Consider the following 115343-nt stretch of genomic DNA (forward strand, 5'->3'; position numbering starts at 1 on the left):
GTAGGAAATAAGCTGCCTCCCGGACACCGAGAACTCTTCTTTGCGTTGCCACCGGGTGCCCAAGACCTGAATGCGTACTTCGAGCCATTCATTGAGGGCTTGTTCTGGAGAAATCCGACCTCGTTCACAGAAGGCACGCGGACAGTCATCAACAAGTACTTGGACGCAGGCTCCGAGTCTTGGGAGCGGGTCGTGGATGCGCTGGCGGCTGTCGCGACTAAACCCAGCCATCCCTACCATGCTCAACGGCTATACAAGTATTTGTCCAGTTACTCGATGGTCGACCGAGACCTGTACTGGTCCGAATATCTGCGAAGAAGATACGCATCGCCCACTATCCATCGGCTGCTGACATGGGCAGAAAAACTAGACGCCGTGAACATGACTCGCGATGCGGCAGCCGAACTTGTGGTGTTGTTCTCCCTGGTCCTGACCACCGTCGTTCGCAGTGATCGAGACCTCGCGACCAAAGCTCTCGTACTGATTGGAGAGCAACACCCTGACGTGCTGTTCTCTCACGTTGTGACATGCCTAGACTTCAACGACCCATATCTACCGGAGCGGGTTCTTGCAGCCACCTATGGCACAGCACTGTCGCTGGTCGATTCGGAAAATGCAGCTTCGTTCCAGCCGCTACTTGGAGATCTGGCTCAGAAGGTTTACCGGAAAATGTTCGCACCTCGTGCTCGCCACGCGACGCACCACACACTCATGCGAGACTACGCGCTGGGCATCATTGAGGTTGCCCAGCGAGCGGGGTGTGTAAAACTGCCGAAGACGGCAGTCGGCCACCTCAGTCGACCATTCTCGAATACCCCGTCGCCATTTACCAGCGACGGAACGCCTGATGACTCGGTCACAAATGCCATTGAGGGTTCCATCCAGATGGATTTCGGTAACTACACCATCGGTGGCCTAATACCAAACAGAGCGAACTACGATGGAAACAAACCAGACTATGTAAGGACTCGGGCGAAGATTGAGCGGCGTATTTTCGATCTGGGTTACAGGAGTGACCGGTTCAAGCACATCGAATCCGAGATTGGCCAGAGCTCCCGGAATGCTCGTGACGAACACAAGGTTGATCGTTATGGGAAAAAGTACTCCTGGATCGCGTACTTCGAGATGTGGGGAGAGCGCGATGCGAACCGGAGACTACCGGATTGGCGTCAGGGTAACCGGACGGCCGACTGCGGTGTAGATCCCACTTTTCCCAAATTGCCCCCTGATTGGACACCGCCCTTGCCTGATCTATTCGGCCCGCCTGCAGCGAGCACGAAAGATTGGGTCGCCGGCGGATTCACTCCGAACTGGCACTCGCTACTGGTGGTTCCCGAGATCAACGGGCACCAAGGTGAATGGGTACTTGTTGAAGGATTTGTCCAAGGGACAGACAGAGAACATGATCGCAAGCTTTTCGCCTTCCTACGAGGGATGTTTGTAGCCAAGAAGGATGTGGACACGCTCCGGTCGAAATTCCTGTCGATTGACTATCCGGGAAATAATAAGATCCCAGAGGGAGCCGATGAGCACTATCTGTTCGCAGGAGAACCGGGCCATCGCCATAACTTCGCCCGACATCTTCTCAAACACAATGGTAAATACCGCCGCCAGACGACGGAGGCATTCGATGAGTACGTGCGTGACTACAGTACAGGTGAAAAACAGTCTCTGGTAGTCGAGATTGCTTCAATGTTAGGCGAGGCAATAGGTAACCAAGAAGCATCTGCCCATGAATTCGTCATTCCAGCCACCCGCCATATTCCCGGTATTAGGGCCGAGCTGCCATCTATCCATTTTGGGTGGGAATCCTACCACTCGGAGCAAAACACCTTCTCAGGTTTTGACATTCCCGCTCCAAGCCTGATCCAACGCCTTGGTCTCTCCTGCTGCAAACGCGAAATCGACTTCTTCGATCCAAGCGGCCGTCCGGCAACGATCTATAGACAGGCGGGCGAAGGCTTGTCCGGAGATAAGCACAAGCTGCTCTACATCCGAGCCGACTTGCTTCGCCACTACCTCAAGGAAACCAGACAGGTTCTTGTCTGGTGCAACTGGGGCGAACGTGACTGGTTAACGAAGATGAGTGGGTACAACGTACTTCCGAACAAGGATAGACAACAAATTTTTCAGGCTTACGGGCACATTCATCGAGTCTTTTCCCAGTGGTCTGCCAAAGACTGCGTCGTACTGTATGAATCGCCCCCACCACCGTAGACACCCCGTCCGCCGCAGAAAATCCAGGAAGTGCGACTCGGTAAGCCCTTCCGGACTACCACCAAGCCCGCCGGAACAGGCTCAGCTGATTCACCCTGAACAAGCGAGCCGGCCGTTGGCTCCCGCCCAAGAAATCCTCCGTAGCCACCAGTATGTTTGCGTCATCGGCAGCTTCACCGGCCGGCACCTCGCCAACCTTGATCCCCAGCCGGGAACGGAAGGTGCCGCGTGATACGGTTTCGCCGAAGATCTGTTCATATACGCGCTGCAGTTGAGTCAACGTAAATGTCTCTGGCAGCAGCCAGCACGGCAGTGTCGAATAGCTGGCCTTGTTGCGCACCCTCTGCACCGCCTCAGCCACCTGCTGCGCGTGGTCGAATGCCAAGTCGGGGAGCTGGTCCACCTCATAGAAGTGGAACACCCCTTCTGCTGCCGATTGCAGCTCCTCTACCGGCATCAGCGCCACATAGGAAATGGCGACGGACCAGCCGCGAGGATCGCGGTCCCGCCCCGCAAAGGTGCGCAGCTGTTCCAGATAACGGGGACTGAGCCCGGTTTTCTGCCGCAGCGTGCGAATAGCCGCCTCTTCAAGAGTGAGGTCCTCATCCACATGGATATACCCTCCCGGCAGCGCCAGACGATCCTGAAATGGCGCGCTATTCCGACGGTGCAAGGCGACCTGCAGTTTGTTGTCGAACAGGGTAAGCAGCACGATATCCACGCTGACATCGGGTTTCTGATATGGAGCCATGGCGGCATATGTCCCTGTTTGTTGCGGCAATGCCAAAATTCTTTCACACATAGTTGCTAATTTCAACTAAGAAGGCGTACACTGCAATCAAGTTAGTCGATAAAAACAACTAAGTGGAGCGTGAAGTGAAAATATTCAAGATTGCAAACGGCAGTCACAGGCTGCCGGTATCGCTGCAAAGCCTGGTCTTTCCCGGAGGCGAAGTACACGTCACGGTCGAAACCGATGTCCCCGGCGAAGCCTTGCTGATTGATGCCCACCTTCCGGATTCGGCAACCATCATGACCTTGCTGCTGGTAACCGACGCGCTGCGCCACGCTTATCCCGGCACGCCGATCACCCTGCGTCTGCCCTATGTGCCCTATGCGCGCCAGGACCGGGTGGCCAATCCGGGCGAAGCGCTCAGCGCCAAAGTGTTTTGTCAGCTGATCAATAGCCAGCAATACCAGCGCGTAGTGATTCAAGACCCGCACAGCGATGTGGTGTCGGCGCTGCTGGACCGCGTCGAAATCGAAGATCCTCTGCCCGCGCTGCGTGAAGTCATCCGGCAAACCGGCCCTGTCGCCCTGGTGGCGCCTGATGCCGGCGCGCGCAAGCGCGTACTGAAGCTGGCCAAATCATTGGCGCTGGACGTGGTCTTCGCCGACAAAATCCGCGATACCCACACCGGAGCCATCACCGGCACCCAAATCGCCTCCCCGCTTCCTGATCTCCCCCTGCTGGTGGTCGACGATATTTGCGATGGCGGCCGCACCTTCACCGAGTTGGCCGCGGCCCTGGCCACGCAACAGCAAACGCAGAGCCAAGACCATCCGCTTTATCTCTTTGTGACGCACGGCATTTTCAGCAAGGGCCTGGAGCCTCTGCTGTCCTGCTACCACGGCGTCTTCACGCGCAACAACTGGACCCAAGACGACCGCTGCCAGCTGGTTTGAAACCTGATATTGGAAACTGAGATGAACACAAACACCCCTATCGCTGAAAAAAACGCCCTGGTTCCATTCAATCTTGCCGACTTCTACAAAACCGGCCACCCCGCCATGTACCCGCAAGAAACCACCAAGCTAGTGGCCAATTTCACGCCGCGCTCCGCCAAGTACGCGCAGGTGCTGCCGGAACTGTTCGACAACAAAGTGGTGTGGTTCGGCCTGCAGGGTTTTATCAAGGAATACCTGCAAGAGCTGTTTCAGAAGGAGTTTTTCGCCAAACCCAAAACTGCCGCCGTGCGAAAGTTTCAGCGCCGCATGGATACGGCCCTAGGCCCTGAGGCGGTGCCCGTCAACCGGCTGGAAGCCTTGCATGACTTGGGCTATCTGCCTCTAGAAATCCGCTCTCTGCCGGAGGGTGTTCGCGTAGACATCAAAGTGCCTCCGATTGTCTTCATCAACACTCACCCCGGCTTTCCCTGGGTAGCCACGTATTTCGAAACCTTATTCAGCTGCGAATCGTGGAAGCCCTCCACTGTCGCCACCATCGCTTTCGAATTTCGCAAACTATTGAGCTATTTCGCCAAACTGACCGGCGCGCCGCAGGAATTTGTCGGCTGGCAAGGGCACGACTTTTCCATGCGCGGCATGAGCGGCGTGCACGACGCCATGCGCAGCGGCGCCGGCCACCTGCTGTCCTTCACCGGAACAGACACCATTCCGGCCATCGACTATCTGGAAGACTTCTACGGCGCCAATGCCGATCAAGAGCTGGTTGGCGGCTCCATCCCCGCATCGGAACACAGCGTGATGGCACTGCGCATCCTGCTGACCCAGCAGCGGCTGGCTCGCGATCCGGCCCATGCCCACCTGGACGCCAAGGCCATTCGCCGCCTAGCGGAACGCGAGGTGATTCGCGAGTTCGTGACCCAGGACTATCCTGCCGGCATGGTCTCCTTAGTTAGCGACACCTTCGATTTCTGGAATGTCATCACCGTCATCGCGAAGGAACTGAAATCCGACATTCTGGCTCGCCAAGCCAACGCGCTAGGTATGTGCAAAGTGGTGTTCCGACCCGACTCCGGCGACCCGGTACGCATCTTGACCGGTTATGCCGACGATGAAGTCCGGGCAGATGCCGAAGCTGGCGGGTATGAGGTCATCGCCACCGGACAACACATTACCGATGCCGAACGAAAAGGCGCGGTGGAATGCTTGTGGGACATTTACGGCGGCACGGTCACCGAGAACGGCTACAAGGTGCTGGATTCGCATGTTGGACTGATCTACGGCGACTCCATTACCCTGCAGCGCGGCCGCGACATCATGCTGCGCCTGGCGGAAAAAGGCTTCGCCTCTTGCAACATCGTCTTCGGCATCGGCTCTTTCACCTACAACATGCTGTCCCGAGATACCTTCGGCTACGCGATGAAGGCCATCTATGCCGAAGTAGACGGCGAGTGCGTGGACATTTACAAAGACCCGGCCACCGACGATGGCACCAAGAAGTCGGCCAAGGGCCTGCTGCGGGTAGAGCAAGAAGGAAACCAGTATGTCCTCTATGAACAGCAAACCTTGGAGCAGTTTGATAGTGGCGCGCTGCAAACGGTATTCCGCGATGGGGAGTTGCTGATCACGCAGTCGCTGGCGGACATCCGAGCTAGACTACAAGCTTCGTGGACTTGCCCCGAACCGGGCGCCATCGCCTGGGGCTAACAACACATGGATTCGCTCGTGGCGAATGTATTACGTATTTTGCAGGATCTTCGTGGAAAAGTAGGATTTTTTCACTAACTCTGCACACGAACCTCTGCCACAAGTGTTCATGCAAGTGAAAAAAGCCTTACCAGACAAGGAAGGCTTTTTTCACTAACTTTGCTTCCCTACATGTTGTGTAGGGAGGCAAAGTTATTGACAACTCAAGGCAAATAAATTGCAACTCGCTTCGACTCGATAAAAAAAGCATCCCACCAAAACCCAAACGGCAAATTCAATGACATGCCGTATCAAAAATACAACACAGAATAGATTTCATCTGTTCTGTGTTTTTCATTTCAACTCAACAGCAGAATAAAAAGCAAAGCCTGCCAATCTACCCGATATCCAATCTCCAATTTACACCTCAGTAACTCATTGAAAATTCCCTGTTATCCCTTCGAAAATCCGGAATCACCTTCGGATAAGAATCCCAAAACTCAGAGAAGTACCCATGACAAAACCGGGCAAAGCTTGTGCTCGGGATCATTTCGGGTACTCATTTACTGAAACTCAAATTGCATAATTTTTCGTAGAGTATAGTTTCTACGAAAAAAATTTCCTTCTTCGGCTTTCAGATAAAAAAATGCTCCCAGCTGGCTCAATCGGCAGCTAGAATTTAGAGGACATGCAGAAAAAACATGAAAGGAGAACTTGCGTCTAGATAGCAAAAAGGACACCCCTCAAAAAGAAGTGCCCCTCTTAGCCAGTGTAGTGTGACCCACACGATACTTATATATAAACCGTCGCTGGTTTCAGTATCGTTGAACGTCCCTCACTGGTCAAGCTCCCCGCACGTCTTTTTTCCCTGTCTCGAGCCTCGAGATGGAAACGTGCGCCCTAAAAATCTTAGGAGATCGACATGACCAGTCAAAACTATGAAGTTTTAGTTGCCGTAGTTTGCACACTGCTTAATTCCACTCACCCTGTCCGTGATGCATTCCACAAACACGGACATGGTTCCTATCGCGGCATACGCCCGTCAAACAAAGGGATTGACGGTTGCATACCCTATGAATCCGGGCTAGCCCACGACGCAATCCGGCTTTACAACTTAGCGCCCGAGGTCATGCTCATCATCCCGGAGCCATTCATTCTGGACTACGAGCTCGATGGTGAGGCCCATAGCTATACACCAGATTTTTTGTTGCACCTACGCGACGGTCAACGCGCAGTTGTCGAGGTCAAGTATCAGGCGGAAGCCAACACCCCTGAGAACCAACGCCGTTTCCAAGCGATCGCGTCACTGATCGAATCCGCAGGAGGGCTTTTCGCGGTCGTGACCGAAAAAACGCTGCGGGACAGGGTCTTGCTGCACAACCTTGGTTTGGTTGAAGGCCAGCGTCATCGACATATCCCACTAACAGCCAAGACTGCAATGCTTCAAATCCTCAGTGAGGGCCCCGCTTCACTGGAAGTCCTCAGTAGCGCTGCAGGAGATGAGCTACGACAGCCAACTGGGCGAAGGCTGCGCGGACGACTTCATCGGCGACGCCGACCGCATCCGGCAAGTGCTGCTCAACCTGACCGGCAACGCGGTCAAGTTCACCGAGCACGGGTCTATCCGCGTGACGGCGGAGATACGCAGCGACAAGGACAAAACCTGGCTGGAGTGCCGGGTGGAAGATTCCGGCATCGGCATTCCCAAGTCGGCTAAAGCCAAGCTGTTCCACCGCTTCAGCCAAGCGGACGCCAGCATCACCCGCCGCTACGGCGGCACCGGCCTGGGACTCGCCATCAGCCGCAGCCTGGTGGAACTGATGCAGGGCCAGATCGGTTTCGATAGCGAGGAAGGCAAGGGCAGCGCCTTCTATTTCTCGCTGCCGCTGACGCGGCCGGAGCCAAATCGCTAAGCCAGTTTGGCCAGGCTATGCCTCAGGGCAGCCAGCTGCGAATCGGCGCCAAATCCAGATGCGCTTCCAGCATATCCGCCAGTTTGTCGATATTGGCTTCGCGCAGCGCCGCATAATCCAGCGCTTCCGGCGCCTTCAGCCCGGCCCAGCGCAATATGGCCTGGCAGGCGGCGGATTCGTCGAACACGCCGTGCAGATAGGTGGCAAAGATCTGATCGTCTTCCGAGCGCGCGCCGTCGCTTGAGCCATCCGCAAAGCTGACGGCGGGCCTCGCCAAGGCCGGCCCCTGGCTCACGCCCATATGGATTTCGTAGCCGGCGGCCTCGGCGTCATCCAGCGTCAGCCGGCCGCGCATCCGCGTCAGCCGCTTTTCCGGCGCCAGCGTGGTTTCCATGTCCAGCCAGCCCAGGCCGTCGCCGCTGCCCGGCGCACCTTCCAGCCCATCCGGATCGTGCAGCTTCTTGCCCAGCATCTGCAGGCCGCCGCAAATGCCCAGCACCTTGCCGCCGTAGCGCAGGTGGCGGCGTATTGCCTCCTCCCAGCCCTGGGCGCGCAGCCAGGCAAGGTCAGCCAGCACGCTCTTGCTGCCAGGCAGCACGATCAAATCCGCCGGCGGCATGGTTTGCCCGGCGCGCACCAGGGTGAACTCCACCTGCGGATGCAGGCGCAGCGGGTCGAAATCGGTATGGTTGCTGACATAAGGCGTGGCCGGCGCTATCACGCGCAGCTTGTCGCCGCCACACGTCGCGCCGCCCGGCTTGTCCAGGCCCATGCTGTCCTCGGCCTCCAGGTGCAGATCGTACAGATAGGGCAGCACGCCCAGCACCGGCGTGCCGGTATGCTGCTCCAGCCAGTCAACGCCGGTCTTGAGCAGGCTCGGATCGCCGCGGAAGCGATTGATCACCAGCCCCACCACCCGGGCGCGCTCCGATTCGGACAGCAGCGCCAGCGTGCCGGCCAAGTGGGCGAACACGCCGCCGCGCTCGATGTCGGCCACCAGGATCACCGGGCAGTCCACCGCCTCGGCGAAGCCCATATTGGCGATGTCGCCGTCGCGCAGATTGATCTCGGCCGGACTGCCGGCGCCTTCGGCGACGATGCATTGATACTGTTCCGCCAGCCTGGCGTGCGACTCCAGCACAGCCTTCATCGCGATGGGTTTGTAGCCGTGATAGCCGCGCGCCTCCATATTGCCGATGGCGCGGCCCTGGATGATCACCTGCGAGCCGGTGTGGCTATTGGGCTTGAGCAGCACCGGGTTCATGTCGGTATGCGGCTCCACGCCGCAGGCCAGCGCCTGCACCGCCTGCGAGCGGCCGATCTCGCCGCCGTCGGCCGTCACCGCGCTGTTCAGCGCCATGTTCTGCGGCTTGAACGGCGCCACCCGCACGCCGCGGCGGGCCAGCAGCCGGCACAGGCCGGTGGCCAGCGCGCTCTTGCCGGCGTCGGACGTGGCGCCCTGGATCATGATGGTTTTGGCGCTCATGGCGATCTCCCTGCGCATGGATGGCGAACAACGCTTAGAATGGCGGCTTGATTCATTCCGGCCGCCCAAAGCGCGACAGAATTGCGCATTGAATATTTCGGGCGGCGGCCGGCCATTATATAGGGCTGCTTGTTGAACTCCGCATTGTTTCTGCCGTTGGCGCTGTTATTGGACCGTTTCTTGGGCGAGGTGCCGCGCTGGCATCCGCTGGTCGGCTTCGGCCGGCTGGTCAAGGCCGTGGAAGGGCTGGCCTACCCGGCAGCGCCGCAGGCGGAGCCGGTCTGGCGGATGCGGCTGCGAGGCGCGGCCGCCATCTCGCTCTTGATCCTGCCCTTCAGCCTGCTGGCCTGGGCGCTGGCGAAACTGCCGCTGCTCGATGTCCTCGCCCCCATCATCCTGCTTTATCTCGCCATCGGCGCGCGCAGCCTGGCCCAGCACGCCGAAGTGGTACGCAAGGCGCTGGCCGACGGCGACCTGGCGCTCGCCCGCGAGCGCGTGGGCTGGATAGTCAGCCGCGACACCAGCGAGCTGGACGAAGCCGGCGTAGCGCGCGCCGCCATAGAATCGGTGCTGGAGAACGGCAGCGACGCCGTCTTCGCCGCGCTGTTCTGGTTCCTGATCCTGGGCGCGCCCGGCGCGGTGCTGTACCGGCTGTCCAATACGCTGGACGCGATGTGGGGCTACAAGAATGATCGCTACCTGCACTTCGGCTGGGCAGCCGCGCGCTTCGACGATGTCTTGAACTACCTGCCGGCGCGACTGACCGCCCTCACCTATCTGCTGCTGGGCCATGCCGCCAATGGCTGGCGCTGCTGGCGAAGCCAGGCCCCGACCTGGTACAGCCCCAACGCCGGCCCAGTGATGGCCGCCGGCGCCGGCGCGCTGAGCGTGTCGCTGGGCGGCGGCGCGCGTTACCATGGCCAATGGAAGGAACGTCCGCCGCTGGGCTGCGGTCCCACTCCCACGCATGAGGACATAGGCCGCGCGGTGCGGCTGGTCAACCGTGGCATGTGGCTGTGGGCGGCATTGTCGCTGGCGGCCGCCGTTTTGATTGGAGCGATCCATGCTTGAACACGGAGGCGGCCTGCTGCGCGCCGCGGCCGAATACGGCATCCCGGCCGGAGACTGGCTGGACCTGTCCACCGGCGTCAATCCCAACGGCTGGCCGGTGCCGCTGCTGTCGGCTGACAGCTGGCTGCGACTGCCGCAAAACCATGACGGGCTGGAGGCGGCGGCGGCGGAATATTATGGCAGCGATAAACTGCTGGCGGTGGCAGGCTCGCAGCCAGCGATCCAGTTGCTGCCCAGGCTGCGCGAGCCCTGCCGCGTCGGCATGCTGGCCCTGTGTTATGCCGAGCATCCCCACCACTGGCAAAAGCGCGGACATCAATTGCTCAGGCTATCGCCGCAACAACTGGCGGCAGGCATCGATCAACTGGATGTGGTGTTGCTATGCAACCCCAACAATCCCACTGGCGACCGCTTCGACCCGGCGCTGCTGGAGAACTGGCGGCAAAGGCTGGCGGCGCGCGGCGGCTGGCTGGTGGTGGACGAAGCGTTTCTGGATGCCGCGCCGGAGCTGAGCATGCTGCCGCATGTCGGCAAGCCGGGCTTGATCGTGCTGCGCTCGGTCGGCAAGTTCTTCGGCCTGGCCGGCGCGCGCGCCGGTTTCGTGTTCGCCTGGCCGGAGCTGCTGCAGGCGCTGGCCGAAGAACTGGGGCCATGGACCGTGGCCGGCCCGGCGCGCGAAGCGGTCAAACTCGCCTTGCGGGACGCCGAGTGGCAACAAAGCATGAAAAGCAAGCTGCAGCGCGACAGCGCGCGGCTGCAACGCTGCCTGGACCGGCATGGCCTGCAAACGGCCGGCGGCTGCGAGTTGTTCCAGTGGGTGCCCGATGAGCGCAGCCTTTCCATGCACCGCTACCTGGCCGGCCGCGGCATACTGACCCGATATTTCGAAACCATCCCCAGCCTGCGCTTCGGCCTGCCCAAAACCGATCAGGACTGGGTGCGGCTGGAGCAAGCCCTGAATGACTGGAAGCGGCACGCCGTCCTCGCTTGAACGGCGCGCCGCGCCTTGACGAGCTTAGGAGATGGCGTTGAACGCCTCATCGTAAGCCACCTCGCCAAGCGGCGTTGCCGCGCCGAAGGCTTGCGCCTGGAAATACTCGGCCGGAATGCCCGGCAGAACCAGGCCTGGCTGCTGCCGGAAGCCGAAGCGGCCGTAGTAGGCCGGATCGCCCAGCACCACGCAGCCCTGCGCGCCTTGTTCGCGCAACATCCGCAGCGCCTCGCGCATCAATTGGCCGCCTATGCCCTGCTTGTGCCGCGCCGGGGAAACCGAGATCGGCCCCAGCCCGTACCAGCCGGCCGCGCCGCCCGACACCGTTACCGGCGAAACGGTGACGTGGCCGACGATACCCCCGCCGTCATCGGCCACCAAAGAGATGGCCAGCTGCCCTCGCCGGCGCAGCGCGTCGACGATGAACTGCTCGGTATGGCTGGAATGGGGCTCGTCGCGGAAGGCCGCCTCGGTCAAAACGGAAATGGCGCCGATGTCGGTGCTTTGTTCATTGCGGATGGTGATGGTCATGCGATGGTTCCTTGCGCACGGCCGCGCCGCGGCAATCCGCCGGCGCGTGGGCCGATGGATTAACGGTTGTCGAGTTGGGCGCGCACCGCGCTCAGGCCCGCCTGGTTGATGCGGTAAGGCTGGCCCTCGCGGGACTGGATCAGCCGCTTGCTCTTCAGTTTGGAGAATACGGCGTAAGTGCAATCGGACAGCAAATACCCTTCGCGGGTGTAGCATTCGATGGAACGGGTGCGGCCGGCGTCATCGCGGATCTGCGCGATGCAACCGCCTTTGGCCAGGACGTGCAGCGTCCTTTGCTCGGGCTTGGATAGATTCATATTGTCGGAAATCTAACGAATCGAATACGTAAAGCCGCATGCGCCGCGAAAACGGGCACGCGAAACGATGGACGTATGGATAAGCAGCCAGCCTCTGGGGCCGGGTCAGCTTATCGAGCGATCGCAATCTCCAACATACAAAGCCTTTGCCTATGGACTGGTGGGATGAAACGCGCCTCCCGACAAGGAGACGGACCGCCATGATAGCCAAAAAGCCCAATCCAGACAAGGCCTTGCCCCTCCCCGCCCACTCATGCTCCGTAGTTACACGTGAAAGCAGTCGCTGAACAAAGGCATCCGCCACAGCGGTTTCGAAACGCATCGCGAACTACGGAACGGACGACCCGCGCAGGCCGCCACCAGGCTTTCGCTAGCGGATTTATCCTGCTTGTAATCAGAACCATTGCGGTTCACAGCCCACGGCTTGTCGCGTATCATCCGCTCAATCATGACGGTGCCCCTTGAGGGTGAAACGGGAACGCGGTGCGAAACCGCGGCTGCCCCCGCAACTGTAAGCGCAGAGTCCACGCCAGACGCCACTGATCCTTAGCGGTCGGGAAGGCGGCGCCCGGGCGATGACGCGCAAGCCAGGAGACCGGCCGTCATACGTGTCGACGCAAGCAGAAGCCGGACGGGGTGTGCCGGGGGATACGCACAAGCTCCGTTCATGGATAGCAAACGGAAGGATGTGCCCTCGCTTGCGCGACGTATATCGTCTACGAGGGCACCATGCATCCATCCACCATGCAGTCCGCGGGCCGCCGCCTGGCGCGCCACGCTCCCATACTCGCCGGGCTGATCCTGGCCAATCTCTTGGCCTGGGCCTGGGCCTTCGCCGCCTTTTCCGACCACCCGGCCCAGCTCGCCACCGCCCTGCTCGCCTATCTGTTCGGCCTGCGCCATGCGGTGGACGCCGACCACATCGCCGCCATCGACAACACCGTGCGCAAGCTGATGCAGGAAGGCCGCCATCCGTCGGCGGTGGGCCTGTTCTTCTCCATCGGCCACTCGGCGGTGGTGGTCATCGCCGTCGCGCTGATCGTGTTCGCCGCCAGCGCGCTGCAAAGCCGCGTCACCGGCTTCAAGGAGATAGGCGGCGTCATCGGCACCAGCGTGTCGGCCTTCTTCCTGCTGGCGCTGGCGCTGATCAATCTGTCTTCCTTGCGCGCAGTATGGGCGGCCTTCCGCCGCGCCCGCGCCGGCCAGCCCATCTGCGACGAGCAATTGAACCTGCTGTTGAACAACCGCGGCCTGATCGCGCGCATGCTGCGCCCGCTGTTCAAAATGGTGACCAAGAGCTGGCATATGCTGCCCATCGGCTTTTTGTTCGGCCTGGGCTTCGACACCGCCACCGAAATCGGCCTGTTCGCCATCGCCACTTCACAAAGCGCGGGCGGCGTGGCGCTGTGGCACATCATGGTGTTCCCGGTGCTGTTCGCCGCCGGCATGGCCCTGGTTGACACGCTGGACAGCATGATGATGGTGGAAGTGTATGGCTGGGCCTTCATCAATCCGGTGCGCAAGCTCTGGTACAACCTGACCATCACCTTCGTCTCCGTCGTCGTCGCCGTCGGCATCGGCGGGCTGGAAGGCCTGGGCCTGCTGGTGGACAAGCTGCAGCTCACCGGCGGCTTCTGGGACCTGATTGCCGCGCTGAATGACGATCTGGCTCACTTCGGCTATTTCGTGGTCGGCGTGTTCCTGTTCACCTGGCTCGCTTCCGCCGCCATCTATAAGTGGAAGCGCTTCGACCAAATGGCCCCGGAGACTCAATGAGAACGCACGACAAACACGTGCTGATGTGCACCGGCCCTCGCTGCACGCCTGGCGGCGAGGGCTCGGAAGCGATGTTCCTGCATCTGGGCCGCAGCATAGACGCCTGCGAGGGCCTGCGCGCCAAGCGCACCCGCAGCCACTGCTTCGCCGTATGCAAGGAAGGTCCGGTGATGGTGGTCTACCCGGACGGCGTCTGGTACCGCAAAGTGAATGAAGCCGACATCGAACGCATCGTCTGCCAGCATCTGAAGGGTGGCGTACCGGTCGAAGAGCTGGTATTCCATAAAACCGGCATCGGCGATGTCGATGCGGAGACGCAGGCATGAACGTTGAAATCGCCCTTTTGAGCCACGCTGGCACCGATCTGGCCGCGCTGTCGCGCGCGCGCTGGCCGGAAGACTTTCCCGCCGTCGCCGGCGTCGCGCTGCAAAGCGTAGTCGACGAAGCCGCGATGCAGGCGCTGCTGGACGGCCAACTGGCCGACGCCCGCGCCATCGTGCTGCGCGTGCTGGGCCGCGCCGACGCCATCCCCGGCCTGGAAAGGCTGCTGGCCCACGCCCGCCGCATGCAATGCGCCGTCATCGTGGTCAGCGGCACCGGCGAGCCGGACCCGGAATTGCAAGCGCTGTGCAGCGCGCCGGTATCGCTGCAGCAGGACGTCCACGCCTATCTGCAAGCCGGCGGCAGCGCCAACCTGGGCGAGATGATGCGCTGTCTGGCCGACAGGCTGTTGCTGACCGGCTTCGGCTACCAGGCGCCGCAGCCGCTGCCGGAGCACGGGATCTACCACCCGGAGCTGGCCGCGCCCTGCTCGCTGGACGACTGGCTTGCAATCCGCAACCCGGACTGGCCTAGCGTCGGCCTGTGTTTCTACCGCGCCCACTGGCTGTCCGGCAACACCCGCTTCATCGACCTGCTGGTGGACTGCCTGGCCGAGCGCGGCGTCAACGCGCTGCCGGTGTTCACCTCGTCCTTGCGAACCATAGACCAGGGAGGTTTGCCGGCGGCGCTGGCGCTGCTGGCCGACCCGCGCGCCCAGGTGTCCCTGCTGATCAACACCACCTCCTTCGCGATGGGCGACATCAACAACGACGGCCCCACCCAGCCCGGCTGGGCGGTGGAGGCGTCGGACCGGCTGGACCTGCCGGTGCTGCAGGCGATCACCAGCAGCATGACGCGCGAGCAGTGGGAAGCGTCCGACCGCGGCTTCAACCCGCTGGACACCGCGATGAACGTGGCGCTGCCGGAGTTCGACGGCCGCATCATCGGCGTGCCGCTGAGCTTCAAGCAGCCGGCGGAGGCCGGCCAGGCCGAGCAATACGCGCCGCTGCCGGACCGCGCCCGCCGCCTGGCCGGCATCGCCGCGCGCTTGGCGCGGCTGCGCCATGTGCCCAATGCCGATAAGCGCATCGCCTTCATCTTCACCAACTCCAACAGCAAGGCCTCTCAAATCGGCAACGCGGTGGGCCTGGACTCGCCAGCATCCCTATACGCGATGCTGCGCGGCATGCAGGCGCGCGGCTACCAGATGGCGGAGCTGCCGCCGGACAGCGACGCGCTGATGCACGAGCTGATAGACCGCGGCGCTTACGACCAGGACTACCTGACCGCCGAACAGATGAAAAACGCCGCCGCCCGCGTGCCGGCCCAGCGCTACCAAGCCTGGTTCGACGAGTTGCCGGACAGCTTGCGAGACAAGATGCTGCAGCGCTGGGGCCAGCCGCCGGGCGGCGCCTACGTCGACGGCGACGAACTGGTGTTCTCCGGCCTGGATTACGGCAATGTCTTCGTCGCGCTGCAGCCGCCGCGCGGCTACGGCATGGACCCGGACGCCATCTACCACACGCCGGACCTGCCGCCCACCCACCACTACTACGCGCTGTACCGCTGGCTGCGCGACGACTGGCGTGCCGACGCCATCGTCCACGTCGGCAAGCACGGCACGCTGGAGTGGCTGCCGGGCAAGGGCGTGGGCCTGTCGCAGCACTGCTTCCCGGACGCGCTGCTGGGCGATATGCCACTGCTCTACCCCTTCATCGTCAACGATCCGGGCGAAGGCTCGCAGGCCAAGCGCCGCGGCCACGCGGTGATCATCGACCACCTGACGCCGGCGATGACCACCGCCGACAGCTACGGCCCGCTGGCGCAGCTGACCCAGCTGGTGGACGAGTACTACCAGGTGGAGCTGTTGGACCCGAACAAGCTGCCGCTGCTGCAGCAGCAGATCTGGGACCTGATCAAGGAAGCCAAGCTCGACACCGACCTGGCGGCGATGCTGAAGCACGACCATGACCATGACCACGATCACGGGCATGAGCACGATCACGACCATGGCCACGATCATCCGCATGGCGGCCATCAGCGCGCGCCCGCCGCCGTCCACGGCAAGTACCGGCCGCAGGCGGCCAAGCCGGCGGCCGCGATGAAGCCGGCGACGGCCGCTGCGGCGAAATACCGCCCGGCCAAGGCCGCGCACGGCCACGACCATGGTCGCCATCATCACCATCATGGCGACCACGGCCATCACCATGACCACCATCACGATCATCACGGCCACGACCACCACGACCATGACCACGACTGGGACGACACGCTGAACGAAGACGGCGTGCCGCTGAGCCTGGCCAAGATGGACGGCGTCGACGTCGCCCACCTGATCGAAGACATAGACGGCTACCTGTGCGAGCTGGGCGCGGCGCAGATCCGCGACGGCCTGCACGTGCTGGGCAACGCGCCGCAGGGCGAGGCGCTGGTCGACATGCTGCTGGGGCTGACCCGGCTGCCCAATCTGGCCATACCCGGCCTGCCGGCCAGCGTCGCGGCGGCCTGCGGGGGCGATTGGGTCCTATGGCAGCAAGACCAGGGCAAGCGCCTTTCCGAGACGCCAGCCGTCTTGCAGGCATTGGCCGGCCAGCCGCTGGTCACCCGCGCCGACGCGCACGACGCGGTAATGAAACTATCGCGCGCGCTGATCGCCGAGCTGGCCGCGCGCGGCTACCACGCCGCAGCCATCCCGGCCGCTGTCGAAAACATCCTGCTCGGCGTCGAGCCGAACGCCGATCTGGAACGGGTGCTGAACTTCATCTGCGACCAGCTGTGCCTCAAGCTCGCCCGCACCGCCGAGGAGATAGACAACCTGCTGCGCGGCCTGGAAGGCGGCTACGTGCCGGCCGGCCCCAGCGGCGCGCCGACGCGCGGCATGGCCCACATCCTGCCCACCGGCCGCAATTTCTATTCGGTGGACCCGCGCAGCCTGCCGTCCCACGCCGCCTGGCGCATAGGCGACGGCCTGGCGCGCGAGATGCTGGCGCGCCACCTGAAAGAAACCGGCCAGTATCCGGAATCGGTGGCCATCAGCGTGTGGGGCACCAGCGCGATGCGCACCCATGGCGACGACATCGCCGAAATCCTGTCTCTGCTCGGCGTCAAGCCGCGCTGGCAGCAGGAAAGCCGCCGCGTGCAGGGCCTGGAAGTGATCCCGCTATCCGAGCTGGGCCGGCCGCGCATCGACGTCACCGTGCGCATCAGCGGTTTCTTCCGCGACGCCTTCCCGCACCTGATTTCGCTGGTGGACGAGGCGGTGCACACCGTGGCGCGGCTGGACGAGCCGGTGGAGCAGAACTTCCTGCGCAAGCACTACCTGGCTGACTTGAAGAACGAACTGCTGGGCAAGCTGCCCGACGCCGACGCGCAAGCGCTGTACCGCGTGTTCGGCGCCAAGCCGGGCAGCTACGGCGCCGGCATCCTGCCGCTGATCAACGAGCAGAACTGGCGGAACGACGCCGACTTCGCCACCGCCTACGTCAACTGGGGCGGCTACGCCTACGGCCGCGAGGCCAACGGCGCCGACGCCCGCGACGCCTTGCGCCACCGGCTGGCCGGCGTGGAAGTGGCGCTGCACAACCAGGACAACCGCGAGCACGACATCTTCGACAGCGACGACTACCTGCAGTACCACGGCGGGATGATCGCGACGATACGCAGCCTCAGCGGCCGCCAGCCGCGCGCCTTCTTCGGCGACAGCCACAATCCGGAAGCGCCTGCGGTGCGCGGGCTGAAGGAGGAAGTGCTGCGGGTGTTCCGCTCGCGGGTGGCTAATCCGAAGTGGATCGCCAGCATCCAGAAGCACGGCTACAAGGGCGCGCTGGAGCTGACCGCCACCGTCGACTACCTGTTCGGCTACGACGCCACCGCCCAGGTGGTGGACGACTGGGTGTACGAGCAGCTGGCGCAAAGCTACGCGCTGGACCCGGCGATGCAGCAGTTCTTCGCCGACAGCAACCCGTGGGCGCTGAACGCCATCACCGACCGCCTGCTGGAAGCCGCCCAGCGCCAGCTGTGGGCGGAGCCGGACCCCGACACCCTGGCCGCGCTCAAGCAGCTGCACCTGGATAGCGAAGCGCTGCTGGAAGCGCGCGGAGAAAACCAAGCATGACGCCGATCTACCCCTTCGCCGCCATCGTCGGCCAAGAACAACTGAAGCAGGCGCTGCTGATCTGCGCGGTGGACCCCACCGTCGGCGGCGTGCTGGTACGCGGCGACAAGGGCAGCGCCAAGAGCACCGCCGCGCGCGGCCTGGCTGCCGTGCTGCCGCCTATCCGCCGCGCCGCCGGCTGCGGCTACAACTGCGAGCCGGAGCATCCGCTGCCGCTGTGCCCGGTGTGTTCCGGCGGCGCGCGCGAGCTGCATGACGGCCCGGTGCCCTTCATCAACCTGCCGTTGGGCGCCACCGAGGACCGGGTGCTGGGCAGCCTGGACTTTGAAAAGGCGCTGCAGGGCGGCAAGCAGGCGTTCAAGCCCGGCCTGCTGGCCGGAGCCCACCGCGGCATGCTGTATATCGACGAAGTGAACCTGCTGGCCGACCACCTGGTGGACGTGCTGCTGGACGCCGCCGCGATGGGTGTCAACACCGTCGAGCGCGAAGGTCTGGCGGTCAGCCACCCGGCGCGGGTGACGCTGCTCGGCACCATGAACCAGGAAGAAGGCGATCTGCGGCCGCAATTGCTGGACCGCTTCGGCCTGATGGTGGACGTGGCCGCGCCGCGCGAGCCTCTTCTGCGCGCCGAGGTGGTGCGCCGCCGCCTGGCCTTCGAGGCTGACCCGGCCGGCTTCGCCGCGCAATGGCAAACCGACAGCGAGGCGCTGCGCGAAAACATCGCCGCCGCGCGCGCGCTGCTGCCGCAAACCCGGCTCAGCGATAGCCTGTTCCACTTCGTCAGCGAGCTGTGCTGCGAATTCGACGTCACCAGCCTGCGCGCCGACATCGTGCTGAACAAGGCCGCCCGCGCGCTGGCCGCGCTGGATGGCCGCGCCGACGCCAGCGCCGAGGACATCCGCGACGCCGCCCGGCTGGTGCTGCCGCACCGCCGCCGCCGCAAGCCCTTCGAACAGAGCGGGCTGGACCAGGACAAGCTGGAACAGATGACGCAGCAGGCGTCCAACCCGCCTCCTCCTCCAACGCAGGACCAGGGCGACGCCAACCAGCCGCCGCCGGACGGCGACAGCGAGCAGGAACAGAATCCCGCCGGCCACGGCGCCGAGCAGATTTTCGCCGCCGCGCCGGCCGGCGACATTGCCCGCATTCGCGTCCAGGCGTCGTCGGCTGGCGACGCGGCCGGCCGCCGCAGCGACGGCGCCAGCCGCCAGCGCGGCCATTATGTGCGCGCCGAGGCCAACCCGCAGCCGGCCCAGCTGGCGGTGGACGCCACGCTGCGCCACGCGATCTTGCGCGATCCGGACCATTTCGCCGTCACCCGCGCCGACCTGCACGACAAGGTCCGCGTCGCCAAGCAGGGCAACTTGATTCTGCTGGTGGTGGACGCGTCGGGCTCGATGGCCGCCCGCCAGCGGATGGAGCAGGTCAAGGGCACGGTGCTGAGCCTGCTGGAAGACGCCTACCGCCGCCGCGACCAGGTGGCGCTGATCGCCTTCCGCGGCCAGAAGGCCGAGCTGCTGCTGCCGCCGTGCAACCGCGTAGAACAAGCCGAGCTGGCGCTGCGCGAGCTGCCCACCGGCGGCCGCACCCCGCTGGCCCACGCCTTGGCGTTGGCGGCCGACACGCTGTCCCGCCAGCTAGGCGGCCCCGCGCCGCTGCTGGTTGTCCTCAGCGACGGCCGCGCCAATGTGGCGCTGGACGGGGATGGCGACCCGTGGCGGCAGGCGCTGGACCTGGCCGGCCAGCTGGCCGGCGCGCCGGCGCTGGTGCTGGACACCGAGCAGGACTTCGTCCGCCTGGGCCGCGCCCGCGAGCTGGCCGAAGCGCTGGGCGCGGAATACCTGGCTTGCGACGCCCTCACCGGCGAGCAGCTGACATTGACGATTCAACAAAGACTGGGCCGCTGAAATGACAGGCAAGGTTTACCTGATAGGCGCCGGCCCCGGCGACCTGGACATGCTGACGCTGAAGGCCGCTCGCTGCCTGCAGCTGGCCGACGTGGCGCTGGTGGATGACCTGGTGCATCCGGACATTCGCGCCATGCTGCGGCCGGACGCCGAAATCGTGCCGGTGGGCAAGCGCGGCGGTTGTCCGTCGACGCCGCAGGCCGCCATCGAGCAGCGGATGATAGACGAAGCCCGCGCCGGCAAAACCGTGGCGCGCCTCAAAGGCGGCGACCCCTTCGTCTTTGGCCGCGGCGGCGAGGAAATGCTGACGCTGCAAGCGGCCGACATCGAGGTGGAGATCGTCAACGGCCTCAGCGCCGGCCTGGCGGTGCCGGCCACGCTGGGCATCCCGCTGACCCACCGCCATTTCGTCCATGGCGTCACCTTTGTGTCCGGCCACCCGCACCAGGACGGCGACGAGCCCAACTGGCAGGCGCTGGCGCAAAGCGGCATGACGCTGGTGATCTATATGGGCGTCAAACGGCTGCCTCTGATCCGCTCCGAGCTGCTGCGCCACGGCCTGAAAGCCGACACCCCGGCGGCGGCGATAGAAAACGGCACCTTGCCGCAGCAGCGCCAGGTGCTGAGCACGCTGGACGCGCTGGAACAAGACATGAGCGCGGCCGGCATCCACAGCCCGGCGTTGATCGTCATCGGACCGACGGTGGCCCTGGCATCCTGTAACCCCTCAGCGCTCGAGCGCAGCGAGGCTCCCTTGCAGGGCAAGGGCGGGGGGATAGGGAGTGGATCAAGATGGCTGCCGACTGAACTCGCACAGTGAAGAGGCCCGGCTTTGCCGGGTCCTGTAGAACAGAATCGAATTACCACATTGCAGCCAAAGGAATACGCATGATCATCTGCATAGGCGCCGGCCCCGGCGACATCGGCTACCTGCCGCAGCGCTCGGCCCAACTGATACGCGAGGCCGACGTGGTGGCCGGCTTCAACGCGGTGGTGGACGTGGTGCGCCCGCTGATCCCGGACAGCGCCGAAGTGATCCAGATGGGCTACCGCGACCAGGTGGCCCAGCTGGACATCGTCGCCGAGCGCCACCATGCCGGCAAGAAGTGCGTGGTGGTGTTCATGGGCGACATCCACTTCAGCGGCTTCCAGTACCTGGAACGGGTGGAGCGCGCCTGCGGCCACCCGGTGGAAACAATACCGGGCATCTCCTCGGCGCAGATCCTGGCCTCGCGCGGCAAGGTGTGCTTCGACGAGACCAGCTTCATCACCTTCCACCGCCGCGGCGACCTGACCCCGTTCAAGCGCCACCTGGTGCACGTGCTGCAGGATGGCCGCAACGCCATCGTGATCCCCTGCCCCTGGGACGAAGCGCGCTCCTTCATGCCCTGGCATATCGCCGCCTATCTGCTGGAAAACGGCATCCCGGCCGGCCAGCCGGTGGAAGTGTGGGAAAACCTGACCCGCAACGAGGCGGAATGGCGCGGCACGCTGGCCGAGTGCGCCGAGCAGCGCTTCTCCGACATGAGCATCATGCTGATCCGCACGCTCGCGCCGATGGACAGCCAGATCGAGCCGACCCACAAATGAGCCAATCAGACTACGCCATCGTGCTGGCCGGCCACGGCAGCCGCGACCCGGACGGGGTCAACGAATTCATGCAGCTGGTGGACACGCTGAAAGCGCGCGGCGGCGAGCGCCCCGTCGCCCACGGCTTTCTGGAATTCGCCACCCCGACCATAGACGAGGCGGTGGATCAGGTGATCGCCGCCGGCGCCAAAACCGTGGTGATGGTGCCAGGCGTGCTGTTGGCCGCCACCCACGCCAAGAACGACATGCCCAGCGAGCTGTTGGCGCTGCAGCAGGCGCATCCGGGCGTAACTTTCCACTTCGGCGCGGCGCTGGACCTGCATCCGCGGCTGTTGGCGCTGTGCCGCCAGCGCATCGTCGAGGCCGAAGCCGCGTCGCCGCACACCGTGTCGCGCAACGACACCTGTCTGGTGGTGGTGGGCCGCGGCACCTCTGACCCGGACGCCAATTCCGAAATCTCCAAACTCGCGCGCATGCTGGAGGAAGGCCTGGGTTTCGGCGCGTCCTTCGTCTGCTATTCCGGCACCGCCAAGCCGCTGGTGGCCGACGGCCTGCGCGCCGCCGCGCTGCTGGGCTACCGCCGCATCGTGGTGCTGCCCTACTTCCTGTTCGACGGCGTGCTGATCAAGCGCATCTACGGCGCGGCGGCGGACCTGGCGGCGCGCCATCCGGAAATCGAGGTGCTCAGCGCCGGCTATCTGGGCCCGGATGCGCAAGTGGCCGAGGTATTCCTGGAGCGGGCGCAGGAAGGCGTGGAAGGCCGCGCCGCGATGAACTGCGCGCTGTGCAAGTACCGGGTGCAGATCGTCGGCTTCGAACAGCAGGTGGGCGAGCCGCAACGCGGCCACCACGGCAAGGTGCGCGGCCTGCTGGAGCGCGAGCCTGCCGCCAATCAGCCGCCGGCCTGGAAGCGCTACACCCCGCATCCGATCGAAGCGGAAAGCATGCGCATCATAGACGAAGGCCGCGACTGGTCGGCCTTCCCGGCCGAGCAGCGCACCGCGCTGATGCGGCTGGTGCACACCACCGGTGACTTCAACAGCGTCGACGACCTGTTCTTCTCCGCCGGCGCCTGCGAAACCGGCATGCGCGCGCTGCTGCGCTGCCGCCGCGTGGTCACCGACGTCACCATGGTGGAAACCGGCCTCAAGCGCGAAGTGCTGCGCCAGCTGGAAGTGGAAACCTGGTGCGGCGTGCACGACGAGGAAACCCGGCTGCTGGCCGAGGCCAACGGCATCACCCGCTCCGCCGCCGGCATCCGCCGCGCCTGGCAGAAGTTCGGCAACGACTGCGTGGTGGCGATAGGCGACGCGCCGACCGCCATTCGCGAAGTGGTGCGGCTGGTGCGCGATCACGGCTGGCGGCCGCAGCTGGTGGTGGGCCTGCCGGTGGGTTTCGTCGGCACCCGAGAATGCAAGGAAGAGCTGCGCGCGCTGCTGCAAGTGCCGCGCATCACCAACCGCGGCACCCGCGGCGGCTCGCCGTGGGCTGCCACCGTGGTCAACGCGCTGATGATAGACGCGATCGAACACGTCCATCAGCAGCAACAGCAGGAAGTCTGAACCCGGTGCGCCAGCCTTACGACCTTGCCGCCCCGGCCCCCAACGGCATGCGCCGCGGCCGCACCACAGGCAGCTGCGCCACCGCCGCCGCCAAGGCGGCGCTGCTGATGCTGCTGGACGGCGTCGATGCCGACGAGGTCTTCATCAGCCTGCCGGACCCGGACTTTTACCTGGCGGTGCCGGTAGAAAGCGTGAGCTGGCTGGACGAAAACACCGTGCGCGCCGAAGTGCTGAAGTACGCCGGCGACGACCCGGACAACACCGACGGCGCGACGATCTTCGCCGAGGTAAAGCTGAACGGCAGCGGCGCGCTGCGCTTCCTGGCCGCGCCCGGCGTCGGCATCGTCACCCAGCCCGGCCTGCGCATCCCGCCCGGCGAGCCGGCGATCAATCCGGTGCCCAGGCAGATGATGCGGATGGCGGTGGAGGAAGCGCTGGCCGGCCGGCCCGACCCCGGCTTCGATCTGGCGATAGGCTGCGTCGACGGCGACAAGATCGCCAAGCGCACCTTCAACCCGATGCTGGGCATCGTCGGCGGCATCTCGATACTGGGCACCAGCGGCATCGTCGAGCCGATGTCGCAGGCGGCGTGGATCGCGTCGATTGAGGTCTATGTGCGGGTGGCGCTGGGCGAGCTGCCGCCGGCCATCGCCTTCACCCCCGGCAAGATAGGCCGCGGCTACGCCGCCGACACGCTGGGGCTGCAGAAGAAACAGGTGGTGCAGATCGCCAACTTCGTCGGCGACTCGCTGGACTTCGCCGAATCGGTGCTGATCGAACAAGGCCGCATCCTAGACACGCTGTGGGTGCTGGGCCACCCGGGCAAGATCGCCAAGCTGCTGGACGGGGTCTGGGACACCCACTCCGGCAAGAGCGGCATGGCGATGGACGCCGTCGCCGGCGTCGCCGCCGACCTGGGCTATCCGCCCGAATTGGTGGCGCAAATCAAACAAGCGAATACCGTGGAGAACGTAGTGCAGATCATGAGCAGCCAGCCGGACCCGCGCGGCTACTGGATGGAGATAGAACGCCGCACCGCGGCGCTGATGGCGAGCAAGGTGCCCAGCGTGCGGCAGGTGGCAGTGCGGCTGTTCAGCATGGACGGCACCCCGCTGGGAGCGGCCGCATGAAGCTGGGACGATTGATAGGCATAGGCGTCGGCCCCGGCCCGGCCGGCTTGATCCCGGTGGCGGCCCTGGCCGCGCTGCGCGAAGCCGACATCGTCTACCTGCCGCGCGCCACCTCCAGCGAGGTGTCGGTCGCCCGACTATGCCTGGCCGGGCTGGAGCTGGACGAAAGCCGCTTCCGCGAGATCGAGTTCGAGATGAATCCGGACCGCGGAGCGCTGTCGCGCCATTACGGCGCGCTGGCCGAGCAACTGGCCGCCGAATTGCAAACCGGCCGCAACGTCGCCTACCTGACCATAGGCGACTCGATGACCTACTCCACTTACGGCTACCTGCTGGCGGCGCTGCGCGAAATGCTGCCGGAACTGCAGACGCAGACCTTCCCCGGCGTCACCAGCTTCGCCGCCACCGCGTCGGCGCTGTCCTGGCCGCTGGGCGAAGGCAAGGAACGCATCCTGATCCTGCCCTGCCCCGACGATATGGAAGCGCTGCGAGCCGACATCGACAGCCACGACCTCATCGTGCTGATGAAGATAGGCAAGCGGCTGCCGGACGTGCTGGCGCTATTGAACCAGATGGGCATCGCCCAGCTGTGCGCCTTCGCCCGCCGCATCGGCCTGCCCGGCGAAGTGCTGTGCGCCGACGTCTCGCAATTGGACGCCGACGCCAGCGGCTACCTCGCCACCATGCTGATCCGCAAGACAGCCAGAGAAAGACGCCACTCATGAAAGTGTATTTCATCGGCGCCGGCCCCGGCGCCGCCGACCTGATCACGCTGCGCGGCAGCCGCCTGTTGGGCGCCGCTCCGATGGTGCTGTACGCCGGTTCGCTGGTGCCGGCCGAGATGCTAAGCCACTGCCGCCCGGACGCGGAAATCCACGACACCGCCGAGCTGAACCTGGACCAGCAGGAAGCGCTGTACCGCCGCGCCCAGGCCGAAGACAAGGACGTGGCGCGGCTGCACTCCGGCGACCCGGCGATCTACGGCGCCACCAACGAGCAGATGCGCCGGCTGGAAGCGCTGGGCATCGCCTACGAAGTGGTGCCTGGCGTGTCCTCGTTCACCGCCGCCGCCGCCGCATTGGGCAGCGAGCTGACCCGGCCCGAGGTGTCGCAATCCATCATCCTGACCCGCACCAGCGGCCGCGCCAGCGCGGTGCCGGAGACGGAATCGATCGCCAGCTTCGCCGCCCACCGCGCGACGATGTGCATCTTCCTGTCCGGCCAGCGGCTGAAACAAACCGTCGCCGACCTGGCGCTGCACTACCCGCCCACCACCCCGGTGGCGCTGGTGCGCCGCGCCAGCTGGCCGGACCAATCCGTCCACCGCTCCACGCTGGGCAAGATGCTGGACGAGGTCAAACAGAAAGACTGGCTACTAACCACGCTGCTGCTAGTCGGCGAGGCGCTGTCGCGCGAAGGCGGCGTCGAATCCAGCCTGTACGCGGCCGGCTTCACCCACATCTTCCGCGACGGCGACGACCGCAAGACCAAGCGGACCAGCCTGCAGAAAGAAAACCAGGCATGAGCCGCGCCGTGTGGCTGGTGCGCGCCGAGGCGCTGCCCTTGGGCCGGAGGCTGGCATCGGCGCTGGACGCCACGCTATACCAGCCGTGGCTGCAGCCGGACGCCAGCGGCCGCGAGCAATTCCGCTCCGCCTTCCATGCGCACAGCCACTGGGTGCTGGTGATGGCCAGCGGCATCGCCGTCCGCTATCTGGACGGCCTGCCGCAAAGCAAATACAGCGACCCGGCGGTGGTGGTGATGGACGAAGCCGCCCGTTTCGCCATCCCGCTGCTGTCCGGCCACGAAGGCGGCGCCAATGCCTTGGCCTACGAAGCGGCGCGGCTGACCGGCGCGGTGCCCGCCATCACCACAGCGACGGAGGCGATCAAGCCGCTGACGCTGGGCATCGGCTGCCGCCGCGGCAAAAGCGCCGAGGCCATCGAACAAGCGGTGCTGCAAGCGCTGGCCGGCCGGCCGCTGGCCGACGTGCGCGAAGTGGCGACGATAGACCTGAAGGCCGACGAAGCCGGCCTGCTGGCATTCTGCGCCCGCCACGCGCTGCCGCTGCGCGTCATCGCCCGCGAAGACGTCGCCGCCCGCGGCTGGACCGGCGCGCCGTCGGACTGGGTGCGGCAGAACGTAGGCGTCGACGGCGTGTGCGAACCGTGCGCGCTGATCGCCAGCCCCAGGGGACGGCTGATCGTGCCCAAGACCGCGCGGGATGGGGTGACGGTGGCCGCAGTGGAGGACACCCCATGGTAGGGCGGAAGCCCCAAAGGGGCGTTCCGCCATATGTGCCGCAATCGGCAGAGGTGAAAAGCAAGGGGAGAACTCGCCCCTCAAGACTTGCAACCGAATCGACGAGCCCCATTCCCCATCAGCGCCAGCCGGCTTCGAAGTCATTTCCAATGGTTTTAAGACGCCGGTTGTTCGACGCGGCGCGACTTTTGCGCGCCGCTAGTTCCGGCGGCTCCTTGGAAATGGCTTTGAAGTCGGGGTTTCGCAGCGCTGCGGGGCGGCCTGGGGTTGCAAGGGGGCTGGCCGCCCAGCCCCCTTGCCCGCCCGCCGGGCGGAACCGACACATAAATATTACCCAACGCCCCCTCTCCCCGACCCTTCTCACTCAAGGGGAGAGGGACTCCTGCATGGACTCACCGATAGGGCGGACGCCCTTGTGGGGCGTTCCGCCGAATACGCCGCCAAACGTAGGGTGGCCCCCAGCCCGCGTCTATCCCATGTATGCGCCAACGGGGATTTGCCCACGCGCAAGAATGCGCGCCGCTCAAGCACGACAAACCGAACCGGCGGAACGCCCTGGCCAAGCCGGGCTTCCGCCTTACGCGAAAATGGATAATGACAAAATGACCGGCAAACTCTATCTCGTCTCGGTCGGCCCCGGCCGCGCCGAATTGATCCCCGACCTCGCCCGCCAGGCGCTGGCCGCGAGCGACGTGATCGTCTCCTACGACCTCTACCTGACCTGGGTGCAACCGTGGATCGCCGGCAAGGACATCTGCACCCTGCCGCTGACTCAGGAGCGCGAGCGGGCGCAGCTGGCGCTGGAAGAGGCCCGCGCCGGCAAGACCGTCGCCCTGCTATCCAGCGGCGACATCGGCGTCTATGCGATGGCCACGCTGGCCTACGAAGACATGCGCGAGGACGATGTGTTCGACGTGCAGCTGATCCCCGGCATCACATCGGCCAACTCCTGCGCGTCCTTGCTCGGCGCGCCGCTGTCGCACGACTTCGCCACGCTGAGCCTGTCCGACCTGCTGTGTCCGTGGGAGTGGATCGAAACCCGCGCCCGCCACATCGCCCAGGCCGACCTGGCGGTGGTGTTCTACAACGTGCAGAGCCGCCAGCGCCAGGAAGGCGTCTACCGCATCCTGGACATCATGCTGGAGCACAAGAAGCCGGAAACGCTGTGCGGCATCGTCCGCAACGCCTACCGCGAAGACCAGGCGGTGGAGATCGTCACGCTGGCCGAGCTGCGGACCCGCCGCTTCGACATGCTGACCAGCATCGTCATCGGCAACCGCTTCACCCGCCGCAAACGCAACTGGATGTTCACCCCGCGCGGCTACTTCAACTGGGACAACACCAGCGACACGGTCAAGGCCGACGCGCTGCCCGCCGGCGCGGCCTGGGTGTTTTCCGGCACCAGCGACGGCAACGCGCTGTCCCGCGCCATCGCCGAAACCGGCCGCGCGGTGGTGGTCAGCAGCGCCAGCGATTATGGCAACGAGCAGGCTCAGCAGGCGGCGCCCGGCGTGGCCACCGTCAGCGGCCGGCTGGGCGTGGAGCGCCGCCGCGAGCTGCTGTCGGGCAGCCAGGCCAGCGCCATCGTCGACGCCACCCACCCCTACGCCAGCGAGATGTCGCAGCAGCTGATGGCGCTGGCCGAGGAGCTGGCCCTGCCCTATCTGCGCTACGAGCGCCCGGCCAGCGGCAGCGCGCATCCGGTCATCCGCTGCGCCGACAGCGACGCGGCCGCCAAGCTGGCGATGGCTAAAGGAAAACGCGTCTTCCTCGCCACCGGCAGCAAGGAGCTGCACCGCTTCCTCGCCGCCGACGCCGAGAAACAACAGCAATGGTTCGTCCGCCTGGCCCCGGACCCGCAGCATTTGCAGCGGGCGCTGGACCTGGGCATCCCGCGCTCGCGCATCTGCGCGATGCAGGGCCCGTTCTCGCAGGCCGCCAACGAGGCGCTGTGGCGTGATTGGGAAATCGACTGCGTGATCAGCAAGGATGGCGGCGAGGCCGGCGGTTTCGACGCCAAGGCCGCGGCCGCGGCCGCGCTGGGCATTCCGTTCATCGTCATCGATAGGCCTCAGCTGGACTATCCGCAAACCTTCAGCGACTTTGACGCCGTGCTGGCGGCTCTGCCGCAGGGAGGCCAGGCATGAGCGCGCCGCGCCTTCCCGTCACCGTATTGACCGGCTTCCTCGGCGCCGGCAAGACCACGCTGCTGTCCAAGCTGCTGGAAAACAATAAGCAGCGCCGGCTGGCCATTCTGGTAAACGAGTTCGGCGAGGTGTCGATAGACGGCGGCCTGCTGCGCGACGCCGACGCCGGCGGCGTGGAAATCCACGACCTCGCCAACGGCCTGGTCGCCTACGACGACGACGCCGACTTCCTGCCCACCATGCTGGCGTTGTGGCAGCGCCGCCAGCAGATAGACCACGTGCTGATCGAAACCTCGGGCCTGGCGCTGCCCAGCGCGGTGATGGCGCAGCTGCAAAGCGAGGCGCTGGCGCCCTATTTCGTGCTGGACGCCACGCTGGCGGTGGTCGACACCCCGTTGCTGCTGGCCGGCCATTTCGCGCCGGCGGGAGATGGCGGCAAGGCCGACGCGGTAGCGGAGCTATTCGACCAGCAGTTGGGCCACGCCGACATCGTGGTGCTGAACAAGATAGACGCGCTGTCCGCCGATCAACTGCTGGCGGCGGAGGAAGCCGTGCGCCGCCAGGCGCCGTCGATCCGCTTCATCGAGCTGGCTTATCAAGCCAAGCTGGACACCCGGCTGACGCTGGGCCTGCATCTGCACGAGGCCTCGCCTGCGGCGCACCGCCACTACGGCCCGGTGGCCAGCATGCCGGGGCTGGCGATGCGGCCGCTGGCCAACCAGGGGCTGCTGGACGGCCACAGCCACGGTGGCCAGGCCGCGCACAGCCACGGGCTGTCCACCCACAAGCATTTCCACGAGCAGGACCCGGGCTGGCAATCGTTCATGATCCGCAGCAAGGAGGCGCAGCGCGCCGACAAGCTGGCCGCCGCGCTGGAGGCCATCGCCCGCGAGGAACCGCTGCTGCGCATCAAGGGCTTCGCCGCTTGCGCCGACGGCCCAGGCCGGCTGCTGGCCCAGGGCGTGCGCAAGCGCATCGAATTGAGCCATGACGAAGCGTTGGCCGCGCCGCGCCAGGCGCAGCTGGTGTTCATCGGCTACCACCCCAGCCGCCCACGCGTGGTGGCGCTGCTGCGCGACATCACCGGCGCCCATTGGAGCTAGGCAGTGGGCGCATTGGAGCTATGCGGCCTGGACTGGTCGCCTGACCCGACCGCCGCGCCGGAAGCGCGGCTGCTGCGCGGCATCGCACTGACAGTGCGGCCCGGCGAGCTGGTCGGCGTCATCGGCCCCAACGGCAGCGGCAAGACCAGCGCGCTGCGTTGCGCCTTCCGCTTCAACCAGCCGCTGGCCGGCGAGGCCAGGCTGGACGGCGCGGATATCTGGTCCCAGTCCGCCGCCTCCTTCGCCCGCCGCGTGGCGGTGGTGCTACAGGAATTTCCCGACGATTTCGGCCTGACCGTGCGCGAGGCGGCGGCGATGGGCCGCATCCCGCACCAATCCCTGCTCGGCGGAGAGTCGGCGCAAGACGCGGCCATCGTCGAGCAAGCGCTGCGCGAAGTGGAGCTATGGGATAAGCAAGGCCAGCCCTTCGCCACGCTGTCCGGCGGCGAGAAGCAACGCGCGCTGCTGGCGCGGGCGCTGGCGCAGCAGCCGGAGCTGCTGATCCTGGACGAACCCACCAATCATCTGGACCTGCGCCACCAGCTGGCCTTGCTGCGCCTGGTGCGCCGGCTGGGCATCGCCGCGCTGGCCACGCTGCATGATCTGAACCTGGCCGCCGCCTTCTGCCACCGGCTCTACGCCTTGCAAGCCGGCCGCATCGTCGCCAGCGGCCTGCCAGACACGGTGCTGACGCCAGCCTTGCTGTCCGAGGTTTTCGGCGTGCGCGCCCTGGTGGACCGCCACCCGCAGGCCGGCCACCCCCGCATTACCCTGTTAGAAGAAGAAAACCAATGAAACACCAAGCGCCTTTGCTCATCGCCTGCGGCCTCGCCGCCTTCCTGTCCGTTCAGGCCCATGCCGCCCGCTATCCGCTCACCATCCAGAGCTGCAATCGCCAGGTGGTTTTCCAGCGCGCGCCCGAGCGCGCGGTCAGCCACGACATCAATATGACCGAGATGATGGTGGCTCTGGGCCTGCAAAACCGCATGGCCGGCTATACCGGCATCAGCGCCTGGAACAAGCTGAACGCGCCGCTGAAACAGGCGCTGGGCAAGCTGCCGGAGCTGGCCGGCGATTATCCCTCGGCCGAGACGCTGCTGGCCCGCCGCGCCGACTTTTTCTTCGCCGGCTGGAACTACGGCCTGCGCGTCGGCGGCGCAGTGACGCCGGCCACCCTCGCGCCCTTGGGCGTCAAGGTCTATGAGCTCAGCGAATCCTGCGCCCACGTGATGAAGCGGCCGGCCGCCAGCCTGGACGACGTCTACCGCGACCTCGGCAACCTGGGCCGCATCTTCGACGTGGAGCCGCGCGCGCAAAAAGTGATCGCCGACATGCGCGCCAAGATAGACGGCGCGGCCGCCCGCGTCGCCAAACGCAAGGCCACGCCCACTGTCTTTGTCTACGACAGCGGCGAGGACCGCCCTTTCAGCGCCGGCAAGCTGGCGATGCCGACCGCGCTGATCCAGGCCGCCGGCGGCCGCAACATCCTCGACGACGTCGACGCCAGCTGGACCCGCGTCGGCTGGGAAACCGTGCTGGCGCGCAATCCGCAAGCCATCGTGATCGTCGATTACGGCAAGGTAACGGCGCAGCAGAAAATCGCCTTTCTGCAAAACCATCCGGCGCTGAGCAAGCTGGATGCCGCCAAAAACAAGCGCTTCATCGTATTGCCCTATGACAGCGCCACGCCGGGCATCGCCAATGCCGACGCGGTGGTGACGCTGGCGCGCGGCCTGCACCCGGAGGCCTACGCCAAGTGAGCGCGAACCGCCTGCCGCTATGGCCCTTGGTCCTGGCCTTGCTGCTGCTCCTGGCGCTGTCCTTGCCGCTGGCCTCAGGCTTCGGCCCCGCGCCGGTGGCGTTTTCCGCCGCCGGCAAAGTGCTTTTGCATCAGCTGGGCCTGCCGGTGCAGCCTGACTGGGAAGCCGGGCAGGATTTGATCGTCTGGCAACTGCGGCTGCCGCGCGTGCTGCTGGGCGGCCTGGTCGGCGCCGGCCTGGCGCTGGTGGGCGCGGCGCTGCAAGCCGCCACCCGCAATCAGCTGGCCGATCCGCACCTCTTGGGCGTCAGCTCCGGCGCCACGCTGGGCGCGGTGACGGTGATGCTGTTCAGCGGCAATCTGCTCGGCGCCTTGACGCTGCCGCTGGCGGCCTTTGCCGGCGCCTTGCTGGCCACCTTGCTGGTGGTGGCCATCGCCATGCGCCAGCGCCGGCTGCAAGCGGAGCGGCTGCTGCTCTCCGGCGTGGCCGTGTCGTTTCTTTTGATGGCGCTGGCCAATCTCTTGCTGTACCTGGGCGACCAGCGCTCGGCGGCCGGCGTGCTGTTCTGGATGCTGGGCGGCCTGGGCCAGGCGCGCTGGGAGCTGTTGCCGGCGCCGCTGGCGGCCCTGGTCCTGGGCTTGGCCTCGCTGCTGGCGGCGTCGCGGCCGCTGAACGCGCTGATGGCCGGCGAGCAGACCGCCGTCACGCTGGGCGTCAATGTCGGCCGGCTGCGCTTGCTGGTGTTCGCGGTGTCGTCCCTGCTGACCGGCGCCATGGTGGCGGTCAGCGGCGCGATAGGCTTCGTCGGCCTGATGATTCCGCATATCGCCCGCCGCTGCGTCGGCGCCGACCACCGCCGGCTGCTGCCGGTATGCGCGCTATTGGGCGCGCTGTTTTTGATCTGGGTGGACGCCGCCGCCCGCACGCTGATCGCCCCGGAAGACATTCCGGCCGGCGTCGGCACCGCCGCCGTCGGCGGCGTCTTTTTCATCTGGCTGCTGCGACGCCGCTGACGGCGCGGCCCCACACGGAGATATCGCATGAAGACCGATCCGGCCTCCCACCAGCGCATGACCGAAAAGCGCAAGGCGGGCTTCGAGAAGAAAAAAGCCGCCGCCACCGGCGAGAAGGGCCTGCTCATCGTCCACACCGGCACCGGCAAGGGCAAGAGCAGCGCCGCCTTCGGTATGGGCTTGCGCGCCGTCGGCCATGGCATGCGCCTGGGCGTGGTGCAATTCATCAAGGGCGCCTTGCACACCGCCGAGCGCGATCTGCTGGGCGCGTTCGACAACTGCGACTTCCACACCATGGGCGAAGGCTATACCTGGAATACCCAAGACCGCGAAGCCGACATTACCACCGCGCGCAAGGGCTGGGACCAGGCGCTGGCCATGCTGGCGGACGAGGACTACGACATGGTGATCCTGGACGAGCTGAACGTGGTGCTGAAATACGAATACCTACCGCTGGACGAGGTGCTCAGCGCCTTCGCCGCCCGGCCGGCGATGCAGCATGTGGTCGTCACCGGCCGCCACGCGCCGGAAGCCTTGCTGGAGGCCGCCGACCTGGTCACCGAGATGCGGCTGGTCAAGCACCCTTACCGAGAGCAAGGCATCAAGGCGCAGCGCGGGGTGGAGTTCTGATGACGCCGCGGTCCTGCCCGGCACTGTTCCTGACCGCGCCCGCCTCTCACCAAGGCAAGACCACGGTGACGGCGGCGCTTGCGCGGCATCACCGCAATCAGGGCCGCAAGGTGCGGGTGTTCAAGACCGGGCCGGACTTCCTCGATCCCTACATCCTGGAGCGGGCCAGCGGCCACACCGTCTACGGCCTGGACTTGTGGATGAACGGCGAGGACGACTGCCGCGCCCGCCTGCATCAGGCGGCCGCCGACGCCGATTTGATCCTGGTGGAAGGCAGCATGGGCCTGCTCGACGGCACGCCCAGCAGCGCCGACTTGGCCGCCCTGCTCGGCATCCCGCTGGCGGCGGTGATAGACGCCGCCGGCATGGCGCAGACCTTCGCCGCCGTCGCCCACGGCCTGGCCAGTTTCCGCCCCGGCCTGAGCTTCCATGGCTTTATCGCCAACCATGTCGCCAGCGAACGCCACGCCGACATGCTGGCCGAGCAGCTGCCCTCCCACCTGCCGCTGCTGGCCGCGCTGCGCCGCGACGAGGCGGTGCGGCTGCCGGAGCGCCATCTGGGCCTGGTGCAGGCGCAGGAAATCGCCGACCTGGACGCCCGGCTCGACCGCGCCGCGGCGCAAATAGCCGCCACCGCGCTGGCCGAGTTGCCGCCGGCGGTGGCGTTTCCCGCTGTACCCCAAGCTGACGTGCCGAAACGGCTGGCCGGCCAGCGCATCGCCATCGCCCGCGACGCCGCCTTCGCCTTCGTCTACCCGGCTAATCTTGAGCTGCTGGCCCAGCTGGGTGCTGAGCTGGCTTTTTTCTCGCCGCTGGCCGATGCTGCGTTGCCGGACTGCGACTCCGTCTACCTGCCGGGCGGCTACCCGGAGCTGCATCTGGAGACGCTGTCCGCCAATACGGCGCTGAAAGCGGATCTGCATGGGCACATCCAAGCCGGCAAACCGCTGTACGCCGAATGCGGCGGCATGCTTTATCTGTTGGACAGGCTGACCAACCGCCAGGGCGACAGCGCGGCCATGCTGGCGCTGCTGCCAGGAGAAGCCGTGTTGCAGAACAGGCTGTGCGGCCTGGGCCTGCAAGAGATGGCCTTCCCCGCCGGCAGCCTGCGCGGCCACACCTTCCACTACACCCGGCTGGAAACCAGCCTGTCGCCGACTACGCATGCCCGTAAGGCCAGCGGCGCAGGCCTGGGCGAAGCGCTATATCGGCATAAAGGGATGCTGGCCAGCTACTTCCACGCCTACTTTCCTTCCAACCCCCTAGCCACTGCGAGCCTGTTCCTGCCATGAACCGCTATCCGCAATCCGACATCGACGCCGTCTACCGCGCCATCCGCGAACGCCGCGACATGCGCCATTTCAAAGCCGATCCAGTCGATCCCGACATGCTGCAGCGGCTGCTGGCCGCCGCCCACTTCGCGCCCAGCGTGGGTTTCATGCAGCCTTGGCGCTTCATCCGCATCCGCAGCGCGGAACTGCGCCAACAGCTGCACGCGCTGGTGGAGGAAGAACGCGTCCAGACCGCCCGCGCGCTGGGCGAGCGCGAAGACGAATTCATGAAGCTGAAGGTGGAAGGCGTGCTCGACTGCGGCGAGGTGCTGGTGGCCGCGCTGATGGATAAGCGGGAATGCCATGTGTTCGGCCGCCGCACGCTGCCGGAAATGGACTTGGCCTCAGTGGCCTGCGCCATCCAGAACATGTGGCTGGCCGCCCGCGCCGAAGGGCTGGGCCTGGGCTGGGTGTCCATCTTCGACCCGGCCAAGCTGGCCGCCCTGCTGGCCATGCCGGAAGGCGCGCGGCCGATTGCGATACTGTGCATCGGCCATGTCGAGGCCTTTTACGAAAAGCCCATGCTGGAACAGGAAAACTGGGCCCACCGGCAAAATCTGGCGGAGCTGGTCTGGGAAGATCGCTGGCCGGACCCCGCCGATCGCAAATCGCCAGGCTAACGCTTGAAAGCCAACACCAGCACGCCGCAGGCCACCAAGCCTATGCCCAGCCATTCCCGCGGCGCCGGCCGCTCCCCAAGAAAGGCCACGGCGAACAAGGCCACCAACACCAGGCTGAACTTGTCCACCGGCGCCACCTTGGAAGCCTCGCCGATCTGCAAAGCGCGGAAATAGCAGGCCCAGGACACGCCGGTGGCGATGCCCGACAGGCCGAGAAACAGCCAGGTCTTGCCGGGCAGCGCCAGCGGATTGCTCCATTTTCCGGTCAGCCAGACGAAGAGCGACAACACCACGGCGATGATGCCGGTGCGGATCAGCGTGGCCAGATCCGAATCCACGCCCTGGATGCCGATTTTGGCGAAAATGGCGGTCAAGGCCGCAAATACGGCGGACAGCAAAGCCCAGACGAACCAGCTGGATGCGGCGAACATGTAGGCCCCTGAAATGATATGGCCGGCGGGACACCAGAATCGGCCGGCCGTGCGCAAGATAAAACATCCGGAGCGTACCCCGAAATAGCCGCCAGATTAGCATGACATAGCGGTCTCGCGCTGGCTCAGCGCCGCCAAATGACATCGCCTCAAATTACCCAACGCGCGATCTTTTTCCCGCCGAGCAGCCCTTTTCTCGCGGCGGCGTCTGCTGCTTTGAGCTGGCGTCTTTGCGTGATGCGCATGAAAATACAGCGCCCTTTATGCTGGCCGCCCGATCTTAGGCGCAGAAGCCCGCCAAATAACTCCATTCGCCGCAAAACGCGCAAACGCGGCCAACGCCAAGCCCTGCAGGAAATCCGAGCCCGAATCGCGGCATGAGAATGATAGGTATTTTTACTAGGTTGAATTTTCCAGCACGGATTGTAAATGTAATTACATACAGACTGATAAAGCCGAGCGTCATCATCCGGCCAGCGGCAAAGCGCGAGCCCTCACCACATGGCTTCGACAGTGCGATTCATGGGATAACCGAACCGCCCAACATCTTGCAAGGGGTGCGCCCTCAGGCGCTTTTCCGCCTCGTCCGGCCCGCGCCGCGATCGAGGCGCGCAGACAATGAGCCGCCTTTTTGGAGATGTCGCCATGGATCGCCAACAAATCCCCTTCCTGCTCAATTACGCCAAGGACCCCAACTGCCTGGGCTTTGCCCGGCTGGCCGCCAATGGCATCGTCAGCCATGACAGAATGGCGCAGGAGAGCCTGTGCGCCGCCACCTTGAGCCTGCTGCTGGACATGGCGCGCATCAATGTGGGCGTGATCAATGACGTGGTCAGCCTGTCCACCGAGCTGCGCCGGCGCGGCTGGGACGTGATCCGCACGCCCGACACCGCCGAATGCGGCAGCGACGCGATCAGCGAAGGCGATGTCGGCGTCCAGATCAGCTCCTTGCGCCACCACATTTATGTCGTGGTGGACGCGCACGACCAGACCCTACCGGAAGTCGCCGACAACGAGGCCATCAAGGCGCATCCGCACCAGGTGACAGGCGGAGAAACCGTGCCGCAAACCACGTATTTTCTGCGGGCGACCTAGGCAAACCCTCCATGCATCGCGGCAAGACCCGGCCTAGCCGGGTCTCAAGCGCATTCACGGCATCAGTTGATGTAAATCTTCGTATACAAGGTATTCCACGGCGCATTGGACGAAGTGTCCTGGAAGGAGAATGTGCCCGGCGCCGTAAAACCATCCAAATTGTAATATCGGTAAAAACCGACCACGGTATAGCCCGCCGGGCAGGGGCTGGTGTACTGGTTATTGACGACGCAGATCGGATCAGTCTGGTAATTTTTAGCCGTCGGCAAAGTACCTCCCGCATAGGAACCGACGGGATTGTTGCCATAGCCTATCTCCTGCACCAGCACTCTGAGCTGCGCCCCGCCATGCTGGCCGACTGTAGCGGCCTGCCCTATCGAGCTCATATTCTCCCAGCCGCCGTATTTTGTAGAATAAACCGCGGCCACCGCCAGCCTGGACAAAGCCGGCGCGGAGCCGAACGTCTGCGCCCCCTGGGGCTTGGCAGCCCGCGCCGGGACCGGCATGGACAGATTGGGGGCCTCGATGGACTGCAGGCTGCCGCTTGCGCCGCCTGGCTGCGCCATGGCCACAACCGCGCTTAGCGCCGCGATCGCCGCCGCGGAAAAACAGATCATTTTCATGTTCACGCTCCCGAATGAACGCCCAGCCTCTTTGCCGATGCCATCTGGCGGCATCTTAAACGGCCAAACATTATGACAAAAACATAGCAGGCGCGAACAAGAATAACGCAAGCGCGAATATTTTCGGGGCATCTTCCCGCCATACTGGCCGGATAGGCAGTCCGGCGACAGATCGCGCATGAGGACTGAGGCAGGTCAAGGCAGCAGCGCGCAAAGGGAAAAGGCGGATTTGATGGGCCGATCAAGCGCAAACGCAAAAAAGCCCCGACTTGTCGGGGCTTTCTGCAATCTGGCGGAGAGGGGGGGATTCGAACCCCCGTCAGGGTATTACCCTGAACACGCTTTCCAGGCGTGCGACTTAAACCACTCATCCACCTCTCCGGAGGTGTCTAGATTGTCAAACCGGCTTGCGCCGGCTTGTTGAATTCTGGCGGAGAGGGGGGGATTCGAACCCCCGTCAGGGTATTACCCTGAACACGCTTTCCAGGCGTGCGACTTAAACCACTCATCCACCTCTCCAGAATTCTGAAACGTTTTCGCCGTGGCGTTTCCGTCTCAGAGGCTGCGCAGTATATAAGTCCTATTCATCTTGCGCAAGCGTTTTGTAAGCGGAATGCGAAAATAATTTATCGACATAATCAGTCACGCCTTCGCGCTCCCGCTTGAGCCAAGCGGCGATCGCCTCGCGGAAACGGGCATCGGCGATATAGTGGGCCGACACGGTGCGCACAGGCTCAAAACCGCGCGCCAATTTGTGCTCGCCCTGCGCGCCGCCTTCGAAGCATTTCAATCCGGTTTGGATCGCATACTCCAGCCCTTGGTAATAGCACAATTCAAAATGCAGGCAGGCCACCGGCTCCAGGGCGCCCCAATAGCGGCCGTACAATACATCGCCCTGGATAATGCACAGGCTGGCTGCGATATCGACGCCATCGCGGCTGGCGACGAACATCACGCAATGCTTGGCCAAGCGCTCTCCGATCAAACGGAAAAACGCCAGATTGAGATAGGGCGCCGAACGGTGCTCCAGATAAGTCTGGCGATAGCATTGAAAGAACAGCCGCCAATCGGCTGCGCCGATATTCTCTCCCGCCAGCGTTCTCACCGTGACGCCGGCCTCCGCCACCTTGCGCCTTTCCTGCCGGATCTTCTTGCGCTTGTCGCGGCTCAGCGTATCCAGGAAAGCGTCAAAGTCTCCATAAGCCTGATTGCGCCAATGGAACTGCACGCCCTCGCGCAACAGCCAGCCGGCTGCGGCCAAGGCTTCGGCTTCGTCAGCCTGCGGAAACAGCACGTGCGCCGACGACAAGCCATTGTCGTCCGCCAGTTGCCGCAAACCGGCGATCAAAGCCGCGCGATCCTCCGGCGCAGCCAGCAGCCGGCGGCCCGCCACCGGGGTGAAAGGCGACGCCACCACCAGCTTGGGGTAGTAATCCATCCCGGCGCGGGCATACGCTTCCGCCCAAGCCCAATCGAACACATACTCGCCGCGATGGTGCCGCTTCAGATAAGCTGGCGCCAGCCCCACCGCCTGCCCGTCGCGCTCCAGCGCCAAAGGCAAGGGCTGCCAGCCGGTGTCGCCGCCCACGCAGCCGGTCTCCTCCAGCGCCGCAAGCCAGGCCCGGCTCACAAACAACCCGCCGCCCTCCTCCTTCGGCCAGGCGGACTGAGCCACCGCCGCCACGCCGTCGTATAGTCGCAATTGCAATGCTTTTCCTTTCTGGGCCGCCGTCTTCGGGTAAAATGGATCGATCAAGAAATCTTCGGTGCCTTCTCAAGATGCGTATCGCACTCGCCCAGTTCAACCCCGTGGTCGGCGACATCGCCGGCAATGCCCAAAAAATCGTCGATCTCGCCAAGCAAGCCCAGGCTCAAGGCGCAGACATTCTGCTGACGCCGGAGCTGGCGCTGACCGGCTACAGCCCGGAAGACCTGCTGCTGCGCGACAGCTTTTACCGCGAGGTGGCCAAGGGGCTGGACATCATCGAGCAGCTGGACGACATCACCGTCATCGTCGGCCATCCGGCCAAGATCGGCAACGAGCGCTTCAACGCCGCCACCGTGCTGCGCGACGGCCACCGCCTGGGCCAGTATCACAAGATGCAGCTGCCCAATAACGAAGTGTTCGACGAGTGCCGCTACTTCACCCCCGGCGCCGCGCCGCTGGTGTTCGAGCAAAACGGCGTCAAGGTGGGCGTGCTGATCTGCGAAGACATCTGGCACCTGGAGCCGGCGGCGGAAACCGCCGATGCCGGCGCCGAGCTGATGCTGGCGCTCAACGCCTCGCCCTTCCACCGCGACAAGATCGAAACCCGCCAGCAGATGGCGCGCTTCCGCGTCGAGGAAACCGGCCTGCCCTTGGCCTATGCGCAGATGGTGGGCGGCCAGGACGAGCTGATTTTCGACGGCGCGTCCTTCGCCATCAACAAGGCCGGCGATGTCGTCGCCCAGGCCGCCGCCTATGACGCGGAATTGCTGCTGGTGGATTACGCCAACGGCGATCTGCAGCCCGGCGCGCAAGCCAAGCTGCCGGATGCGCTGGAAAGCATCTACCGCGCGCTGGTGGTCGGCGTGCGCGACTACATAGGCAAGAACGGCTTCCCCGGTGCGCTGCTGGGCCTGTCCGGAGGCATCGATTCCGCGCTGACGCTGGCCGTGGCCGTGGACGCGCTGGGCGCGGACAAAGTCCACGCGGTGATGATGCCCTCGCGCTACACCGCCGACATCTCGGTGACCGACAGCCGCGACATGATCGCCCGCCTGGGCGTGAAGTACGACGAAATCGAAATCTGGCCGATGTACGAAAGCTTCATGGCCGCGCTGGCGCCCTCCTTCGAAGGCCTGGCCATGGACACTACCGAGGAAAACCTGCAGGCGCGCATCCGCGGCACGCTATTGATGGCGCTGTCCAACAAGAGCGGCAAGCTGGTGCTGACCACCGGCAACAAGTCCGAAATGACCACCGGCTACTGCACGCTGTACGGCGATATGGCCGGCGGTTTCGCCGTACTGAAAGACGTGGCCAAGACCCTGGTGTTCGAGCTGTGCCGCTGGCGCAATACCGTGTCCGACATCATCCCGGAGCGCATCATCACCCGCCCGCCGTCGGCGGAACTTAGGCCGGACCAGAAAGACCAAGACAGTCTGCCGCCCTACGAGGTGCTGGACGCCATCATGGCCCGCTATGTCGAAGACAACCAGTCCGCCGCCGACATCATCGCCGCCGGCTATGCCGAAGCGGACGTCAAGCGCGTGGTGCGGCTGTTGAAAATCAATGAATACAAGCGCCGCCAGGCGCCGGTTGGCCCGCGCGTCACCCCGCGCGGCTTCGGCAAGGACTGGCGCTACCCGATCACCAACAAGTTCAGCTAATGAAAAAACTACTGTTCGCCGCCCTCGCGGCCTGCCTGACCGTTCCGGCCCACGCGTCGGCCATCGCCCAATTGAAGGCCTTCGTCGCCGGCAGCCGCACGCTGTCGGCCGATTTCAGCCAAATCGTCACCAACAAGAGCAAGCGCGAAGAAGCCACCGGCCGGCTGGAGGTCTCCCGCCCCGGCAAGTTCCGTTGGGAATACAGCAAGCCCTACGCCCAGCTGATCGTCGGCGACGGCAAAACGCTGTGGATTTATGACCAAGACCTGGCCCAGGTAACGCGCAAGGCGCAAGGCGCGGCCCTGGGTTCCAGCCCGGCCGCGTTATTGGCCGGCAGCAACGAGATAGAGCGCAGCTACAAGCTCAACGAAGCCGGCAAGCAGGGCGATCTGGAGTGGCTGGCCGCCAGCCCCAAGAAGCAGGACAACACCTTCAGCGCCATCCGCATGGGCTTCAAGAACAATATGCTGGTGGAGATGGAGCTGACCGACAGCTTCGGCAACGACACCCGCATCCGCTTCCTCTCCCCGCAGCAAAACGTGGTGCTGCCGGCCGGCCGCTTCAACTTCGTCCCGCCCAAGGGCGTGGACGTGGTCAACGGCGACTAACCCATACCCGCGGCTGGGCCGCCCCAGGCGCGCCCAGGCGTCTTAACCGCCCTCGCCTCTCCGGTTGCCGCGAGCGCCCGATCAAACCGCGCGGCACGCGCCATCATTCTCTTGATCATCGCGCATCACCCTGCCGACAGCAATCTGGCCGGCTATCAAGTCAGCCACGTTATTGCCCGCCACGCTTGTCTCCTATCCTCTTTGACATCCACCAGGCAAAGCGATGTCCCATCGCGCAGCCTGAGCTCACGATGACGAGACGCAGGCTTGCCACTACACGTTCAGGCTTCACCCAATCCGGCATCAAATTCGCGTGAATGAACCATTTCACGCCGCAGTCCGTTCTTGTTCCCTTTTCAAGCCGCGCCTCCTTGCCGCGCCGAGCTCGCGCCCTCCCTGTCAGACCGGTCCATCTCTGTTCTGACAAAGTTTGTTAGCGATGAAGCGGAACATCAACCGCCTCGCTCCATGCGCTTGATCGGTTTTTGGGAAGAGTTCGGGAGATAAATATCAGGACTCAGGGGAAATCCTCCAACACCGGTCTTGCGCTGACCGGCGGACTCCAACCCCGTCGTTTGCGTAAAAAATGCCGGCGGCGCATTTGAAATCAAGGATTTGCCACGCCTTGCCAGCAGTAAAAACCTGCTCAAACAAGAGAACGCCAGCCTTGGCAAGTAACTGAAAAATCGGGGAAATTTTTCTCCATGTTGGGGATTTTATTTCCTCGTCATGTCACAGGCCATCTTCATAATGGCTTCCGTCGCCCACAAAGGCAAGGACCGGTTCTTAAAGGGAACAGGCCTTGCTCGGTAGGACGGAAGCGGCATTTTCAATGAGTTGTCATTTTCCTGTTTGGCGTTTCAACCCTCTTGAATTGCAAATGGAGCAATGGGATGAATTCCGTGAACTTTAAAGCAAAAGCGTTGGCTATCGCTCTCTCTGCCTGCATGCTGGCTGGCGCCGCCTCGGCGCAAACCGTCCTGGGCGGCGGCTCCACACTGGCGCAACCGCTGTACAATCAACTGTTTGGCATAACCAGTGGCTACCCCTCGCTCGTCCTGGGCAACTGGAACTATGCAGGCGTTGGCAGCGGCGCCGGCAAGGCAGCCTTTCTGACCAACAATGCCGCTTTGTTCAACAGCACCGGCAACGTAAGCTTCGCCGGCAGCGATTCGGTGCTGACTGCGGCGGATCTGACTTCCTACTCCCAAGCCAGCAACAATGCCTGGGGCCCGGTCATCCAGATTCCGGCCGTGCTGACCTCGGTCACCCTGCCGTACAAACGCAGCGGCGTGACGCAGCTCAACCTGACCAGTGACCAAGTCTGCCAAGTGTTCTCCAACAAGGCTCAAACCTGGGGCAAGCTGCTCGGCACTAACGACGCCACCCCGATCAACGTCGTGTATCGCAGCGACGCCAGCGGCACCACTGAGTTGCTGTCCAACTTCCTGTCGACCGCATGCAAAGGCTATGGCTTCGTCAAATCCAACGTCTTTGCCACGGTGGTCGGCCAAGCAGTGGGCGGCACTATTCCGTCCAACTGGGTGCCCGCCAATGGCAGCGGCGGGATCAAGACTGCTCTCGCTTCCGATGGCACCTTCACCTATCTGAGCCCGGATTATTCCATCTCGCCGAGCGATCCGACTGTGGTCGCTTCGATCAACGGCCAGCTGCCTAGCAATATCAGCATCCCCAGCTTCGTTATTCCGCCTTCCACTCCTGCCAATCTCGCGAATCCGCTGAAGTGGGTGCCTACCTATGTTCCCCCGCTTGGCGGCAGCAGCTACCCCATCTATGGCACGACCAATCTGCTGGTCAATCAGTGCTATGCCGACGGAATTGGCGCGGGCAGCGTGGGCGGCGCGGTCAAGGACTTCCTGACCAAGCTCAACAACGGCGCCTTCGATAGCCAGATCAGCAGCAACTACTTCGTCAAGCTGCCGGCTACTTGGCTTAACCAGATCAATGCCACCTTCCTCGCTGGCGACGGCAATGGCCTGGACATCGGCAACGCTTCGGTGTGCAACGGCATTGGCCGCCCGGTAAATCAGGCATCCATGATGCTCCGCAAAGCAAAACGTCATTAAGTCGATGGTTTGAACCGGCTGCGAGTAAGAAATAAAGCGGCCGGCGCAAGCAGAATCACGTTTTGTCGCCCCCCGCGCGGCGCAGGCTTGGCCGCGCGGGTTTTGGATCCGGCCGCCGGATACCCAGGTATCCGGTCGGCCTTTTGGCTTTCGTTTTCGCGCCGGCCGGCCGCGTGCGCCGCCCGGACTGGATTTCACAGACGGTGACAGTAATCATGGCCCATTTCCGTTCCTCCAGCCGCAGACTGCGGCTTTCCCCACTTGTCGAAGCCGTTGCGATCGCCTGCATGGGATTCGCCGCCGCCGCCCAGGCGCAAACGCCCGCCCCGGTCAGCGGCGCCTGGTTCGCGTCGCCGCAAAGCGTGAGCGCGTCGCGCGCGAGCCGGCCTGCGCAGGCTGGCGCGGATGCCGCCGTTGATGCCGCGCAGCTGCGGCAGCGGCAGGCCGCTCGCCAGACCCTGCAACGCTCGGTGGACAATCTGGAACGGACCGCCGCCGCCATCGCCGCCCAACAGGCCGCCCAACAGGCCGCCCAGCAAGCCGCGCGCGACGCCGCCGCCCTGGATGCGTCCAGTGTGCCGGACGGCCTGGCGCGAGGCGGCCTGTGGGACCGGGATGCAAATGGCGCGCAGCTGCCCTGGAGCGGCGCTGAGCGCGCCACGCAAACCACGCAGGATGGCAAAACCCGCGTTGCGATAAAGCAGACCCAGGACAAGGCCATTCTCAACTGGGACACTTTCAATGTTGGCCGCAACACCACGGTAGACTTTCAGCAAAACGGCACCGACGCCGTGCTCAACCGCGTAAGCGGCGCCGACGCGCGCCCAAGCCAGATTCTAGGAGCGATCAAGGGCAACGGCACCGTCATGGTGGTCAACCAGAACGGCATCATCTTTACCGGCACCAGCCAGGTCAATGTGCGCAATCTGGTGACGGCGGCGGCCAAGATCGACGATGCGCAGTTCCGCGAGCGCGGCCTTTACGGCGCAAATGGCGCGACGCCCACTTTCACCGACGCGCGGGGCGCGGTAGAAGTGCGCCCCGGCGCGCAGATCGCCACGCCCAAGCCGGCCAATTCCACCAGCGGCGGCGGCTATGTGCTGCTGCTGGGCGCCAAAGTCTCTCAAGGCGGGCAGATCGCCACCCCGGCCGGACAAGCCCTGCTGGCCGCCGGCGACAGTTTCTACATCCGCAAGGGAGTCGGCACCGACGCCAATACCACCTCCACCACAGCCGGCCACGAAGTGTCAGCCGCGCGCGCGCCGGGCAGCGCCGCCGGCCGGGTCGCCAATAACGGGCTGATCCTCGCGGAAACCGGCGACGTGACGCTGACCGGCCACGAGGTGGTTCAGGCCGGCGTGATCGTTGCCACCACCTCCACCGCCAAGCGCGGCACCATTCATCTGTCCAGCCGCGCCGGCGACGCCGCCGGCACGGTCACATTGGCCGGCGGCGTCAGCGCCGTGCTGCTGGACGACAGCGCAGCGACTGCGCTGGACAGCCAGCGCGAGGCCGGCAGCGCGCGACTGATCGGCGGCGTATCAAGCAACGACCCCAGCGGCGTCTTCGACAACCTCGGAACAATAGCGGACCGCACCGATTTGTCGCGCATTGAAATCGTCAGCGGCAATACCGTGGACTTCCAGCCCGGCTCGCTGACGCTGGCTACCGGCGGCGCCATCGCGGTGTCGGCGGCCCGGCGCGCGCTGGTCGAAAACGGCGCGGAACTGGACGTCTCCGGCGCCGTCGGCGTGCGTGTGGCGATGGAATCCAATGCAGTCAAAATCAATGTTCAGGGCAATGAGCAGCGCGACAGCCCCGGCAACCGCGACAGCAAGGCGCTGGCCAGCAGCGATGTCTGGGTGGACCGCCGCTATCTGAAATTAGTGAAGGCCGGCGCCAATGGCTACGCGACCGACCGCTGGTACACTCAAGGCGGCCTGCTGGAAGTGGGCGGCTATCTGGCGAACAGCGGCCGCACCGTCGGCGAGTGGATGGCCCAGGGCGGCACCGTCACCGTAAGCGGCGGCGACCTGGTGACGCGCGCCGGCTCCAGCATCAATCTGTCCGGCGGCACGCTAGACATGCAAAGCGGCCGCATCCAGCAAACCTGGCTCAAAGGCAGCGACGGCCGCCTGTACGAACTGTCGCGCGCGCCGGGCGATCTGCTGTATTCCGGCGTTTACCGCGGCTATGCGCTCAGCAGCAAGCGTTGGGGCCATACCGACTTCCACTTCAGCCCCTTGATAGGCTCGACCTTCCGCTACGAGCCGGGCTACACCGTAGGCCGCGACGCCGGCAAGCTGGTGGTGGCGACCAGCAATGCCGTGCTCGAAGGCAAGCTGGTCAACGCAGTCTACCAGGGAGACAGGCAAAGCCTCGCGCCGCAGCCTGGCGATGGCTTCAAACAGTCGCAGTTGGCGGCGGCGCGCGGCGCGGCGCTGGTCATCGGCACAGAAACTCCACTCTACGATGCCGGCGCCGGCATGCTGCGCTACAGGCTGGACCCCACGCTTAACAGCGTCACGCTGGCAGCGCGCGGCCAGGCCCTGGCCGACGCGGTAACGCTGGATCAACCGGTGGACAGTGCGCACCAGGGCAAGCTGGCGCTCGATGCCGGCATTCTGAGCGCGATGAACCTTGGCGCGGTGCGCATCGCCGCCAAGCAGGACATTGCCGTGGCGGACACGCTGCAGGCCGCGCCGGGCGGCGAAATCACGCTTTACGCGCCGGCCGTGGATGTGCGCGCCAGCCTGACGGCGCGCGGCGGCGCGCTGCAATTGGGCAATGTGCTGGCTCAACCAGTTTGGCAAGGCAACGTCGCCATCGTCGATTTAACCCTCGCGGCGCCGAAAGACGGCCAGCCCGGCGTCCGGGTACGCGATGGCGCCACACTTGATGCGCGCGGGCTGATAGTCGACTTGCGCGCCGCCGGCGCGCGCCGCGCCGACGCAGCTTATGCCGATGGCGGCCAAGTCAGCCTGCGCTCCACCACCAGCATCACGCTGGAGCGCGGTGCTAAAATCGACGTCTCCTCGGGCGGCGTGATCGGCGCGGATGCCAGCCTGTCCGGCGGGCGCGGCGGCTCGGTGCGACTGGCGTCGAGTGTGAATGGCGCCGCCGCTTACGATCCTCAGGCGGTGTTGACGCTGGATGGCGAGATCCGCGGTTATGGCGGCAAGGGTGGCGGCACGCTGGACATCGCATCGGCCAGCGCGATCTCGATAGGCGGAAAACTGCTGAGCCAGGCCGGCCTGCTGGGCAAGGGCCAGTCGGCGCTCGCCGACCTGATCACCACTGAAGATGTCCGGATCTTAGCCGGAGAACCGTTGTTGCTGGATACGCCATATACAGTGAACTGGGCAAAACCCGGTGAGCAGGTGGGCAGCGTCCCACTTATCCGCAACGTGGTTCTGGCGGCTGACTGGACCTTGCCTTATGCGCCGCCAGTTAAGCCAGGAGGCAATCGACACGCCTATCGGGTCACTTACTTATTGCCAGGTGAAAAACAGCCCCGATTCCTAGAAATCTATTCCGCGACGGGAACAACGGGGCCCGTATACAAACTACCGAAGGGCACCACCATACAAGAGTTCGCTGGTGGCTACATGGATGATTACCCATTCCCATTTGACTACGTGGTTCCCGCCGATGTATTTCCCAAAGGGGTACCCGTTACGCCACGTGCGGGAGTCGCGCAGGCGGGAACAAACTTGCCCTACGATGTGGTGGTGCCCAAGGGAACGGTGATCCCGGCAGGTACGATGGCGACGAAACCCGTCCCCGTCGGAGCCACCAGCCAACTGGAAACCAGCCTGTTCCAAAGCGGCTTCGCCGATTACCAGGTGCGGACCCAGCGCGGCGTCGTGCTGCCAGACGGCGTGACGCTGAATGTGGCTCAGCCTGTTTTAGCGCCGCAAGCCTTGCTGCAGGCCGCTGCCGACCCATCCGGCGCCATGCCGGCTCCATGGCTGCCGCCGCAGTATATGGCGGATGCCGCGGCGCGCACGATTACACAGCGCCAGGGCGCCAGCATCACGCTGGCGGCGGGCGGCCTAATGTCCTCCCAAAATATACCCTTGCCCGGCGGCAATGTTTATGTGGGCCGCGATGCCGCCATCACGGTCGATCCCGGCCAGGCCATTGCGCTGTCCGCCGGCGGCAATCTGCTGGTGGACGGCACGCTCCGCGCGCAGGGCGGCCGCCTCAGCCTGACAGGGCCTCGCGCTGTCCGCTCCTCCAATGACACTAAGGGATGGGGCTTGCTTGGCGATGGCAGCGGCGCTGAGTGCCGCATCGAGCTGGGACCGCACGCCCTGCTCGACGCCTCGGCAACCGCATTTACCGCCAGCGATGCGCAGGGCCTGCCCTTTGGCAAGCTAAGCCCGAAGGGCAGCATCGTCATCGGCGGCACGGTGCAGGAATCGGACAACCGCGCGCGGGCGTCGGAGGCCTTTGTGGTGATACGCCAGGGCGCGGTGCTGGATGCATCCGGCGCCACGGCGCGTTTCGATGCCGATGGCAGCGGCGTGCGCGACCAGGTTAGCGATGGCGGCGACATCAGCCTCGCCTCAACCAGCGGCCTCTACCTGGATGGCCGCCTGCTGGCCCGCGCCGGCGGCGCAGGCGCCGCCGGCGGCCATCTGACGGTAGCGCTCGACACGCCGCAATATTCAGACGACGATGTAAAAGACTCGCGCGTGCTCGCCTTGCGCGAGCTGCAGTTGACGCAGCGCCGCGAAGCGGCTGCCGCGCCGGCCACGCTGGACTACGGCCACGCCCAACTCGGCGTGAACCAGGTAGCAGCAGGCGGCTTTGCCGCGTTGACGCTGTTCAGCAACGGCTCGCTTAGCTTCGCCGGCGATGTCGACCTGGCGCTGAGCCGCGAGCTGCGCCTTTACTCCGGCGCGCTTTCCGTTGCCGGCGGCGCGGCGGCATCCGCCAAAGTGGCCCTGTCTGCCCCTTATGTGCTGCTAGGCGGCATCAGCGACACGTATTCCCCTCCCGACGGCCATACCAGTCCTTTCCGGTCGAGCGATGGGACCGCGGGCCTCAGCCCACGAGCGCAGCAGGCCAGCCTGAGCGCCAACGCCCGGTTGATAGACATCCAGGGCCGCGTGGCGCTGGGCATGGACGACTCGGTATACCTCGGTTCTTTCGTTGTGCAAGCCCAACGCGCGGGCTTTGGCCAGTTCAGCGCGAACAGTGCCGGCGATATCCGTTTTGTGGCCAGCCCGAACGCCCAGACTTGGGATGCGCAGCTGCTGTCGCCCGGCGACATCCTGCTACGCGCCGACCAGGTCTATCCCGCCACCGGAGTCCGCGCGCGCGTATTGGCCGGTCGCAGCTTGACCAGCGACACGCAAGTGCCTACCCATGATCCGAACAGCCGTTTGACGATCAGCCGCTACGACCCGCAAGCCGCCCTCCCGGCCGTGCCTTATTCGGTGTTCGGCAGCCTGATGTTGGGGGCCGCCACGATAACGCAGCAAGGCATTGTGCGCGCGCCGCTAGGCAACATCAGCCTGGGATCGGACTCCGTTCCAGGCCCCGCCGCAAGCAATTATCAGCCGCAAGCCACAACCAGAACTACTGTGCTCGCCCCCGGCAGCCTCACTTCGGTCAGCGCGGACGGGCTGTTGATGCCCTATGGCGGCACGGCGGACGGCGTGAGTTATCTATACCGCGGCCAGCCGGTAACGCTGGCGGGCGTGGGCCAAAAGGGTTCAGGGCAGTCCGATGCGGGCGGTCAACCCAAGATCACGCTGTCTGGTCTGAGCGTCGCGGTTGAGTCCGGCGCGAAGCTAGACCTCTCCGGCGGCGGCACGCTGACCGGCGCGGGCTTCGTGCCGGGCCGCGGCGGCTCCACCGACGCGCGCTATTCCCCACTGATGCAGATCAGCGGCGGCAGCTTCTCTCTGCCCGGCTTGGCCACCAATCCGGTCTACGCCATATTGCCGGGCTATGCCGGCGCTTATGCGCCGGCCGACGCCACCGGCGCCGTCGATCCGCGCATCGGCCAGCAGATCACGCTGCAGTCGGGCGAGGTGCCCGGCCTGGCCGCCGGCCGCTACACGCTGCTACCATCCAGTTACGCGCTGTTGCCCGGCGCCTTCCGCGTCGAAATCAACGGCGCGCCCGGCGGCGCTAGCCCGGCGCGGATGCGCGCGCTGCTGCCCGGGGCCTTCCAAATCTGGAACAACGGCGCCCAGGCAAACGCCAGCGCCTCCCGGGCGCTGGCGCTGCGCAATGGTTCCTATTCAGCGCCGGCCGTGCTGTCCATCGCCGGCACAGGCATTGCCGACAACCTGGCCAGCCTCATCATTACGCCGGCCGATGTGTTGCGGCGCTATTCGCAGTACAACGAAACCGATTACGCCGGCTTCATCCGCGCCCAGGGCGCGCTCAACGGCGGCATCCGCGCGCTGCTGCCGGCCGACGCCAAATCGCTGGCCATCCGCCTGCCCGCATTGCCGGACAGCACGCTCCGCTTTGAGGGCGCGGCCAACTTTACGCCGAGCAAGGACGGCTTCGGCGGCAGCGCCAGCCTGGTGACAGATACCAATATGGGCGCGCTGGAAATCCTCGGCAACGGGTCTTCCGCCACCGCCGGCTTTGCCGGCGCGTCGGTTCGAGCCCAAGACCTGAATGCCATAGGCGCACAACGGCTGATGCTGGGCGGCCAGCTGTGGTCAACATACAGCTTCGGCAACACCAGCAACAGCCAAAGCAATTATCTGAATCTCGAGGCGAAAACCGGCAAAGTCATCCTGCGCGACGGCGCCATTTTGCAAGCGCCCGAGGTGTTCCTGATCGCCGGCAGCGCGCAAGGCGGCATTGTCATCGAGCCCGGCGCCGGCATCCGCACCATAGGCCGCGGCAAACCGGCTTACGACTCGACCAACGGCTATATATACCAGCCAGGCGATATCAGCGTGGTGGCCGCGTCCAATGGCTGGATCGACATGTTGCCGCCGAAGTCCGATCGTATCGGTGGGGAGTCCGGACCGGTATCGATAGGCGTATGCGGCGGCGGCGCTTGCGCGCGGCCGGCCGAGCTTTATGCGGAGGGATCGCTGATCGCGGCGACCCGTTCCAGCTTCCAGATGGGCGACAATGCGCGCTATGGCGCGCGTTATCTGACGCTGGCGGTCGGCGCGGTGAACGCTGGCAGCCGCGAGGCCCTGGCGGCGGCAGCGGCCCGCGGCGCGCTCACGCCCGGCCTGGAGCTGAACCAGGCGCTGCTGGACCGGCTGCTGCAAGCTGACACCGCCTATGGCGCGCCGGCGCTAGAGCGGCTGACCCTCTCCGCCAGCGAATCCTTCAATCTGTTCGGCTCGGTCAGCCTGGACACCACCGACCCAACGACCGGCAAAGCGCGCCTGGCCAGTCTGGCGCTGTCCACGCCGGCGATCTACGGCGCGGGCGGCTCAGGCGATACTGCCTTGATCAAAACCGGCACCTTGATCTGGAACGGCGGCGGCGCAGCGCCCGCGCCGGTGGCGAATGGACGCGGCGCCGGCAGCGGCCGGCTGGCCGTCGAGGCTAATGTTATCGAATTCGGCTACAGCCCGACCGGCCGACCCAATGGCATAGACGACGCGAGCCGCATGGTGCTGGGCTTTGCCGATGCCGCCTTTACCGCGCGCGAGCGCATTACCGCCAACCAGAAAGGCTCGCTGGCGGTGTATGCCGCGCAGAACGCCGCGCCGGACGGCCCACGCTACAGCGGCGGCAACCTCACGCTGACAACGCCGCTGCTAACCGGCGAGGGCGGCTCGGTGAGCCGCGTCACCGCCGGCGGCGCGCTGCGAGTGGTTTCGCCGGCAGGCGGCGCAGCGCAAACCGGCCCGACGCAAACCGGCGCGCAATGGAGCCTGAGCGGCGACAGCGTGCTGCTGGACACCGCGGTGGCATTGCCCAGCGGCAAGCTCACCGTGCTAGCGGCACGCGACCTGACACTGGGCAGCGCGGCCAAACTCGACCTTTCCGGGCGCGACATCGCCTTGTTCGACGCCCACCGCTACAGCTGGGGCGGCGACGTGACGCTGCAAAGCGCAACCGGCTCCATCACCCAGGCGGCCGGCTCGCTGATCGACCTGTCGGCGCAGAACAATAATGCCGGCATGCTGACCGTCATCGCGCAGGGCGACGCCGGCCGCGTGGACCTGCAAGGCAGCCTGAAGGGGACGACATCCGGCCATTACGACGCCGGCGGCACCCCGGCGCCGTGGCGCGCCGGCGGCTTGAACCTGCGCGCCTCGACGCTAGGCGGCGGGGCGAACCTGACCGACGCCTTCGGCGCGCTGAACGCCCGGCTTAACGACGGCGGCTTTACTGGCGAGCGCAGCTTCCAGTTGCGCCAGGGCGACCTGACTATCGGCGACGGGCTGCGCGCCCGCGAGATCAACCTCTCGCTGGACGGCGGACGCCTGACAGTGAGCGGCGCGGTGGACGCCAGCGGCGAGCAAGTGGGCAGCATACGCCTGGCCGCCCGCGACGGGCTGACGGTGGCCGGCTCGGCGCTGCTGGATGCGCACGGCACCCAATTGCGCCTGGACAGCCGCGGCGCCATCATCGACGCGCCCAACCGCGCCAGCATAGAGCTGGACGCCGGCCGCGGCACGCTGACCCTGGCCGACGGGGCACGCATCGACCTGCGCCACGGCGCCGACGACGCGCGGGCGCGCGCCAACCCAGCGCTTGACGACGGCCGCGCGCGCGGCACGCTGGACCTGATCGCGCCTCGCCTCGACGCCAACGGACAGGCCGGCAGCGCGGCAGCGGCCACTTATGGGGATATCGCCCTCGCCGCCGGGAATCGTCTGGACATCCTGGGCGCGAAAACCATCACGGTCTACGGCCGGCAAGTCTACAACGACGCGCCCTTCAACAACGCGGCGAAGGGCGAAACCTCGGTCAGCGGACGGCCTTATCAAATCATCACTCAAGCGTATCTGGACCAAAAGCACCTGGACAGCAAGAGCTTCATTGATGCCGCGCTGGCCAAGGGCGGCAATTTGGCCAGCCGGCTGGGCGGCCTCCTGGGCACGGCCCGCTACCGCGACGCGCTGCATCTGCGTCCGGCGGTGGAGATCGTCAGCGCGACGCCGCAAGGCGATCTTATCGTCAGCGGAGACCTGGATTTGTCCGGCTATCGCTACGCCAGCCTGAATCCGGCCCAGGCGCCCAGCGCCGCCTACGGTTCCGGCGAAGCCGGCGCGCTGACGCTGCGGGCCGGCGGCGATCTGTCCATCTACGGCAGCATCAACGATGGCTTTGCGCCACCGCCGGCCACGCCGGACGACAAAAGCTGGTGGCTGGTGCCCGGACAGCAGCCTTTTGGCGGCGATGTGGTGATTCCGGTGCCGGGCGTGAAACTGGCCGACGGCACGGTTTATCCGAAGGGCGCGACGCTGAACTACGCCATCACCGCCAAGAACGTGACGCTGCCGGCAGGCACCACATTGCCCGCCGCCATAGTGCTGAGCGCCAGGCTGGTTCTGCCAGCGGGCACGGTGCTGGCAAGCGACGTGCTGGCCGCCAACGGCAGCGTGCTGCTGGCCCGCGGCGCGGTGGTCGGCTCAAATGGCCTCGCGCTGCCCGCGGGAGCCCGCCTGCAAGCCGGCACATCCCTGCCCGCGTCCGTCACGCTGGCGAGCCTGACTTGGCCCAAGGGCGCGCCGCTGCCGACAGCGATGACGCAACAGGGCGAACTGGCGCTGCCGGTGGGCGCGCTGATCGCCTCCGGCACCCAGGTGGCGCTGCCGGCCGACACGCTGAGCGTGGACCTGCGCCCGCGCGATGGCCAGGGCAATGTCCTGCCTCGCAAAAACTGGGCGGTGGCGGCCATGCTGCCCGACGGCTCCGCCTCGTGGAACCTGCGCCTGAGCGCCGGCGCGGACACCGGCGCCGCCGACTCCCGCCTGAGCCGGCCCGATGCGAAGGCAGGCAGCCTGCTGGCGGCGGATACCCACTATACCGCGCAGTACCAGACCACCATGGTGGGCGGCACCACCAGCTATGTCTGGGCCGATGATACTTTCGGCACTGCCGGCACCCCTGTTCCACCGGACTTTCTGCCGTACTGCGACGCTATGCCGGGTCTATGCGTAACCGAGGTGACTGGAGGTGTGGCTACGCTGTCGGTCACTCCCAAGGCGCCGATATTCAGCGTGCTGCGCACCGGCGCCGGCGATCTGGACATTGCAGCGGCCGGCAGTTTCTCCATGCAATCGCCCTACGGGGTATACACGGCAGGCAGCCCGACGCACCTGGGCAATGCGACGCTGGACGCGCGCTACAACCCGGCGCGCGGCCGGGTGGCCGCCGGCGGAACGGTGCTGGGCGGCAATGCCGGAGACCAGGCGGCGGCTTACGAGGCGCTGGTCCGCGGACCAAGCCGGCTTGACCAGGCCTGGTACCCGGACGGCGGCGGCAATCTACATGTCGCGGTGGGCGGCGATCTGACCGGGGATAGCTGGGGCTACGCCGCGGTATGGCCGAGAGATAGCGTCAACACCGGCAACTGGCTGTGGCGCCAGGGCGGCGCGGACCGGCCCGCCGCCTGGTGGATCAATTTCGGCACCTATGTCTTCGATCCCGAGCTTGACCCCCATAATTATCTAAACTACTGGCCTACCGTCACCGGCTTTACCGGCCTGGGCGCGCTGGGCGGCGGCAATGTCGCCGTGCACGTAGGCGGGGATGCAGGGATGATCCGACTCAAGACTCCCGATGGTTCTCAGCCACGCAGCCAGGGCGTGGCGCTGGCCATAGGCAGCAGCGGCCGGATGCTCGACAACGGCCAGCTGACGCTGACCGGCGGCGGCGACCTCGACCTGCGCATCGGTGGCGGCTGGAACAGCCATGCCGAGGCTAGACCTCTAGACACTATCAACCACATTACGCAATCTCATGAGCTTTACGGCGGACTGATCAATCTGCGCGGCGCCATCGACATGGCGGCGGGCCGGATAGGCACCATCGCACTGAACAATACTGGCCTTCATGATGTCCGCGATGTCCGGCTGCCTGACCCTTATGTCGCCAGCACATCGGCGGCCTATGGTGGTTTGATGCTGACGCCAGGCGATGCCACGGTCAGCGTGGCAAGCCGCGGCGACCTGGTGCTGGGCGGAACCGCCGATGCCGGCCTGGCCCCAAGCGGCAACTATATTGCGTTTACGTCCAATAAAGGCTCAGGCGAGGCCGGAAAGAGCTGGTTCACCCTGTGGAGCAGCCGCACCGCCTTGACGCTGTTGGCCGCCGGCGGCAACCTGGCCTTCGACACCCGCTTCAGCGAGGGTATTTCTGACCAATCTGTCCCAAAATATTACCCCTACTCGTCCAATGGCGGCTGGTTTCTGCTGCCAGGCCAAGTCAGCGCCGCCGCCCTGCAGGGCAATGTCTACTATGGACTTTCGATAGCCGACAACAGCTTTAACACCGGTTTCTGGGACAAGGCCGGCCTGCTGCTGGCGCCGCTGGGCGAACGCCGCCTGGATTTGCTGGCGGCAGGCTCTATCTACGGCGGCGGCTATCCTATCAGCCAATCCGGCGCCGATGCCGCCGCGCTGGCAACGCCGGCTCAACCAGGGTTCTACGGATCATCGCTTGCGGGAGGACGACTCATCTATGCCAATACCAGCCCAGACGCGCCGGATGCCAGCGATATGCCGCTGTTCGCTTTCGGCGTCAACAGCATAGGCCGCGAAGCGGGCATGGGGAGCGGATCGGGCGAACCTTCGCGTTTTTACGCGGCGAACGGCGACATCGTCGGCTTGCGCACTGGAACGATAGCGGCTTTTAACGCATTTGGAACGCGAGCAGGCCAGAAAGACTATGTGGCCGCCGGGCCGGTAGCGGTGCGCGCGGGGCGAGATGTTGTTTACGCCGGCAACAGATCCGACGAAACAGCGCTTTCATTGTCCGATATCGCCCCCTTCGGCAACAACGCGTATCTCTCCGGCAACCTGATCGTCCACACCCGCGCCAACGACGTTTCGGTCGTCTCGGCCGGGCGCGACATCCTCTACGCCAACTTCAGCGTGGCGGGACCGGGCACGCTGGAGATTTCGGCCGGGCGCAATATCGTGCAGCAGGATCTGGCATCGCTGGCCAGCATCGGTCTGGTGGTCGAGGGCGACAAGCGTCCGGGCGCCGACATCGCCGTGCTGGCGGGCCAGGGCGCAGGCGGCGCGAACTACGCCGGCCTGCTGGCGCGCTATCTTGACGCGGCCAACCTGGCGGCCGCCGGCACACCGCTGGCCGACCAGCCAGGCAAGGTCGCCAAGACCTACGAGGCGGAGTTGATCGAGTGGCTGAGCAAGCGTTACGGCTTCGCCGGCACGGCGGAAGAGGCGCGGCGCTATTTGGCCGGCCTGGCGCCGGAGCAGCAGCGCATCTTCGCGCGACAGGTGTTTTTCGCCGAGCTGCACGCAGGCGGACGCGAGTATAACGACGCCGACAGCCCGCGCCATGGCAGCTATCTGCGCGGACGCCGCGCCATCGCGGCGCTATACCCGGAGCAGGACGCGGCGGGCAATGCCCTGGCCTATGACGGCAGCTTGCTGATGTACGGCGGCTCGGGCATCCACAGCCTGCTGGGCGGCGGCATCCAGGTCATCACGCCAGGCGGCGGCCAGACCTATGGCGTGGAAGGCGCGGCGCCGCCGTCCACCGCCGGCTTGATCACCCAGGGCAGCGGCGACATCGCGCTGTATTCCCGCGACAGCATCCTGCTGGGACAAAGCCGGCTGATGACAACCTTTGGCGGCAGCATCCTCGCCTGGTCGGCCAAGGGCGACATCAACGCCGGCCGCGGCTCGAAAACCACGGTGGTGTACACCCCGCCGCGGCGCGTTTACGACAATGTCGGCAATGCCTCGATATCGCCCAATGTGCCCAGCGCGGGAGCGGGCATCGCCACGCTCAACCCGATTCCGGAAGTGCCGGCGGGAGACGTGGATCTGATCGCGCCGCTTGGCACGATAGATGCGGGCGAGGCCGGCATCCGGGTATCCGGCAACGTAAACGTCGCGGCCTTGCAGGTGGCGAACGCGGCCAATATCCAGGTGCAGGGCAAATCCTCAGGGGTGCCGATGGCGGCGACGGTCAACGTCGGCGCACAGGCTTCGGCCAGCGCCGCATCATCCAGCGCGACCCAGGCCGCCAGCGAGGTGATGCGCCGCCAGCAGTCGGCGGCGCGTCAAAACCAGGCTTCGCAGGTGTCGGTGCAAATCCTGGGCTTTGGCAACGAAGCCTTGTAAACGCAGACAGGGCGGCGACGCCCTGCCCGGCCCGCCCGCATTTGCCGGCGGGCTTTTTTTTTGGCTATGTCCCAATTCCGTGTTGGGAGCTATGCTGAATACAGTAGCAGACCGGGAGTCGCGCCATGGATGCCCAGAGTTTTCAGCGTTTTCTTGCCCAACTGGATCAGCTCACGCTCAAACAGAGGAGCTTGCTGTCTTCTGCGCTTAAACATCCCACTCACCATGACGCCATTCAGGACGCCTTGCCTGACCTGACGGCTTGCCCACACTGCCAGGCCGAGGCCAACCAGTTGGCGTTATGGGGCTGGAGCCGAGGCCTGCGGCGTTATCGCTGCAAACAGTGCCACCGGACCTGCAATGCCTTGTCGGGCAGTCCATTAGCCAAATTGCGCAAGGCCGATCGCTGGCTGAGCTACGCCCAAGCACTGCAGGATGGCTTGACCGTGCGAGCAGCCGCTCGTGCATGCGGCATCAGCAAGAACACGGCTTTCCTATGGCGGCATCGCTTCTTGCATCGCGCATCAGACCATCTGGCGGCGCAAGCCCGAGGCATCGTCGAAGTAGATGAAACCTTCATTCTGGAATCATTCAAAGGGCAGCGGTGCCTCCCCCGCGCGCCGCGCCAGCGGGGTGGCGTCAGCCAAACACGGGGAACCGGGCCGGATCAGATTCCCATCATGGTGGTGCAGGACCGAGAGGGACATATAGCGGACTTCAAGTTGAAGAAGCTCAATGGCGCTCATGTGGAAGCGGCTTTAGCCCCGTTGGTGGATAGCGACGCCATCCTGTGTTCGGACGGCGCAGCGGTGTACTCGACCTTTGCCAGGCAGCATGGCATTACCCATCGAGTCGTGCATGCCAAGACGGGACAGCGGGTACGCGAGGGGGCGTTCCATATCCAGCATGTGAATGCCTACCATAGCCGCTTGAAGCTTTGGATGGCTCGATTCCACGGGGTTGCCACCAAATACCTTGAAAACTATCTGGGGTGGCGACGGATGCTGGAGCGCTATCAGCAAACCATGCAGCCTTGCCACTGCTTGCAGGAGGCAGTGGGTCGTCCCTTGCAACACATTATTGGGACATAGCCTTTTTTTTGCCTGAAGGCGCTGCCGTCCCCCCCGGAAACAGAGGCCTTTTACAAGGCGCGGGCTCTCCGCAGCAATCAAGTTCGGGATGTTTACTGATTCATGACAGTTCAGCATGGCGGCGCGCCCTGCTCCCGCATGCCCCAGCGTTCAGCGCCGAGCGGGAACCAGCGGCGAATAGTCTGCCGGCAATGGCGGACGCTGCGGGCTGGCGGCGTTGCCAAAATTCGAACCCATGCGGATCGCGGTGGCGGAACGGTTAAACAGCCCCAGTTGGTTGGCCGGCCGTTCCGCGGTTTTCGCGGAGCGGGCAAGCTCGGCCGCGCCAGCCTCCCGGGGCCGGGCTCCAGCCGGCGTCAGTTGCCGGCTCAAGCATTCGTAGGGGAGCGTGCGCACGCCGTCGACCACCACCGCCACGCAGGATTCGGAGGGCGCGCTTTCGGTGGCCGACACGGCGCCGCTTGCGGCGCACAACAGCGCCATTCCAATCAGCTGACGGTTCATGGCAAGACTCCTTATCGGCAAATGCCGAATATCAGTATGACGCAGCCACGGCCGCTCCTCCATGGCAATTTCGCTTTGCAATGTTCGGGATATTTTTTAACTCACATGTCATTACGGTGCTGTATTGTTCCCGTCAAGACATAAATAACGGGTGGGGCGCTTCAACTCGACTCCACCTTATATCCGTGAGCATCCAGGCCGCCCGCACGGATGCGCGCCTTCTCGTTCCATCAGGACGAATGCGAAGGCTCGTTATTCGGCTCGCCGGGATGGATGGGCAGTAGAGAGGCATCCATGAAGAGAATGACAGCCAAGCACAAAAGCAGAATCGGCGCGACTGGCAACAGAGTGAGCATGACCGAGCTGGACGACAAACTGTCCGAGTGGGTCGGCGTCGCCAGAAAAGTCGGCTCGGTGATCGTCGATCGCTATGACTCGCCATGGGTCTGCATCGTGGACTATCCCACCTGGAATGAAATCAACAATCTGCGCTCCTACATCCCCGACCCCAGCCATGCTCTGGTGATGTTGCGCGAGCGGATCGACGAGGCGCTCGACGCTGAGGCCGATGCCTTGAGCGGATTAAGCGAGCGCTGCGCCAGCCGCGTGGCGGCGGCGTTCGTGATCCGCGCCTGGGTGCTGCAGATCGTATATTCCATCGGCTGCCCGAAGATTGTCCGCCAAGCGCTGATCTACAACATGCTCTGGCGATGGTTCGTCGGCTATGCGGCCGCCTCGGCCCCATTGCCGGATGCCGAAGCCTTCATCCGCGATATGCGGCTCGTCAGCGCCGATGCGCGCGTGGTGAAAGCGGTCTACTGCTGCTTGTCCAGTCATGTGTCCACGCATGTGGAGGCCTGCGAGTTCAGCGTCAATTTCGGTTTGCTGCACGCCCTGCGCGACCACTGCGCGCCGGCCTTGCCGCCGGACCATCGCGACGCGGCCCTGCAGGAAGCGGAGGAGCGAGAACTCTCAGTTCCGGCTTGACCGCAGCGCCATCCATCCATTCATCGCCATAAAGCCGCTTGCCGCTTGCAGGCCCCCGTGCGCCTGCAAGGCGGGATGCCGCGCGCGGCCGGGATGGAAAAATCCGAGGGAACGGCGCCGCCGTCAAGCGCCGCTTGCTCATTAGCAATTAACCAATCAGGGGTGTAGCGTCGATGCAGCATGGAGTTTCATTTTCAGCGACCAGCAGGCCGCGCCGGCAGGCGCGGACCTTGCGCCTTGCCGGTCTGGCGCTTGCCGTCTGCGGAGCGCTTCACGCCGCGGCGGCTCAAGCCGGCACGGCCGCGCCCGCCGCCGCGGAAAAGCCCGCCGCGTCCAGCGTGACCATTTACGAATACATCGTTCGCGGCAACACCACGCTGGATAGCGAGGCGATAGAAAACGCGGTGACGCCCTACCTGGGCCCGGACCGCGCCATGGCCGACATCGAAGCGGCGCGCGACGCCCTCCAGAAAGTCTACAACGAGCGGGGCCTGCAATCGGTATACGTGGACCTGCCCGAGCAGAAAGTGGTCGGCGGCGTAATCATCCTGCAGGTGACCGAAACCAAGATCGGCCGCGTGCGGGTGACCGGCGCGCGCTACCACTCGCCCTTGGAAATCCGCGATCAAGTGCCGGCGCTCAAGGAGGGCGAAGTGCCCAACTTCCAGCTGGCCCAGGCGCAACTGGGCGAGCTGAACCGTTCGCCCGACCAGCAGGTTCTGCCCGCGGTGAAGCCAGGACAGCTGCCTGGCACCATGGATGTCGATCTGAAGGTCGACGACAAGCGTCCCTGGAGCGCCAGCCTGGCCCTGAACAACGACTACAGCGCCGACACCTCCAAGCTGCGCGCGATGGCGACGCTAAGCCATAACAATCTCTGGCAATTGGGACACTCGGCATCGCTGACCTATTTCACCGCGCCGAACCACAGCGACGACGCGAAAGTGCTGTCCGCCTCATACTCGCTGCCCTTGAGCAAACGCTGGCGTCTGGACCTGTCCGCCTTCAAGAGCGACAGCAATGTGGCGACGCTCAACGGCACCAATGTGCTGGGCAAGGGGCATTCGTTTTCCGTGGCGGGAAACTATGCCTGGGAGCCGATCGGCGACTGGCGCCACTCGGTATCGGCCGGCCTGGAGTTCAAAGACTTCAACGAAGGCCTGAAATTCGGCTCGGATCAACAGAACGTGCCGATCCGCTACACCCCGTTCACGCTTTCCTACAGCGGTTTCCGCGCCGCCGAATCCTCGCAGTCCGCTATCGACCTGAGCCTGGCCGGCGCCTCGCGCAGCTTCTTCAGCATCGGCAGCCAGGACAAGGAGTTCAACGAGAAGCGCTGGCTGGCCAATCCGAGCTTTCTGGTGTTCAAGGGCAACCTGAGCCATACCCAGGACATTTACCGCGATTGGCAGGCCATGGGCCGCCTCTCGTTCCAGTTCGCCTCCGGCCCGCTGGTGTCGAACGAGCAATTCTCCGCCGGCGGCGCGACCAGCGTGCGCGGCTACTACGCGGCCGAACGCACCGGCGACGCCGGCTACCTGCTGAGCGCCGAACTGCGCACCCCGTCCATCGCCCCCTGGCTGGGCGGAGCGGTCAGCGAGTGGCGCTTTTACGCCTTCGCAGACACCGCCGGCACGCGCCTGCTCCAGCCGCTGCCCGAGCAGACCAGCCATTACCAGCTGGCCAGCGTCGGCCTCGGCACCCGCATGCGGCTGCGCGACTGGCTTTCCGCCGGCCTCGACTGGGCGTATCCGCTGCGCGACGGCTCCAACACGAAAAAATACGACCCGCTGCTGAATTTCAACCTACGCGCCAGTTATTGATCAACACAGAGCCATTCCGGAGTCCTTCACGATGTTACGCACACTCCCCTGCTTGCTTGTCTTGATGATGAGCATTCTCTTGCCCTCGCTGTCTTTCGCCGCGGACTGGTGGCAGGAAGACTGGAAGTTTCGCAAACAGATTTTCATCGACACCACGCCCAAGGGCGGCAACATCAGCGCGCCGGTCGGCCGCGCGCCGGTCCTGATGCGGCTGCACTCGGGCAATTTTTCCTTTGACGGCGCCAATGAAAAAGGAAGCGACCTGCGTTTCGTCGCCGCGGACGGCAAGACCGTGCTCAATCACCAGATCGAGAGTTTCAACCCAGCGCTGGGCATGGCCACCGTCTGGGTGGACGTGCCTGCGATCAAGCCGGGCGAGCGCCAGGAAATCTGGATGTACTACGGCAACAAGGCCGCGCCGGACGCCGCCAACGGCCAGTCCGTGTTTGATCCCAATTACGTCCTGGTCTATCACTTCGGCGGCGGCGCCGACGCCATGCCGCGCGACGCAACCGCGTATGCCAACCACGCCCAGAAGGCTGTCGGCGCAGCCACGGACGGCGTGATCGGCCGCGCGCTGCAACTGGCCGGCCAGCCGCTGATCTTGCCGGCCTCCCCTTCGCTGGCTGTGCCGGCCGGCGGCGAATTCACCTTCAGCGCCTGGCTGCGCGTCGCCCAGCCCAAGGGCACGCAGCTGATCTATGCCCGCCGCGACGCCGGCAATGCGCTGCTGATCGGCTTGAATCAGGGCGCGCCTTTCGTTGAAATCAACGGCCAACGCAGCGGCCCGGCGCAAGCGCTCGCCGCCGGCGCCTGGCAGCATCTGGCTGTGACCGCCCGCGGCCAGCAGGTGCAGCTGTTCGTCAACGGCCATCCGGCCGCGTCGCTCGCGGCCGCCTTGCCTGCGTTCTCATCCGCGGCGGCCATCGGCGGCGATGCGCCGACAGCCAATAGTGCGACGGCGTCCAGCTTTGCGCCGTTCAGCGGCGCGATCGCTGAAGTGCGCATCTCCAAGGTGGCGCGCCCCGAGCCGCTGATCCTGGCCGACGCCATATCCCAAGGCAAGGAATCCCGCCTGCTGCAATACGGCGCCGACGAGGAGCAAGCCGGTTTCGGCTTCGCCGGCCTGACCTTCCTGATCAAGGCGGTGCCCTTCGATGCCTGGATCGTGCTGGCCATCCTGGCGTTCATGATGGCGCAGACCTGGAGCATCATGATCGTGAAATTCCGCCGCACCAAACGCTTGCAGACGGCCAACGACGCCTTCCGCGAAGCGTTCTCCCGCGTCGGCATGCATCTGGAAATGCTGGCCGACGACGCCCGCGCCGAGGGCGCGCTCAACAACGCCTCGCTGTGGCGCTTGTACGCCGCCGCGGTCAATGAGCTGCGCATCCGCCGCCAGCAAGGGGCCGACACCACGCTGATCTCCAGCGCGACCATTGAAGCGATCCGGGTTTCCATGGATGCCGTGCGCACCCGGGAAACCCTGGAACTGGGCTCCCGCCTGGGCACCCTGTCCAACGCCATCGCCGGCGGCCCCTACATCGGCCTGCTCGGCACCGTGCTCGGCATCATGGTGGTGTTCCTCGGCACCGCGATGGCCGGCGACGTGAACATCAACGCGATCGCGCCGGGCATGGCCGCGGCGCTCATGGCGACGGCGGCCGGCCTGTTCGTCGCGATTCCCGCCCTGTTTGGCTACAACCGCATCATCGCCCGCAACAAGGAAATCGGCGCGGACATGCGGGTTTTCGTCGATGAGTTCGTGGCCCGGCTGGCCGAGGCGCATGGAGAAGGCCAGTCCATGGAAATCGCACGCATGCAGCTGCGCGCCAGCGCTGCCGCCGCTCCCGCCACCGCGACTGAATAAGGAGAGACGAGATGGCTTCCGTTTCCTCGCAAAACGACGGCGACGACGATATGCCCGTCGACGGCATCAACATCACGCCGCTGGTCGATGTGCTGATGGTGGTGCTGGTGATGTTCATCCTCACCGCCACCGCGCAGATCGCCGGCATCAAGGTGAACCTGCCCAAGGCCTCCTCGTCGACGGCCTTGTCGCAGCCCAAGACCAAGGCGATTTCGATCAACGACGCCGGCGCGGTGTTCCTCGATGCCTATCCGGTCACGCTGCCCGAGCTGGAAGACAGGTTGCGCGCAGAGAAGGCGCTCAATCCGGACTTTCCGATCATCGTGCGCGGCGACGCGGTGGTGCAATACCAGAAGGTCGTCGAGGTTCTCGATCTGCTGCGCCGCCTGGAACTGTCGCAAGTCGGTCTGGTGACCGGCAAGCCGAACTGAACGCGAGTGATGCCGTGACTGATTGCAAAACCTATCCGCCGAACGACGACGGTCTTGGCGATCTGTTCTCGAAACCGGCGCCGCCCCCGCCGCGGCGCATGAAAAACCTTGCGCTGGGCGTGGCCGCCCTGGCGGCGATAGCCGTGGCGGCCTATCTGGTCTGGCAGTGGGCCAGCAGCATCGCCAGCGTGCAGCGCAAGCCGCCGGAACTGACGACGATCATTCCGCTGCCGCCTCCGCCAGCGCCGCCGCCCAAACCGGAAACGCCGCCTCCGCCGGATAAAAAGATGGTCGAGCCGGAACCGGTTCCGGTGCCTTCAGAGGCGCCGAAACCGGCGGAGGAAGCGCCGCCGAAACCGGCCGACACCACCGCCGACCCGATGCAGATGAACGCCGATGCGCAGTCCGGCAGCGACGCATTCAACATCGGCGCCGGCACCGGGCACGGCTTGGCCGGCTCCGGAGGCGGCGGACGCATAGGCAACGCCACCTACGGCCAATACCTCGGCTATGCGCTGCAAAAGACGCTGCGCGAAACCGACAGCACCCGGCTGCTGGTGTACCGGATGAACGTCGACCTCTGGATCAGCCGCGAAGGACAGGTGACGCGCGTCGAAATGGCGCAGTCGAGCGGCGACAAAGACATCGACGAGAAAGTGCTGGCCGTGCTGCGGCGCACCGTGTTCGACCAGCGTCCGACCACGAGCACCACCATGCCGGTCAAGGTGGCGCTGACCAGCCGCCGGCCTTCGTGAATGCAAGCTAAAGGCAAACCCTGATTTCCCTGTGGAGCAGATGAACATGATTTTCCAACCCACCCGGCTGGCCAGCATGCTGGCGATCGCCCTGACCTTCGGCGCCGTCCAGGCGCCCGCCTATGCCAACGCGGGCGACAAAGGCGACGTCACAGTCGAGTTGATCGAGCTATTGGTGCAGACCGGCGTGCTCAAAAAAGAACAGGCCGACGCCCTGCTGAAGCGCGCCCAGGCCAATGCCTTGGCTAAAACCACGCCGCCGGCCGCCGACCTCGGCGCTGCGCTCGCGCAGCCTGGCGATGTGCGCGTGCCCTATATTTCTCCGACGGTGCGCAAGCAGATCCAGCAAGAAGTGAAGGCGGAAATGATGGAGCAGGCGCGCGCCGAAAACTGGGCGCAGCCGAATACCTTCCCGGACTGGGTATCGCGCATCACCGTGGAAGGCGATATGCGCGTACGCAGCGAGTCGCGCCTGTTCGACAGCCGCAACAGCAATGAAATCATCGACTTTGCCGCCTTCAACGGCAAAGGGCCGACCGCGACCGTTGTCGGCAATCAGCAAAACCCCTTCGACCTGCCCTATCTCAACACGCGCCAGGACCGCCGCAATCTGTGGCGTTACCGCGCCAGACTGGGCGTGAAGGCGGCGATCAGCGACGACTGGAGCGCCGGCGTCCGCCTGGCGAGCGGCAGCGACAAGAGCCCGGTGTCGACCACCGACGGTCTGGGCGATGGCATGAGCAAGAAGCAGCTCTGGCTGGATCAGGCCTACATCGCCTACCAGCCGGCCAAGTGGGCATCGCTCGCCGCCGGCCGCGCGGCCAATCCCTTCCTGTCCACCGACACCCTGTTCTCCGAAGACCTGCAGTTCGACGGCCTGTCGGCGAAGCTGTCCCATGACATCGGCGGCGGTCCGGTCAGTGTGTTCGGCAACTTTGGCGCTTTCGCGCTGGACTATGCCAAAACCCCCTGGAGCACGGAAACCAGCTCGGAAGGCAAGAGCGAGAACAAGTGGCTGTTCGGCGCGCAGCTGGGCGGCAAGTGGAAGCCCAACAACGAGCACACGCTGACCGGCGCGCTGGCTTATTACAGCTTCCAGAACATCGCCGGGCAACGCTCCTCGCCCTGCACGCTGTACAGCAAGTCCGATGTCTGCGACAGCGACTGGTCCAAGCCCGCCTTCATGCAGAAGGGCAATACCCTGTTCCTGCTGCGCAATATCCAGCAATGGTCGACCGATCCGAGCAAGTGGAACGAATGGCAGTATGTCGGCCTCGCCTCCCGCTTCAACCTGCTGGACGTGAACCTGTCCTGGGATGCCCGCTTGTTCGACGACATGGGCTTGCGCGTAGACGGCAACTACATCCGCAACCTGGCCTACGACAAGGACGACATGATCCGCCGGGCCGGCGGCCTGGCCAATATCGCGACCAATGTGGCCGGCTCGCAGTCCAGCGGCGCGACCGACATCGAGAGCGGTCCCAACGCCTGGATGCTGCAGGCGGCTTTCGGGCGCGGCCTGAAGCTTGAAAACGCCAAGGACTGGCGTGTTTTCGCCGGTTACAAATACATCCAGCCCGACGCGCTTCCGGACGGATACAACGACAGCGGCTTCCATCTGGGCGGCACCAACGCCAAGGGCTACTTCCTGGGCGCGTCGTACTCCTTCGTCAAAAACGTCTACGGCCAGTTCAGCTGGAGCAGTTCGAAGGAAGTGTACGGCGCGCCGCAGTCCATCGACATGCTGCGTTTCGACCTGAACGCGCGTTTCTGACGGAGGCCCGCTCATGACCAAGTCTTTACGCACCACCGCCATGTGGGCCGCCGCGCTGATGCTGGCGCTGCCCTCCGCCAGCCAGGCGCAGAGCGCCGAGGAGCGCCTGCGCGCGCAATTGCGCGCCACCGCCCAGCAATTGCAGGACCTTCAGGGCCAACAAGCCCAGCAGTCCGCGGAGAAAGCGGCAGCCCAGGCGGAGCGCGATGCCGCCAAGCAAGAACTGGCGACGCTGCGCCCGCAGCTGGATGCGCTGCGCAAGCGAGCCGAGCGCCTGGAGAGCGATCAGGGCGCGGTGCGCCGCCAAGCCCAGGCGCAAGCGGTAGCGATCCGCGAAACCGCGCAGAAAGCGCAGGAGGACCATCAATCGCTGACCCGACAGGCGGCGCTTGCGCAGAAGGAAGCGGAGACGCTCAAGGCAAGACTGGACGAACGCGACGGCGCCTACCAAGCCTGCGCGGCCAAGAATCGGGACATGTATCAGGCCGGCCGCGAACTGCTGAGCGCCTACGAGGCCTTCGGCACAGCCGATCTGCTGGCCTTGCGCCAGCCGTTCTCCGGCAGCGCGCGCGTGCTGTTCGACGAGAAAACCCAATCCTTCGGCGATCGACTCTATCAAAGCCAGCTTGGCGCCGGCTCGCAGCCTGCCGCCCAGCAAGGACAATAAAGGCCAGCGGCCGATTTTTCACCATCAGGAAGCGTAGGAAGCAAGATGACCGAAACAACGATGATTCAAACAATAAGCGTGGAGCGCCTGCAAGCGCTGTTCCAGTCCATGGGCTACCGTGTCACGGTCTCCGAACATGGCGGCATGCGCCAGTTGCTCAGCGCCTCGCAAGGCATAGGCTTCTCGGTCCGCCCGGGCAACCCCGCGCAGGCCGAGGGAGAATTCATCGACTACACCCTCAGTTGCCCCTTGCAAGTCCAGGGCGAACTGCCCGCCGATCTGACCGAAAACTGGAACATCGACAAGCGCTTCGCGCGCCTGACCCGCCAAAGCGGTTTCCTGGTGATGGAGATGGATGTGGTCGTGGCCGGCGGCGTAGGCGAAGCTTATCTGCGCGCCACCATAGAGCTGTGGGACCGTTTGCTGCAGGAACTGATCCTGTTCCTGCGCGACTACGCTTCCGCTCAGCAACAGCCTGGCGCCGGCGAGGCCGCGCATGCTGAAACCAACGTGGCCGCCGCTGCCGCGGAGGAGCTGGCGCAATGACGACCCTGCGCACCCCTTGCCTGGGCCGTGCGGCGGCAATCATCAGTGCCTTGCTGGCGCTGCACGCGCCGGCAGCCTGGGCCGCCGACAACGCGGTGGCGACAGCGGGCGCCGCGACCGTCACCCGCCAGGAGGCGGAAGCCCTGCTCCTGACGCTATCGCCCCCGGAGCGCAAGCAGTTGGCCGGCAATCCCATCGTCCTGGAGCAGTGGGCCCGCGCCCGGCTGGCCGATCAGTTGTTGCTGGGAGAGGCGGCGGCGAAACAGTGGAGCACGCGGCCCGAGGTCGCCGCCCAGATCGAGGCCGCGGCACGGGAGATCACGGCGCGCGCCTACCTCGCCTCGATCAGCCAAGCCCCCGCCGCGTATCCGTCCGAGGCCGAACTGACGGAGGCATACCACCGCCTCAAGGGAGGGCTGCTCAAGCCGGCCGAATTTCGGGTCAGCCAGATTTTCATTCCGGCTCCGGTCGACGATGCGGCGTCTCTGGCGGCGGCGCGCAAGCAGGCCGCCGACGCGGTGAAACAAGCCCGCCAGCCCAAGGCCGACCTCAGCCGCCTGGCCCGCGAGTACGACAAGAGCGCCAAGCCCGCCTCATCCGATACCGGATGGGTCGCGCTGGAGCAATTGCTGCCCGAGGTGCGGCCCGTCGTCGCCAGCCTGAAGCCCGGGCAGGTGTCGGAGCCGGTACAATCGGCGGCCGGCCTGCATGTGCTCAAGCTGGTCGACAAACGCGAGCCGCAGCCGGCGACGCTAGACGAGGCCCGCGACATGCTCAGGGCCAGCTTGCGCCAGCAGCGGCAAGCCGAAATGGCTCGCGCCTATCTTGCGCGGCTTGCCGACGGGCCCGCCGTCAAAGTGGATACCGAGGCGCTCAAGCGCATACTGGATCATGAAGACATCGCGGCCGCGAAGCCCTAAGGGCGGCCTGGGCGGCATGCTCAGCCGCCTGCGCGCCCACAGCCGCCATATGCTGGCCGGCGGCCTGCTGGGCGCGTGCCTGGCAGGAGGCGGGCCGGCTCTCGCCGATCAGACAACCTCGCTTTCCGGCGCGCCGCAGGACTGGCTGGCCTATGCCGACCATGTCCGCGCCCGGATCGAGGAGACCTTGTCCTCCGATGAAGCCGCCGCCGACAGCCAGGTCGCGTGGTCCGTGGTGGCGCGGGTATGGGTAGACCGGTACGGCACCGTATCCCGGCTTGCCTTGGCGGAGCCGGCCGATGAGCGGCTGAGCGCAACGCTGCAAGCCTTGCTCGTCGGGATGCCGGTGGGCGCCGCGCCCCCTGAAAGTTTGCGGCTGCCCATGACCTTGCGGCTGAGCCGCGCAGTCCAGCAGGATTGACAGACGCGCATGGGCAGCCGGCCCGTCCATGCGCGTTCAGCCGGTTTATCCCGCCTTCACCGCCCAAGTGGCGATGAAGGTCGGCAGATAGCGGTCGATCAGGAAACGCGGCCTGGGCTGACACTCTTCCAGATAATCGCGAATCAACAAGCCGGCGGCGGTCTGGCCGCCTATCAGGTCGGCCAGGCTATGGCCGAACACCAGCGCCTCGCCGCGCGCGAGCTTGGCCGCCCTCTCCTCTGCCGGCAAATCCCGCAGATCCGAATACGGAATGGCGAAGCGCGGCTTGATCAGCCCCTGCTCGGCATAGGCCGGATCGCGGTCGGCGACGAACAGCACCGGATTGTAGAAACTGGCCAGCAAGCTGCCGCCCGGCCGCAGCACCCGCGCGCACTCGCGCCAGACGGGCTTCACGTCCGGCACATACAGATTGGAGATGGGGTGGAAGACGCAATCGAAGCTGCCGTCAGCGAAGCGGGAAAGATCGCTCATATCGCCCTGCTCCAGCCGGAGCGCCAAGCCTTCCCGCGCGGCGATTTGCCGGTCGCGCGCCAATTGCTCATCGGAAACGTCCAGCACTGTCACCCGCGCGCCGGCGGCAGCCAGCAAGGGCGCTTGCTGCCCTCCTCCCGCCGCCAGGCACAGCACCTCTTTTCCACGCAGCGGATCCAGCCAGCCTGCGGGCAAGGCGGAAGGCGTCAGACGGCAAGCGGACAGGTCGCCGCCGCGGGCTTGCCGGATCGCGGCCGCGTCCACCGGGCGCGACCATTCGCAGTCGGCGCGCGCCTGGCTGTCCCACACGCCGCGATTGTGTTCGATAAGAGAATGATTCGAAGAAATTGTCATGATGGCTTCCTGCCGATAACGATGGGGAAAACCGCCAGGCGGCCTGAAGCCAAGCGCGTGTATGCGCAATGAGGCCCAGGCAGAGTGGGATACGGACGAAACAGCGGCAATGCGGCCGTTCGCTCGCGCCGGCGGCGTGAGGAATGGGGATGGAGATCATCCAGGCATTACAGGCTCATTTCGTGCGCGCTCCTTGATGAAGGGAATGAGAGGGTGCGGGGCCGGCCAGAACACTTCAAGCCGAAACAAAATGACTATATCATCATGCTATTTCCGGCGCCAGCAAACTGGCTTGCCGGACCGCCGATCTCACTCGCCTGAGGAGAAACTGCCATCATGCGGCGCATCGCCCTGCTCGCGCTTCTGCTGCCTTTGCTCGCCCTGGCCGGGCCGACCGTGAACATCGCGCTGGAAGACACGGACAACCGGCCTTTTGAATATCCGGACGGAGAAGGCGGCCTGACAGGCTTTCATATCGAACTGATCCGGGTCATTGGCCTGAAACTGGGCTGGAGCACCCGCTTCCGCCCCTTGCCCTGGGGCCGGGCCGAAAGCGAGCTCGCCTCCGGCCGGGTGGACGCCGTCAGCTATATGGCCGAATCGGCGGCCCGCAAAGACTACGCCTTGTTTCTTCCCGACAATCAATTGCATCGCCAGCGGGTTGCGCTGTACGCGCTCGCGGACAAGGCTAAGCAGATACGCTACACGCCGCCGCTGATCAATATGCTGGAGAAGTACCGGATAGGCGCGGGCAAAAGCTATTTTTACAATGAGCAGATCAATGCTTTGATCAAGCAGGACAAGCGGATCGACCAACGAGCGCTGACCGCGCTGCAATTGATGGAAATGCTGCGGGCGAACCGTTACGACCTGGTACTGGCTACTGCCGACGCCAAACAACAGCTATCGCGCAGCCGCCCCGACTTGGCCGCGCAAATCGCGTCGCTGCCCGGCGTCGAGTTCGGCGATACGCCGGTCTATCTGGCCTTCGGCAAAAAAGGGGACGCGCCGCGGCTGGCGAAAGACTTTGCCCGCGCTTGCGCCGCCTACCGCAAAACTACCGACTACCGCCGCTTGCTGAGCAAATATCAACTTCCGGAATAATGACGGGACGGTTGCGGCCAGTCCAAAACGCTCAGGACACGCCGCGGCGCTCGTACACCGCTTGCGCCAGCGTGCTCAGATCGACGTACTCCAGCTCGCCGCCCACCGGCATGCCGCGGGCGATGCGGGTCAGCGTCAGGCCCCGGTCCTTGAACAGCTCGCTCAGCATATGGGCGGTCACCTCGCCCTCGGCGGTGAAGTTGGTGGCGATCACCACCTCGCTCACCTTGCCGTCCAGCGCCCGCGGCAACAGCTTGTCCAGGTTCAGGTCTTTGGGGCCGATATGGTCGAGCGGGGAAATCCGCCCCATCAGCACGAAATACAGGCCCTCATAGCACTTGGCCTGCTCCAGCATCATCAGATCGGCCGGCATCTCGACGATGCACAGCTGATCCTGCCGCCGCTCTTCGTCGGCGCAGATGGGACACAGCTCGGCCTCGCTGAAAGTATTGCAGCGCTGGCAGTGGGTCAGCCGGGTCAAAGCCATGTCCAGCGCGCGGGCCAGCTTGTCCGCGCCCTGCTTGTCGCGCTGCAGAAGATGAAAAGCCATGCGCTGGGCGGTTTTCGGCCCGACGCCTGGCAGCACCTTCAAGGCGGAGATCAATTGTTCCAGCGCGGGGGGATTTTTCATCGACACGGCGGCAACCTGCAAACGAGACAGCGTCGAGAGACGCGGAAACCAAACACGGCGCCCGCAGGCAACCGCCCGCTATCGCGCCGAAGAAAAAGGCCCGTCGCCGGGCCCTGGGATCAGAACGGGAACTTCATCCCGGCCGGCAGGTTCATGCCGGCGGTGAAACCGGACATGCGCTCCTGCGACGTGGCGTCCACCTTGCGCGCCGCGTCGTTGAAGGCGGCGGCGATCAGGTCTTCCAGCATTTCCTTGTCGTCCATCACGCTGTCGTCGATGACGACGCGCTTGATGTCATGGCCGCAGGTCATCACGACCTTGACCATGCTGGCGCCGGCTTGGCCTTCCACTTCCACCTGGGCCAGTTCTTCCTGAGCCTTTTTCATGTTTTCCTGCATTTGCTGGGCCTGCTTCATCAGGCCTGCGATTCCAGCTTTACCGAACATCGCGGTCACTCCTGTACGGGTTGAATGGTCTCGATGAGCAGCGTGGCGCCCAACTCGCGCACCATCTGCTGCACCACCGGATCGTTTTGCAAACATTCTCGGGCGATGGCCAGTTGTTCCTGGCGCTGGCGGGCGCCCACCATCGCTGGGGTTTCCATGCCCAGCTCTTCCACCGTCACCGTCAATTCCACCGGCTGGCCGAAACGCTCGGACAGGGCGGCTTTCAATTTTTCCTGGTAGTCGCGGCCGCTCATATGGCGGAAGCTCTCCGGCACCGCCAAGGCCAGCCGCTTGTCGCTCCAGCTCTTCAGCACCGCATTGTGCGCCAACATCCGCGCCGCGCCCAGCTTGGCGCCCAAATCGGCCACCAGGCGCTGCCAATCGCCATCGAAGCTATAACTGGCCGCCGGCTCGTCTTCCAGCGGCGGCATTTGCGCATACTCCGGCAACTCGTCGCCGCCGGACTGCTGCCACGGCGAATCCAGCACCTCTTCCTCTTCGCGCTCGTCTTCTTCCGGCTCCGCGGGTTTGGCCGCCGGCGGCGTCGCGGCCGGACGCGGCTCCGGCCTGGATTCTACCTTGGGCGGCTCGCTCGGCCTGGCCGGCTGAGGCGCGGGCCGCGCAGGCTCAGGCTCCGGCTGGGCCGGCTCCGCTTCCGCCTTGGCCGGCTCCGGCGATTCCTGCCGCGCCGCCGGCTTGGCCTGGCTATTGGCGAGGCCCGCGGCCTGCAGCGCGCGCGCGGCCGGCGACATGCCCCGCTCCGCCGGCGCGGAAGCGGTTGCCGCCATCGAAGCGGCCGCCGCGGCCGGACGTTGGACTGGCTGCGACGGTTTGGCCGGCGCGGCGCTTTCCGCCACGGCGTTGACCGGGTGGAAGGCCAGCATGCGCAACAAGGCCATATTGAAGCCGGCATGCTCGTCCGGCGCCAGGGCCAGGTCCTTGCGGCCATGGATGGCGATCTGATAATACAGCTGCACGTCCTGCGGCGCGATGGCGTCGGCCAGCGCCAAAATGGTGTCGCGCTCCGGCTCGTCGTCGGCCAGCGCCGCCGGCACCGTCTGCGCCAGGGCCAGTTGCTGCAGCAGCACCGACAGCTCGGACAGCGCGGCGTCGAAACTGATGCCGCGCTCAGCCAGCTGGTCCGCCTCGGCCATCAGCGCCGGGCCGTCCCCGGCCGACAGCGCCTGCAGCAGGCTGAACAGGTAGCGGCGGTCCACCGCGCCCAGCATGGCGCGCACGCCCTCTTCCTTGACATCGCCCAGGCCATAGGCGATGGCCTGATCCAGCAGCGACTGCGCGTCGCGCATCGATCCAGACGCGGCGCGGCCCAGCAAGGCCAGCGCCGGCGCTTCGTAATGAATGCCTTCCACGTCCAGCATGTGGGCCAGATGGCTGGACACTTGCTGCGGCGTCATATTGCGCAGCGAAAACTGCAGACAGCGGCTCAGCACCGTCACCGGCACCTTTTGCGGATCAGTGGTGGCCAGGATGAATTTCACATGGCCCGGCGGCTCTTCCAGCGTCTTCAGCATGGCGTTGAAGGCGCTCTTCGACAGCATGTGCACTTCGTCGATGATGTACACCTTGAAGCGGCCCATGGTCGGCGCGTATTGGGCGTTTTCCAGCACCTCGCGGATATTGTCGATGCCGGTATTGGACGCGGCGTCGATCTCCAGCAAGTCGACAAAACGGCCGGCATCGATCTGGCGGCAAGCCTGGCATTCGCCGCAAGGCTCGGCCGTCGTGCCTGTTTCGCAGTTCAGGCTCTTGGCCAGAATGCGGGCGATGGTGGTCTTGCCCACCCCTCGGGTGCCGGTCAGCAGGTAGGCGTGGTGCAGCCGCTGTTCTTTCAGCGCGTTGGACAGGGCGCGCACCACGTGCTCCTGGCCGACCAGGTCGGCGAAGCGCTTGGGACGCCACTTGCGGGCAAGGACTTGATAGCTCATGGGGGCGGATTTTAATGGCAATTGCCGCGCAAGGCGACTGCTTTCGCCTTGCGCGGACGGCAGGCTCGCGCGGATGGCCGCGCGGCCCAAGACTTTACTGGGCGGCGGAAGCCGGCTCCGGCAGCTTTTGCGCCAGGGAGGCGTAATAGCGCTGGCGCAGCTGATCGGCGATTTCCTGCACCGCCTTGGCGTACAGCGTGCTGCGGTTATAGCGGGTGATGGAGTAGAAATTGTTCAGCCCCAGCCAGTATTCGGTCACGCCCGGCGAGGTTTCCAGCGAAAACAGCACCGCCGGCACATTGTCCGCCAGCGGCGCTTGCGGCGCGATGCCCATCTGGCGCAGCTCGCCCACGGTGTAGTGCAGATTGAATTTGTCCGCCAGCAGCTTGTCGATCTGCGGGCCCGGCACCACGCTGGCCGGCACCACCACGTCGTCGCCATGCTTCCAGCCGAAGCGGCTGAAATAATGGGCCACGCTGCCGATGGCGTCATGCGGATTGTTCCAGATGTCGCGATGGCCGTTGCCGTCGAAATCCACCGCCCACTTGCGGTAGCTGGACGGCATGAACTGCGGCAAGCCCATGGCGCCGGCGTAAGAGCCCTTCAGCGTCAGCGGGTCCTTGCCCTCTTCCTTGGCCAACAGCAGGAACTGGGTCAGCTCGCCGCGGAAATACTCCGCCCGGCGCGGGTAATCGAAACCGATGGTGGACAGCGAGTCGGCCAGCCGGAAGCTGCCGGTATTGCGGCCGTAATGGGTTTCCACGCCCAAAATGGCGACCACCACCTCGGGCGGCACCTGGTAGAGCTGCTCGGCGCGGGCCAGCGCGTCGGCGTTGGCCTGCCAGAACGCCACGCCGTCGGCGATGACCTTATCGCTGACGGTGGAGGCGCGGAACTGATACCAGGGACGCGAGGTGGACGGCTTGTCCAGAATGCGGATGATATTGGGCTTCAATTCGACATTGGCGAACACCGCCTCCAGTTCGGGACGGTTGAACTGGCCGGTGGCCACCTGCTCGTCGATATAGCGCTGCACGTCCGGGCGGGCCAGGAAGGCCGCGTCGGCCTGGGCTTGCGGCGCGGTGAAGGCCGCGCCGGCCAGGGCGGCGGCGATGGCCAGTTTCAACATCGATTTCATGGTTTTGCTTTCTTGTATGAGCGTAGGCGCGGTTTCATTCGCGGAAGGACAGCGCGTTGCCGACCAGCCGCGCGGTGATGTCGACGATGGGGATCACCCGTTCGTAAGCCATGCGGGTGGGTCCGACCACGCCCAGCGTGCCGACCACCTGGCCGTTGATGCAGTAAGGCGCGGTCACCACCGAGCATTCGTCCAGCGTCATTACGCCAGACTCCTCGCCGATGAAAATGTTCACGCCATGCGCGTCGCGCCCTTGCGACAATAGTTTCAATAATTCGGTCTTGCGTTCGAACACGCCGAACAGCTCCCTCAGCCGCGACAGGTCGTCGGACAGGTCATGCACCTGCAACAGCCGCGCGCCGCCGCTCACCACCACGTCCTCGCCGCTTTGGGTCAGGGTTTGCTGGCCCAGTTTCACCGCCGCCGCCATCAGCTCGGCGATGTCGCCCTGCAGCTTGGCCAGTTCGCTCTCCACCCGCAGCGCCACCGCGTTCAGTCCCTGCCCGCTGTAATGCTGGTTGATGAAATTGGCCGCCTCGATCAGTTCCGACGGCGTATAGTCGCGCTCGGTCACCAGCAAGTGGTTCTGCACGTCGCCGTCCAGCGTCACCAGAATCATCAGCACCCGCTTTTCGGACAGCCGCAGGAATTCGATCTGGCGGAAGGCCACGTCGCTGCGCTGCGGCGTCAGCACCACGCCGGCGAAGCTGGTCAGCTCGGACAATAGCGAGGACGCCGCCTGCACGATGCGCTGCGGGCTGTCCGGCTGCAAGGTGTGCTCCAGCTCCAGCATGGCAACCTGATCCAGCGGACGGATGGTCAGCAGTTGATCGACGAACAGGCGATAGCCGCGCGCGGTGGGCACCCGGCCGGCCGAAGTGTGCGGCGAGGCGATCAGCCCCATGTTTTCCAAATCGGCCAGCACATTGCGCACCGTGGCGGAAGACAGCTCCACGCCGGGCAGCAGCGACAGCGTCTTGGAGCCGACCGGCTGGCCGTCGGCGATATACCGTTCGATCAGGGCCTTGAGCAGATGTTGGGCGCGTTCGTTCATCATGTCCCCATTGTACACATCCTGATGCGCGTCAAAACAGCCTGCGGCAAGACTTTACGCCGGACGGGTGCCGCTTCGCGCCGCCAAGTGGCTGTCCCGGCTCTGGATTTCTGCGATAATCGCCCCATTATTGGTCCGACCTACCCCATTTGGAGACAGCATGGCTTCCGAAGACAAGAGCAAGGCCCTGGCCGCCGCCCTCGCCCAGATTGAAAAGCAGTTCGGCAAGGGCTCGATCATGCGCATGAGCGACAACCAAATCACCGAAAACCTGCAAGTGATCTCCACCGGTTCGCTGAGCCTGGACCTGGCGCTGGGCGTCGGCGGCCTGCCGCGCGGCCGCGTGGTCGAAATCTACGGCCCGGAATCGTCGGGTAAAACCACCCTGTGTCTGCAAGTGGTGGCCGAAGCGCAAAAACTGGGCGGCACCTGCGCCTACATCGACGCGGAAAACGCGCTGGACCCGATCTACGCCCAAAAACTGGGCGTGAGCGTGGAAGATCTGCTGATCTCCCAGCCGGACACCGGCGAACAGGCGCTGGAAATCTGCGACATGCTGGTGCGCTCCAGCGGCGTGGACGTGATCGTGGTGGACTCGGTGGCCGCCCTGGTGCCGAAGGCTGAAATCGAAGGCGAGATGGGCGACAGCCACGTCGGCCTGCAAGCCCGTTTGATGAGCCAGGCGCTGCGCAAGCTGACCGGCAACATCAAGCGCACCAACACCCTGGTGATCTTCATCAACCAGATCCGCATGAAGATCGGCGTGATGTTCGGCAACCCGGAAACCACCACCGGCGGCAACGCGCTGAAGTTCTACGCCTCGGTGCGTCTGGACATCCGCCGCACCGGCGGCATCAAGAAGGGCGAGGAAGTGGTCGGCAACGACACCCGCGTCAAAGTGGTGAAGAACAAGGTCTCCCCGCCGTTCCGCCAAGCCGATTTCGAAATCCTGTACGGCGAAGGCATCTCCCGTCCGGGCGAAATCATCGAACTGGGCGTCAAGCACGGCTTCATCGACAAGTCCGGCGCGTGGTACGCCTACAACGGCCAGAAGATCGGCCAGGGCAAGGACAACACCCGCGAATGGCTGAAGGCCAACCCGGCGATCGCTGAGGAAATCGAGCGCAAGATCCGCGAAGCGGTGGGCGTGAAGATCGAAATCAACGAAAACCAGGGCGACGAAGAAGAACTCGCCGACGACGCCTTCGATGCCTGATGGCGGAGCAAGGCAAAAGCCTGAAGGCGCGGGCCGCCGAACTGCTCTCCCGCCGGGAATACACCCGGCAGGAGCTGTTTCGGCGGCTCGCGCCTTTTGCTGACAGCGAAGAGCAGCTGGAAACCGTTCTGGACGAGCTGGCCGCGGCCGACTGGCAATCGGACGGCCGCTTCGCCCAGCAATTCGCCAGCAGCAAAGGGGCCAAGTTCGGCAGCCGGCGCCTGGCGCAAGAAATGCGCCAGCGCGGCGTGGACAGCGAAACCATACGCGAAGCGCTGACCGGCCAGAACGACCTGGCCAGCGCCCGCGAGCAGTGGCGCAAGAAGTTCGGCCGCCCGCCGGCCGACGCGGCGGAAAAAGCCAAGCAATACCGCTTCCTGGCGCAACGCGGCTTCCCCTCGGACGTGATCCGGCAAGTCTTGGCCCGCGGCGCCGACGACGATTTCGACTTCCCCGAGGACTGAGCCATGAGCGCGCGCAGCATCGCCACCGAAATCGATATCGCCGCCGACGCGGCGCAGGTGTGGCAGGTGCTGGCCGACTGGCGGCGCTACCCGGAATGGAATCCCTTCATCGTCGGCCTGCACGGCCGCCACGCGGCCGGGGCCAGGCTGGTGGCCACGATACAGCCGCCGGGCAGCCGCAGAATGACTTTCCGGCCGACGCTGCTGGAGTTCGCCGCGCCACGCCAATGGCGCTGGCGCGGCAAATGGCTGATTCCCGGCCTGCTCGACGGCGAGCATCATTTCCGGCTGGAGCCGCTGGAAAACGGCCATACCCGCTTCCATCACGGCGAAACTTTTTCCGGCCTGCTGCTGCCGCTTTTCGGCGAAAAAGGGCTCAATGCCGCCCGCCGGGGCTTCGCGCAGATGAACCAGGCGCTGAAGCGGCGCTGCGAAGCCCTTGCCAGCCAGGCTTCGGCTTGACACAATCGACGGATTCGTCCCGGCACGGCGCCCGGACCAGATTTGAAAAATTGACCAAAACACATGAAAACTTCTGAAATTCGCAAGAAATTCCTGGATTTCTTCGCCTCCAAAGGCCACCAGGTCGTTCCCTCCAGCAGCCTGATCCCGGGCAACGACCCGACGCTGATGTTCACCGTCGCCGGCATGGTGCAATTCAAGGACGTGTTCCTGGGCTTTGAAAAGCGCGACTACACCCGCGCCACCACCAGCCAGAAATGCCTGCGCGCGGGCGGCAAGCACAATGACCTGGAAAACGTCGGCTACACCGCGCGCCACCATACTTTCTTTGAAATGCTGGGCAACTTCAGCTTCGGCGACTACTTCAAGCGCGACGCCATCACCTTCGCCTGGGAATTCCTGACCGGCGAGCAATGGCTGGCCCTGCCCAAAGACAAGCTGATGGTCACCGTCTACGCCTCCGACGACGAAGCCTACGACATCTGGCACAAAACCGTTGGCGTGCCGGCCGACAAGATCGTCCGCATCGGCGACAACAAGGGCGCTCCCTACGCCTCCGACAACTTCTGGACCATGGGCGACACCGGCCCCTGCGGCCCCTGCACTGAGATCTTCTACGACCACGGCCCGTCCGTGGCCGGCGGCCCTCCGGGCAGCCCGGACGAGGACGGCGACCGCTTCATAGAGATCTGGAACAACGTCTTCATGCAGTTCAACCGCGACGAAGCCGGCACGCTGCACCCGCTGCCCAAGCCCTCGGTCGACACCGGCATGGGCCTGGAGCGCCTGTCCACCGTGCTGCAGCAGGTGAAGTCCAACTACGAAACCGACGCGCTGGCCTGCCTGGTGCGCGCCGCCGCCCGCGAAACCGGCGTGGCCTACAGCCAGGACGTGCCGTCGCTGAAAGTGATCGCCGACCACATCCGCGCCTGTTCCTTCATGATCGCCGACGGCATCCTGCCGTCCAACGAAGGCCGCGGCTACGTGCTGCGCCGCATCGCCCGCCGCGCCATCCGCCACGGCTACAAGCTGGGCCAGAAGGGCCTGTTCTTCCACAAGATCGTCGCCGACCTGGCCGCCGAAATGGGCGAAGCCTATCCGGACCTGCGCGAGAAGCAAGCCCATATCGAAGACGCGATCCGCGCCGAGGAAATCAAGTTCGCCGAGACGCTGGAAAACGGCATGGCCCTGGTGGACGCCGCGCTGGAAGGCGGCAAGACCGCCCTGGACGGCGACACCATCTTCAAGCTGTACGACACCTTCGGCTTCCCAGTGGACCTGACCGCCGACATCTGCCGCGAACGCGGCATCCACGCCGATCTGGAAGGCTTCGAGCGCGCAATGGAAGCCCAGCGCGAGCGCGGCCGCGCCGGCTCCAATTTCAAGATGACCGGCAAGATCAGCTACAGCGGCGACGACACCTGCTTCCACGGCTATGACAAGAACAGCGTGGACGCCAAGATCCTGGCGCTGTACAAGGGCACCGAGCCGGTTGAATCGCTGGCCGCCGGCGACGAGGGCATCGTGGTGCTGGACAACACCGCCTTCTACGCCGAAGGCGGCGGCCAGGTGGGCGACGTGGGCGAAATCTCCGCCACCGGCGGCCTGGACGCGCTGTTCGACGTGGCCGACACCCAGAAAATCCAGGGCGCGGTGTTCGGCCACAAGGGCAAACTGGCCCGCGGCGCACTGAAGGTAGGCGACACCGTCACCGCCACCATCGACCTGCATCAACGCCTGGCCAGCGCCCGCAACCACTCCGCCACCCACCTGCTGCACGCGGCGCTGCGCCATGTGCTGGGCAGCCATGTAGCGCAGAAGGGTTCGCTGGTGAACCCGGAACGCACCCGCTTCGACTTCGCCCATGGCGAGGCCGTCAGCGCTGAGCAGATCGCCGAGCTGGAACGCGTGGTCAACCACGTGATCGCGTCCAACTACGAAGTGAAGGCCGAGCTGATGAGCATGGCCGACGCGCAGAAATCCGGCGCGATGATGCTGTTCGGCGAAAAATACGGCGAAGAAGTGCGCGTGCTGACCATGGGCGATTTCTCAGCCGAGCTGTGCGGCGGCACCCACGTCAAGCGCACTGGCGACATCGGCCTGTTCAAGATCGTGGCCGAAGGCGGCGTGGCCGCCGGCGTGCGCCGCATCGAAGCCGTGACCGGCGCGGGCGCGCTGGCTTATATCCAGGCCCAGGACGCGCTGATCAAGGAAGCCGCCGGCGCGCTGAAGGCGCAGACCAGCGAGGAAGTGCTGGCCAAGATCGCCGCGCTGCAGGACAACGCCAAGGCGCTGGAGAAAGAGCTGGCCAAGCTGAAGGGCCAACTGGCCGCCTCCGCCGGCGACAGCCTGGCCGACAGCGCCGCCGTGATCAACGGCGTCAAGGTGCTGGCGGCCGAGCTGCCCGGCGCCGACAACACCGCGCTGCGCGAAACGCTGGACAAGCTGAAGGACAAGCTGGGCTCCGCCGCCATCGTGCTGGCCGCCAAGGGCGACGGCAAAGTGGCGCTGGTGGCCGGCGTCACCGCCGACCTGACCGGCAAGGTCAAGGCCGGCGAGCTGGTCAACTTCGTCGCCCAACAGGTGGGCGGCAAGGGCGGCGGCCGTCCGGACATGGCCCAGGCCGGCGGCACCCAGCCGGAAAACCTGGACGCCGCGCTGAAGGGCGTGGAAGCCTGGGTGGCCGGCAAGCTGTAAGCCGGTTATCCTGACCATCCTTAGCCAAACGGCCGCATGACTTGCATGCGGCCGTTTTTTTAACTGTAACAATTCCATCTTACAATCGCGGCACAACCTCGCACGGGAGCTTCAGCATGACTGCAACCGTTTTCCGTCTGGCCGACTGGGATGACCTTCCCGCCCTCTGCCAACTGATCCAGCTCGCCTTCCGCCCCTTGGCTTCGCAACTGCCCAGCCGCCCCACCGCGCTGGATGAAACCGTAGCTAGCCTCACCGGCCACCTGGCCAGCGGCAGCCAGATTTTTCTGGCCGAGCGCGAAGGACAATTGCTGGCCTGCCTGCTGGTGCTGCCGCCCCAGAACGGCCTAGCTGAAGTCAAACGCGTCTGCGCCCACCCGGATTGGCAAGGCCATGGCCTGGGATCGGCCCTGCTTGAATATTCTGAAAAACAGCTGCGCAAGCAAGGCGTGGAAGAGCTGATCTTGTCCACCCGGCGGCAACTGCCCGGCAACCTGCGCTTCTATCAAAAACTGGGTTACCAGGAAATGGAACGCCAGCCTTATCCGGCAGGCATCGACGACGAGCGCGTCGTCATGCGCAAAAACCTGTTTTCCGCCGCCAGTCATTTGTAACGGAAAACAATTCCTTGCGAGAAACATCTGTAAGTTTGTTTCACATCAAGTCACGGGAAATCATTAAACCCTAATATAACCATGCTTCTTATGGCTTCTCCTTTGTTGTTTGCTTGCGCCCCGGTTCTGCCGGGGCACTTTTTTGTGCTGACTGTTTCGACGGAATGTTTATAGTGGGGATAAGCCACTGTTGGAGGAACGTTCCATGCGTCTGTCGCCGAGCGTCCTGCTTGCCCTATCCCTGATCGCCCTCCCCATGGCCGGCGCCAAAGCCGACCTCCCCCAGGCGGAAATCTACGCGCTGAGCGAAACCCTGCCGCCTCTCAGCTACGACGAGAATGGCATCCATAAAGGCTTTTCCAACGAGCTGCTGCAAATGATGCTGCACGAGAGCGGCTTGCACGCCGTCATTCAGCTCAAGCCATGGAGCCGCGCCTTGCGCGAGGCGCAGCAAGTGCCCAACACCATGCTGTATCTGACCGTGAGAACCCCGGAGCGGGAAGAGATGTTCAAATGGATAGGACCGGCCTTGCCGCTGCCCATCGAGCTGTTCCGGCTAGGCGGCGGCCACGCCCGCCCTTACACCTCTCTGGACGATGCCAAGAAGGCCGTCGTGGCCGTCGCCCGCGACACGCCCGGCCAGAAGATGCTGGAAAACCTGGGCTTTGTCGAAAACCGCAATATGATCCTGACCAATGACGAGGCCCAGTCGGCCAAGCTGTTGTACGCGCACCGGGTGCAATACACCGCCGGCGTGTCCTTGTTCCAGCGCTATGCGCTCAAACAGATGAAGATGGATCCGGAACTGCTGGATTCGGTGCAGGTGCTGGACGACAGCACGCAGTTTTATTTCGCCATGCAGAAGGACAGCAACCCGCAATACATCGCCCGGCTGCAAGCGGCGTTGGACAAGATCAAGCAGGATGGGCGCTATGCTTCGCTGATCAAACGCTATGCCCACCCCTGAGCGCTACAACACCAGCTTGCCGCCCACCAGCGCCAGCATCACGGCCAGCGCCGGGCGCAGCCAATGATCGGACAGCTTGCCGGTCAGCTTGCTGCCCAGCCAGATGCCCGGCAGCGAGCCGCTCAGCAGCTTGAGCAGCAACACCCAATCCAGATGCCCCATGCTGGCATGGCCCAGCCCCGCCACCAGGGTCAAGGGCACGGCATGGGCGATTTCGGTGCCCACCAGCCGCGAAGTCGGCAGAGCCGGATACAGCAGGAACAAGGCCAGGGTGCCCAAGGCGCCGGCGCCGATCGAACTCAGCGTCACCAGCACGCCCAGCGCCACGCCCACCAGCACGGTGGGCCAGACGCGCCCGCCTTCGCCCAGCTTGGCGACATGGCGCCCGCCTACTTTCATCAGCCAGGGTTTGAACAGGATGGCGGCGGCGGTCAGCATCAAGGCCAGCCCCAATACGAAGCGGAAAATGGAATCCATGATCTCGGCCGGCACATGCAGCCAGGACAACAAGCCCAGGGTCAGCAAGGCCGCCGGCACGCTGCCCAGCGACAGATGCAAGGTGATGCGCCAGTCGATATGCCTCTGCTTATGGTGCACCGCCACGCCGCCGGCCTTGGTCAAAGCCGCGTAAAGCAAATCGGTGCCCACCGCGGTAGCCGGCGAAATGCCGAACCACAGCAGAATGGGCGTCATCAAGGAGCCGCCGCCCACGCCGGTCAAGCCGACAATGAAGCCGACCGCCAGTCCCGCCGCCGTATATCCAAAATCCATAGCCATCCCCATCCTGACTGCAAGATGTACCCGATGCTACGCGCTTTGCTTATAACAACTAAGACCGTTTAGATACAACAATAGATAAAGAAAACATATAAGTCTCGGTTCGCAAGCTTCACCCAATCATCACGCCGCTGTAACAGGCAGCGCTTATGTTTCTGATGAGTATCGTTGGCATGGACACCACAGCCGGAGGCGCGCTCGCACGCTAATGCTTTACAAACTGTGAAAATAGAGTCAAGTTGACTAGGTCGGGGCAGTGCCTGCCCGCAGGCGAATGCGTCATCCGGTCAGGCCCCCTGAACAGCCCACGTTTCGAGATGAAAGGTGCAGGATGATATCTCGCATTCCCCTGAGCGTTCGCCGAAAACAAGCCCGTGACCAACATGAAAGCTTCCTCTATGCGGTGGCCAAGCCGCAACTGAGCGAAGACGAAAGATCGCGCCAACAGAAAGTGCGTCAGCGCGCCCACGACCGCGATGACGCCCGCTTCCTGGCCGATCGCTGCGACGACCTGTTTTGAATGCCGCGGGGGCGCCCCGCCCCCCCTGCCCCACCTTGCACACCCCCAAGGCGTCAGCCCCGTCTGTTTTTCTTTACACCCCCGCCTTGCACTGCAACATTCGCCACACCCCTTCAGCATCAAGGTTTTTCTTCCTCGCAAGCCTAGAGCCGAATACCTAAAAAAAAGTGCATTTTCCGCCACGGCGGGAATTATTTTGGGTAAACCATGCCCATAAAGATAATTTTTATACTTTTTTTATACTCCTCTCTCCGCTTTTATCAGGTTTTTGACGCCGCATTGCGTACCTTCCACAACGCACATTACGCATGGAGATTTTCACTATGGATCTTCTTTACATCGGTCTGATCGCGCTGTTCGGCGCAATGACCTGGCTGTTGATCGCAGCCTGCGACAAATTGGGAGGCAAGCAATGAGCGCTTGGTACCTGATCAGCGCCGCTTTGGCGCTGGGCCTGTTCGTTTATCTGATTTACGCATTGGTTAAGCCGGAGAATTTCTAATCATGACAACGCCCGCCATGCTCCAATTGGGGCTGTTCCTGGTCGTGCTGATCGCACTGGCCTGGCCTCTTGGCGCGTATATGACGCGCATCGTACAAGGGGAAAACGTAGGTCTGGTACGCTTGTTCGCGCCGCTGGAACGGGGCTTTTACCGTCTGGCCGGCATCAAGCAGGATGAGGAAATGGGCTGGCGCGGCTATACCGTCGCGCTGATCCTGTTCAACGTCCTGGGCGCGCTGGCCGTTTACGCGCTGCAACGTCTGCAAGGCTCGCTGCCGTTCAACCCGCAGGCGATGACAGCCGTCTCCCCCGACTCTTCTTTCAACACCGCCATTTCCTTCATCACCAACACCAACTGGCAAGGTTACGGCGGCGAAACCACGATGAGCTACCTGACCCAGATGCTGGGCCTGACGGTGCAGAACTTCGTGTCCGCCGCCACCGGCGCCGCGGTGGTGATCGCGCTGATCCGCGGCTTCGCCCGCCACAGCAGCGGCAAGATCGGCAACTTCTGGGTGGACGTGACTCGCGTCACCCTGTACGTGCTGCTGCCGCTGTCGCTGGTATTCGCGCTGGTATTCACCCAGCAAGGCGCCATCCAGAACCTGTCCGCCTACAAGGACGTGCACACGCTGGAAATGACCAAGTACCAGCAGCCCAAGGTGGACGCCAAGGGCAATCCGGTGACCGGCAAGGACGGCAAGCCGGTGATGGAAGACAAGACCACGCAAACGCAAACCCTGCCCATGGGTCCGGTGGCCTCGCAAGAAGCCATCAAGATGCTGGGCACCAACGGCGGCGGCTTCTTCAACGCCAACTCCGCCCATCCGTTTGAGAACCCGACCCCGCTGGTCAACTTCCTGCAAGACATCGCCATCTTCCTGATCCCGGCCGCGCTGTGCTTCCTGTTTGGCCGCATGGTGGGCGACCGCCGTCAAAGCTGGGCCATCATCGCCGCGATGACCGCGATCTTCGTAACCGCCGTGGTGGTGGAAACCAGCGCCGAGCAAGCCGGCGTGCCGCAATACAGCACGATGCACATCGACCAGAAGGCCAGCAGCCTGCAATCCGGCGGCAATATGGAAGGCAAGGAAGCCCGCTTCGGCATCATCGATACTTCGCTGTTCATCGCCGTGACCACCTCCGCCTCCTGCGGCGCCGTCAACGCGATGCACGACTCGCTGACCCCGGTTGGCGGCCTGGTGCCGATGTTCCTGATGCAGCTGGGCGAAGTGGTGTTCGGCGGCGTGGGCTCCGGTCTGTACGGCATGCTGATTTTCGCCATCCTGGCGGTGTTCATCGCCGGCCTGATGGTGGGCCGCACCCCGGAATACCTGGGCAAGAAGATCGAAACCTACGAGATGAAGATGACCGCGATCACCATTCTGGTGACCCCGACCCTGGTGCTGGCGCTGACCGCCATCGCCGTGAGCGTGGCCGCGGGCAAGGCCGGCATCGCCAACCCCGGCGCGCACGGCTTCAGCGAAATCCTGTACGCCTTCACCTCCGCCGCCAACAACAACGGCAGCGCGTTCGCCGGCCTGTCCGCGAACACCCCGTTCTACAACATCGCCACTGGCATCGCCATGTACTTCGGCCGCTTCTTCATGATTGTGCCCATCCTGGCCATCGCCGGTTCGCTGGCCGCCAAGAAACGCCTGGCCGTCACCAGCGGCACCCTGCCGACCCATGGCCCGCTGTTCGTGGTGTTGCTGATCGGCACCGTGCTGCTGGTCGGCGCCCTTAACTATGTTCCGGCTCTGGCACTGGGCCCGGTGGTCGAGCATCTGCAAATGCTCGCCGTCCACTAAGCCCGTCAGTCAAGGAAATGAAAATGAACGACAAGAATCATTTGAAATCCGTAGTGGCGCAACCCATCGCCACCGGCCATAAAAACGCGAGCACGTCGATGTTCGATCCGTCGCTGGTGAAACCCGCCATCGTCGACTCGTTCAAGAAACTGTCGCCGCGCACTCAATGGCGCAACCCGGTGATGTTCGTGGTGTACGTGGGCAGCATTCTGACCACCGCGCTGTGGATCCAGTCGCTGGGCGGCCATGGCGAAGCCTCTTCCGGCTTCATCCTGGGCGTGGCGCTGTGGCTGTGGTTCACCGTGCTGTTCGCCAACTTCGCCGAAGCGCTGGCCGAAGGCCGCAGCAAGGCCCAGGCAGCCAGCCTGCGCTCCGCCAAGAAGAACGTCGTGGCCAAGAAACTGGCCGGCGGCAATCACGGCGCGGCCAAGAGCATCGTCGACGGCACCAGCCTGCGCAAGGGCGACTTTGTGCTGGTGGAAGCCGGCGACGTGATCCCGGTCGACGGCGAAGTGGTGGAAGGCGTGGCCTCGGTCGACGAATCCGCCATCACCGGCGAATCCGCTCCGGTGATCCGCGAATCCGGCGGCGACTTCTCCTCGGTCACCGGCGGCACCCGCGTGCTGTCCGACTGGATCGTGGTCAAGATCACCGTCAATCCGGGCGAAACCTTCCTGGACCGCATGATCGCCATGGTGGAAGGCGCCAAGCGCCAGAAGACCCCGAACGAGATCGCGCTGACCATTCTGCTGGTGGCGCTGACCATCGTGTTCCTGATCGTGACCGTCACCCTGCTGCCGTTTTCCTTGTTCAGCGTGGACGCGGTCAAGGCCGGCACCCCGATCAGCATCACCACCCTGGTGGCCCTGCTGGTCTGCCTGATCCCGACCACCATCGGCGGCCTGCTGTCGGCCATCGGCGTGGCCGGCATGAGCCGCATGATGGGCGCCAATGTGATCGCCACCTCCGGCCGCGCGGTGGAAGCCGCCGGCGACGTGGACGTGCTGCTGCTGGACAAGACCGGCACCATCACCTTGGGCAACCGTCAGGCCTCCGCCTTCATCCCGGCGCCGGGCGTGTCGGAAAAAGACTTGGCCGACGCCGCTCAGCTGGCCTCCCTGGCCGACGAAACGCCGGAAGGCCGCTCCATCGTGGTGCTGGCCAAGCAGAAGTTCAATCTGCGCGAGCGCCAGCTGGCCAGCCATGAAGCCAGCTTCATCGCCTTCAGCGCGCAAACCCGCATGTCCGGCATCGATTACGACGGCCGCCAGATCCGCAAGGGCGCCATCGACGCGATCCGCCGCCACATCGCCGAGCAAGGCGGCCAGTTCCCGGACGCACTCTCCAAGAGCGCCGACGAAGTGGCCCGCCGCGGCTCCACGCCGCTGCTGGTGGCAGAAGGCAACCGCGCGCTGGGCGTGATCGAGCTGAAGGACATCGTCAAGGGCGGCATCAAGGAGCGTTTCGCCGAACTGCGCCAGATGGGCATCAAGACGGTGATGATCACCGGCGACAACCCGCTGACCGCGGCCGCCATCGCCGCCGAAGCCGGCGTGGACGACTTCCTGGCAGAAGCCACGCCGGAAGCCAAGCTCAAGCTGATCCGCAGCCATCAGGCGGAAGGCAAGCTGGTAGCGATGACCGGCGACGGCACCAACGACGCCCCTGCCCTGGCTCAAGCCGACGTAGCCGTTGCGATGAACACCGGCACCCAGGCGGCCAAGGAAGCCGGCAATATGGTGGACCTGGACTCGAACCCGACCAAGCTGATCGAGATCGTGGAAATCGGCAAGCAAATGCTGATGACCCGTGGTTCCTTGACCACCTTCTCCATCGCCAACGACGTGGCCAAGTACTTCGCCATCATTCCGGCGGCGTTCGCCAGCACCTACCCGCAGCTGAACGCGCTGAACGTGATGGGCCTGAACAGCCCGGCGTCGGCCATCATGTCGGCGGTGATCTTCAACGCCATCATCATCGTGTTCCTGATCCCGCTGGCGCTGAAGGGCGTGAAGTACCACGCCAAGAGCGCGGCCGAGCTGCTGCGCAGCAACCTGCTGGTCTACGGCCTGGGCGGCCTGCTGGTGCCCTTCGCCGGCATCAAGATCATCGACATGCTGCTCGGCGCGCTCGGTCTGGTGTAACAGGCAATCTTAGGTTCCCGGATCCGTCCGGGGCATGAACTCCCCGGCATGCCGGGAACCGGGCGCAAGCGGGCCCGCCGCGACGCAGCGACGCAGCGACGCGGCCCTCGCGCCAGAAGAATGGAAAGGATTATCGTGAAAGTCATTCGTCCTCTGCTGGTGATTTTTGGCGGCCTATCGCTGATCACCGGCCTGGCCTACCCCTTGGTCACCACCGGCATCGCGCAAGCGGTGTTTCCGGCCCAGGCCAACGGCAGCCTGATCGAAAAAGACGGCAAAGTGGTGGGTTCGCGCCTGATCGGCCAGAACTTCTCCGGCGACAAGTATTTCTGGGGCCGCCCGTCGGCTACCAGCCCGATGCCGTACAACGCCGGCAGCTCGTCCGGCTCCAACCTGGGCCCGACCAACAAGGCCCAGCTGGACGCGGTGAAGGGCAATGTGGACAACATCCGCAAAGCGCATCCGACCCAAACCGGCGCGGTGCCGGTGGATCTGGTGACCGCCTCCGCCAGCGGCCTGGACCCGGAAATTTCGGTCGCCTCCGCCTATTACCAGGTTGACCGCGTCGCCGCCGCGCGTAAACTGCCGGCAAGCGCGGTGCGCAAGCTGGTCGATGACCATATCATCGGCGAAACTTTAGGCCTGCTCGGCGAGCCGCGCATCAATGTGCTGGAACTGAATCTGGCGCTGGACGACATTTCCAAGAAAGCCTAAGCCCTCATGACCGATCTGCGCCCCGACCCGGATGCCCTGCTGGACGAGCTGAAACGAGAAGAGCTGGACGCTCAGCGCGGCCGGCTGAAAATCTTCTTCGGCGCCTGCGCCGGCGTAGGCAAGACCTACGCCATGCTGGCGGCGGCGAGGACCAAGCAGCAAGAAGGGATCGAGGTGCTGATCGGCGTGGTGGAAACCCACGGCCGCAAGGAAACCGCCGCGCAACTGGACGGGCTGGAGATCCTCCCGCCCAGCCAGATCGAGTACAAGGGCCGCTCGCTGTCGGAGTTCGACATCGACAAGGCCCTGGCGCTCAAACCCCAGTTGATCCTGATGGACGAGTTCGCCCATTCCAACGTGCCCGGCTCGCGCCACCCCAAGCGCTGGCAAGACGTGGAGGAGCTGCTCGCCGCCGGCATCGACGTCTACACCACTCTCAATGTGCAGCACCTTGAGAGCCTTAACGATGTTGTCGGCCAGATCACCGGCATCATCGTCAGGGAAACGCTGCCCGACCATGTGTTCGACATGGCCGACGAAGTCTCGCTGGTGGATTTGCCGCCGGACGAGCTGCTGTCCCGCCTCGCCGCCGGCAAGGTTTACCTGCCCCACCAGGCCGAGCGAGCGGTCAAGAACTTCTTCCGCAAGGGCAATCTGCTGGCCTTGCGCGAACTGGCGCTGCGGCGCACCGCCGACCGGGTGGACGCGCAGATGCGCGCCTACCGCGCCGACCAATCCATCACCCCGGTCTGGCATGCCCGCGAGCGGCTGCTGGTCTGCGTCGGGCCGGGACCGGGCACGGAAAAACTGATCCGCAGCACCAAGCGGCTGGCCGCCAACCTCGACGCCGACTGGATCGCCGTCTATGTGGAGACGCCGCATTTGCAGCGGCTGCCGGAAGAGCAGCGCGCCCGCATTCTCAAGGGCCTGAAGCTGGCGCAGGAGCTGGGCGCCGAAACCACAGTGCTGGGCGGCACCGAGCTGGCCACTACCCTGCTGGCCTATGCCCGCACCCGCAATGTCTCCAAGCTGGTGGTGGGCAAGTCCGCCCGCAGCGCGCTGGCGCGGCTGTGGCAGGGCTCGCTGGTCAACGAGTTGACCCGCCAATCCGGCGATGTGGACGTTTACGTCGTCGCCCATGATCTGGAGGAAGACAGCGACAAGCGCGGCAAACGCGTGCACAGCCTGCTGTTCAGCGACGACGACGACGGCAAAACCAACCGCGGCTATCTGGCCGCCGCCGCCATCTGCTTCGCCACCACCGCGCTGAACCATCAGCTGGTGCCCTACTTCGCGCTGTCCAACGTCATCATGGTGCACCTGTTGGCGGTGGTATTGATCGCCACCCGCTATGGCCGCGGCCCCGGCGTGCTGGCGTCCTTCCTATCCGTCGCGGCCTTCGATTTCTTTTTCGTGCCGCCGCAGCTGTCGTTCGCGGTATCGGACACTCAATACCTGCTCACCTTCATCGTGATGCTGGTGGTGGCCCTGGTGATCAGCCAGTTGACCGCGCGCTTCCGCTTCGAGGCCACCATCGCCACCTATCGAGAACGGCGCACCCGCGCGCTGTACGATCTGGGCCGCGAACTGGCCAGCGCGCTGACCGCCTCGCAAATCATCGAAACCGCCGTCGGCCGGCTGGAGCCGCTGTTCCGCGCCAAGGTGATGCTGTTCATTCCCAATAGCGAAGACCAATTGCGCGCGGCGACCGACTACGGCAGCGCCGCCGACACCGGCGTGGCGCAATGGGTGTTCGACAATCTGCAGCCGGCCGGCCTCGGCACCAACACCCTGCCCTCCAACGCCGCCTTGTATGTGCCGCTGCGCGCGCCTATGCGCACCCGCGGCGTCATCGCCCTGCTGCCGGAGGAAACCATCCACGCCTTCCTGCCGGAACAGCAACGCATGCTGGAAACCTGCGCCGCGCAAATCGCGCTGGCGCTGGAGCGGGTGCATTATGTGGAAGTGGCGCAGGACGCCATCGTGGCGATGGAGTCGGAGCGGCTGCGCAACAGCGTGCTGTCGGTGGTGTCGCATGATCTGCGCACGCCGCTGACCACCATGCTGGGCTTGGCCAATATGTTGAACTCGCCCAATCTGCCGCCGGAGCAGCAGGCCGACATCTCGCTGTCCATCCAGGACGAGGCGATGCGGATGAACAAGCTGGTGACCAATCTCTTGGACATGGCCAAGCTGCAATCCGGCATCAAGCTGAACAAGGAATGGCAGTTGCTGGACGAGGTGGTGGGCAGCGCGGTGCGCGCCTGCGAGCGCAGCCTGCGCCATCATCATCTGGAGCTGAAGCTGCGCCACGATCTGCCGATGCTGGAATACGACGCGGTGCTGATCGAGCGCGTGCTGGTCAACCTGCTGGAAAACGCCGGCAAATACACGCCCGCGGGCTCGCATATCGAACTATCGGCGCAGCACCACGGCGGCAAGGTCACGGTCAGCGTCAGCGACGACGGCCCCGGCCTGCCCGCCAATATGGAGCAAAAGGCCTTCGACAAATTCTCGCGCGGCACGCCCGAATCCACCACGCCCGGCGTCGGGCTGGGGCTGGCGATCTGCCGCGCCATCATAGAAAACCACGGCGGCAGCATAGAAGCCAGCAATATCAAGCCTCACGGCGCCCGCTTCACCTTCACCCTGCCCGCCGGCACGCCCCCGGCCTTGCCGCCGGAGGACGAGTAAAACCAGAAAAGCGAAAACACCATGAGCGACGCACCTATCTGCCTAGTCATCATCGAAGATGAAAAACCGATCCGGCGCTTTCTGTCCTCGGCGCTGGAAGAAGAAAACATGACCGTCTACGAGGCGGAAACCGGCCGCCAGGGCCAAATCGAAGTGGCGACCCGCAAGCCGGACATGGTCATCCTGGACCTGGGCCTGCCGGACATGAACGGCATAGACGTGATCAAGGGCCTGCGCGAATGGACCGACATCCCCATCCTGGTGCTGTCAGCCCGCACCCAGGAAACGGAAAAAGTGGCGGCGCTGGACGCCGGCGCCGACGACTACCTGACCAAGCCCTTCGGCGTGGCCGAATGCCTGGCGCGCATCCGCGTGTTGCTGCGCCGCCGCATCCAGGGCAGCGCCGCGCCGCAACAGAATTTCCAGTTCGGCGACATCAAGATCGACTTGGTCAACCGCCTGGTGCACAAGGGCGAAGCGCCGGTGCATCTGACGCCCATCGAATACCGGCTGCTGTCCACGCTGATCCGCAACGCCGGCAAGGTGATCACCCACCGCGAGCTGCTGCTCGCCGTCTGGGGCCCCTCCTTCTCCGAACACAACCAGTATCTGCGCGTCTATATGGGCCACCTGCGCCAGAAGCTGGAAGACAACCCGGCCATGCCGCGCCATATCGTCACCGAAACCGGCGTCGGCTACCGCCTGGTGGAAAACGCGCCCAACGCGGCCGTCTGAATCCGCCGCGGCGGGCTTGACAGGCCACTGCCAGCGGCATAATCTAGTGCTCATGCGCCGATTTGACACAGCTTGCGGGCGCGATACAAATGCCAGCTAAAGCGTATACGGACTGACCCGCTTGCGCTTAAATGGCCAGCGGGTTTTTTCATGGCTGGCCGGCATCGCTCTCCCGCAAGCCGCGACAAATTGGCTCGCTCCATCCGGAGCAGGCGCCGAGTTAATGACAACTTGCAGGGCGCCCAACAAATGCTGCTAAAGCGTCGCCGGCGTATCTGGGTCCGGCGCGCAAAACGCGACCGAACTGGGAGAGCCAACATGTACGACTGCCTGCAAGACAGCTATACCGATTTCTCTTTTGCGATTTTTGATGCCGTGGGAAGACCTCGCCCCCTCTGTGGCAGCCTGAGCGCCACAACACTGCCGTCCGGCGATGCCGCCGCCCTGGATGACCTCGCCGATTTCGCCCTGGCCCAGGGCTATGTGATCGACCGTGGCGCCGAACAACTCACCGTCAGCGACATCAGCCTGATCGACGCGCTGGCCATCAACAGCCGCTTCGGCGACTCGCTGATCATCAGCTGCGACTTAAGACGCGATCCGCCCGTTCGTTTCTGAAGGGTCTTCGCGCAGACAGTATGCGGTCATCGCGGCTATAATCGCATTTTTACGCCCCAAATCCGCAGGACCGCATGCTGTTCGAACTCAATCGCGCGTCGCGCGCCGAAATAGTGCGCGAAGCGCGCCAGATCGCCCACCTGGCCCTGCCGATGATGGTGGCGCAAATCGCCCAGGTGGCCACCGGCTTCGTCGACACCGTGATGGCCGGCCGCGTCGGCACCGACGACCTGGCCGCCGTTTCGCTGGGCGCCAGCGTATTCATCACCGTTTACGTGACGCTGATGGGCGTGGTCGCCGCGCTCAATCCCATTCTTTCGCACCATCTGGGCGCCGGCGACAAGCGCGGCTTCAGCCGCGATGCCGGCCAGGGCCTGTGGTTCGGCCTGCTTCTGGGCACGCTGGGCGGCGCGCTGATGCTGGCGCTGGAACCGGCGCTGCGCCACTGGCTGCACATGCCGCCGCAGGTGGTGGACAAGGTGATGCTGTTCATCACCGGCGCCGCCATCGGCATGCCGGCGGCAATGGCCCACCGCGCCTTGCACGCCTACGCCTCTAGCCTGGGCCATCCCAAGGCCATCATGGTGGTGAGCCTGATCGCGCTGGGACTGAACATTCCGCTCAACTACATCCTGATCCACGGCCTGTACGGTTTCCCGAAGATGGGCGGCGCCGGCTGCGGCTGGGCCACCGGCTTCGCCTTCTGCTTCAATTGCCTGGCCTTGCTGGCCTATGTGAGCTGGCATAAGAAATTCGCCGACAGCCGCATCCTCGCCGGCCTGACCCGGCCCGACTGGCGGCGCTTCGCCGCCTTCATGAAGCTGGGCCTGCCCATAGGCTTGTCCTTCTTCGTCGAAGTCAGCCTGTTTTCCTTCATCGCGCTGCTCATCGCCGAACTCGGCACCGTCGTCGTCGCCACCCACCAGTCGGTGCTGAACTTCTCCAGCCTGATCTACATGCTGCCGCAGAGCGTGGCCACCGCGCTGTCGGTGCGCGTCGGCCACCATGCCGGCGCGGGCGATTACAAAGCCGCGTGCTTCATTTCCGGCGTCGGCATGATGATGGGGCTGTGCATGGCCGGCGCGGCGATGATCCTGGTGCTGCTGCTGCGCGAACCCATCATGTGGATGTACAGCACCGACCCGCGCGTGATCGCCATGGGCACCACGCTGCTGCTGTTCGCCGCCGTCTACCAGTTGACCGATGCCGCGCAAACCATCGCCTCCGGCGCGCTGCGCGGCTATAAGCTGACCACCATTCCAATGCTGATCCACATCACCTCGTTCTGGGTGGTAGGCTTGGGCCTGGGCATCCTGCTGGGCCTGACCGACTGTATCGTGCCGCGGATGGGGATTTACGGCTTCTGGACCGCGCTGGTGATCAGCCTCACCGTGGCCGGCCTGTTGCTGACTTTTTATCTGGCTCGCGCCAGCCGCCGCCGCTTGCGCCGCGACCAAGGAATTCTGCTATGAGTTTGACGTTTGCCGCAGATCAGGACCTGCGCCCCTACAATACTTTTGGCCTGTCCGCGCGCGCCGCGCATTTCTGCCGCCTGGAAGACCTGTCCGACCTGCCCGCCCTGCTCGCCCACCCGCTCTACCGACAAGGGCCGGTGCTGTGGCTGGGCGGCGGCAGCAATCTGCTGCTGACCCGCGACTACCCCGGCCTGGTGATTCTGGTCAGCCTCGAGGGCATCCGGCTGCTGAGCGAGGCTGGCGGCGACGTCATCGTCGAAGCCGCCGCCGGCGAAAACTGGCATGGCTTCGTCCAATACGCGCTGAGCCAAGGCTGGTGCGGCCTGGAAAACCTCAGCCTGATTCCCGGCACCGTCGGCGCGAGCCCGGTGCAGAACATCGGTGCTTACGGCGTAGAGGTGAAGGACAGGCTGCATGAAGTGGTCTGCGCCGATCTGTCCGCCGGCGGCGCCCAGACCATTCTGTCCAATGCCGACTGTCGCTTCGGCTACCGCGACAGCGTGTTCAAACATGAAGCCGCGGGCAAGCTGCTGGTGACGGCGGTGCGCTTCCGCCTCTCGCGCCAGGCGCAGTTGCGCACCGGCTACGGCGACATCGCCCGCCAGCTGGAAACCATGGGCGTGGCCGAGCCGACGCCGCTGGATATCGCCCAGGCCGTGATCGCCATCCGTCAAAGCAAGCTGCCGGACCCGGCGGTATTGGGCAACGCCGGCAGTTTCTTCAAGAACCCGGTGATTTCCGCCGATCAAGCCGCGGCGCTGCTGGCGCGACACCCCGCGCTGCCGCACTATCCGGCCGCGGACGGCCAGGTCAAACTGGCGGCGGGCTGGCTGATCGATCAATGCGGGCTGAAGGGCTACCGCGACGGCGATGCCGGCGTGCACGACAAGCAGGCCTTGGTGCTGGTGAACCATGGCCAGGCCAGCGGCGAACAACTGCACGCGCTATCGCGCAAGGTCAGGGAAACCGTGGCCGCGCGCTTCGGCGTGGAGCTGGAGCCGGAACCGCTGATTCTGTAAGCCGTCTTATCGTCATCGACGCAATCGCATTCGGGAGAAAACATGAGCAGCAAACCAGCAGCATTGGTATTCGATTTGGGCGGCGTGCTGGCGGACTGGAACGGCATCGATCCGCTGATCCGGCTGTCAGGCGGCAAACTGGATCGCGAAGCGGCCAGGGAGTTCTGGATTCATAGCCCCTGGGTCGCCCGCCTGGACCAAGGCGAATGCGAGCCGCTGGCATTCGCCGCGGCGATGAGCGACGCGCTGCAATTGGACATTCCGGCCGAAGCCATGCGCGATCAACTGGAAAACTGGCTGGCCGGCGCCTATCCAGGCGCGCCCGAGCTGCTGGCGGCGCTGAAAGGCCGCTTCCGCCTAGCCGCGCTAAGCAACAACAACGCGCTGCACTGGGGCAAGATCGAGCGCGAGTTCGACTTGCTGCAGCGTTTCGACGCGCTGTTCGCCTCACACCTGCTGCGCTTGCGCAAACCGGACGCGGCCATCTACCGCCACGTTGAACAGGCGCTGAATCTGCCAGGCAATCAAATCGCCTTTTTCGACGACAACATCGAATGCGTGGACGCCGCCCGGGAACGGGGCTGGCAAGCCTTCCACACCATAGGCTTCGAGCAGCTGCAAGCCACGCTGCGCCGGCAAGGCTGGCTGTGATCAGCCAAGGCGGGGACAAGTCCCCGCCTCAGCCTAGCACCCCGCCGGCCCGCAAGAACAGGTAGAGCACCGACAGCAGGCCGATCAACCAGGCCAAAGAACGCAGCGAGGCTTGGTCGGCCACATAAAGCAGGCCATGGATAATGCGCGCCGCCACGAATACGGCGGCGACCGCATTCATTTCGGCGACAGGCACCTTCATCAACCAAGCCACCGTCACGCCGGCAAGGTAAGTAGGCAAGGCTTCCCAGGCATTCTGCTGCGCCCATCCGGCGCGCTGGCGGAAACCTGTCGCGCCGGCAGCCGTCTCCCGCGGCTTGCGATTATCGTAAGGCGCGCCCGCCTTGGCCACGCCCGCCCAGACCAGCGGCAATAACGCCGCCAGCAATACGCTCCACATCACAAAAGGCATTGCCGCTCCTCCCTGATCGAAAACAAGCTCAACGACCGCTGTCCGGCTTATCTCCCAGATAACTGGCATCGTCGAAGGTGGCCACCCATTGCGGCCGGTAAACCGTCAGCACCGCCAATAGCAGGCCGGTCAGAAACGCTTCCGACCATGACAGCAAGAAATAATAGGGCACCGCCTGCTCCAACAGCGCATCCCATTCATAATCCCCGGCCGCGCCCAGCGCCAGCATGCCGCAAACCGCCGCGGCGAACAGACTGGCCCCGCCGGCGAGGAAGCCGTTGACGAAGATATAGATGAAGAAATGCCTGGGCAGATAGCGCTGAGCCAAGCGCAGCGCCACGCTGGCCACGCAGACGGCAGGCAGGGCGCTCAACAGCCAGTTGACGCCCAAAGACAGCCATTGAGCATGCCCGCCCAGCGCCAGCGCGATTTGCACCAGCGCCAATGCCGGCAGGGCCAGCCAGGGCCCCATCATCAAGACGAACAAAGCGCCGCCCAATAGATGAAACGACAGGCCGGGCTGCAAGCCCGCCCGCAGCAGCCATAGCGCCAGATCCAGCACGCAAGCGCCCATCCAGGCATTCAGCGCCGAGACGGACTGCTCGCGCCATTTCACCTTGCACAAACAGAAAAGCAGGCACGCCGCGGCGCAGGCATTGGCCAGCCACAGCAGCCAAGCTGGAAACTGCGAAACCGACAGATCCATGATGACATAGCAATTTCAAGGGATGAGCCCGAAGAATATCAGAGCGGCGGCGATTCTTCTCTGCCCAAACGCATCCGGGGGGCGCGTTTTTTTTGCCCTGCCGTTACAATATGGTTTTGGATGGAGACACTCATGCCCCGCTTGCCCGCTTTTCACCTGATCGCTCAGCAAGTCAGCCAGGCGCTGGCCGAAGACATCGGCGCCTGCGATTGGACCGCCCGCCTGATCGCGGAGGACAAACTCGGCTCCGCCCGCGTCATCGCGCGCGAAGAAGCGGTCATCTGCGGCCAGGCCTGGTTTGAGGAAAGCTTCCGCCAGGTGGACGCGCGCTGCCAGGTGGAATGGCAGGTCAAGGAAGGCGAGCGCGTCGCCGCCGGACAAGAGCTGTGCCGCATCCACGGCCCGGCCCGCGCGCTGCTGACGGCCGAACGCACCGGCCTCAACTTCCTGCAGCTGCTGTCCGCCGTAGCCAGCGAAACCCGCCGCTATGTCGACGCCGCCGCCGGCCATCGCGCCCGCATCCTCGATACGCGCAAGACGCTTCCCGGCCTCAGGCTGGCGCAGAAATACGCCGTCACCGTCGGCGGCGGCGACAATCAGCGCGTCGGCCTTTACGACGGCATCCTGATCAAGGAAAACCATATCATGGCCGCCGGCGGCGTGGCCCAGGCGATGCGGCAGGCGCTGCAAGACCTGCCGCACGGCGTGACCTTGCAAATCGAAGTCGAAACGCTGGCTCAGCTGGAAGAAGCGCTGCGCAGCGGCGCCAAGCTGGTGCTGCTGGATAATATGTCGACGGAGCAGATGCGCGCCGCCGTGGAGCTGACCGCCGGCCGCGCCGAACTGGAAGCCTCCGGCGGCATCGACATGGATACCGTTCGCGCCATCGCCGCCACCGGAGTGGACCGCATCTCGGTGGGCAAACTGACCAAGGACATCCGCGCCGTCGACTTGTCGATGCGCTTTGCCTGGTAGGCGGCTACGCAGCCTCGAACTTAGGTGTCATACTGAGTGCATCCACCACCACGCCACAGGCCTTCCCCATCCGATATGGAGATGACGCACAAACGATCCGCCGCGCGTTCCGCCCGCCATGCCAAATGGGGAGCAGGCCTGTTCCTGCTGGTCACGCTGGGACTGGTGGCGCTGGACCTGGTCATCAGCTACCGGCAGGTCGAGAATGAAGCCGGACATCAGGCCAGCGGCCTAAGCCAATTGCTGGCCGAGCGCCTCAGCTCCGGCATCCACGAAGCCGGGCTGATCCTGCAGGGCAGCAACCAGATTCCCGAAGTGCAGAAGCTGTTGCGCAATGGCAATCTCAACGCCGACCTGCAACAAAACCTGGGACAGAAGCTGGCAAAGCAGCTGCAGCTGGCGCCGTATCTGAGCCAGATCGAGATCGTGGATACCGCCTGCCAGACCGTATTCAGCAGCAACCGCGCCAATCCGCTGCATGCCCATCACAACGAATTCTGTCGCTGGCTGCATCGCATGGACGAGCAGGACAGCAATTACACCGCGGTCATGCATAGCCCCGCCGAAGGCGGCATCGTGCTGGCCAACAAACTGCATGACGAGCAGGGCAATCTGATCGGCATGTCCACCGGCCTGATCAACCATGACTTCTTTCAGGACGAAGTCAGCCGTCTGACGGTAGGCGAACACGGCGAAATTCTGGTGCTGGACCAGCGCCAATTGATTGTGGCGCGCTGGCCCAAGATCAGCAGCAGCAACCAACTGGATCCACAGAGCTATCGCCCTCTGCAACCCCATATCGTGGACAATCACGACGCCAACCAAATGCTGTTCAGCGCGCCGTCCAGTTTTGACGGCTCGATGCGGCTGTACAGCATACGCCGCACCGGCAACTATCCTTTCGAGGTCGCGGTGGGCATTTCCCGGCAGGACTTCACCCGCTACGTGCGCGACAAAGCCTGGCTGGCCATTCCGGGCTGGCTGTTCGTCGCCGCCCTCACCCTGCTGGCCCTGCGCAAGCACCTCTCGAATCTGCGCCAGCATCAGCAGCTGCTGCGCGGCAACGAGCGCATCCGCGAAAGCGAGGAGCAGGCCCGCGGCATTCTGGATATCGCGCCGCTGGCGCTGCTGCTGGTCAACCCGCGCACCCGCCGCATCCGCCACGCCAACGCGCCGGCGCGGGAACTGCTCAGGCTGCCGCCGCGCGACAGCCAGGAAAACGCCAGCCAGGAGTTGAATCTGCCCTTGAAACTGCAGCCGGTGGAGCAATGGCTGCAGGAAAACAAAGAAGTGATGCAGCAGGAAGTCGAGCTGACGCTGGAGGATCAAAGCAAGCTGTGGGCCATCGCCTCGCTGCATTCGCTGCAGGGCGGGGCATCGCCCTCCGCCTTGATCGCGCTGTATGACATTTCAGGACGCAAACAGCTGGAGCAGCAGTTGCATGAAAGCAATCTGCAATTGGCCGAAATGGCGGTCACCGACCCCCTGACCCGGCTATACAACCGCCGCCACGCCGATATGGTGCTGCGCGACGAGATCAACCGCTGCGAACGCTACGGCCAGACCATGTCCATCGCGGTGTTCGATATCGACTACTTCAAGAAATTCAACGACCAGCACGGCCACCAGGCCGGCGACGACGTGCTGGTGGCGGTAGCCAACGCCTTGCGCGACAGCACCCGCACCACCGACATCAACGCCCGGGTCGGCGGCGAGGAGTTCCTGGTGATCTTCCCCTACACCCGCCTGCGCGACGCCAACAAGGTGATGCAGCGGATGCAGATGGCCTTGAGCCACACCACCTTCCCCTTCGTCGAACAGCACATCACTTTCAGCGCCGGCCTGACCGACTGGCGCCCCGGCGACACGCCGGCGCAGATGATCGCCCGCGCCGACAAGCTGCTGTATCAAGCCAAGCTGGCGGGGCGCAACATCATTCTTTGCGATCAGGACAATCCCTGATCTCCAGCCAAGGCATCAGCCAGCATCCACAACATCGCCGCGGTGGCGCCCCAAATGGTGTGCCGCCCCCACGGCAGGGACAGGTAGCGGCCGGCCACGCCGTCGCGGACGTAGTCGTGCCCCTGGTAAACCGATTTGTCGAGCAGCAGGGACAGCGGCGCCTCGAAGATCTCCGCCACCTCATCCTCCGCCGGCGCCAGCGCTAGCGGCGGCGTCAGCAGCCCCACCACAGGGGTCACCACGTAACCGGTCAAAATCGCGTATTCGGGCAGATGGCCCAGTACGCGCACACAGGACGCATCCAGGCCGATCTCCTCGCGCGTCTCGCGCAAGGCGGTATCGACCGGCGAGGCATCGCCCGCCTCCACCTTGCCGCCGGGAAAGCTCACCTGGCCGGGATGGCTGGACAAATGCTCGGTGCGGCGCGTGAACAGCACCGTCGGCCCGTCTTCATGCCAAACCAGCGGCATCAACACCGCGGCGCGGCGCAAATCGGCCGTCACCGGCCGCGCAGGCAAATCCGCCACCTTGCCGGTAAAGTCATAGCTGCGCAGCCGCCTGGCGATCCGCTCGGCGGCCTCGTTCGTCTCCGTCCACCTCATATCGTTATCCTTGATGCTGTCCGCTCCGGCCTATCTTGGGCAAGGTCATCTCATTGCGATGTGCCAGCAAACGCAGAGCCAGCCCGAGCCAGAACAGCAATTGCAGCGACCACAGCCCCACCCACTCCAGGCTGTCGCACAGCCACAGGCCGGCCGCGACCAGGATCGCCACCGTGCCATAAAAGTCCCGATGCAGAATATAAGGCAACTCATTGACCATCATATCCCGCACCACGCCGCCGCCTACCGCGGTGATGAAACCCAGCGACACCACGCCGAAAACGTTCAGATCGAACACCAGTCCGACTTGCGCGCCGGCCAGGCTGAACGCCACCAAGCCCAGCGAATCCGCCAGCACGAACAAGCGCTCCAATGTCCGGCTCTTGCGCTTGTGCAGCCCCAGCGCCCAGGCCGCCAGCAGCGTCGCCGCGATGATGAGCAAGTTCGCGTAGCTGTGGAACACCAGCGGCACCCGCCCCACCAAGACATCGCGGATGATGCCGCCGCCTATCGCCGTCACCAGCGCCACGATGCAAATGCCCAGCAAGTCGAGATGCTTGCGGATGCCGACCAGATAGCCGGAAATGGCGAAGGCGGCGGTGCCGATCGCGGAAAACCATTCCATCTGGAAAAAACGGGCGGACAGGTCCATGCCTCAATGTACCAAAAAAAATGCCAGACCGGCATGGTCTGGCATGATGCGGATGAAAACCGCTTAGCGGCGCATCGAGTCGAAGAAAGCCTGGTTCGACTTGGTGGCCTTGATCTTGTCCTGCAGGAATTCCATCGCTTCCAGATCGTCCATCGGGTACAAGAGCTTGCGCAGCACCCAGATGCGTTGCAGCTGGTCCTGCGGGATCAGCAGCTCTTCGCGGCGGGTGCCGGAGCGATTGATGTTCAGGGCCGGGAAGATGCGCTTTTCAGCCATCTTGCGATCCAGATGGATTTCGCAGTTGCCGGTGCCCTTGAATTCTTCGTAGATCACGTCGTCCATGCGGCTGCCGGTGTCGATCAGCGCGGTGGCGACGATGGTCAGGCTGCCGCCCTCTTCCACATTGCGCGCGGCGCCGAAGAAGCGCTTCGGGCGTTGCAGCGCGTTGGCGTCCACGCCGCCGGTCAGCACCTTGCCGGAAGCCGGCACCACGGTGTTGTAGGCGCGGGCCAGACGCGTGATGGAATCCAGCAGGATCACTACGTCCTTCTTGTGCTCGACCAGGCGCTTGGCCTTCTCGATCACCATTTCGGCGACCTGCACGTGGCGGGTGGCCGGCTCGTCGAAGGTGGAGGACACCACTTCGCCGCGCACCGAACGCTGCATTTCCGTCACTTCTTCCGGACGCTCGTCGATCAGCAGCACGATCAGCACCGCATCCGGGTGGTTGGCGGTGATGGCGTGGGCGATATGCTGCAGCATCACCGTTTTACCGGACTTCGGCGGCGCCACCAACAGCGCGCGCTGGCCGCGGCCGATCGGCGCGATCAGGTCGATGATGCGGCCGGTGATGTTCTCTTCGGCGCGGATGTCGCGCTCCAGCTTGAACTGCTCGGTTGGGAAAAGCGGGGTGAGGTTTTCAAACAGAATCTTGTGCTTGGCGCTTTCCGGCGCCTCGCCGTTTACCTTGTCCACCTTGACCAAGGCGAAGTAGCGCTCGCCGTCCTTCGGGGTACGGATCTCGCCCTCGATGGAATCGCCGGTATGAAGGTTGAAGCGGCGAATCTGCGAGGGGCTGACATAAATGTCGTCCGGCCCGGCCAGATACGAGGTATCCGGGCTGCGCAGGAAACCGAAACCGTCCGGCAGCACTTCCAGCGTGCCTTCGCCGAAGATGCTTTCGCCCTTCTTGGCCTGGTTTTTCAGAAGCGCGAAGATCAGATCCTGCTTGCGCAGTCGGTTGGCCCCGTCAATCTCGTTGGAAATTGCCATTTCCACGAGTTCGGAAACATGTAGATGTTTGAGATCAGATAAGTGCATAGCGGTCGTGAGGTCGACTCGGTCATATTCGGCGGAACGCCGTTGGGGGGGTGGAGTGTAAACGAAACGGGCGGCGCTTGTTTATGCCACCCGTCTTGAAGGTTGTGCGTGGAGAATAGACGCTTTAGATGTTGCTGTCAATGAAGGCGGTCAGCTGGCTCTTGGACAGCGCGCCTACCTTGGTGGCGGCCACTTGGCCGTCCTTGAAGATCATCAGCGTCGGGATGCCGCGGATGCCGAACTTCGGCGGCGTCTGCTCGTTCTGATCGATGTTCAGCTTGGCCACTTTCAGCTTGCCTTCGTATTGCGCGGCCACTTCGTCCAGAATCGGCGCGATCATCTTGCACGGGCCGCACCATTCTGCCCAGTAGTCTACCAGCACCGGCACATCGGCCTTCAGCACGTCTTGTTCGAAAGAATCATCGCTTACGTGGTGGATCAGATCGCTCATGGCTTCCTCATCAATTGTGTTCATGCTTAATTCCTGATGGTAGCAAGCGCCGCCGCCGGGAGCAACCCGGCCGCCGCCAAGGACAAACGCGGCCAAGCAGGGGATGCCCCGGACACGGATTCCCGGAAATCCCTTGCTTTCCGGTATAATGTCTGGCTGTTTACACAAGAAGGACTCCAAATGGGCTTTCTGCAAGGCAAGAAAATCCTGATCACCGGCATGATCTCCAATCGTTCCATCGCGTATGGCATCGCCCAGGCCTGTCACCGCGAAGGCGCCGAGCTGGCGTTCACCTACGTGGTGGACAAGCTGGAAGATCGCGTCCGTGATATGGCGGCCGACTTCGGATCCAAACTGGTTTACCGCTGCGACGTGCAGAACGACGACGAGATCAATCAACTGTTCGCCGATCTGGCCAAGGAATGGGACGGCCTGGACGGCCTGGTGCACTCCATCGGCTTCGCGCCGCGCGAAGCGCTGGAAGGCGACTTTTTGGACTCGCTGAGCCGCGAAGCCTTCCAGATCGCCCATGACGTATCTTCCTACAGTTTCCCGGCGCTGGCCAAGGCCGCGCGCCCGATGATGCAGGGCCGCAAGGCTTCGCTGCTGACCCTGTCCTACCTGGGCGCGGTGCGCGCGATCCCGAACTACAATGTGATGGGCCTGGCCAAAGCCAGCCTGGAAGCCTCGGTGCGCTTCATGGCCGCCAGCCTGGGCAAGGAAGGCATCCGCGTCAACGGCATTTCCGCCGGCCCGATCAAGACCCTGGCCGCCTCCGGCATCTCCGGCTTCTCCAAGCTGCTAAACATGGCTTCCAGCCAAGCCTGTCTGCGCCGCAACGTCACCACGGAAGAAGTCGGCAACGCCGCCGCCTTCATGCTGTCGGACCTCTCCTCCGGCATCACCGGCGAAATCACTTACGTGGACGCCGGCTACAGCATCAATGCGCTGAACGTGCCCGAATAAACTTCGGGCCCAACGTCTCATCCCCGAATCGGCGCGCCATCGCGCCGATTTTGCTTTCCGCCCGCCACGCCGCTCCCCCTGCGCCGCCCGCTCCAGCCAAGCTTCAAGCCGTGGCCGCCAAGCCCTCGCCGCTCCGCTTTCCAAGTCCGCACTATCCATGCTTAAAAAATCCATTGAATTTATTTAATCATGATCAATACTTCAATGGCATCTAAACACGGAGGAAGTAATGAAACATGCAAGAAGACTGATTGTGCTTGGCTTGCTGTCATTCGCCGCATCCGCCCACGCAGAGCAAACCGTTCCGCAATGGGCGGTGCAGACTGAGGGCCGCCAGATCCATCGCGCCGACGGCTGGCAAGCCACCTGGCCCGGCGTCAACTGGCGGGCGCGCGTCGCCGCGCAGGCCGTGGGCGTCACGCTCAACGACGCGGTCAATTTCTATTCACTGGAAGTGGACGGCAAAGCGGCGCAAACCATCGCCCCCGCCGCCGGGGAACGCACCATTTGGCAAGACCTGCCCGACCGCAAGCCGCACCTGGTCCGCTTGTTCAAGATGACCCAATCGCCAGACAACCCCGGCCTGTTCCGCGGCTTCACGCTGCGCGGCGGCCATGCGCTGGAATTGCCGCCCAAGCCGCGCCGGCAAATCGAATTCATCGGCGACTCCTGGACCGTGGCCTATGGCAACCTGTCCACCACCCGCGATTGCACCGATCAGCAAATCGTCGAGCGCAGCGACGCCAGCCAGAGCTTCGCCGCCTACCTGGGCAAACTCTACGGCGCGCAGATCCAAAACAACGGCATGTCAGGCATGGGCATGGTGCGCAATTGGGGCGGCAATATGCCGCAAGTGGACTATCGCAGCTATCATCCGCGGCTCTTGCAAAACTTGCCGGTAAGCACGCCCGGCAACAATGCCGACCATCGCTACAATTGGCAGCCGCAACTGGTAGTGATCGCGCTGGGCATCAATGACTTCGGCACCGATGTTGGCGCCAATGAAGGCCGCAGCCAGGAACAACTGGCCGCCGACTACCTGAAGGCCTATCACGGACTGATCGCGGAGTTGAAGCAGCGTTACGACAACCCCGCCTTTTTGCTGGCCGCGACTTTTCTGTGGCCGGCGGACCGGATGCGTCCGCTGGTCAGCCAGGTGGTGGATGAGGAAAGGCAAAAAGGGACGACGGTGGCCTATGTGGACTGGCAGAACATCGAACTGACCGGCTGCAATTGGCACCCCAATCTGAGCGATCATGCCAAGATGGCCGCGCAGATGGACACGTCCATCCGCACGCTGGGCAATATCTGGGACAAATAGTCAGCAAGCCCGCCGGCGCTATCGGCGGGCTCCCTCTTCTTCAACGCCCCTTAAACCGCGGCAGCGCTTTCTCAAGAAAAGCCTTGGTGCCGATGCGAAAATCCTCAGTCTGCGCAACCAGTCCGAAATAATCGGCGCCCAGGCGCGCGGACTCGGCTTCAGACAGGGACAGGCCGCGATGAATGGCCTCCCAGCTCAAACGCACCGCCGACGGCGATTGAGCCATGACCTCCCGCAGCAGCGCCTCCGACTCCGCCAGCAAACTCTCCGCCGCCGCCACGCGGTTGATCAAGCCCAGCCGGCAGGCCTCGTCGGCATCGATCAAGCGCCCGGTCAACAGCAGCTCGGCCGCCCTGCCCTTGCCTATCAGCCGCGGCAGCCGCGTGGTGCCGCCGAAACCGGCCACCGCGCCGATCTTCACTTCCGGGTGGCCGAAACGGGCATGCGGCGCGGCCAGCCGCAACATGCAGGCCTCGGCGATCTCCAGCCCGCCGCCCAGGGCGTCGCCATTGATAGCGGCCAATACCGGCTTGCCCAGATTCTCGATCTTTTCCGTCGCCGCCACGGCCAAGCGCGCCAGCTCCCGCACCTCGGCCGCGGAGGCCCGGTTCAGATATCGGATATCGGCGCCCGCCGAAAACGCGCGGCCATTGCCGGTCAGCAGCACCGCCTGCGCGGCGTCATCCGCCGCAGCCCAATCCAGCGCCGCCAAAAGCTGCCGCAACAGCTGGCGGTTCATCGCGTTCAGGCAATCCGGCCGATTCAGCTCCAGCCTGGCGATGCCATTCTCGGTGCGGCATCGCACCACATCCTTTTCGCGCATGCCTACTCCGTCGATTCAAGTGTCAGGAATTCTCCGCGTCCAGCCAGGCCAGCGCCGCCGCGCGATCGAAAAACAGCCGGGAATAACGCGCGCGCCGCGCCTCGCGCAAATACTCGCCGAAGCGCTCGCCGTAATCGCGCTCAGGGTCGATCACCACCGCCGTTCGCAGCCGATAATTTTGCAGCTTCTGCAAAAACTCGCCGGCAAAGCGCGTGCTCAGTTCAAAGAAGTCGGCAGGCAAAACGGGGTGGGAAAGCAATAGCAAACGGCAGTCCTGCTCGATGCAGGCCGAAATCAGTTCCGTCGCCTGATCGGCTGCGCGCAGCGGCGCCTCCCACTCCAGCACGCGCCCCGTCTCGTGGCGCAGAATTTGATAAGTCATGGCCTTGCCTCATAAAAACCGAAACGGAAATCATGACATTAAAATACTCGCCACCCATTGACAAGCCCGCGAAGCGAAGGCCGAATACTCCAAGCGCATAAAAGCATTCGCTCAATACAGAGAACAGACAACCATGACAATCACTCTGATCATCATCGCGGCGCTGGCCGCCGCAGCGTTCGGCCATTATTGGCTCAATTACCAACCCGCCGCCCAGCGCTACTGGCAACGACTGCCCACCCGCCAGCAATACCTGGCGGCGCATCCAGCAATGTTCGAATTGCCAGGCCAAGCTTTGGCGGGAGCAGGACTGACGCCGGCTCAAGCGGCGGTTGCGGCTCGCCGCCGCGCCAGCGCCGCCAGCGCTTGACGGCTGGATTCAATCAACTCGGCGTTTCCCGCCGCCTCGCGCAAAGCCAAGGCCTCGTTCAAGGCGCGCTCAGCCGCATCCAAACGTCCGGCGCCCAGGCAAGCCTTGCCCAGGTGCTGCAAAACAAAGTCCAGCAGGCCCTGCAGACCGGCATGCTGGCGAATGCGCGCCTCTTGTTCTTCCAAGGCGGCGATCGACGCCAGCCATAAACCGCGCGCCTCCAAAGCCTGCGTCCAGCGGATCGCCGCCGCGCAATGACCGCGGGCATCCGATAAATGCGCCAGGGCCTCCATCGCGCTTCGCAAGCAAGCTTCGCCGCGCTCGACATCGCCGGCATAAACCAGCATCAGCCCAGCTTGGCTTTGCGCGCGCGCCAAGGCTGCGGCATCGCCCTGCCGCCGAGCCAACACGGCATTAGCCTGTTGACGCATGGCTGGCGGGTTCAAGGCTCGGCGCGCCAAGGTATCGTCGTCAATCACATATTCTGTGCCGGGCTGGCCATGGAAAGCCAGTATCTGCGGCAAACCTTCCGCCATCAGCCCCTCCGTTCTACCGCAGCCCTTTTCTGCAGACAGCTTGGGCACAGGCAGTCTCCATCCGCCTCCAGCACCGGCAGCTCATGCGGCAGATCCATGCACCAGCAGCCGCCTGTCTCGCCGCCTGCGCCGCAAGTGAATTCCAGGCCGCAGGCGGCGCAGGTTTTGCGCCGCACCGGCAAGGGCAAACTCAATAGCCGCTGCCAGACCTGTTCTTTGCGCGCCGCGTCGTAACTCGACCAAGCCGCTATCTCATCCAGCGTGCGGCGACAACCCACGCACGTCCCGCCGCTGTCGTCCAATCGGCAAACGCCGACGCAGGGCGACGGCACCGCCTTGTCTGATGACTTCACTTCCCGCTCCGATTTCGCTTGATTGCCGCGAATAGTAGCGCGGAGACGGCATCACGCCAATTGCCGCCAGCGCTGACTCAGCCCCAGCGCATGGAACAGCCCATAGCCCAGGCAGATCAAGGAACTCCAGATGACGAAAGCGCTCATCGCCTCGGGCCTCATCAGCCAGATCGGCACCACGACAAGGCCGCGCAAAAGATAAATGGCCGTAATGGTCAACAGGGCCGGTTTGAGCAAAGGCAGCCGCCGCAAGCAGCCCGCCGCGGAAAAGGCATACAGCGCCCAAATCGCCAGGATGGCGGCGATGCCCAGCGTCACCAGCGCCGGCCACCACTCGCCGCGTCCAGCCGCCTCCGCATATTCGGGCGGCGCGCCAAAGAAGCGGTACCACGCCGGCCCGCCGAAAATGATGCCGATGTGCAGCAAGCTGGCCAGCAGGCTCAAGCCGCCGGCTATCGTCAAATTGCGATTCATCACCGCTCCGCCAAAGTCAGACCATAAAAATAATAACACTGTCATTTCAGTTGCGCATGAAAAACGGCGCGGGATACGCGCCGCTCTCTACGACAGCCAGAATGGCTTACTTGGCCGCCGAGGCATCCTGGCCGGCTGCGCCGCCGCCCACGGTTTCCATCACCTTCCACTGGCCGTTTTCGACCTTGTAAACGGTAATGCCGCCATCTTTCAGATCGCCCTTGTCGTCGTAAGTCCAGTTGCTGGAGGTGACGCCCTTGTGGGTGATCTTGGCCAGCACCGGCAGGTAGGCCTTGGGATCGGCGGAGTTGGCATCCTTCATCGCCTGGATCAGCGTGCGCGCGGCATCGTAACCATACGGCGAGTAAGTGGCCACGTCGGCCTTGAAACGCGCCTTGTAGCGGGTTTCGTAGTCCTTGCCGCCCGGCATCTGCTCCAGCGGCAAACCTGCCAGCGAAGCGATGGTGCCGTCGGCTTCCTTGCCGGCCAACTGCAGGAAGGTCGGGGTCTTGGTCATTTCGCCGGAAATCAGCGGCGCCTTGAGGCCCAGGCGCTTCATCTGCTTGACCATGGGCGCGGACTGCGCGTCGGCGCCGCCGTAGAACACCACGTCAGGATTGGCGCCCTTGATACTGGTCAGGATGGCGGTGAAGTCGGTGGCCTTGTCATTGGTGAACTCGCGCTTCACCACATCGCCGCCGGCGGCGCGCGCCGACTTCTCGAACTCGTCCGCCAGGCCTTGGCCGTAGGCGGTGCGGTCGTCGACGATGACGATCTTCTTGGCGTGCAGCTTTTCCACCGCGAACTTGCCCATCACGCCGCCCTGCTGGGTGTCGGAGGTCATCGAACGGAAGGTGTTCTTGAAGCCTTGCGAGGTGAAGACCGGCGAGGTGGCCATCGCGATCATCGGGATGCCGGCGTCGGAGTAGATCTTGGAAGCCGGGATGGACGTGCCGGAGTTGAAGTGGCCGACAATGCCCGCCACCTTGTCGTCGACAAACTTCTGCGCCAGCTGGGTAGCGGTTTTCGGGTCCGCCTGGTCATCCTGGGCGTCCAGCTCGAAAGTCACCGCCTTGCCGGCTATCGTCGGCTTTTCGGCGTTGGCGTCTTCGATCGCCAGCGTCACGCCGTTTTTGTACTCTTCGCCGTAGTGCGATTGCGGACCGGTCAACGGCGCCGCGAAACCGATCTTGATTACGTCGCCGCCGCTGTTTGCCTGGGCGGGCGCGGAAGCCGCGCCGGCCGGAGCGGCCTCTTCCTTCTTGCCGCAGGCGGACAGGGCGACAGCGGCCGCGACCGCCAGAGTCAGGGTGGACAGCTTGGATACTTGCATCTCTCTCGTTCCTCTTCTTGCTTCTACTGCTTGCGTCGACATTGCCGGATGGTCCGGCGCCCTTCTTGCTCTTAAAGTAAAAACTCTGGCCGCATTATTCCAACGCGGCCAGAGCCTGGCAAGTTGATTATTCAGTCATGCTCATCAGGCTGGCGTTGCCGCCCGCCGCCGTGGTGTTCACGCTCAGCGCGCGCTCCACCACCAGCCGGTGGATATTGTAGCCATGCTCGCCGCTGACGATCAGCGGCACCAGCGCGCCGTCGCGGGCCGCCAGCTTGCGCCGCGCCTCTTCCGCCCCCGCCCCGGCGAACAACACCGCGGAAACATCGGCGGACAGCGCATCGGCGGACACTTCAACATAGCCGTTCAGCGCCGCAGCGAACTTGCGGCCCGCTTCATTATCCGGCGCCAGCGCGCGGTTGCCGGCGGCAAGCGCCACCGCCAATTGTGCGCCCAGGGCCTGCGCGTCATCCGCCACGCAAGCGACACGGCCGCGGCCGGAGAAGCTCAGCGCATTGTTTTCGCCAGTGGGGCCAGGCAGGAGCACGCTGTGCGCCAATGGGCTTTCCTTGCGCGCGGCGGCGATCACGCCGTCCAGGCTCAGTCCCTGCGCCTTGGCGGCGGCGGACAACGCCTCAAGCGCAGACCAATCAGCCGCCACATGCTGGACATTCAGCTTAGGCTGCCAGCTAGCGCGCGTCAGGCGATACAGGTAGTACGGACCGCCGGCCTTGGGGCCGGTGCCGGACTTGCCTTCGCCGCCGAAGGGCTGCACGCCCACCACCGCGCCGACGATGTTGCGATTGACGTAGACGTTGCCCACCTTGATCTTGCCGCAGATGTCGGCGATGGTTTCGTCGATGCGGCTGTGGATGCCGTGGGTCAGGCCGTAGCCGGTGGCGTTGATCTCGGCCACCACCTTGTCCAGATCGCTGGCGGCGTAACGCAGCACATGCAGCACCGGGCCGAACACTTCGCGCTTCAGCTCGGACAGGTTGTCGATCTCGAACAGCGTCGGCGCAACGTAGGTGCCTTGCTCGCAATCCGCGCCCAGCGGGATTTGATGCACGGCGCGCGCGGAATGCTTCAGCTTGTCGATATGCGCCAGCAAGCCGGCTTGCGCCTCGGCGTCGATCACCGGGCCGACGTCGGTGGTGAGCTTGGCCGGATTGCCCACGGTCAGCTCATCCATCGCGCCCTTGATCATCTTGATGACCTTGTCGGCGATATCGTGTTGCAGATACAACACTCTCAAGGCCGAGCAGCGCTGGCCGGCGGAATCGAAAGCCGAGCTCAACACATCGGTCACCACCTGCTCAGGCAGCGCCGAGCTGTCGACGATCATCGCGTTCATGCCGCCGGTTTCCGCCACCAGCACCGGATCGTCGCCGCGCTTGGCCAGCGTGCGGTTGATGATCTGCGCCACCTCTGTGGAACCGGTGAAGATCACGCCCTGAATGCGCGCATCGCCGGTCAGCGCCGCTCCCACCACCTCGCCGCGTCCCGGCAGGAACTGCACTGCGGCGCGCGGCACGCCAGCTTCGTGCAGCAGACGCACCGCGTAAGCGGCGATCAAGCTGGTTTGCTCGGCCGGCTTGGCCAGCACGGTGTTGCCGGCGGCCAAAGACGCGACGACTTCGCCGATGAAGATGGCCAGCGGGAAGTTCCACGGGCTGATGCACACCACCGGACCCAGCGGCCTGTGGCTGGCGTTATCAAATTCGGACGCGATCTGCGCGGCGTAGTAGCGGCAGAAGTCGACCGCCTCGCGCACTTCGGCGATGGCATTGTTCAGCGTCTTGCCCGCTTCGCGCACCGCCAGGCCCATCAGACCGGCCATATTGGCTTCCATCAGGTCGGCCATGCGGTTCAGGCAGGCGGCGCGCTCCGCCACCGGCGTGGCTGCCCAAGCTGCCGCGGCGGCTTCGGATTGCCGCAGCGCGCGCTCCACATCGTCGGCGCTCGCTTCTATCACCTTACCGACCACATCGCTGCGATCCGCGGGGTTGCGGACATCCAAAGCTTCGCCGTCGGTGACATCGCCGTCGCCCAGCATCGGGAAGGCGGCCCAGCGTTGCTGCTCGGAAGCCTGCAGGCTCAATTGCAGCGTGGCCAGCACATGCTCGCTGGACAGGTCCAGGCCCTTGGAATTGCGGCGGCCGTTGCCATACAGATCGACCGGCAGCGCAATCTTGCTATGCGGCTGTCCGGCGTGCGCGGCGGCCTCGGCCACCGGATCGGTCACCAGTTCGTCTATTGATACCGCCTCGTCGACGATGCGGTTGACGAAGGACGAGTTGGCGCCATTTTCCAGCAGGCGGCGCACCAGATAGGCCAACAGCGTTTCATGCGAGCCCACCGGCGCGTAGATGCGGCAGGCTTTGCCCAGCTTGTCCTTGCCGACTACTTGGTCGTACAAGGTCTCGCCCATGCCGTGCAGGCACTGGAATTCGTAGTCTTTGCCGGCGGCCAGATTGTAGATGGCCGACAGACTGTAGGCATTGTGGGTGGCGAACTGCGGATAGATGGCGTCCTGCGCGGCCAGCAGCTTCTTGGCGCAAGCCAGATAGGACACGTCGGTGTACACCTTGCGGGTATAGACCGGATAGCCCGGCAGACCATCCACCTGGGCGCGCTTCACCTCGGCATCCCAGTAAGCGCCCTTCACCAGCCGCACCATGAAGCGATGGCCGGTGCGGCGCGCCAGGTCGATCAGGAAATCGATCACGAACGGGCAGCGCTTCTGATAAGCCTGCACTACGATGCCTATGCCCTCGAAACCATTCAGATCCGGATCATTGGCCAGCGCCTCGACCAGATCCATGGAAATTTCCAGGCGATCGGCTTCTTCCGCGTCGATGTTCAGGCCGATATTGTATTGCTTGGCCTGCAGGAACAGTGCTTTCAGACGAGGCAGCAGCTCGGTCATCATCCGCTCGTGCTTCAAGCGGGCGTAGCGCGGGTGGATGGCGGACAGCTTCACCGAGATGCCAGGACCGTCGTAGATGCCGCGTCCGTTCGATTCCTTGCCGATCGCGTGGATGGCGGTGACGTAATCTTTCAGATAACGCTGCGCGTCGGCTTCGGTCATGGCCGCCTCGCCCAACATGTCATAGCTGAAGCGATAGCCGCGCGCTTCGCGCTCGCGGCCATTGGCCAGCGCTTCTTCAATGGTTTCGCCGGTGACGAATTGCTTGCCCAGCATGCGCATCGCCATGTCCACGCCTTTGCGGATCAAGGGCTCGCCGCCCTTGGCGATCAAACGGGTCATCGCGGCGGACAGACCGTTGGCACTATGCGAAGCCACCAGCTTACCGGTCACCAGCAAGCCCCAGGCAGCGGCATTGACAAACAACGACGAGCTGTTGCCCAAGTGGGCCTTCCAGTCGCCGCGGGAAATCTTGTCGCGGATCAGCTTGTCTGCCGTCTCGCGATCGGGAATGCGCAGCAGCGCCTCGGCCAGGCACATCAGGGCGATGCCTTCGCTGCTGTCCAGCGAGAACTCGTGCATCAAGGCGTCCACGCCGCTGGAGCGGGTGCGCTCGCGACGCACTTCCGTCACCAGCCGGCGCGCCAGCTGCTGCACCGAGGCGACTTGTTCAGGGCTCATCGCCGCTTGCGCGAGCAAGGCTTGCACGCACTCGCGCTCGTCGCGCCGGTAAGCGGCGGTGATCGCATCGCGCAGCGCGGACTGCTGATGAGCAAAGGTTTGGAATTGCATGGGTTTCTCCGGTATTGTTTTGCAGCCCCGGCCTCGCGTCCGGGTAACCGGTCTATTGTATACAACTGCATTAAAAGCTGTTGGACAATATAAAATATTCTTTAGCTGCCAATCACCACCAAACGCTTATATAGCAAGGCCTTATGAGCTTTATCGATACCGCCCCATTTCAAGCGCTACGCATAAAGTCTTGTTTGAGTTGATATTCAAGCCCATTCAATCCCAAACCACAGTAAGAAAATATGACGCGCTTGCCATGGCATGAATCACCGCAACTGTTGTTCGAAGCAGACAAATCATTCTAGGCGCTTATTTGGCGTCATAAAACCCGCCAAATAAGTACAGTGTCCTTGAGTTAAATTCAAGATCGAGAATGCAAAAATCCCCAGGCGATTGCCTGGGGCTTTGCTTTGGGAATCTGGCGATGTCCTACTTTCACATGGCCAAGGCCACACTATCATCGGCGCTAAGATGTTTCACGGTCCTGTTCGGAATGGGAAGGCGTGGGACCATCTCGCTATTGTCACCAGAAAAAACGATAACGCTGTCGCGTAATTCTTTTTTCGCTTGTTGCCAGCGAAACAAGCAGCCCTGGACTACTTGCTTTAAATGGGGCGTCTGGCGGTGTCCTACTTTCACATGGCCAAGGCCACACTATCATCGGCGCTAAGATGTTTCACGGTCCTGTTCGGGATGGGAAGGCGTGGGACCATCTCGCTAAGGCCACCAGACATAAACTTGTACAAACTTAAAGAAGCCTGAACCAGAGAAGCTCTCTGATTCTGAATATTCGGTATTTAATTGTGTCGCACACACTCTATCTCGTCGCTCAGTATCATACGAATCCAAGATCCGTACGCTAAGCCACTCAAATGATAGGATCAAGCCTCACGAGCAATTAGTATCGGTTAGCTTCACGCCTCACAGCGCTTCCACACCCGACCTATCAACGTCCTGGTCTCGAACGACTCTTCAGGGAGGTCAAGCCTCCAGGGAAGTCTCATCTTCAGGCAAGTTTCCCGCTTAGATGCTTTCAGCGGTTATCTCTTCCGCACTTAGCTACCCGGCGATGCGACTGGCGTCACAACCGGTACACCAGAGGTGCGTCCACTCCGGTCCTCTCGTACTAGGAGCAGCCCCCGTCAAACTTCCAACGCCCACTGCAGATAGGGACCAAACTGTCTCACGACGTTTTGAACCCAGCTCACGTACCACTTTAAATGGCGAACAGCCATACCCTTGGGACCGGCTACAGCCCCAGGATGTGATGAGCCGACATCGAGGTGCCAAACACCGCCGTCGATGTGAACTCTTGGGCGGTATCAGCCTGTTATCCCCGGAGTACCTTTTATCCGTTGAGCGATGGCCCTTCCATTCAGAACCACCGGATCACTATGTCCTGCTTTCGCACCTGCTCGACTTGTCGGTCTCGCAGTTAAGCTACCTTTTGCCATTGCACTATCAGCACGATTTCCGACCGTACCTAGGTAACCTTCGAACTCCTCCGTTACACTTTGGGAGGAGACCGCCCCAGTCAAACTGCCTACCATGCACTGTCCCCAATCCGGATCACGGACCAAGGTTAGAACCTCAAACACACCAGGGTGGTATTTCAAGGACGGCTCCACCAGAACTAGCGTCCTGGCTTCAAAGCCTCCCACCTATCCTACACAAGTCTGTTCAAAGTCCAATGCAAAGCTACAGTAAAGGTTCACGGGGTCTTTCCGTCTAGCAGCGGGGAGATTGCATCTTCACAAACACTTCAACTTCGCTGAGTCTCAGGAGGAGACAGTGTGGCCATCGTTACGCCATTCGTGCGGGTCGGAACTTACCCGACAAGGAATTTCGCTACCTTAGGACCGTTATAGTTACGGCCGCCGTTTACCGGGGCTTCGATCAAGAGCTTGCACCCCATCACTTAACCTTCCGGCACCGGGCAGGCGTCACACCGTATACGTCCACTTTCGTGTTGGCACAGTGCTGTGTTTTTGTTAAACAGTCGCAGCCACCTATTCTCTGCGACCTGTCAAAGCTTCGTGAGTAAATCACTACACCCCAACAGGCATACCTTCTCCCGAAGTTACGGTATCAATTTGCCGAGTTCCTTCTCCTGAGTTCTCTCAAGCGCCTTAGAATTCTCATCCTGCCCACCTGTGTCGGTTTGCGGTACGGTTCTTGTGTAGCTGAAGCTTAGTGGCTTTTCCTGGAAGCGTGGTATCAGTCACTTCAGGTCCGTAGACCCTCGTTATCACTTCTCGGCGTTAAAGAAGGGCGGATTTGCCTACCCCTCACGCCTACC

At 64.3% G+C, this 115343-nt stretch carries 91 protein-coding genes, 2 tRNA genes, 3 rRNA genes, 2 pseudogenes and 1 riboswitch (2 of these 99 only partly in view); of the genes and pseudogenes, 65 read left to right on the forward strand and 33 right to left on the reverse strand.

All coding sequences use genetic code 11. The annotated features are described in order from the left end of the window. Positions 1-2217 carry the 3' portion of an NACHT domain-containing protein gene (locus NKT35_RS23405; RefSeq protein WP_254297667.1) on the forward strand. It extends 1566 nt beyond the left edge of the window, so the window shows 2217 of its 3783 coding nt (coding positions 1567-3783); its start codon lies off the left edge, out of view; the stop codon is at positions 2215-2217. Positions 2218-2272: 55 nt separating this feature from the next. Here the strand turns inward: NKT35_RS23405 and NKT35_RS23410 are convergent, their stop codons facing one another. Continuing rightward, positions 2273-2968: an NUDIX hydrolase gene (locus NKT35_RS23410; RefSeq protein ID WP_189338875.1), complete on the reverse strand. Its 696-nt coding sequence runs from the start codon at positions 2966-2968 to the stop codon at positions 2273-2275. A 125-nt stretch (positions 2969-3093) separates the two neighbouring features. Between NKT35_RS23410 and prs the strand changes: the two genes are divergently transcribed. The 4 genes and pseudogenes from prs to NKT35_RS23425 all read left to right on the forward strand — a co-directional run bounded on the left by prs (position 3094) and on the right by NKT35_RS23425 (position 7502). Beyond that, positions 3094-3903: a ribose-phosphate diphosphokinase gene (prs, locus tag NKT35_RS23415; protein WP_254297668.1), complete on the forward strand. Its 810-nt coding sequence runs from the start codon at positions 3094-3096 to the stop codon at positions 3901-3903. A gap of 21 nt (positions 3904-3924) precedes the next feature. Continuing rightward, positions 3925-5610 carry a nicotinate phosphoribosyltransferase gene (locus tag NKT35_RS23420; RefSeq protein WP_254297669.1) on the forward strand — a complete coding sequence of 562 codons (1686 nt, stop codon included), beginning with the start codon at positions 3925-3927 and terminating at the stop codon, positions 5608-5610. A 1108-nt stretch (positions 5611-6718) separates the two neighbouring features. Continuing rightward, positions 6719-6877, forward strand: a pseudogene (locus NKT35_RS24255) (TnsA endonuclease N-terminal domain-containing protein); the annotation flags it as partial. 211 nt (positions 6878-7088) lie between these two features. Next, on the forward strand, positions 7089-7502 hold the full coding sequence (locus NKT35_RS23425) for an ATP-binding protein (RefSeq protein WP_254297670.1): 414 nt from the start codon (positions 7089-7091) through the stop codon (positions 7500-7502). A gap of 22 nt (positions 7503-7524) precedes the next feature. On the opposite strand, the gene NKT35_RS23430 is transcribed toward NKT35_RS23425, so the two are convergent. Beyond that, positions 7525-8988, reverse strand: coding sequence for a cobyric acid synthase (locus tag NKT35_RS23430; protein ID WP_254297671.1), 1464 nt, complete (start codon positions 8986-8988; stop codon positions 7525-7527). Between the two features lie 132 nt (positions 8989-9120). Between NKT35_RS23430 and cbiB the strand changes: the two genes are divergently transcribed. Both cbiB and cobD read left to right on the forward strand, forming a co-directional pair. Further along, positions 9121-10059, forward strand: a complete 939-nt coding sequence (cbiB, locus tag NKT35_RS23435; RefSeq protein WP_254297672.1) for an adenosylcobinamide-phosphate synthase CbiB — start codon at positions 9121-9123, stop codon at positions 10057-10059. Further along, positions 10052-11050 carry a threonine-phosphate decarboxylase CobD gene (gene cobD / locus NKT35_RS23440; protein WP_254297673.1) on the forward strand — a complete coding sequence of 333 codons (999 nt, stop codon included), beginning with the start codon at positions 10052-10054 and terminating at the stop codon, positions 11048-11050. The genes cbiB and cobD overlap by 8 nt, the downstream gene beginning before the upstream one ends. Before the next feature lie 24 nt (positions 11051-11074). On the opposite strand, the gene NKT35_RS23445 is transcribed toward cobD, so the two are convergent. Together NKT35_RS23445 and NKT35_RS23450 are read right to left on the reverse strand one after the other, a co-directional pair. Then, a complete protein-coding gene (locus NKT35_RS23445; protein WP_254297674.1) occupies positions 11075-11581 on the reverse strand; it encodes a GNAT family N-acetyltransferase in 507 nt (168 codons plus the stop codon). A gap of 59 nt (positions 11582-11640) precedes the next feature. Then, the gene (locus NKT35_RS23450) at positions 11641-11898 is read right to left on the reverse strand and encodes a YjhX family toxin (RefSeq protein WP_254297675.1); all 258 of its coding nucleotides are present in this window, start codon (positions 11896-11898) and stop codon (positions 11641-11643) included. A 435-nt stretch (positions 11899-12333) separates the two neighbouring features. After that, positions 12334-12516, forward strand: a riboswitch (cobalamin riboswitch). Positions 12517-12627: 111 nt separating this feature from the next. On the opposite strand from NKT35_RS23450, the gene NKT35_RS23455 reads away from it, so the two are divergent. From NKT35_RS23455 to bluB, 19 genes and pseudogenes are all read left to right on the forward strand, one after another. Continuing rightward, positions 12628-13674 carry a HoxN/HupN/NixA family nickel/cobalt transporter gene (locus NKT35_RS23455; protein WP_254297676.1) on the forward strand — a complete coding sequence of 349 codons (1047 nt, stop codon included), beginning with the start codon at positions 12628-12630 and terminating at the stop codon, positions 13672-13674. Next, the gene (locus NKT35_RS23460) at positions 13671-14000 is read left to right on the forward strand and encodes a (2Fe-2S) ferredoxin domain-containing protein (RefSeq protein WP_254297677.1); all 330 of its coding nucleotides are present in this window, start codon (positions 13671-13673) and stop codon (positions 13998-14000) included. Before NKT35_RS23455 ends, NKT35_RS23460 begins: the two co-directional genes overlap by 4 nt. Further along, positions 13997-18109 carry a cobaltochelatase subunit CobN gene (locus NKT35_RS23465; RefSeq protein ID WP_305883449.1) on the forward strand — a complete coding sequence of 1371 codons (4113 nt, stop codon included), beginning with the start codon at positions 13997-13999 and terminating at the stop codon, positions 18107-18109. Before NKT35_RS23460 ends, NKT35_RS23465 begins: the two co-directional genes overlap by 4 nt. Then, positions 18106-20016, forward strand: a complete 1911-nt coding sequence (locus tag NKT35_RS23470) for a putative cobaltochelatase (protein WP_254297678.1) — start codon at positions 18106-18108, stop codon at positions 20014-20016. The genes NKT35_RS23465 and NKT35_RS23470 overlap by 4 nt, the downstream gene beginning before the upstream one ends. A 1-nt stretch (position 20017) precedes the next feature. Continuing rightward, complete coding sequence (cobA, locus tag NKT35_RS23475) at positions 20018-20836, forward strand: uroporphyrinogen-III C-methyltransferase (protein WP_254297679.1); 819 nt, start codon at positions 20018-20020, stop codon at positions 20834-20836. Positions 20837-20904: 68 nt separating this feature from the next. Then, the gene (locus NKT35_RS23480; protein WP_011135120.1) at positions 20905-21606 is read left to right on the forward strand and encodes a cobalt-precorrin-7 (C(5))-methyltransferase; all 702 of its coding nucleotides are present in this window, start codon (positions 20905-20907) and stop codon (positions 21604-21606) included. Further along, positions 21603-23168, forward strand: coding sequence for a precorrin-8X methylmutase (locus NKT35_RS23485; RefSeq protein ID WP_254297680.1), 1566 nt, complete (start codon positions 21603-21605; stop codon positions 23166-23168). The genes NKT35_RS23480 and NKT35_RS23485 overlap by 4 nt, the downstream gene beginning before the upstream one ends. A gap of 5 nt (positions 23169-23173) precedes the next feature. Continuing rightward, a complete protein-coding gene (gene cbiD, locus NKT35_RS23490) occupies positions 23174-24298 on the forward strand; it encodes a cobalt-precorrin-5B (C(1))-methyltransferase CbiD (RefSeq protein ID WP_254297681.1) in 1125 nt (374 codons plus the stop codon). Continuing rightward, positions 24295-25023 (forward strand): precorrin-2 C(20)-methyltransferase, encoded by a 729-nt coding sequence (gene cobI / locus NKT35_RS23495; RefSeq protein ID WP_254297682.1) that lies wholly within the window; start codon positions 24295-24297, stop codon positions 25021-25023. The genes cbiD and cobI overlap by 4 nt, the downstream gene beginning before the upstream one ends. Further along, positions 25020-25823, forward strand: coding sequence for a precorrin-4 C(11)-methyltransferase (cobM, locus tag NKT35_RS23500; protein ID WP_254297683.1), 804 nt, complete (start codon positions 25020-25022; stop codon positions 25821-25823). Before cobI ends, cobM begins: the two co-directional genes overlap by 4 nt. Further along, positions 25820-26563 carry a cobalamin biosynthesis protein gene (locus NKT35_RS23505; RefSeq protein ID WP_254297684.1) on the forward strand — a complete coding sequence of 248 codons (744 nt, stop codon included), beginning with the start codon at positions 25820-25822 and terminating at the stop codon, positions 26561-26563. Before cobM ends, NKT35_RS23505 begins: the two co-directional genes overlap by 4 nt. Positions 26564-27162: 599 nt before the next feature. Further along, positions 27163-28707 carry a precorrin-3B C(17)-methyltransferase gene (cobJ, locus tag NKT35_RS23510; protein WP_254297685.1) on the forward strand — a complete coding sequence of 515 codons (1545 nt, stop codon included), beginning with the start codon at positions 27163-27165 and terminating at the stop codon, positions 28705-28707. Next, positions 28704-29810 carry a CobW family GTP-binding protein gene (locus tag NKT35_RS23515; protein ID WP_254297686.1) on the forward strand — a complete coding sequence of 369 codons (1107 nt, stop codon included), beginning with the start codon at positions 28704-28706 and terminating at the stop codon, positions 29808-29810. Before cobJ ends, NKT35_RS23515 begins: the two co-directional genes overlap by 4 nt. Before the next feature lie 3 nt (positions 29811-29813). Then, positions 29814-30347 (forward strand): annotated as a pseudogene (locus NKT35_RS23520) (ABC transporter ATP-binding protein); the annotation flags it as partial. 254 nt (positions 30348-30601) lie between these two features. Further along, complete coding sequence (locus tag NKT35_RS23525) at positions 30602-31570, forward strand: ABC transporter substrate-binding protein (protein ID WP_254297688.1); 969 nt, start codon at positions 30602-30604, stop codon at positions 31568-31570. Further along, positions 31567-32583, forward strand: a complete 1017-nt coding sequence (locus NKT35_RS23530; protein WP_254297689.1) for a FecCD family ABC transporter permease — start codon at positions 31567-31569, stop codon at positions 32581-32583. The genes NKT35_RS23525 and NKT35_RS23530 overlap by 4 nt, the downstream gene beginning before the upstream one ends. Before the next feature lie 27 nt (positions 32584-32610). Beyond that, entirely contained in the window at positions 32611-33213 is a 603-nt protein-coding gene (gene cobO, locus NKT35_RS23535; RefSeq protein WP_254297690.1) for a cob(I)yrinic acid a,c-diamide adenosyltransferase, read from the forward strand. Further along, positions 33213-34505 carry a cobyrinic acid a,c-diamide synthase CobB gene (locus tag NKT35_RS23540; protein WP_254297691.1) on the forward strand — a complete coding sequence of 431 codons (1293 nt, stop codon included), beginning with the start codon at positions 33213-33215 and terminating at the stop codon, positions 34503-34505. The genes cobO and NKT35_RS23540 overlap by 1 nt, the downstream gene beginning before the upstream one ends. Next, complete coding sequence (bluB, locus tag NKT35_RS23545) at positions 34502-35164, forward strand: 5,6-dimethylbenzimidazole synthase (protein WP_254297692.1); 663 nt, start codon at positions 34502-34504, stop codon at positions 35162-35164. Before NKT35_RS23540 ends, bluB begins: the two co-directional genes overlap by 4 nt. On the opposite strand, the gene NKT35_RS23550 is transcribed toward bluB, so the two are convergent. Continuing rightward, positions 35161-35595 (reverse strand): EamA family transporter, encoded by a 435-nt coding sequence (locus NKT35_RS23550; RefSeq protein WP_254297693.1) that lies wholly within the window; start codon positions 35593-35595, stop codon positions 35161-35163. The two genes, bluB and NKT35_RS23550, sit on opposite strands and share 4 nt — an antisense overlap. 645 nt (positions 35596-36240) lie before the next feature. Between NKT35_RS23550 and NKT35_RS23555 the strand changes: the two genes are divergently transcribed. After that, entirely contained in the window at positions 36241-36690 is a 450-nt protein-coding gene (locus tag NKT35_RS23555) for a hypothetical protein (RefSeq protein ID WP_254297694.1), read from the forward strand. A 62-nt stretch (positions 36691-36752) separates the two neighbouring features. On the opposite strand, the gene NKT35_RS23560 is transcribed toward NKT35_RS23555, so the two are convergent. The 4 genes from NKT35_RS23560 to NKT35_RS23575 all read right to left on the reverse strand — a co-directional run bounded on the left by NKT35_RS23560 (position 36753) and on the right by NKT35_RS23575 (position 39021). Further along, positions 36753-37493 (reverse strand): DUF4879 domain-containing protein, encoded by a 741-nt coding sequence (locus NKT35_RS23560; RefSeq protein ID WP_254297695.1) that lies wholly within the window; start codon positions 37491-37493, stop codon positions 36753-36755. A 110-nt stretch (positions 37494-37603) separates the two neighbouring features. Further along, positions 37604-37694: transfer RNA gene (locus NKT35_RS23565), tRNA-Ser, on the reverse strand. Between the two features lie 47 nt (positions 37695-37741). Then, positions 37742-37832: transfer RNA gene (locus NKT35_RS23570), tRNA-Ser, on the reverse strand. Between the two features lie 61 nt (positions 37833-37893). After that, positions 37894-39021, reverse strand: a complete 1128-nt coding sequence (locus tag NKT35_RS23575; RefSeq protein ID WP_254297696.1) for a GNAT family N-acetyltransferase — start codon at positions 39019-39021, stop codon at positions 37894-37896. 71 nt (positions 39022-39092) lie between these two features. Between NKT35_RS23575 and NKT35_RS23580 the strand changes: the two genes are divergently transcribed. The 5 genes from NKT35_RS23580 to NKT35_RS23600 all read left to right on the forward strand — a co-directional run bounded on the left by NKT35_RS23580 (position 39093) and on the right by NKT35_RS23600 (position 57742). Further along, positions 39093-40685, forward strand: coding sequence for an NAD+ synthase (locus NKT35_RS23580; RefSeq protein ID WP_254297697.1), 1593 nt, complete (start codon positions 39093-39095; stop codon positions 40683-40685). Next, entirely contained in the window at positions 40685-41293 is a 609-nt protein-coding gene (gene lolA / locus NKT35_RS23585) for an outer membrane lipoprotein periplasmic chaperone LolA (RefSeq protein ID WP_254297698.1), read from the forward strand. Before NKT35_RS23580 ends, lolA begins: the two co-directional genes overlap by 1 nt. Positions 41294-42186: 893 nt before the next feature. After that, the gene (locus tag NKT35_RS23590) at positions 42187-43380 is read left to right on the forward strand and encodes a substrate-binding domain-containing protein (RefSeq protein ID WP_254297699.1); all 1194 of its coding nucleotides are present in this window, start codon (positions 42187-42189) and stop codon (positions 43378-43380) included. Between the two features lie 215 nt (positions 43381-43595). Further along, a complete protein-coding gene (locus NKT35_RS23595; RefSeq protein ID WP_254297700.1) occupies positions 43596-56651 on the forward strand; it encodes a filamentous hemagglutinin family protein in 13056 nt (4351 codons plus the stop codon). 125 nt (positions 56652-56776) lie between these two features. After that, on the forward strand, positions 56777-57742 hold the full coding sequence (locus NKT35_RS23600) for an IS1595 family transposase (protein WP_254293992.1): 966 nt from the start codon (positions 56777-56779) through the stop codon (positions 57740-57742). A gap of 150 nt (positions 57743-57892) precedes the next feature. Here NKT35_RS23600 and NKT35_RS23605 read toward each other — a convergent pair whose 3' ends face one another. Then, positions 57893-58246: a hypothetical protein gene (locus NKT35_RS23605; protein WP_254297701.1), complete on the reverse strand. Its 354-nt coding sequence runs from the start codon at positions 58244-58246 to the stop codon at positions 57893-57895. Between the two features lie 354 nt (positions 58247-58600). Between NKT35_RS23605 and NKT35_RS23610 the strand changes: the two genes are divergently transcribed. The 10 genes from NKT35_RS23610 (at position 58601) to NKT35_RS23655 (ending at position 68440) form a co-directional block, all read left to right on the forward strand. Further along, on the forward strand, positions 58601-59233 hold the full coding sequence (locus NKT35_RS23610) for a transposase (RefSeq protein WP_254297702.1): 633 nt from the start codon (positions 58601-58603) through the stop codon (positions 59231-59233). Positions 59234-59463: 230 nt separating this feature from the next. Beyond that, positions 59464-61056, forward strand: coding sequence for a ShlB/FhaC/HecB family hemolysin secretion/activation protein (locus tag NKT35_RS23615; protein ID WP_254297703.1), 1593 nt, complete (start codon positions 59464-59466; stop codon positions 61054-61056). 31 nt (positions 61057-61087) lie between these two features. Then, positions 61088-62926 (forward strand): DUF2341 domain-containing protein, encoded by a 1839-nt coding sequence (locus NKT35_RS23620; protein WP_254297704.1) that lies wholly within the window; start codon positions 61088-61090, stop codon positions 62924-62926. 11 nt (positions 62927-62937) lie between these two features. After that, a complete protein-coding gene (locus tag NKT35_RS23625; protein WP_254297705.1) occupies positions 62938-63357 on the forward strand; it encodes an ExbD/TolR family protein in 420 nt (139 codons plus the stop codon). Between the two features lie 14 nt (positions 63358-63371). Beyond that, positions 63372-64112 (forward strand): energy transducer TonB family protein, encoded by a 741-nt coding sequence (locus tag NKT35_RS23630; RefSeq protein WP_254297706.1) that lies wholly within the window; start codon positions 63372-63374, stop codon positions 64110-64112. Between the two features lie 46 nt (positions 64113-64158). Next, the gene (locus tag NKT35_RS23635) at positions 64159-65886 is read left to right on the forward strand and encodes a putative porin (protein ID WP_254297707.1); all 1728 of its coding nucleotides are present in this window, start codon (positions 64159-64161) and stop codon (positions 65884-65886) included. A gap of 13 nt (positions 65887-65899) precedes the next feature. Next, positions 65900-66553: a hypothetical protein gene (locus tag NKT35_RS23640; RefSeq protein WP_254297708.1), complete on the forward strand. Its 654-nt coding sequence runs from the start codon at positions 65900-65902 to the stop codon at positions 66551-66553. A 45-nt stretch (positions 66554-66598) separates the two neighbouring features. Further along, entirely contained in the window at positions 66599-67099 is a 501-nt protein-coding gene (locus tag NKT35_RS23645; RefSeq protein WP_254297709.1) for a YbjN domain-containing protein, read from the forward strand. After that, positions 67096-68019: a peptidylprolyl isomerase gene (locus NKT35_RS23650; RefSeq protein ID WP_254297710.1), complete on the forward strand. Its 924-nt coding sequence runs from the start codon at positions 67096-67098 to the stop codon at positions 68017-68019. The genes NKT35_RS23645 and NKT35_RS23650 overlap by 4 nt, the downstream gene beginning before the upstream one ends. Next, a complete protein-coding gene (locus NKT35_RS23655) occupies positions 67991-68440 on the forward strand; it encodes a hypothetical protein (RefSeq protein WP_254297711.1) in 450 nt (149 codons plus the stop codon). Before NKT35_RS23650 ends, NKT35_RS23655 begins: the two co-directional genes overlap by 29 nt. Positions 68441-68485: 45 nt before the next feature. On the opposite strand, the gene NKT35_RS23660 is transcribed toward NKT35_RS23655, so the two are convergent. Then, positions 68486-69286, reverse strand: coding sequence for a class I SAM-dependent methyltransferase (locus tag NKT35_RS23660; RefSeq protein ID WP_254297712.1), 801 nt, complete (start codon positions 69284-69286; stop codon positions 68486-68488). A gap of 336 nt (positions 69287-69622) precedes the next feature. Between NKT35_RS23660 and NKT35_RS23665 the strand changes: the two genes are divergently transcribed. Further along, positions 69623-70390: a substrate-binding periplasmic protein gene (locus NKT35_RS23665; protein WP_254297713.1), complete on the forward strand. Its 768-nt coding sequence runs from the start codon at positions 69623-69625 to the stop codon at positions 70388-70390. A gap of 31 nt (positions 70391-70421) precedes the next feature. Here the strand turns inward: NKT35_RS23665 and recR are convergent, their stop codons facing one another. The 5 genes from recR to hrcA form a co-directional block, all read right to left on the reverse strand. Then, the gene (gene recR, locus NKT35_RS23670) at positions 70422-71021 is read right to left on the reverse strand and encodes a recombination mediator RecR (RefSeq protein ID WP_254297714.1); all 600 of its coding nucleotides are present in this window, start codon (positions 71019-71021) and stop codon (positions 70422-70424) included. Positions 71022-71140: 119 nt separating this feature from the next. Continuing rightward, complete coding sequence (locus NKT35_RS23675; protein WP_254297715.1) at positions 71141-71467, reverse strand: YbaB/EbfC family nucleoid-associated protein; 327 nt, start codon at positions 71465-71467, stop codon at positions 71141-71143. Positions 71468-71472: 5 nt separating this feature from the next. Beyond that, a complete protein-coding gene (gene dnaX, locus NKT35_RS23680) occupies positions 71473-73413 on the reverse strand; it encodes a DNA polymerase III subunit gamma/tau (protein WP_254297716.1) in 1941 nt (646 codons plus the stop codon). Between the two features lie 94 nt (positions 73414-73507). Beyond that, entirely contained in the window at positions 73508-74551 is a 1044-nt protein-coding gene (mltB, locus tag NKT35_RS23685; RefSeq protein ID WP_254297717.1) for a lytic murein transglycosylase B, read from the reverse strand. Between the two features lie 34 nt (positions 74552-74585). Beyond that, on the reverse strand, positions 74586-75608 hold the full coding sequence (gene hrcA, locus NKT35_RS23690) for a heat-inducible transcriptional repressor HrcA (RefSeq protein WP_254297718.1): 1023 nt from the start codon (positions 75606-75608) through the stop codon (positions 74586-74588). 157 nt (positions 75609-75765) lie between these two features. On the opposite strand from hrcA, the gene recA reads away from it, so the two are divergent. The 6 genes from recA to NKT35_RS23720 all read left to right on the forward strand — a co-directional run bounded on the left by recA (position 75766) and on the right by NKT35_RS23720 (position 82025). After that, positions 75766-76821, forward strand: a complete 1056-nt coding sequence (recA, locus tag NKT35_RS23695) for a recombinase RecA (RefSeq protein ID WP_254297719.1) — start codon at positions 75766-75768, stop codon at positions 76819-76821. Beyond that, positions 76821-77285: a recombination regulator RecX gene (recX, locus tag NKT35_RS23700; protein WP_254297720.1), complete on the forward strand. Its 465-nt coding sequence runs from the start codon at positions 76821-76823 to the stop codon at positions 77283-77285. Before recA ends, recX begins: the two co-directional genes overlap by 1 nt. A gap of 3 nt (positions 77286-77288) precedes the next feature. Next, a complete protein-coding gene (locus NKT35_RS23705; RefSeq protein WP_254297721.1) occupies positions 77289-77747 on the forward strand; it encodes an SRPBCC domain-containing protein in 459 nt (152 codons plus the stop codon). Positions 77748-77810: 63 nt separating this feature from the next. Then, positions 77811-80444: an alanine--tRNA ligase gene (gene alaS, locus NKT35_RS23710; protein WP_254297722.1), complete on the forward strand. Its 2634-nt coding sequence runs from the start codon at positions 77811-77813 to the stop codon at positions 80442-80444. Between the two features lie 116 nt (positions 80445-80560). Then, on the forward strand, positions 80561-81058 hold the full coding sequence (locus NKT35_RS23715; protein ID WP_254297723.1) for a GNAT family N-acetyltransferase: 498 nt from the start codon (positions 80561-80563) through the stop codon (positions 81056-81058). Positions 81059-81263: 205 nt separating this feature from the next. Further along, the gene (locus tag NKT35_RS23720) at positions 81264-82025 is read left to right on the forward strand and encodes a substrate-binding periplasmic protein (protein WP_254297724.1); all 762 of its coding nucleotides are present in this window, start codon (positions 81264-81266) and stop codon (positions 82023-82025) included. Positions 82026-82028: 3 nt separating this feature from the next. On the opposite strand, the gene NKT35_RS23725 is transcribed toward NKT35_RS23720, so the two are convergent. Next, positions 82029-82796, reverse strand: a complete 768-nt coding sequence (locus NKT35_RS23725) for a sulfite exporter TauE/SafE family protein (protein WP_254297725.1) — start codon at positions 82794-82796, stop codon at positions 82029-82031. A gap of 337 nt (positions 82797-83133) precedes the next feature. On the opposite strand from NKT35_RS23725, the gene NKT35_RS23730 reads away from it, so the two are divergent. The 11 genes from NKT35_RS23730 to NKT35_RS23780 all read left to right on the forward strand — a co-directional run bounded on the left by NKT35_RS23730 (position 83134) and on the right by NKT35_RS23780 (position 95685). Next, the gene (locus NKT35_RS23730; protein WP_254297726.1) at positions 83134-83322 is read left to right on the forward strand and encodes a hypothetical protein; all 189 of its coding nucleotides are present in this window, start codon (positions 83134-83136) and stop codon (positions 83320-83322) included. Between the two features lie 412 nt (positions 83323-83734). Continuing rightward, positions 83735-83824 carry a K(+)-transporting ATPase subunit F gene (kdpF, locus tag NKT35_RS23735; RefSeq protein ID WP_254297727.1) on the forward strand — a complete coding sequence of 30 codons (90 nt, stop codon included), beginning with the start codon at positions 83735-83737 and terminating at the stop codon, positions 83822-83824. A gap of 2 nt (positions 83825-83826) precedes the next feature. Then, positions 83827-85635 (forward strand): potassium-transporting ATPase subunit KdpA, encoded by a 1809-nt coding sequence (gene kdpA, locus NKT35_RS23740; protein ID WP_254297728.1) that lies wholly within the window; start codon positions 83827-83829, stop codon positions 85633-85635. Positions 85636-85658: 23 nt separating this feature from the next. Continuing rightward, complete coding sequence (kdpB, locus tag NKT35_RS23745; protein WP_305883450.1) at positions 85659-87779, forward strand: potassium-transporting ATPase subunit KdpB; 2121 nt, start codon at positions 85659-85661, stop codon at positions 87777-87779. A 135-nt stretch (positions 87780-87914) separates the two neighbouring features. Further along, entirely contained in the window at positions 87915-88493 is a 579-nt protein-coding gene (kdpC, locus tag NKT35_RS23750) for a potassium-transporting ATPase subunit KdpC (protein ID WP_305883451.1), read from the forward strand. A gap of 6 nt (positions 88494-88499) precedes the next feature. Beyond that, the gene (locus tag NKT35_RS23755; protein WP_254297730.1) at positions 88500-91187 is read left to right on the forward strand and encodes a DUF4118 domain-containing protein; all 2688 of its coding nucleotides are present in this window, start codon (positions 88500-88502) and stop codon (positions 91185-91187) included. A gap of 21 nt (positions 91188-91208) precedes the next feature. Beyond that, positions 91209-91922: a two-component system response regulator KdpE gene (gene kdpE, locus NKT35_RS23760; RefSeq protein WP_254297731.1), complete on the forward strand. Its 714-nt coding sequence runs from the start codon at positions 91209-91211 to the stop codon at positions 91920-91922. A 318-nt stretch (positions 91923-92240) separates the two neighbouring features. Next, complete coding sequence (locus NKT35_RS23765) at positions 92241-92540, forward strand: hypothetical protein (RefSeq protein ID WP_254297732.1); 300 nt, start codon at positions 92241-92243, stop codon at positions 92538-92540. Positions 92541-92614: 74 nt separating this feature from the next. Further along, positions 92615-94012 (forward strand): MATE family efflux transporter, encoded by a 1398-nt coding sequence (locus NKT35_RS23770; RefSeq protein WP_254297733.1) that lies wholly within the window; start codon positions 92615-92617, stop codon positions 94010-94012. Next, a complete protein-coding gene (gene murB, locus NKT35_RS23775) occupies positions 94009-95034 on the forward strand; it encodes a UDP-N-acetylmuramate dehydrogenase (RefSeq protein ID WP_254297734.1) in 1026 nt (341 codons plus the stop codon). Before NKT35_RS23770 ends, murB begins: the two co-directional genes overlap by 4 nt. Before the next feature lie 42 nt (positions 95035-95076). Next, positions 95077-95685 carry an HAD family hydrolase gene (locus NKT35_RS23780; RefSeq protein WP_254297735.1) on the forward strand — a complete coding sequence of 203 codons (609 nt, stop codon included), beginning with the start codon at positions 95077-95079 and terminating at the stop codon, positions 95683-95685. Positions 95686-95713: 28 nt separating this feature from the next. On the opposite strand, the gene NKT35_RS23785 is transcribed toward NKT35_RS23780, so the two are convergent. Further along, a complete protein-coding gene (locus NKT35_RS23785) occupies positions 95714-96097 on the reverse strand; it encodes an MAPEG family protein (protein WP_254297736.1) in 384 nt (127 codons plus the stop codon). A 28-nt stretch (positions 96098-96125) separates the two neighbouring features. Beyond that, positions 96126-96803 carry an energy-coupling factor ABC transporter permease gene (locus tag NKT35_RS23790; RefSeq protein WP_254297737.1) on the reverse strand — a complete coding sequence of 226 codons (678 nt, stop codon included), beginning with the start codon at positions 96801-96803 and terminating at the stop codon, positions 96126-96128. A gap of 132 nt (positions 96804-96935) precedes the next feature. Between NKT35_RS23790 and nadC the strand changes: the two genes are divergently transcribed. Further along, positions 96936-97778 (forward strand): carboxylating nicotinate-nucleotide diphosphorylase, encoded by an 843-nt coding sequence (gene nadC, locus NKT35_RS23795; protein WP_254297738.1) that lies wholly within the window; start codon positions 96936-96938, stop codon positions 97776-97778. Between the two features lie 81 nt (positions 97779-97859). After that, complete coding sequence (locus tag NKT35_RS23800; RefSeq protein WP_254297739.1) at positions 97860-99740, forward strand: sensor domain-containing diguanylate cyclase; 1881 nt, start codon at positions 97860-97862, stop codon at positions 99738-99740. On the opposite strand, the gene NKT35_RS23805 is transcribed toward NKT35_RS23800, so the two are convergent. From NKT35_RS23805 to trxA, 4 genes are all read right to left on the reverse strand, one after another. Beyond that, complete coding sequence (locus NKT35_RS23805) at positions 99725-100342, reverse strand: CoA pyrophosphatase (RefSeq protein ID WP_254297740.1); 618 nt, start codon at positions 100340-100342, stop codon at positions 99725-99727. The two genes, NKT35_RS23800 and NKT35_RS23805, sit on opposite strands and share 16 nt — an antisense overlap. 4 nt (positions 100343-100346) lie before the next feature. Continuing rightward, positions 100347-100994, reverse strand: a complete 648-nt coding sequence (locus NKT35_RS23810) for a trimeric intracellular cation channel family protein (protein WP_254297741.1) — start codon at positions 100992-100994, stop codon at positions 100347-100349. Positions 100995-101057: 63 nt separating this feature from the next. Continuing rightward, positions 101058-102314, reverse strand: a complete 1257-nt coding sequence (gene rho, locus NKT35_RS23815; protein ID WP_254297742.1) for a transcription termination factor Rho — start codon at positions 102312-102314, stop codon at positions 101058-101060. A gap of 124 nt (positions 102315-102438) precedes the next feature. After that, entirely contained in the window at positions 102439-102765 is a 327-nt protein-coding gene (trxA, locus tag NKT35_RS23820; RefSeq protein WP_254301431.1) for a thioredoxin TrxA, read from the reverse strand. Positions 102766-102945: 180 nt separating this feature from the next. Between trxA and fabI the strand changes: the two genes are divergently transcribed. Beyond that, entirely contained in the window at positions 102946-103731 is a 786-nt protein-coding gene (gene fabI / locus NKT35_RS23825) for an enoyl-ACP reductase FabI (protein WP_254297743.1), read from the forward strand. A gap of 229 nt (positions 103732-103960) precedes the next feature. Continuing rightward, positions 103961-105052 carry an SGNH/GDSL hydrolase family protein gene (locus tag NKT35_RS23830; protein ID WP_254297744.1) on the forward strand — a complete coding sequence of 364 codons (1092 nt, stop codon included), beginning with the start codon at positions 103961-103963 and terminating at the stop codon, positions 105050-105052. 40 nt (positions 105053-105092) lie between these two features. On the opposite strand, the gene NKT35_RS23835 is transcribed toward NKT35_RS23830, so the two are convergent. Together NKT35_RS23835 and NKT35_RS23840 are read right to left on the reverse strand one after the other, a co-directional pair. Continuing rightward, positions 105093-105875 carry an enoyl-CoA hydratase/isomerase family protein gene (locus NKT35_RS23835; RefSeq protein ID WP_254297745.1) on the reverse strand — a complete coding sequence of 261 codons (783 nt, stop codon included), beginning with the start codon at positions 105873-105875 and terminating at the stop codon, positions 105093-105095. A 22-nt stretch (positions 105876-105897) separates the two neighbouring features. Then, positions 105898-106257: a DUF4180 domain-containing protein gene (locus NKT35_RS23840; RefSeq protein ID WP_254297746.1), complete on the reverse strand. Its 360-nt coding sequence runs from the start codon at positions 106255-106257 to the stop codon at positions 105898-105900. Between the two features lie 133 nt (positions 106258-106390). On the opposite strand from NKT35_RS23840, the gene NKT35_RS23845 reads away from it, so the two are divergent. Then, a complete protein-coding gene (locus NKT35_RS23845; protein WP_254297747.1) occupies positions 106391-106627 on the forward strand; it encodes a hypothetical protein in 237 nt (78 codons plus the stop codon). Here NKT35_RS23845 and NKT35_RS23850 read toward each other — a convergent pair. From NKT35_RS23850 to NKT35_RS23885, 8 genes are all read right to left on the reverse strand, one after another. Further along, positions 106579-107163 carry a tetratricopeptide repeat protein gene (locus NKT35_RS23850; protein ID WP_254297748.1) on the reverse strand — a complete coding sequence of 195 codons (585 nt, stop codon included), beginning with the start codon at positions 107161-107163 and terminating at the stop codon, positions 106579-106581. The genes NKT35_RS23845 and NKT35_RS23850 overlap by 49 nt on opposite strands. Then, positions 107163-107516, reverse strand: a complete 354-nt coding sequence (locus tag NKT35_RS23855; protein ID WP_254297749.1) for a cysteine-rich CWC family protein — start codon at positions 107514-107516, stop codon at positions 107163-107165. Before NKT35_RS23855 ends, NKT35_RS23850 begins: the two co-directional genes overlap by 1 nt. Positions 107517-107567: 51 nt before the next feature. After that, on the reverse strand, positions 107568-107990 hold the full coding sequence (locus tag NKT35_RS23860; protein ID WP_254297750.1) for a hypothetical protein: 423 nt from the start codon (positions 107988-107990) through the stop codon (positions 107568-107570). 106 nt (positions 107991-108096) lie between these two features. Continuing rightward, positions 108097-109323, reverse strand: a complete 1227-nt coding sequence (locus tag NKT35_RS23865; protein ID WP_254297751.1) for a branched-chain amino acid ABC transporter substrate-binding protein — start codon at positions 109321-109323, stop codon at positions 108097-108099. A 127-nt stretch (positions 109324-109450) separates the two neighbouring features. Then, positions 109451-113044, reverse strand: coding sequence for a trifunctional transcriptional regulator/proline dehydrogenase/L-glutamate gamma-semialdehyde dehydrogenase (putA, locus tag NKT35_RS23870; protein WP_254297752.1), 3594 nt, complete (start codon positions 113042-113044; stop codon positions 109451-109453). A gap of 416 nt (positions 113045-113460) precedes the next feature. Continuing rightward, positions 113461-113575, reverse strand: a 5S ribosomal RNA gene (gene rrf, locus NKT35_RS23875). 85 nt (positions 113576-113660) lie between these two features. Next, a 5S ribosomal RNA gene (rrf, locus tag NKT35_RS23880) occupies positions 113661-113775 on the reverse strand. 146 nt (positions 113776-113921) lie between these two features. Beyond that, positions 113922-115343 (reverse strand): 23S ribosomal RNA (locus tag NKT35_RS23885); it runs 1470 nt beyond the window's last position.

The sequence above is a fragment of the Chromobacterium sp. IIBBL 290-4 genome (assembly GCF_024207115.1).
Lineage (GTDB): Bacteria > Pseudomonadota > Gammaproteobacteria > Burkholderiales > Chromobacteriaceae > Chromobacterium.

Bases quoted from the DNA above. Each gene is read 5' to 3' on its own strand.
- NKT35_RS23410 (WP_189338875.1), bottom strand. From the start codon at position 2,968: ATGGCTCCATATCAGAAACCCGATGTCAGCGTGGATATCGTGCTGCTT.
- NKT35_RS23420 (WP_254297669.1), top strand. From the start codon at position 3,925: ATGAACACAAACACCCCTATCGCTGAAAAAAACGCCCTGGTTCCATTC.
- NKT35_RS23425 (WP_254297670.1), top strand. From the start codon at position 7,089: ATGAGCTACGACAGCCAACTGGGCGAAGGCTGCGCGGACGACTTCATC.
- NKT35_RS23430 (WP_254297671.1), bottom strand. From the start codon at position 8,988: ATGAGCGCCAAAACCATCATGATCCAGGGCGCCACGTCCGACGCCGGC.
- cobD (WP_254297673.1), top strand. From the start codon at position 10,052: ATGCTTGAACACGGAGGCGGCCTGCTGCGCGCCGCGGCCGAATACGGC.
- NKT35_RS23445 (WP_254297674.1), bottom strand. From the start codon at position 11,581: ATGACCATCACCATCCGCAATGAACAAAGCACCGACATCGGCGCCATT.
- NKT35_RS23450 (WP_254297675.1), bottom strand. From the start codon at position 11,898: ATGAATCTATCCAAGCCCGAGCAAAGGACGCTGCACGTCCTGGCCAAA.
- NKT35_RS23455 (WP_254297676.1), top strand. From the start codon at position 12,628: ATGCATCCATCCACCATGCAGTCCGCGGGCCGCCGCCTGGCGCGCCAC.
- NKT35_RS23460 (WP_254297677.1), top strand. From the start codon at position 13,671: ATGAGAACGCACGACAAACACGTGCTGATGTGCACCGGCCCTCGCTGC.
- NKT35_RS23465 (WP_305883449.1), top strand. From the start codon at position 13,997: ATGAACGTTGAAATCGCCCTTTTGAGCCACGCTGGCACCGATCTGGCC.
- NKT35_RS23470 (WP_254297678.1), top strand. From the start codon at position 18,106: ATGACGCCGATCTACCCCTTCGCCGCCATCGTCGGCCAAGAACAACTG.
- cobA (WP_254297679.1), top strand. From the start codon at position 20,018: ATGACAGGCAAGGTTTACCTGATAGGCGCCGGCCCCGGCGACCTGGAC.
- NKT35_RS23480 (WP_011135120.1), top strand. From the start codon at position 20,905: ATGATCATCTGCATAGGCGCCGGCCCCGGCGACATCGGCTACCTGCCG.
- NKT35_RS23485 (WP_254297680.1), top strand. From the start codon at position 21,603: ATGAGCCAATCAGACTACGCCATCGTGCTGGCCGGCCACGGCAGCCGC.
- cobI (WP_254297682.1), top strand. From the start codon at position 24,295: ATGAAGCTGGGACGATTGATAGGCATAGGCGTCGGCCCCGGCCCGGCC.
- cobM (WP_254297683.1), top strand. From the start codon at position 25,020: ATGAAAGTGTATTTCATCGGCGCCGGCCCCGGCGCCGCCGACCTGATC.
- NKT35_RS23505 (WP_254297684.1), top strand. From the start codon at position 25,820: ATGAGCCGCGCCGTGTGGCTGGTGCGCGCCGAGGCGCTGCCCTTGGGC.
- cobJ (WP_254297685.1), top strand. From the start codon at position 27,163: ATGACCGGCAAACTCTATCTCGTCTCGGTCGGCCCCGGCCGCGCCGAA.
- NKT35_RS23515 (WP_254297686.1), top strand. From the start codon at position 28,704: ATGAGCGCGCCGCGCCTTCCCGTCACCGTATTGACCGGCTTCCTCGGC.
- NKT35_RS23525 (WP_254297688.1), top strand. From the start codon at position 30,602: ATGAAACACCAAGCGCCTTTGCTCATCGCCTGCGGCCTCGCCGCCTTC.
- cobO (WP_254297690.1), top strand. From the start codon at position 32,611: ATGAAGACCGATCCGGCCTCCCACCAGCGCATGACCGAAAAGCGCAAG.
- NKT35_RS23540 (WP_254297691.1), top strand. From the start codon at position 33,213: ATGACGCCGCGGTCCTGCCCGGCACTGTTCCTGACCGCGCCCGCCTCT.
- bluB (WP_254297692.1), top strand. From the start codon at position 34,502: ATGAACCGCTATCCGCAATCCGACATCGACGCCGTCTACCGCGCCATC.
- NKT35_RS23550 (WP_254297693.1), bottom strand. From the start codon at position 35,595: ATGTTCGCCGCATCCAGCTGGTTCGTCTGGGCTTTGCTGTCCGCCGTA.
- NKT35_RS23555 (WP_254297694.1), top strand. From the start codon at position 36,241: ATGGATCGCCAACAAATCCCCTTCCTGCTCAATTACGCCAAGGACCCC.
- NKT35_RS23560 (WP_254297695.1), bottom strand. From the start codon at position 37,493: ATGCGCGATCTGTCGCCGGACTGCCTATCCGGCCAGTATGGCGGGAAG.
- NKT35_RS23580 (WP_254297697.1), top strand. From the start codon at position 39,093: ATGCGTATCGCACTCGCCCAGTTCAACCCCGTGGTCGGCGACATCGCC.
- lolA (WP_254297698.1), top strand. From the start codon at position 40,685: ATGAAAAAACTACTGTTCGCCGCCCTCGCGGCCTGCCTGACCGTTCCG.
- NKT35_RS23590 (WP_254297699.1), top strand. From the start codon at position 42,187: ATGAATTCCGTGAACTTTAAAGCAAAAGCGTTGGCTATCGCTCTCTCT.
- NKT35_RS23595 (WP_254297700.1), top strand. From the start codon at position 43,596: ATGGCCCATTTCCGTTCCTCCAGCCGCAGACTGCGGCTTTCCCCACTT.
- NKT35_RS23600 (WP_254293992.1), top strand. From the start codon at position 56,777: ATGGATGCCCAGAGTTTTCAGCGTTTTCTTGCCCAACTGGATCAGCTC.
- NKT35_RS23605 (WP_254297701.1), bottom strand. From the start codon at position 58,246: ATGAACCGTCAGCTGATTGGAATGGCGCTGTTGTGCGCCGCAAGCGGC.
- NKT35_RS23610 (WP_254297702.1), top strand. From the start codon at position 58,601: ATGACCGAGCTGGACGACAAACTGTCCGAGTGGGTCGGCGTCGCCAGA.
- NKT35_RS23620 (WP_254297704.1), top strand. From the start codon at position 61,088: ATGTTACGCACACTCCCCTGCTTGCTTGTCTTGATGATGAGCATTCTC.
- NKT35_RS23625 (WP_254297705.1), top strand. From the start codon at position 62,938: ATGGCTTCCGTTTCCTCGCAAAACGACGGCGACGACGATATGCCCGTC.
- NKT35_RS23635 (WP_254297707.1), top strand. From the start codon at position 64,159: ATGATTTTCCAACCCACCCGGCTGGCCAGCATGCTGGCGATCGCCCTG.
- NKT35_RS23640 (WP_254297708.1), top strand. From the start codon at position 65,900: ATGACCAAGTCTTTACGCACCACCGCCATGTGGGCCGCCGCGCTGATG.
- NKT35_RS23645 (WP_254297709.1), top strand. From the start codon at position 66,599: ATGACCGAAACAACGATGATTCAAACAATAAGCGTGGAGCGCCTGCAA.
- NKT35_RS23650 (WP_254297710.1), top strand. From the start codon at position 67,096: ATGACGACCCTGCGCACCCCTTGCCTGGGCCGTGCGGCGGCAATCATC.
- NKT35_RS23655 (WP_254297711.1), top strand. From the start codon at position 67,991: ATGAAGACATCGCGGCCGCGAAGCCCTAAGGGCGGCCTGGGCGGCATG.
- NKT35_RS23660 (WP_254297712.1), bottom strand. From the start codon at position 69,286: ATGACAATTTCTTCGAATCATTCTCTTATCGAACACAATCGCGGCGTG.
- NKT35_RS23665 (WP_254297713.1), top strand. From the start codon at position 69,623: ATGCGGCGCATCGCCCTGCTCGCGCTTCTGCTGCCTTTGCTCGCCCTG.
- recR (WP_254297714.1), bottom strand. From the start codon at position 71,021: ATGAAAAATCCCCCCGCGCTGGAACAATTGATCTCCGCCTTGAAGGTG.
- NKT35_RS23675 (WP_254297715.1), bottom strand. From the start codon at position 71,467: ATGTTCGGTAAAGCTGGAATCGCAGGCCTGATGAAGCAGGCCCAGCAA.
- dnaX (WP_254297716.1), bottom strand. From the start codon at position 73,413: ATGAGCTATCAAGTCCTTGCCCGCAAGTGGCGTCCCAAGCGCTTCGCC.
- mltB (WP_254297717.1), bottom strand. From the start codon at position 74,551: ATGAAATCGATGTTGAAACTGGCCATCGCCGCCGCCCTGGCCGGCGCG.
- hrcA (WP_254297718.1), bottom strand. From the start codon at position 75,608: ATGATGAACGAACGCGCCCAACATCTGCTCAAGGCCCTGATCGAACGG.
- recA (WP_254297719.1), top strand. From the start codon at position 75,766: ATGGCTTCCGAAGACAAGAGCAAGGCCCTGGCCGCCGCCCTCGCCCAG.
- recX (WP_254297720.1), top strand. From the start codon at position 76,821: ATGGCGGAGCAAGGCAAAAGCCTGAAGGCGCGGGCCGCCGAACTGCTC.
- NKT35_RS23705 (WP_254297721.1), top strand. From the start codon at position 77,289: ATGAGCGCGCGCAGCATCGCCACCGAAATCGATATCGCCGCCGACGCG.
- alaS (WP_254297722.1), top strand. From the start codon at position 77,811: ATGAAAACTTCTGAAATTCGCAAGAAATTCCTGGATTTCTTCGCCTCC.
- NKT35_RS23715 (WP_254297723.1), top strand. From the start codon at position 80,561: ATGACTGCAACCGTTTTCCGTCTGGCCGACTGGGATGACCTTCCCGCC.
- NKT35_RS23720 (WP_254297724.1), top strand. From the start codon at position 81,264: ATGCGTCTGTCGCCGAGCGTCCTGCTTGCCCTATCCCTGATCGCCCTC.
- NKT35_RS23725 (WP_254297725.1), bottom strand. From the start codon at position 82,796: ATGGATTTTGGATATACGGCGGCGGGACTGGCGGTCGGCTTCATTGTC.
- NKT35_RS23730 (WP_254297726.1), top strand. From the start codon at position 83,134: ATGATATCTCGCATTCCCCTGAGCGTTCGCCGAAAACAAGCCCGTGAC.
- kdpF (WP_254297727.1), top strand. From the start codon at position 83,735: ATGAGCGCTTGGTACCTGATCAGCGCCGCTTTGGCGCTGGGCCTGTTC.
- kdpA (WP_254297728.1), top strand. From the start codon at position 83,827: ATGACAACGCCCGCCATGCTCCAATTGGGGCTGTTCCTGGTCGTGCTG.
- kdpB (WP_305883450.1), top strand. From the start codon at position 85,659: ATGAACGACAAGAATCATTTGAAATCCGTAGTGGCGCAACCCATCGCC.
- NKT35_RS23755 (WP_254297730.1), top strand. From the start codon at position 88,500: ATGACCGATCTGCGCCCCGACCCGGATGCCCTGCTGGACGAGCTGAAA.
- kdpE (WP_254297731.1), top strand. From the start codon at position 91,209: ATGAGCGACGCACCTATCTGCCTAGTCATCATCGAAGATGAAAAACCG.
- NKT35_RS23765 (WP_254297732.1), top strand. From the start codon at position 92,241: ATGTACGACTGCCTGCAAGACAGCTATACCGATTTCTCTTTTGCGATT.
- NKT35_RS23770 (WP_254297733.1), top strand. From the start codon at position 92,615: ATGCTGTTCGAACTCAATCGCGCGTCGCGCGCCGAAATAGTGCGCGAA.
- murB (WP_254297734.1), top strand. From the start codon at position 94,009: ATGAGTTTGACGTTTGCCGCAGATCAGGACCTGCGCCCCTACAATACT.
- NKT35_RS23780 (WP_254297735.1), top strand. From the start codon at position 95,077: ATGAGCAGCAAACCAGCAGCATTGGTATTCGATTTGGGCGGCGTGCTG.
- NKT35_RS23785 (WP_254297736.1), bottom strand. From the start codon at position 96,097: ATGCCTTTTGTGATGTGGAGCGTATTGCTGGCGGCGTTATTGCCGCTG.
- NKT35_RS23790 (WP_254297737.1), bottom strand. From the start codon at position 96,803: ATGGATCTGTCGGTTTCGCAGTTTCCAGCTTGGCTGCTGTGGCTGGCC.
- nadC (WP_254297738.1), top strand. From the start codon at position 96,936: ATGCCCCGCTTGCCCGCTTTTCACCTGATCGCTCAGCAAGTCAGCCAG.
- NKT35_RS23800 (WP_254297739.1), top strand. From the start codon at position 97,860: ATGACGCACAAACGATCCGCCGCGCGTTCCGCCCGCCATGCCAAATGG.
- NKT35_RS23805 (WP_254297740.1), bottom strand. From the start codon at position 100,342: ATGAGGTGGACGGAGACGAACGAGGCCGCCGAGCGGATCGCCAGGCGG.
- NKT35_RS23810 (WP_254297741.1), bottom strand. From the start codon at position 100,994: ATGGACCTGTCCGCCCGTTTTTTCCAGATGGAATGGTTTTCCGCGATC.
- rho (WP_254297742.1), bottom strand. From the start codon at position 102,314: ATGCACTTATCTGATCTCAAACATCTACATGTTTCCGAACTCGTGGAA.
- trxA (WP_254301431.1), bottom strand. From the start codon at position 102,765: ATGAGCGATCTGATCCACCACGTAAGCGATGATTCTTTCGAACAAGAC.
- fabI (WP_254297743.1), top strand. From the start codon at position 102,946: ATGGGCTTTCTGCAAGGCAAGAAAATCCTGATCACCGGCATGATCTCC.
- NKT35_RS23830 (WP_254297744.1), top strand. From the start codon at position 103,961: ATGAAACATGCAAGAAGACTGATTGTGCTTGGCTTGCTGTCATTCGCC.
- NKT35_RS23835 (WP_254297745.1), bottom strand. From the start codon at position 105,875: ATGCGCGAAAAGGATGTGGTGCGATGCCGCACCGAGAATGGCATCGCC.
- NKT35_RS23840 (WP_254297746.1), bottom strand. From the start codon at position 106,257: ATGACTTATCAAATTCTGCGCCACGAGACGGGGCGCGTGCTGGAGTGG.
- NKT35_RS23845 (WP_254297747.1), top strand. From the start codon at position 106,391: ATGACAATCACTCTGATCATCATCGCGGCGCTGGCCGCCGCAGCGTTC.
- NKT35_RS23850 (WP_254297748.1), bottom strand. From the start codon at position 107,163: ATGGCGGAAGGTTTGCCGCAGATACTGGCTTTCCATGGCCAGCCCGGC.
- NKT35_RS23860 (WP_254297750.1), bottom strand. From the start codon at position 107,990: ATGAATCGCAATTTGACGATAGCCGGCGGCTTGAGCCTGCTGGCCAGC.
- NKT35_RS23865 (WP_254297751.1), bottom strand. From the start codon at position 109,323: ATGCAAGTATCCAAGCTGTCCACCCTGACTCTGGCGGTCGCGGCCGCT.
- putA (WP_254297752.1), bottom strand. From the start codon at position 113,044: ATGCAATTCCAAACCTTTGCTCATCAGCAGTCCGCGCTGCGCGATGCG.